General features: G+C 58.1%; 113 protein-coding genes, 1 pseudogene and 1 riboswitch (2 of these 115 only partly in view). Of the genes and pseudogenes, 58 read left to right on the top strand and 56 right to left on the bottom strand.

Annotated elements, in window-relative coordinates; translation table 11 throughout:
• The 5 genes from pth to Q0802_RS06060 all read left to right on the top strand — a co-directional run.
• Window positions 1–5, top strand: partial view of an aminoacyl-tRNA hydrolase gene (gene pth, locus Q0802_RS06080; protein WP_298915071.1) — the 3' portion only. 682 nt of this gene lie to the left of the window's left edge; the window shows 5 of its 687 coding nt (coding positions 683–687); its start codon lies beyond the left edge, outside the window; the stop codon is at window positions 3–5.
• Complete coding sequence (locus Q0802_RS06075; RefSeq protein ID WP_298915069.1) at window positions 2–1,033, top strand: DUF2332 family protein; 1,032 nt, start codon at window positions 2–4, stop codon at window positions 1,031–1,033. The genes pth and Q0802_RS06075 overlap by 4 nt, the downstream gene beginning before the upstream one ends.
• 25 nt (window positions 1,034–1,058) lie before the next feature.
• Window positions 1,059–2,222, top strand: coding sequence for a serine hydrolase (locus Q0802_RS06070; protein WP_298915067.1), 1,164 nt, complete (start codon window positions 1,059–1,061; stop codon window positions 2,220–2,222).
• 10 nt (window positions 2,223–2,232) lie between these two features.
• Complete coding sequence (locus Q0802_RS06065) at window positions 2,233–2,607, top strand: DUF2237 domain-containing protein (protein WP_298915065.1); 375 nt, start codon at window positions 2,233–2,235, stop codon at window positions 2,605–2,607.
• Window positions 2,608–2,830: 223 nt separating this feature from the next.
• On the top strand, window positions 2,831–5,971 hold the full coding sequence (locus tag Q0802_RS06060) for a transporter substrate-binding domain-containing protein (protein ID WP_298915063.1): 3,141 nt from the start codon (window positions 2,831–2,833) through the stop codon (window positions 5,969–5,971).
• Window positions 5,972–6,056: 85 nt separating this feature from the next.
• Here the strand turns inward: Q0802_RS06060 and trpB are convergent, their stop codons facing one another.
• Genes trpB through ihfB form a run of 5 tightly spaced genes read right to left on the bottom strand, consistent with a single transcriptional unit; the run spans window position 6,057 to window position 9,074 of the window.
• Window positions 6,057–7,289 (bottom strand): tryptophan synthase subunit beta, encoded by a 1,233-nt coding sequence (gene trpB / locus Q0802_RS06055; protein WP_298915061.1) that lies wholly within the window; start codon window positions 7,287–7,289, stop codon window positions 6,057–6,059.
• Window positions 7,290–7,303: 14 nt separating this feature from the next.
• Window positions 7,304–7,753 (bottom strand): GNAT family N-acetyltransferase, encoded by a 450-nt coding sequence (locus Q0802_RS06050; RefSeq protein ID WP_298915059.1) that lies wholly within the window; start codon window positions 7,751–7,753, stop codon window positions 7,304–7,306.
• On the bottom strand, window positions 7,750–8,394 hold the full coding sequence (locus Q0802_RS06045; RefSeq protein ID WP_298915058.1) for a phosphoribosylanthranilate isomerase: 645 nt from the start codon (window positions 8,392–8,394) through the stop codon (window positions 7,750–7,752). The genes Q0802_RS06050 and Q0802_RS06045 overlap by 4 nt, the downstream gene beginning before the upstream one ends.
• Before the next feature lie 45 nt (window positions 8,395–8,439).
• Window positions 8,440–8,790, bottom strand: coding sequence for a LapA family protein (locus Q0802_RS06040; protein ID WP_298915055.1), 351 nt, complete (start codon window positions 8,788–8,790; stop codon window positions 8,440–8,442).
• Entirely contained in the window at window positions 8,790–9,074 is a 285-nt protein-coding gene (ihfB, locus tag Q0802_RS06035) for an integration host factor subunit beta (protein WP_298915052.1), read from the bottom strand. Before ihfB ends, Q0802_RS06040 begins: the two co-directional genes overlap by 1 nt.
• A gap of 361 nt (window positions 9,075–9,435) precedes the next feature.
• Here ihfB and Q0802_RS06030 point away from each other — a divergent pair, with 361 nt between their 5' ends.
• Window positions 9,436–10,026: a chemotaxis protein CheB gene (locus tag Q0802_RS06030; protein WP_298915049.1), complete on the top strand. Its 591-nt coding sequence runs from the start codon at window positions 9,436–9,438 to the stop codon at window positions 10,024–10,026.
• A gap of 71 nt (window positions 10,027–10,097) precedes the next feature.
• Here the strand turns inward: Q0802_RS06030 and rpsA are convergent.
• From rpsA to trmB, 5 genes and pseudogenes are all read right to left on the bottom strand, one after another.
• Window positions 10,098–11,795, bottom strand: a pseudogene (gene rpsA / locus Q0802_RS06025) (30S ribosomal protein S1); the annotation flags it as partial.
• Between the two features lie 220 nt (window positions 11,796–12,015).
• Window positions 12,016–12,561: a hypothetical protein gene (locus tag Q0802_RS06020; RefSeq protein WP_298915046.1), complete on the bottom strand. Its 546-nt coding sequence runs from the start codon at window positions 12,559–12,561 to the stop codon at window positions 12,016–12,018.
• 115 nt (window positions 12,562–12,676) lie between these two features.
• On the bottom strand, window positions 12,677–13,294 hold the full coding sequence (locus Q0802_RS06015; protein WP_298915043.1) for a d(CMP) kinase: 618 nt from the start codon (window positions 13,292–13,294) through the stop codon (window positions 12,677–12,679).
• Between the two features lie 6 nt (window positions 13,295–13,300).
• Window positions 13,301–14,653 (bottom strand): 3-phosphoshikimate 1-carboxyvinyltransferase, encoded by a 1,353-nt coding sequence (aroA, locus tag Q0802_RS06010; RefSeq protein WP_298915040.1) that lies wholly within the window; start codon window positions 14,651–14,653, stop codon window positions 13,301–13,303.
• Between the two features lie 83 nt (window positions 14,654–14,736).
• Window positions 14,737–15,438 carry a tRNA (guanosine(46)-N7)-methyltransferase TrmB gene (trmB, locus tag Q0802_RS06005; RefSeq protein WP_298915036.1) on the bottom strand — a complete coding sequence of 234 codons (702 nt, stop codon included), beginning with the start codon at window positions 15,436–15,438 and terminating at the stop codon, window positions 14,737–14,739.
• Between the two features lie 133 nt (window positions 15,439–15,571).
• On the opposite strand from trmB, the gene Q0802_RS06000 reads away from it, so the two are divergent.
• Window positions 15,572–16,492 carry a response regulator gene (locus Q0802_RS06000; protein WP_298915033.1) on the top strand — a complete coding sequence of 307 codons (921 nt, stop codon included), beginning with the start codon at window positions 15,572–15,574 and terminating at the stop codon, window positions 16,490–16,492.
• A 75-nt stretch (window positions 16,493–16,567) separates the two neighbouring features.
• On the opposite strand, the gene metK is transcribed toward Q0802_RS06000, so the two are convergent.
• From metK to miaB, 8 genes are all read right to left on the bottom strand, one after another.
• Window positions 16,568–17,752: a methionine adenosyltransferase gene (metK, locus tag Q0802_RS05995; RefSeq protein WP_298915030.1), complete on the bottom strand. Its 1,185-nt coding sequence runs from the start codon at window positions 17,750–17,752 to the stop codon at window positions 16,568–16,570.
• A gap of 4 nt (window positions 17,753–17,756) precedes the next feature.
• Window positions 17,757–17,807, bottom strand: a riboswitch (SAM-SAH riboswitch).
• Between the two features lie 31 nt (window positions 17,808–17,838).
• Window positions 17,839–19,359, bottom strand: coding sequence for an apolipoprotein N-acyltransferase (gene lnt / locus Q0802_RS05990; protein ID WP_298915027.1), 1,521 nt, complete (start codon window positions 19,357–19,359; stop codon window positions 17,839–17,841).
• Between the two features lie 32 nt (window positions 19,360–19,391).
• A complete protein-coding gene (locus Q0802_RS05985) occupies window positions 19,392–20,288 on the bottom strand; it encodes a hemolysin family protein (protein ID WP_298915024.1) in 897 nt (298 codons plus the stop codon).
• Between the two features lie 37 nt (window positions 20,289–20,325).
• On the bottom strand, window positions 20,326–20,823 hold the full coding sequence (gene ybeY, locus Q0802_RS05980; RefSeq protein ID WP_298915022.1) for an rRNA maturation RNase YbeY: 498 nt from the start codon (window positions 20,821–20,823) through the stop codon (window positions 20,326–20,328).
• A gap of 30 nt (window positions 20,824–20,853) precedes the next feature.
• Window positions 20,854–21,870 (bottom strand): PhoH family protein, encoded by a 1,017-nt coding sequence (locus Q0802_RS05975; protein ID WP_298915019.1) that lies wholly within the window; start codon window positions 21,868–21,870, stop codon window positions 20,854–20,856.
• 160 nt (window positions 21,871–22,030) lie between these two features.
• The gene (locus Q0802_RS05970) at window positions 22,031–22,339 is read right to left on the bottom strand and encodes a hypothetical protein (RefSeq protein WP_298915017.1); all 309 of its coding nucleotides are present in this window, start codon (window positions 22,337–22,339) and stop codon (window positions 22,031–22,033) included.
• Between the two features lie 12 nt (window positions 22,340–22,351).
• Window positions 22,352–22,906 carry an OmpA family protein gene (locus tag Q0802_RS05965; RefSeq protein ID WP_298915015.1) on the bottom strand — a complete coding sequence of 185 codons (555 nt, stop codon included), beginning with the start codon at window positions 22,904–22,906 and terminating at the stop codon, window positions 22,352–22,354.
• A 206-nt stretch (window positions 22,907–23,112) separates the two neighbouring features.
• Window positions 23,113–24,438, bottom strand: coding sequence for a tRNA (N6-isopentenyl adenosine(37)-C2)-methylthiotransferase MiaB (gene miaB / locus Q0802_RS05960; RefSeq protein WP_298915012.1), 1,326 nt, complete (start codon window positions 24,436–24,438; stop codon window positions 23,113–23,115).
• Between the two features lie 112 nt (window positions 24,439–24,550).
• Here miaB and Q0802_RS05955 point away from each other — a divergent pair, with 112 nt between their 5' ends.
• Entirely contained in the window at window positions 24,551–25,420 is an 870-nt protein-coding gene (locus Q0802_RS05955; RefSeq protein WP_298915009.1) for a hypothetical protein, read from the top strand.
• Window positions 25,421–25,649: 229 nt separating this feature from the next.
• Here the strand turns inward: Q0802_RS05955 and irr are convergent, their stop codons facing one another.
• A complete protein-coding gene (gene irr, locus Q0802_RS05950; RefSeq protein ID WP_298915006.1) occupies window positions 25,650–26,069 on the bottom strand; it encodes a Fur family transcriptional regulator Irr in 420 nt (139 codons plus the stop codon).
• A gap of 207 nt (window positions 26,070–26,276) precedes the next feature.
• Between irr and fabA the strand changes: the two genes are divergently transcribed.
• The 4 genes from fabA (at window position 26,277) to Q0802_RS05930 (ending at window position 29,253) form a co-directional block, all read left to right on the top strand.
• Complete coding sequence (fabA, locus tag Q0802_RS05945) at window positions 26,277–26,786, top strand: bifunctional 3-hydroxydecanoyl-ACP dehydratase/trans-2-decenoyl-ACP isomerase (protein ID WP_298915003.1); 510 nt, start codon at window positions 26,277–26,279, stop codon at window positions 26,784–26,786.
• Between the two features lie 37 nt (window positions 26,787–26,823).
• A complete protein-coding gene (gene fabB, locus Q0802_RS05940) occupies window positions 26,824–28,053 on the top strand; it encodes a beta-ketoacyl-ACP synthase I (protein ID WP_298915000.1) in 1,230 nt (409 codons plus the stop codon).
• A gap of 10 nt (window positions 28,054–28,063) precedes the next feature.
• On the top strand, window positions 28,064–28,855 hold the full coding sequence (locus Q0802_RS05935) for an enoyl-ACP reductase (RefSeq protein WP_298914997.1): 792 nt from the start codon (window positions 28,064–28,066) through the stop codon (window positions 28,853–28,855).
• 65 nt (window positions 28,856–28,920) lie between these two features.
• On the top strand, window positions 28,921–29,253 hold the full coding sequence (locus Q0802_RS05930; protein ID WP_298914992.1) for a hypothetical protein: 333 nt from the start codon (window positions 28,921–28,923) through the stop codon (window positions 29,251–29,253).
• A gap of 13 nt (window positions 29,254–29,266) precedes the next feature.
• On the opposite strand, the gene Q0802_RS05925 is transcribed toward Q0802_RS05930, so the two are convergent.
• Window positions 29,267–29,695, bottom strand: a complete 429-nt coding sequence (locus Q0802_RS05925) for a peptidylprolyl isomerase (RefSeq protein ID WP_298914990.1) — start codon at window positions 29,693–29,695, stop codon at window positions 29,267–29,269.
• A gap of 185 nt (window positions 29,696–29,880) precedes the next feature.
• Between Q0802_RS05925 and Q0802_RS05920 the strand changes: the two genes are divergently transcribed.
• From Q0802_RS05920 to Q0802_RS05885, 8 genes are all read left to right on the top strand, one after another.
• Window positions 29,881–30,567, top strand: a complete 687-nt coding sequence (locus Q0802_RS05920) for a haloacid dehalogenase type II (protein ID WP_298914987.1) — start codon at window positions 29,881–29,883, stop codon at window positions 30,565–30,567.
• On the top strand, window positions 30,567–31,391 hold the full coding sequence (locus tag Q0802_RS05915; protein WP_298914984.1) for an alpha/beta hydrolase: 825 nt from the start codon (window positions 30,567–30,569) through the stop codon (window positions 31,389–31,391). The genes Q0802_RS05920 and Q0802_RS05915 overlap by 1 nt, the downstream gene beginning before the upstream one ends.
• Entirely contained in the window at window positions 31,388–32,395 is a 1,008-nt protein-coding gene (locus tag Q0802_RS05910; protein WP_298914982.1) for a threonine/serine dehydratase, read from the top strand. The genes Q0802_RS05915 and Q0802_RS05910 overlap by 4 nt, the downstream gene beginning before the upstream one ends.
• A complete protein-coding gene (gene pcaD, locus Q0802_RS05905; protein WP_298914979.1) occupies window positions 32,392–33,180 on the top strand; it encodes a 3-oxoadipate enol-lactonase in 789 nt (262 codons plus the stop codon). The genes Q0802_RS05910 and pcaD overlap by 4 nt, the downstream gene beginning before the upstream one ends.
• Before the next feature lie 33 nt (window positions 33,181–33,213).
• Window positions 33,214–34,539 (top strand): lyase family protein, encoded by a 1,326-nt coding sequence (locus Q0802_RS05900; protein WP_298914976.1) that lies wholly within the window; start codon window positions 33,214–33,216, stop codon window positions 34,537–34,539.
• A 3-nt stretch (window positions 34,540–34,542) separates the two neighbouring features.
• Complete coding sequence (locus Q0802_RS05895; protein WP_298914973.1) at window positions 34,543–35,760, top strand: TCR/Tet family MFS transporter; 1,218 nt, start codon at window positions 34,543–34,545, stop codon at window positions 35,758–35,760.
• A gap of 105 nt (window positions 35,761–35,865) precedes the next feature.
• On the top strand, window positions 35,866–36,957 hold the full coding sequence (locus tag Q0802_RS05890; RefSeq protein ID WP_298914971.1) for a Zn-dependent alcohol dehydrogenase: 1,092 nt from the start codon (window positions 35,866–35,868) through the stop codon (window positions 36,955–36,957).
• A 59-nt stretch (window positions 36,958–37,016) separates the two neighbouring features.
• A complete protein-coding gene (locus Q0802_RS05885; protein WP_298914968.1) occupies window positions 37,017–38,249 on the top strand; it encodes a mandelate racemase/muconate lactonizing enzyme family protein in 1,233 nt (410 codons plus the stop codon).
• A gap of 2 nt (window positions 38,250–38,251) precedes the next feature.
• On the opposite strand, the gene Q0802_RS05880 is transcribed toward Q0802_RS05885, so the two are convergent.
• The 17 genes from Q0802_RS05880 to Q0802_RS05800 form a co-directional block, all read right to left on the bottom strand.
• Window positions 38,252–38,947 carry an RraA family protein gene (locus tag Q0802_RS05880; protein ID WP_298914966.1) on the bottom strand — a complete coding sequence of 232 codons (696 nt, stop codon included), beginning with the start codon at window positions 38,945–38,947 and terminating at the stop codon, window positions 38,252–38,254.
• Window positions 38,947–40,074: a cobalamin-independent methionine synthase II family protein gene (locus tag Q0802_RS05875; protein ID WP_298914964.1), complete on the bottom strand. Its 1,128-nt coding sequence runs from the start codon at window positions 40,072–40,074 to the stop codon at window positions 38,947–38,949. Before Q0802_RS05875 ends, Q0802_RS05880 begins: the two co-directional genes overlap by 1 nt.
• A complete protein-coding gene (locus Q0802_RS05870; RefSeq protein WP_298914961.1) occupies window positions 40,071–41,039 on the bottom strand; it encodes a cupin domain-containing protein in 969 nt (322 codons plus the stop codon). Before Q0802_RS05870 ends, Q0802_RS05875 begins: the two co-directional genes overlap by 4 nt.
• Complete coding sequence (locus Q0802_RS05865; RefSeq protein ID WP_298914957.1) at window positions 41,040–41,648, bottom strand: pyridoxamine 5'-phosphate oxidase family protein; 609 nt, start codon at window positions 41,646–41,648, stop codon at window positions 41,040–41,042. It lies immediately after the preceding gene.
• Window positions 41,649–41,673: 25 nt separating this feature from the next.
• Complete coding sequence (locus Q0802_RS05860; protein WP_298914954.1) at window positions 41,674–42,642, bottom strand: ester cyclase; 969 nt, start codon at window positions 42,640–42,642, stop codon at window positions 41,674–41,676.
• A gap of 6 nt (window positions 42,643–42,648) precedes the next feature.
• Window positions 42,649–43,656: a LacI family DNA-binding transcriptional regulator gene (locus tag Q0802_RS05855; protein ID WP_298914952.1), complete on the bottom strand. Its 1,008-nt coding sequence runs from the start codon at window positions 43,654–43,656 to the stop codon at window positions 42,649–42,651.
• Window positions 43,656–44,414 (bottom strand): SDR family oxidoreductase, encoded by a 759-nt coding sequence (locus Q0802_RS05850; protein WP_298914950.1) that lies wholly within the window; start codon window positions 44,412–44,414, stop codon window positions 43,656–43,658. The genes Q0802_RS05855 and Q0802_RS05850 overlap by 1 nt, the downstream gene beginning before the upstream one ends.
• A complete protein-coding gene (locus Q0802_RS05845) occupies window positions 44,414–45,463 on the bottom strand; it encodes an ester cyclase (protein ID WP_298914947.1) in 1,050 nt (349 codons plus the stop codon). The genes Q0802_RS05850 and Q0802_RS05845 overlap by 1 nt, the downstream gene beginning before the upstream one ends.
• Complete coding sequence (locus Q0802_RS05840; RefSeq protein WP_298914945.1) at window positions 45,460–46,464, bottom strand: ester cyclase; 1,005 nt, start codon at window positions 46,462–46,464, stop codon at window positions 45,460–45,462. Before Q0802_RS05840 ends, Q0802_RS05845 begins: the two co-directional genes overlap by 4 nt.
• Before the next feature lie 6 nt (window positions 46,465–46,470).
• A complete protein-coding gene (gene hisD / locus Q0802_RS05835) occupies window positions 46,471–47,799 on the bottom strand; it encodes a histidinol dehydrogenase (RefSeq protein ID WP_298914942.1) in 1,329 nt (442 codons plus the stop codon).
• A 12-nt stretch (window positions 47,800–47,811) separates the two neighbouring features.
• Window positions 47,812–48,342, bottom strand: coding sequence for an ester cyclase (locus Q0802_RS05830; RefSeq protein WP_298914939.1), 531 nt, complete (start codon window positions 48,340–48,342; stop codon window positions 47,812–47,814).
• A gap of 127 nt (window positions 48,343–48,469) precedes the next feature.
• Window positions 48,470–49,627: a carbohydrate ABC transporter permease gene (locus Q0802_RS05825; protein ID WP_298914937.1), complete on the bottom strand. Its 1,158-nt coding sequence runs from the start codon at window positions 49,625–49,627 to the stop codon at window positions 48,470–48,472.
• A complete protein-coding gene (locus Q0802_RS05820) occupies window positions 49,627–50,652 on the bottom strand; it encodes a sugar ABC transporter permease (RefSeq protein WP_298914935.1) in 1,026 nt (341 codons plus the stop codon). The genes Q0802_RS05825 and Q0802_RS05820 overlap by 1 nt, the downstream gene beginning before the upstream one ends.
• Before the next feature lie 127 nt (window positions 50,653–50,779).
• Window positions 50,780–52,000, bottom strand: a complete 1,221-nt coding sequence (locus Q0802_RS05815; RefSeq protein WP_298914932.1) for an extracellular solute-binding protein — start codon at window positions 51,998–52,000, stop codon at window positions 50,780–50,782.
• Window positions 52,001–52,083: 83 nt separating this feature from the next.
• Entirely contained in the window at window positions 52,084–53,139 is a 1,056-nt protein-coding gene (locus tag Q0802_RS05810) for an ABC transporter ATP-binding protein (RefSeq protein ID WP_298914929.1), read from the bottom strand.
• A gap of 276 nt (window positions 53,140–53,415) precedes the next feature.
• A complete protein-coding gene (locus Q0802_RS05805; protein ID WP_298914926.1) occupies window positions 53,416–55,596 on the bottom strand; it encodes a thiamine pyrophosphate-dependent enzyme in 2,181 nt (726 codons plus the stop codon).
• Window positions 55,597–55,627: 31 nt separating this feature from the next.
• Window positions 55,628–56,851 carry an acyl-CoA dehydrogenase gene (locus tag Q0802_RS05800; protein ID WP_298914923.1) on the bottom strand — a complete coding sequence of 408 codons (1,224 nt, stop codon included), beginning with the start codon at window positions 56,849–56,851 and terminating at the stop codon, window positions 55,628–55,630.
• Window positions 56,852–56,962: 111 nt separating this feature from the next.
• Between Q0802_RS05800 and Q0802_RS05795 the strand changes: the two genes are divergently transcribed.
• The gene (locus Q0802_RS05795; protein WP_298914920.1) at window positions 56,963–57,853 is read left to right on the top strand and encodes a LysR substrate-binding domain-containing protein; all 891 of its coding nucleotides are present in this window, start codon (window positions 56,963–56,965) and stop codon (window positions 57,851–57,853) included.
• A 231-nt stretch (window positions 57,854–58,084) separates the two neighbouring features.
• The gene (locus Q0802_RS05790; RefSeq protein ID WP_298914917.1) at window positions 58,085–58,396 is read left to right on the top strand and encodes a hypothetical protein; all 312 of its coding nucleotides are present in this window, start codon (window positions 58,085–58,087) and stop codon (window positions 58,394–58,396) included.
• A gap of 405 nt (window positions 58,397–58,801) precedes the next feature.
• Here Q0802_RS05790 and Q0802_RS05785 read toward each other — a convergent pair whose 3' ends face one another.
• Window positions 58,802–60,358: a bifunctional metallophosphatase/5'-nucleotidase gene (locus Q0802_RS05785; RefSeq protein ID WP_298914914.1), complete on the bottom strand. Its 1,557-nt coding sequence runs from the start codon at window positions 60,356–60,358 to the stop codon at window positions 58,802–58,804.
• A gap of 164 nt (window positions 60,359–60,522) precedes the next feature.
• On the opposite strand from Q0802_RS05785, the gene Q0802_RS05780 reads away from it, so the two are divergent.
• Both Q0802_RS05780 and Q0802_RS05775 read left to right on the top strand, forming a co-directional pair.
• Window positions 60,523–60,873, top strand: coding sequence for a DUF952 domain-containing protein (locus Q0802_RS05780; RefSeq protein ID WP_298914911.1), 351 nt, complete (start codon window positions 60,523–60,525; stop codon window positions 60,871–60,873).
• Window positions 60,874–60,886: 13 nt separating this feature from the next.
• Window positions 60,887–61,930: a quinone-dependent dihydroorotate dehydrogenase gene (locus Q0802_RS05775; protein WP_298914908.1), complete on the top strand. Its 1,044-nt coding sequence runs from the start codon at window positions 60,887–60,889 to the stop codon at window positions 61,928–61,930.
• A gap of 2 nt (window positions 61,931–61,932) precedes the next feature.
• Here Q0802_RS05775 and Q0802_RS05770 read toward each other — a convergent pair whose 3' ends face one another.
• Genes Q0802_RS05770 through Q0802_RS05760 form a run of 3 tightly spaced genes read right to left on the bottom strand, consistent with a single transcriptional unit; the run spans window position 61,933 to window position 64,194 of the window.
• Window positions 61,933–63,267, bottom strand: coding sequence for an MATE family efflux transporter (locus tag Q0802_RS05770; protein WP_298914906.1), 1,335 nt, complete (start codon window positions 63,265–63,267; stop codon window positions 61,933–61,935).
• Window positions 63,260–63,775: a PaaI family thioesterase gene (locus Q0802_RS05765; protein WP_298914903.1), complete on the bottom strand. Its 516-nt coding sequence runs from the start codon at window positions 63,773–63,775 to the stop codon at window positions 63,260–63,262. The genes Q0802_RS05770 and Q0802_RS05765 overlap by 8 nt, the downstream gene beginning before the upstream one ends.
• Window positions 63,772–64,194, bottom strand: a complete 423-nt coding sequence (locus Q0802_RS05760) for a PaaI family thioesterase (protein WP_298914900.1) — start codon at window positions 64,192–64,194, stop codon at window positions 63,772–63,774. The genes Q0802_RS05765 and Q0802_RS05760 overlap by 4 nt, the downstream gene beginning before the upstream one ends.
• 133 nt (window positions 64,195–64,327) lie before the next feature.
• On the opposite strand from Q0802_RS05760, the gene Q0802_RS05755 reads away from it, so the two are divergent.
• The 9 genes from Q0802_RS05755 to Q0802_RS05715 all read left to right on the top strand — a co-directional run bounded on the left by Q0802_RS05755 (window position 64,328) and on the right by Q0802_RS05715 (window position 73,683).
• Window positions 64,328–64,702: a MerR family DNA-binding transcriptional regulator gene (locus Q0802_RS05755; RefSeq protein WP_298914897.1), complete on the top strand. Its 375-nt coding sequence runs from the start codon at window positions 64,328–64,330 to the stop codon at window positions 64,700–64,702.
• Window positions 64,703–64,943: 241 nt separating this feature from the next.
• Window positions 64,944–65,345, top strand: a complete 402-nt coding sequence (locus tag Q0802_RS05750; RefSeq protein WP_298914894.1) for a MerR family DNA-binding transcriptional regulator — start codon at window positions 64,944–64,946, stop codon at window positions 65,343–65,345.
• A 40-nt stretch (window positions 65,346–65,385) separates the two neighbouring features.
• Complete coding sequence (locus Q0802_RS05745) at window positions 65,386–67,167, top strand: acyl-CoA dehydrogenase C-terminal domain-containing protein (protein ID WP_298914891.1); 1,782 nt, start codon at window positions 65,386–65,388, stop codon at window positions 67,165–67,167.
• A 54-nt stretch (window positions 67,168–67,221) separates the two neighbouring features.
• On the top strand, window positions 67,222–67,434 hold the full coding sequence (locus Q0802_RS05740; RefSeq protein ID WP_298914888.1) for a hypothetical protein: 213 nt from the start codon (window positions 67,222–67,224) through the stop codon (window positions 67,432–67,434).
• Between the two features lie 23 nt (window positions 67,435–67,457).
• Window positions 67,458–68,615: an acyl-CoA dehydrogenase family protein gene (locus Q0802_RS05735; RefSeq protein ID WP_298914885.1), complete on the top strand. Its 1,158-nt coding sequence runs from the start codon at window positions 67,458–67,460 to the stop codon at window positions 68,613–68,615.
• Complete coding sequence (locus Q0802_RS05730) at window positions 68,612–69,250, top strand: glutathione S-transferase family protein (RefSeq protein WP_298914882.1); 639 nt, start codon at window positions 68,612–68,614, stop codon at window positions 69,248–69,250. Before Q0802_RS05735 ends, Q0802_RS05730 begins: the two co-directional genes overlap by 4 nt.
• 69 nt (window positions 69,251–69,319) lie before the next feature.
• Complete coding sequence (locus tag Q0802_RS05725) at window positions 69,320–70,531, top strand: acetyl-CoA C-acetyltransferase (protein WP_298914879.1); 1,212 nt, start codon at window positions 69,320–69,322, stop codon at window positions 70,529–70,531.
• A gap of 3 nt (window positions 70,532–70,534) precedes the next feature.
• Entirely contained in the window at window positions 70,535–71,485 is a 951-nt protein-coding gene (locus Q0802_RS05720) for a hypothetical protein (protein ID WP_298914876.1), read from the top strand.
• A complete protein-coding gene (locus tag Q0802_RS05715) occupies window positions 71,482–73,683 on the top strand; it encodes a 3-hydroxyacyl-CoA dehydrogenase NAD-binding domain-containing protein (protein WP_298914873.1) in 2,202 nt (733 codons plus the stop codon). The genes Q0802_RS05720 and Q0802_RS05715 overlap by 4 nt, the downstream gene beginning before the upstream one ends.
• 88 nt (window positions 73,684–73,771) lie before the next feature.
• Here Q0802_RS05715 and Q0802_RS05710 read toward each other — a convergent pair whose 3' ends face one another.
• Window positions 73,772–74,452 carry a Hint domain-containing protein gene (locus Q0802_RS05710; protein ID WP_298914870.1) on the bottom strand — a complete coding sequence of 227 codons (681 nt, stop codon included), beginning with the start codon at window positions 74,450–74,452 and terminating at the stop codon, window positions 73,772–73,774.
• Between the two features lie 233 nt (window positions 74,453–74,685).
• A complete protein-coding gene (locus Q0802_RS05705) occupies window positions 74,686–75,342 on the bottom strand; it encodes a sulfotransferase family 2 domain-containing protein (RefSeq protein WP_298914867.1) in 657 nt (218 codons plus the stop codon).
• Window positions 75,343–75,482: 140 nt separating this feature from the next.
• Here Q0802_RS05705 and Q0802_RS05700 point away from each other — a divergent pair, with 140 nt between their 5' ends.
• Both Q0802_RS05700 and Q0802_RS05695 read left to right on the top strand, forming a co-directional pair.
• Window positions 75,483–77,114, top strand: a complete 1,632-nt coding sequence (locus Q0802_RS05700; protein WP_298914864.1) for an AMP-binding protein — start codon at window positions 75,483–75,485, stop codon at window positions 77,112–77,114.
• 102 nt (window positions 77,115–77,216) lie between these two features.
• Window positions 77,217–78,230 carry a hypothetical protein gene (locus Q0802_RS05695; protein ID WP_298914862.1) on the top strand — a complete coding sequence of 338 codons (1,014 nt, stop codon included), beginning with the start codon at window positions 77,217–77,219 and terminating at the stop codon, window positions 78,228–78,230.
• On the opposite strand, the gene Q0802_RS05690 is transcribed toward Q0802_RS05695, so the two are convergent.
• The 6 genes from Q0802_RS05690 to Q0802_RS05665 all read right to left on the bottom strand — a co-directional run bounded on the left by Q0802_RS05690 (window position 78,227) and on the right by Q0802_RS05665 (window position 83,743).
• Window positions 78,227–78,853, bottom strand: a complete 627-nt coding sequence (locus tag Q0802_RS05690; RefSeq protein WP_298914859.1) for a hypothetical protein — start codon at window positions 78,851–78,853, stop codon at window positions 78,227–78,229. The two genes, Q0802_RS05695 and Q0802_RS05690, sit on opposite strands and share 4 nt — an antisense overlap.
• Before the next feature lie 92 nt (window positions 78,854–78,945).
• Window positions 78,946–79,578, bottom strand: coding sequence for a uracil phosphoribosyltransferase (upp, locus tag Q0802_RS05685; protein ID WP_298914856.1), 633 nt, complete (start codon window positions 79,576–79,578; stop codon window positions 78,946–78,948).
• 99 nt (window positions 79,579–79,677) lie between these two features.
• Window positions 79,678–80,871 carry a phosphopentomutase gene (locus Q0802_RS05680; protein WP_298914855.1) on the bottom strand — a complete coding sequence of 398 codons (1,194 nt, stop codon included), beginning with the start codon at window positions 80,869–80,871 and terminating at the stop codon, window positions 79,678–79,680.
• Window positions 80,871–82,187, bottom strand: a complete 1,317-nt coding sequence (locus Q0802_RS05675) for a thymidine phosphorylase (protein ID WP_298914852.1) — start codon at window positions 82,185–82,187, stop codon at window positions 80,871–80,873. Before Q0802_RS05675 ends, Q0802_RS05680 begins: the two co-directional genes overlap by 1 nt.
• The gene (locus Q0802_RS05670) at window positions 82,184–82,573 is read right to left on the bottom strand and encodes a cytidine deaminase (protein WP_298914850.1); all 390 of its coding nucleotides are present in this window, start codon (window positions 82,571–82,573) and stop codon (window positions 82,184–82,186) included. Before Q0802_RS05670 ends, Q0802_RS05675 begins: the two co-directional genes overlap by 4 nt.
• A gap of 84 nt (window positions 82,574–82,657) precedes the next feature.
• The gene (locus tag Q0802_RS05665; RefSeq protein ID WP_298914847.1) at window positions 82,658–83,743 is read right to left on the bottom strand and encodes a cupin domain-containing protein; all 1,086 of its coding nucleotides are present in this window, start codon (window positions 83,741–83,743) and stop codon (window positions 82,658–82,660) included.
• A gap of 185 nt (window positions 83,744–83,928) precedes the next feature.
• Between Q0802_RS05665 and Q0802_RS05660 the strand changes: the two genes are divergently transcribed.
• The 5 genes from Q0802_RS05660 to Q0802_RS05640 all read left to right on the top strand — a co-directional run bounded on the left by Q0802_RS05660 (window position 83,929) and on the right by Q0802_RS05640 (window position 89,993).
• Window positions 83,929–86,202, top strand: a complete 2,274-nt coding sequence (locus Q0802_RS05660) for an NADP-dependent malic enzyme (protein WP_298914844.1) — start codon at window positions 83,929–83,931, stop codon at window positions 86,200–86,202.
• 140 nt (window positions 86,203–86,342) lie between these two features.
• On the top strand, window positions 86,343–86,597 hold the full coding sequence (locus Q0802_RS05655) for a hypothetical protein (RefSeq protein ID WP_298914841.1): 255 nt from the start codon (window positions 86,343–86,345) through the stop codon (window positions 86,595–86,597).
• Between the two features lie 175 nt (window positions 86,598–86,772).
• Entirely contained in the window at window positions 86,773–87,093 is a 321-nt protein-coding gene (locus Q0802_RS05650) for a hypothetical protein (RefSeq protein WP_298914839.1), read from the top strand.
• A 69-nt stretch (window positions 87,094–87,162) separates the two neighbouring features.
• Window positions 87,163–89,055: a propionyl-CoA synthetase gene (locus Q0802_RS05645; protein WP_298914836.1), complete on the top strand. Its 1,893-nt coding sequence runs from the start codon at window positions 87,163–87,165 to the stop codon at window positions 89,053–89,055.
• A 17-nt stretch (window positions 89,056–89,072) separates the two neighbouring features.
• The gene (locus tag Q0802_RS05640) at window positions 89,073–89,993 is read left to right on the top strand and encodes a LysR family transcriptional regulator (RefSeq protein WP_298914834.1); all 921 of its coding nucleotides are present in this window, start codon (window positions 89,073–89,075) and stop codon (window positions 89,991–89,993) included.
• Window positions 89,994–90,051: 58 nt separating this feature from the next.
• On the opposite strand, the gene Q0802_RS05635 is transcribed toward Q0802_RS05640, so the two are convergent.
• Window positions 90,052–90,261 (bottom strand): CsbD family protein, encoded by a 210-nt coding sequence (locus Q0802_RS05635; protein WP_298914831.1) that lies wholly within the window; start codon window positions 90,259–90,261, stop codon window positions 90,052–90,054.
• Between the two features lie 181 nt (window positions 90,262–90,442).
• Between Q0802_RS05635 and Q0802_RS05630 the strand changes: the two genes are divergently transcribed.
• Genes Q0802_RS05630 through Q0802_RS05620 form a run of 3 tightly spaced genes read left to right on the top strand, consistent with a single transcriptional unit; the run spans window position 90,443 to window position 92,003 of the window.
• Complete coding sequence (locus Q0802_RS05630; RefSeq protein WP_298914828.1) at window positions 90,443–90,886, top strand: hypothetical protein; 444 nt, start codon at window positions 90,443–90,445, stop codon at window positions 90,884–90,886.
• Window positions 90,883–91,446, top strand: a complete 564-nt coding sequence (locus Q0802_RS05625) for a hypothetical protein (protein ID WP_298914826.1) — start codon at window positions 90,883–90,885, stop codon at window positions 91,444–91,446. The genes Q0802_RS05630 and Q0802_RS05625 overlap by 4 nt, the downstream gene beginning before the upstream one ends.
• Entirely contained in the window at window positions 91,446–92,003 is a 558-nt protein-coding gene (locus tag Q0802_RS05620; RefSeq protein ID WP_298914824.1) for an SCO family protein, read from the top strand. Before Q0802_RS05625 ends, Q0802_RS05620 begins: the two co-directional genes overlap by 1 nt.
• A gap of 10 nt (window positions 92,004–92,013) precedes the next feature.
• Here the strand turns inward: Q0802_RS05620 and Q0802_RS05615 are convergent, their stop codons facing one another.
• Both Q0802_RS05615 and Q0802_RS05610 read right to left on the bottom strand, forming a co-directional pair.
• Window positions 92,014–93,243, bottom strand: coding sequence for a Coenzyme F420 hydrogenase/dehydrogenase, beta subunit C-terminal domain (locus tag Q0802_RS05615; protein WP_298914821.1), 1,230 nt, complete (start codon window positions 93,241–93,243; stop codon window positions 92,014–92,016).
• Window positions 93,240–94,001, bottom strand: a complete 762-nt coding sequence (locus Q0802_RS05610; RefSeq protein WP_298914817.1) for an NAD kinase — start codon at window positions 93,999–94,001, stop codon at window positions 93,240–93,242. Before Q0802_RS05610 ends, Q0802_RS05615 begins: the two co-directional genes overlap by 4 nt.
• 224 nt (window positions 94,002–94,225) lie before the next feature.
• Between Q0802_RS05610 and glyA the strand changes: the two genes are divergently transcribed.
• On the top strand, window positions 94,226–95,521 hold the full coding sequence (glyA, locus tag Q0802_RS05605) for a serine hydroxymethyltransferase (protein WP_298914815.1): 1,296 nt from the start codon (window positions 94,226–94,228) through the stop codon (window positions 95,519–95,521).
• 373 nt (window positions 95,522–95,894) lie between these two features.
• Here the strand turns inward: glyA and Q0802_RS05600 are convergent, their stop codons facing one another.
• Window positions 95,895–96,269 carry a hypothetical protein gene (locus tag Q0802_RS05600; protein WP_298914812.1) on the bottom strand — a complete coding sequence of 125 codons (375 nt, stop codon included), beginning with the start codon at window positions 96,267–96,269 and terminating at the stop codon, window positions 95,895–95,897.
• A gap of 76 nt (window positions 96,270–96,345) precedes the next feature.
• Between Q0802_RS05600 and Q0802_RS05595 the strand changes: the two genes are divergently transcribed.
• The 9 genes from Q0802_RS05595 (at window position 96,346) to kdsA (ending at window position 107,650) form a co-directional block, all read left to right on the top strand.
• Entirely contained in the window at window positions 96,346–97,104 is a 759-nt protein-coding gene (locus Q0802_RS05595; protein ID WP_298914808.1) for an alpha/beta fold hydrolase, read from the top strand.
• A gap of 185 nt (window positions 97,105–97,289) precedes the next feature.
• Window positions 97,290–97,919: a VPLPA-CTERM sorting domain-containing protein gene (locus Q0802_RS05590; protein ID WP_298914805.1), complete on the top strand. Its 630-nt coding sequence runs from the start codon at window positions 97,290–97,292 to the stop codon at window positions 97,917–97,919.
• A gap of 181 nt (window positions 97,920–98,100) precedes the next feature.
• A complete protein-coding gene (gene carB / locus Q0802_RS05585; RefSeq protein ID WP_298914802.1) occupies window positions 98,101–101,433 on the top strand; it encodes a carbamoyl-phosphate synthase large subunit in 3,333 nt (1,110 codons plus the stop codon).
• Between the two features lie 192 nt (window positions 101,434–101,625).
• Entirely contained in the window at window positions 101,626–101,970 is a 345-nt protein-coding gene (locus Q0802_RS05580; protein ID WP_298914799.1) for a metalloregulator ArsR/SmtB family transcription factor, read from the top strand.
• Complete coding sequence (locus Q0802_RS05575; protein WP_298914796.1) at window positions 101,963–102,991, top strand: permease; 1,029 nt, start codon at window positions 101,963–101,965, stop codon at window positions 102,989–102,991. Before Q0802_RS05580 ends, Q0802_RS05575 begins: the two co-directional genes overlap by 8 nt.
• Window positions 102,992–103,082: 91 nt before the next feature.
• Window positions 103,083–104,330, top strand: a complete 1,248-nt coding sequence (locus Q0802_RS05570) for a Na+/H+ antiporter NhaA (RefSeq protein WP_298914794.1) — start codon at window positions 103,083–103,085, stop codon at window positions 104,328–104,330.
• Window positions 104,331–104,525: 195 nt separating this feature from the next.
• Window positions 104,526–105,185, top strand: a complete 660-nt coding sequence (locus tag Q0802_RS05565; RefSeq protein ID WP_298914792.1) for an ATP-binding cassette domain-containing protein — start codon at window positions 104,526–104,528, stop codon at window positions 105,183–105,185.
• On the top strand, window positions 105,163–106,815 hold the full coding sequence (locus Q0802_RS05560; RefSeq protein ID WP_298914790.1) for a capsule biosynthesis protein: 1,653 nt from the start codon (window positions 105,163–105,165) through the stop codon (window positions 106,813–106,815). Before Q0802_RS05565 ends, Q0802_RS05560 begins: the two co-directional genes overlap by 23 nt.
• Window position 106,816: 1 nt before the next feature.
• Window positions 106,817–107,650, top strand: coding sequence for a 3-deoxy-8-phosphooctulonate synthase (kdsA, locus tag Q0802_RS05555; protein WP_298914788.1), 834 nt, complete (start codon window positions 106,817–106,819; stop codon window positions 107,648–107,650).
• Between the two features lie 108 nt (window positions 107,651–107,758).
• Here the strand turns inward: kdsA and Q0802_RS05550 are convergent, their stop codons facing one another.
• Window positions 107,759–109,687: an AsmA family protein gene (locus tag Q0802_RS05550; RefSeq protein ID WP_298914785.1), complete on the bottom strand. Its 1,929-nt coding sequence runs from the start codon at window positions 109,685–109,687 to the stop codon at window positions 107,759–107,761.
• Window positions 109,688–109,755: 68 nt separating this feature from the next.
• Here Q0802_RS05550 and rimO point away from each other — a divergent pair, with 68 nt between their 5' ends.
• From rimO to Q0802_RS05535, 3 genes are all read left to right on the top strand, one after another.
• On the top strand, window positions 109,756–111,129 hold the full coding sequence (gene rimO, locus Q0802_RS05545) for a 30S ribosomal protein S12 methylthiotransferase RimO (protein ID WP_298914782.1): 1,374 nt from the start codon (window positions 109,756–109,758) through the stop codon (window positions 111,127–111,129).
• Between the two features lie 138 nt (window positions 111,130–111,267).
• Window positions 111,268–111,510, top strand: coding sequence for a CDGSH iron-sulfur domain-containing protein (locus Q0802_RS05540; RefSeq protein WP_298914780.1), 243 nt, complete (start codon window positions 111,268–111,270; stop codon window positions 111,508–111,510).
• Between the two features lie 83 nt (window positions 111,511–111,593).
• Window positions 111,594–111,944 (top strand): hypothetical protein, encoded by a 351-nt coding sequence (locus Q0802_RS05535; protein WP_298914778.1) that lies wholly within the window; start codon window positions 111,594–111,596, stop codon window positions 111,942–111,944.
• Between the two features lie 19 nt (window positions 111,945–111,963).
• Here Q0802_RS05535 and Q0802_RS05530 read toward each other — a convergent pair whose 3' ends face one another.
• On the bottom strand, window positions 111,964–112,680 hold the full coding sequence (locus Q0802_RS05530) for a M48 family metallopeptidase (RefSeq protein ID WP_298914775.1): 717 nt from the start codon (window positions 112,678–112,680) through the stop codon (window positions 111,964–111,966).
• A gap of 124 nt (window positions 112,681–112,804) precedes the next feature.
• Here Q0802_RS05530 and Q0802_RS05525 point away from each other — a divergent pair, with 124 nt between their 5' ends.
• Together Q0802_RS05525 and Q0802_RS05520 are read left to right on the top strand one after the other, a co-directional pair.
• On the top strand, window positions 112,805–113,032 hold the full coding sequence (locus tag Q0802_RS05525; protein ID WP_298914772.1) for a hypothetical protein: 228 nt from the start codon (window positions 112,805–112,807) through the stop codon (window positions 113,030–113,032).
• A 64-nt stretch (window positions 113,033–113,096) separates the two neighbouring features.
• The gene (locus Q0802_RS05520; RefSeq protein ID WP_298914767.1) at window positions 113,097–113,963 is read left to right on the top strand and encodes a branched-chain amino acid aminotransferase; all 867 of its coding nucleotides are present in this window, start codon (window positions 113,097–113,099) and stop codon (window positions 113,961–113,963) included.
• Here Q0802_RS05520 and Q0802_RS05515 read toward each other — a convergent pair.
• Window positions 113,958–114,024: the end of a BLUF domain-containing protein gene (locus Q0802_RS05515; protein WP_298914764.1), read on the bottom strand. 329 nt of this gene lie beyond the right edge of the window; only the last 67 of its 396 coding nucleotides appear in the window; its start codon lies off the right edge, out of view; the stop codon is at window positions 113,958–113,960. The genes Q0802_RS05520 and Q0802_RS05515 overlap by 6 nt on opposite strands.

Below are 114,024 nucleotides of genomic sequence, written 5' to 3'. Positions count from 1 at the left end.
GGTGACCCTCACCGAAGCATTCCACAACCAGGCCCGAAGCTGCGAAAAGCTCGGCTCGCCCTTCATGGAGCAGTTGCTGCGCCTGTTGGGAGATCACTGGCCGGTTGAGCGCGCGCTGGCTGCGCGTTTCGAACAATTCACCGGCGATATCGGACCGGGCGGTGCCTCCTTGCCCTTGCGCATGGCCGGCGGGTTGCATGCGCTGGTCTTGTCGCAGCGTGCCCCGGGACTGGCGCGCCTTTACCCACCTTTCCAGGTGTCCGACGCAGCGCTTTTGGAAAGCATCGTTGAGGCGATGCGCATTCATGAGGCGTTTCTGCTCGACTGGGTGGAAAGCCCCCCTCAAACAAATGAGGTGCGCCGGTCCGCGGCTCTCATCGCCGCAGCGGGCGTCGTGGCGACGCGTTACGATCTGCCCTTCGTGCTCTCGGAACTCGGCGCAAGCGCCGGTCTCAACCTGATGTGGGACCGCTTTGCCCTTTCCCTGCCGGGTCTTGAAATATCGCCCGACATGCCGGCCTTGACCTTATCGCCCGAATGGCAGGGGCCTCTGCCGCCCAACGCCCGCCCCGACATCGCAGCGCGCGCGGGCGTCGACCTCAACCCCTTGGACCCAAGCGACCCTGATGATCTGCTGCGACTGCGTGCATACCTCTGGCCCGATCAACCCCATCGCCTGGAACTGACCCGTGCTGCCGCCGCGATCTGCGATGCGCCGGTGACGCGCGGCGACGCCATTGACTGGCTCGCCACCCGCCTGACATCCATCCCCGATGGCCATGTGCATCTTATCCAACATACCGTGGCGTGGCAGTATTTCCCGCAAGAGGCCCAGTCGCGCGGCCAGAAACTGATCGAGCAGGCGGGCGCAGAAGCGACCGCCCAATCGCCGCTGGCCTGGCTGGCGATGGAGAACGATGGCGACAGCACCGGAGCGCTCGGTGCTGCCTTGACACTGCGGCTCTGGCCGGAAGATGAGGCAATCCAGCTTGGCCGCGCGGATTTTCACGGGCGCTGGGTTCACTGGGCCTAGGATAGCAGGCAGGATTGGGCAGCATATGCGTAGGGCAGCGAAATGGACATGGCGGCTGCTGGCGTCACTTGTTGTGGCGCTGGCCGTCGTTGGCCTGTGGAAACGCGAAGAAATCACCCGGTTGATGGCCGTGAACAGCCTTTTCGAACCGGACAGGATCGTCCAGAACTTCAGCCAGATGGACCGCGCCTTCCTGCATGTGCCCATTGGCACATCAGACACGCCCGTCGTTCCCCTGCCCGATGGACCAAGGGCTCGGCTGCCGCAGGCCGTGGAGGATTTCATCGAGGCACGCAGCGTGACTTCTCTTGTCGTTCTGAAAGATGGCGCGCTGGTGCATGAAAGCTATCATCTGGGCACCGGCCCGGATGATCTGCGCATTGGCTGGTCCATCGCAAAGAGTTATCTTTCCGCGTTGACGGGCATCGTTCTGGCCGAGGGACAGGTTGGATCCCTGGAAGACCGGGTGATCGACTATGTGCCGCAGCTCAAAGGCAGTGCTTATGAGGACGTCACGATCCGCAATGTCCTGCAGATGACGACAGGTGTCAGTTTCGACGAGGATTATTTCGACAAGAATTCAGACATCAACCGAATGGGTCGTGTTCTGGCTCTGGGTGGGGAGATGGACGCCTTCACCGCGCAGATTACCAAAACTTTCGCCCCGCCCGGAAAGACATGGCAATATGTCTCCATAGACACCCATGTGCTTGGCATGGTTCTGCGGGGAGCCACCGGGCGTCCCATCGCCGAATTGCTGAATGACAAGATCATGGCACCCCTCGGGCCCGAGCGCGTCCCCTATTACCTGACGGATGGGGCGGGCGTGGCCTTCGTGCTCAGCGGGTTGAACAGCACGTCGCGCGACTATGCAAGATTTGGTCAGATGTTCACCCAGCAAGGCAAGTGGAACGACCAGCAGATTGTCCCCCGGGACTGGGCCATCGTTTCAACCACGCCGAGCGCCCCGACAGCGGATGACGAATATGGATTTGGCTACCATTGGTGGGCACCCCGCGATGCGCGCCCGCGTGAATACATGGCACGTGGCATTTACGGTCAATACCTCTACATCAATGAGGTGCAAGGGGTCGTCGTTGTGGTGACGGCTGCCGACCGTCAGTTTCGCGATCGGGACATACAACGGCAGAACATCGACATCCTGCGCACGATTGCCGACAGCCTCTGAGGAGATCACGATGGAAATGGACAAAAGCATCAATGTTCTGGGCGACGCGCTGGTGGTTTGCGGCACCGATCCCGTCACCGGTTTTTTCCGCGACGGGCATTGCAATACCTGCGCGGCCGATCAGGGCAGTCACACGGTTTGTGCGGTAATGACCAAGGAATTTCTGGCCTACTCGAAATATGTCGGCAACGATCTCAGCACGCCCCGCCCGGAGTTCGGCTTTGCCGGGCTGAAGGCCGGTGACCCGTGGTGCCTCTGCGCCAGCCGTTTTCTACAGGCCCATGACGAAGGCTGCGCGCCCAAGGTTCATCTGACCGCGACCCACAAAAGGGCTTTGGAGATTGTCCCTTTGCAGGTTTTGCAGCAACACGCCTTGCCCGGTTGACGCCCGGCCCTGCGGCCTTCCGACACTTCGCAGGGAACAGCCGGAGAGACCTTCGCGAAGGCTGGCCAATATCATCTGCCAGATGCGATAAATCATTCGAGATTGCCCTATTGCCGCAAGGTTATGGCCCGGCAAAGAACAATGAACTACAGGTAGAAATTAACCTTTCCTAACTCAACTCCAGACTGTAGTTTCGATAAAAATTTATTCATTTGGATCACCGATGCGCCATCATATTTTCATCCATGTGGTCGCCCTTGGTCTTTCGCTGCTGACCGCTGCGCAAGCAATTGCGCAAGACGACCCACCGCCGCTGGCCGTGGGCTTTGTTCCGATCCCCCCATTCGCCGAGATCAATGCTGAGGGGGAGCGCGCCGGTTTTGTGATTGAGCTTGCCAGAGAAATCGCATCGGAAATCGGCCTCGAGGTCACCTTTGTCGATGTCGGCGACAGCCAGGCGTTCATTCAGGCGCAGATCAACGGCGACACACATATGATCGCAGGCGTTGCTCGCCTGCCGTCCTTGCAGGAGACCAACGTGTTTTCCGGACGCGTGGCTACCGAGACGCTGCGGCTGTCCGTCCTGAATGAACGCGCGAGTGAGATTTCCAGCCGTCCGCTCACCGGCCTGCGCATCGGGATCGTACCACCTGCCGTCGGCTCTCATGAACGTAGGCTTCTGGAAAGCAACCAACCAGTAGATTTCGACACGCCTGAGGCCGCGATCATGAGCCTTTTGACGCGCGAAGTCGATGCTCTGCTCATTCCCGAACCGGTCGTCTTCAGTGTCGCGAAACTCGCCCGCCTCGACGACCGCATTGGATTTCTACTGCCACCCGTTAAACAATTCGAGCGCTTTATCGCCCTTCACGAAAGCCGCGGCGACCTGCTCGAAGACATCGAAACCGCTTTGGCAAGGATAGAGGCCGATGGCCGCCTCGCAGATTTGCGCGCGCGGTATTTCATTGAGCTTCCACCGCCACCGCCTGAAGTGTTGAAAGTGGGTGTTTATCACTTCCCACCTTATCAGATTGTCACAGAGACCGGTGAATTCACCGGATTTGGTGTCGAGACACTGCGCGATCTGGCGCAGAGCACCGGCCTTCAGCTCTCGTTTGAGGCAATCACTCTGGAAGAATGGGAGGCCGGTCCCGGCCCGGACAGATATGACATCCTCCCGCCAAAAGGGGTCAACAGCGAGCGCCAGTGGCGGATGGATTTTACGACCGCCGTCGAAAAGACGCCGATTTCGATTTTCATGCGGCAGGATGAGGCATCGGGTGTCCGCGGCCTTGATGATCTCGCGGGTCTGAAGGTTGGGGTACAGGAAGCCAACCTGGCCTATGATATCGTCCAGGAGCGCACCGATTTTGACCTGGTTCTGGCAGACGATGCCGAAGATCTCATCGCCTCTTTGCTTGACGGGCGCACCGATGCCATCATTTACCCGGCCTCAAGGGTGCGGCTGGCCGCCAGGGCTGGCGGATTTCAAAGCCAAATCCGGGAAATCACACCGCCCGTCCTCAGGTCACAACGCGCCATCGCTTTGCGATTTGGGTTGGGAGATGTGCGTGAACGGTTGAACACCGTAATCCCCAGCTACCTGATTTCGGATGACTACGTCGCCTTGCGGGACCGCTACTTTGGCCAACCGGTATTTTGGACGCAGCAGCGCATCAATCTGGCTGCAGGGATCGCGGGCGCGCTGACGCTCTTGTTGCTTTGCGCGATCGCGTTTGTGCAATTGCGAGCCCGCGCGAAGGTGGAGGCCGAACGCACCCGGCGCGCTGCCGAGGTTTCGCATATTCGCGATGAGCTGGAGACTGTCCTGAACGCAGCCACCAGCGGCATTGTCGCACTCGACAAATCAGGTCGCATTGTCCGGGTCAACAACCGCGCGCGCCACATGCTGGGTGGCATCTCAGATCAGACGCCCTTTGACTGGCCAGACCAGATTCGGTTTCTGAACGGGGACACTCTGACCCCGATGGACGCCAGCGCCGACCCGATCCGCCGCGTGTTGTCGGGCCACCGCCTGCGCGGCGAGACCCATTTGTTGCGCCGACCCCAACCGGGCGCAGAACAGCGCTACGTGCGTGTGGAAAGTGCGTTTTTAGAGAGCAGCGAGCACGACATCGCCGTGGTTCTGGTGATTGATGATGTCTCCAACGAAGAGCGCAACCGGCAGGTGGTTGAGCGCAAGAGCCGTCTGGATGCGCTGGGTCAGCTGACCGGTGGCATCGCCCATGATTTCAACAATTTGCTGGCCGCCCTCCTCTATTCCGTCGAGCTGGCACAGAACACCACCGATCCGAAGCGACGCACCAAGTATCTTTCCGTTGCCAGCGGTGCAATTTCGAAGGGCCGTGACCTAACGGTGCGGCTGCTGGCCTTCGCCAAGCGCCAGCCGGGATTGGCGAACTCAAAACCCGTCAGCGCTATTTTCAACGATTTCGAAGAGCTGATCCGCCCGATGATTGAGGAAAAGGTCGAAATCACCTTTGCGTCAGACACGGCCGGGCTTCAGGTCTACTGTGATCAGACGCAGCTGGAGACGGCCATGATGAACCTGGTTCTGAACAGCCGCGATGCGATCCTGCGATCCGGGCACGGCAATCGAATCGATATCAAGGCGCGTGCCGTCCACACGACCTCGAAAGAGTTGGATTCGCGGCAGGATGGCGGTGAGTTCGGGTCTCGCGAGGCGACACCCAAAGGCGCATCCTACCGCTATGCCGAGATTTCCGTGACCGACAACGGACCGGGCATGGATGAGGAAACCGTGGCCCGGTCGATTGATCCTTTCTTCACTACCAAGGACACCAATTCCGGCACCGGTTTGGGCCTCTCCATGGTTTATGGATTTGTTCGTCAATCAGATGGCGATCTGAAGCTCTATTCCGAAGAGGGGGTCGGGACCACGGTTCAATTGACCCTTCCCCGTGGCACCGATCTGGGTCGGCGCGAGGCCCCCGTCGAGGACAAAGCGCCTGTTCCGGGTGGGGGTGAAACCATCTTGCTGGTGGAGGATGAACCGGACCTTCTGGTGATGATGCAAAATGTGCTCGAAGATCTCGGATACCAGATTCTGCTGGCCCAATCCGGCGAACAGGCCCTGACACTGGTAGATGCGGGAAGCCAGTTTGACCTGCTGTTGACCGATGTGGTCATGCCCGGCAGCATCGGCGGCTTTGAATTGGCCCGGCAGTTGCGCGAAAGGCGACCTGAGGTGCCTGTGCTTTATACCTCGGGGTATACCGGTTTCACCGCAACCGAAATGGGAGAGGTGCAGGCCCCGTTGCTGCAGAAACCCGCGCCCCCGGCAGAACTGGCCGAGGCCATATCCAAGGCGCTCGCCAGCTAGGAATACGTGGTGCGGCGGGTAGAATGGCTATGCGACAGCGCCGTTTCAGCGCCGCCTTTGGGAACACGCGAAATGAGGGAAGCGATCAGGCGAATTCACCCATCTCGAAACCGAGGGCCTTGGCGACCGTAAAGATGTCCTTGTCGCCGCGTCCGCACATGTTCATGCAGATGATGTGATCCTTGGGCAGCTCAGGGGCGATTTTCATCACGTGGGCAAGCGCGTGGCTGGGCTCCAGCGCCGGAATGATGCCTTCCAACTCGCAGGACAGTTGGAACGCCTCCAGCGCTTCGACATCGGTGATCGAGACATATTGCGCGCGCCCGATGTCATGCAGCCAGGCGTGTTCAGGCCCGATGCCGGGATAGTCGAGACCCGCGGAAATCGAGAAACCTTCCATGATTTGCCCGTCGTCATCCTGCAAAAGATAGGTCCGGTTGCCGTGCAACACGCCGGGGCGTCCACCGGTCAGAGACGCGCAATGCTCCATCTTGGCATTCACGCCCTTGCCGCCCGCTTCGACGCCGATGATGCCCACTTCCTTGTCGTCGAGGAAAGGAAAGAACAAACCCATGGCGTTGGACCCGCCCCCGATTGCGGCGATCACGGTATCGGGCAACCGACCTTCGGCGGCGGTCATCTGTTCGCGGACTTCCTTGCCGATGATCGCCTGAAAATCGCGGACCATCGCCGGGTATGGATGGGGCCCTGCAACGGTGCCGATGCAATAGAAGGTGTCGCGCACATTGGTCACCCAGTCACGCAGCGCATCGTTCATGGCGTCCTTGAGCGTGCCGCGCCCGGAAGTTACGGGCACCACCTCGGCCCCCAAAAGACGCATGCGGAACACATTGGGTGCCTGACGTTCAACATCATGCGCGCCCATGTAGACCACACATTTCAGACCGAATTTGGCGCAGACGGTGGCGGTGGCCACACCGTGTTGGCCCGCGCCGGTTTCCGCGATGATGCGGGATTTGCCCATGCGACGGGCGAGGATGATCTGGCCCAGCACATTGTTGATCTTATGCGCGCCTGTGTGGTTCAGTTCATCGCGCTTCATGTAGACCTTGGCACCGCCCAGATGATCGGTCAGCCGTTCGGCAAAATAGAGCGGGCTGGGGCGACCCACATAATGGGTCCAGAGGTCGTTCATCTCCGCCCAGAAACTCTCGTCGGTTTTGGCCTTTTCGTATTGCGCTTCCAGTTCCAGGATCAACGGCATCAGCGTCTCGGAGACAAAGCGCCCGCCAAAATCACCAAAACGACCGTTCTCATCCGGGCCGGTCATGAAAGAATTGAAAAGATCGTTCGCCATCCCGCGCACTCCTGTTACGTGAGGTTGCGTTTATACCCGATGTGCGAGGGCGTAAAGCCAAGGTCGGTGTAGAAACGTGCGGTATCAGTGCGGCTTTTGTTCATGGTCAGCTGGATCAGGCTGCACCCTGCCGCGCGCGCACGGGCTACCGCATCTTCGATCATCAGATGGCCGATGCCCTGCCCTCGCAACGCGCTTGACACACGGACACTTTCGATCTGCGCCCGACGCGCGGCCCGCAGCGACAGGCCCGAGATAAAGGTCAGTTGATAGGTGGCCACAACACGCCCGTCATCACAGCCGACGATCAGGTGATTGTTGCCCTCCTCGGTCATTCGGTCAAAAGCGTCCAGATATGTTTCCAGCGCGCTGCCTTCACGGGTGGCCCCCAGCGCATCGTCCTCAAGCAGAGCGATCACGGCGGCAACCTCGTCGCGCATGGCGGGGCGGAAGGTGATGCTCATGCCTGGACCGCGCGCATGAAAGCACGGATCAGGTCAGGGTCCTTCACACCCGGTGCGCTTTCCACGGCGGAAGCAAGATCCACCTGTTCGGCACCGGTCATGGCAATCGCCTGCGCCACATTCTGCGCTGTCAGACCACCGGCCAGCATCCAGGGGATCGGCCAGCGCCGTCCAGCGATCAGACGCCAGTCAAACGGCAGCCCGTTGCCACCGGGCAGCACACTGTCTTTGGGTGGCTTGGCATCGACCAGAATCTGATCGGCCACTTTCAGATAGGGCTCCATGGCGACAAGGTCGCCGGCATCGGCCACGCCCACCGCCTTCATCACCGGCAGCCCATAGCGCGCCTTGACCTGGGCGACCCGCTCGGGCGTCTCCTTGCCGTGAAGCTGCAGCATATCCAAGGGCACTTTGGCCACCAGATCGTCCAGAAACGCATCATCCGCATCAACGGTCAGCGCCACCTTGGCAAGGCCTAGAGGTGCCTCAAGCGCCAGCGCGCGCGCTTCGTCCAATGACACCGAGCGCGGGGATTTGGCAAAAAAGTTGAACCCGCACCAGGCCGCTCCGGCCGCGGCGGTTACCGCGACATCCTCGGCGGTTCGAAGACCGCAAATCTTGACTGAGAAAGCTTTGGACATGGCCGCGTTTGATCATGCAATCGGCGCAGGATCAAGAGAGGGCGTTCAGCTTGCTTCGTCGAGCAGGGCCAGAACCTCGTCCTTGCCTTCGTGCTTTTCGCCTTTCAGCCTGGCAACTTCGCGTTGCAGACGTCGCATCTCGCGCGCCTGCCGCGCGGCTTCGGCGCGTTGATTGTGTTCCCGCACCCACTCCCAGACAAAGCCCACCAACAAGCCTGCGATGATCCCGCCAAAAATCACGATGAAGAGCGGCAACTGAATACCAGGATTCAAAGAGAACCACCCCGCCACTTCCGACGGGATCAGTTGCAGGGACACCATCTGCCGATTGGCCACAGCCACCGATATCAAAGCCACCGCAAAGGTGGCGATACAGGCGTAGCGGATATAACGCATCAGGATTTTCCGTTCAGACGATCACGCAACAGTTTACCAGTCTTGAAGAAAGGAACGTGTTTCTCTTCCACGTGAACGGTCTCGCCCGTACGTGGGTTCCGCCCGACGCGGGCGTCACGCTTCTTGACGGAAAATGCGCCGAACCCGCGCAGCTCGACCCGATCCCCGCGCGCCATCGCGCCCGTCACCTCTTCAAAGATGGTGTTGACGATGCGCTCAACGTCTCTTTGATAAAGATGTGGATTTTCGTCGGCGACCTTCTGGATCAGTTCTGACCGGATCATTTAGACACCCCCTGATGGTTGTCGGGCAGCTTTGACGCGCCCTTTCTCGAAAAACTATAGGAAGTTTCCCCGCCTACGAAAAGTCAGCCTTTTCATGGATTGGTGTTTTTTGCCAAGGAAGACCCTGTATTTGTGAAGTTTTTTACCTTGACCTGCGGTCGAGCATATGCGCGACCGCCCCAAACCACGCGCCGCAGCGCAGCGCCCATGTATGATTCGGACCATCGGAGGGCGTGACAGGCGGCCTCTTTGCGTGCCTTGTGTCGATGCCGCATCCCCCCGGTCCCTGAAACATGAAACAGCCCGCTTGCAGCCCTGCACCTTTCTCCCTACGGTTGAAATTGATCGGTGGGAGCCCAAAATGACCTCGCATACAGAACAGGGCTTTGTCGTTGCCATCGGCGCATCAGCGGGCGGGATCAAGGCCATTCGCGCCCTGCTGTCCTGCCTGCCTGCGAACCTGGGCGCGCCGGTGGTGATTGCCATGCACAGCGAACCCTCCTCCAACCTGACAGAAGTCCTGCAAATCCGCAGCCCGCTTGCCATCAAACGACTTGAGGATGGTGAAGCCCTCAGGACCGGGCAAATCTACGTCGTTCCCGGGGCAACCCACGCCTTTTTTCGCGATGGCAGGGTCAGGTTGTCCCAGCCAGTGCGCGATTCCGGTTTTCGGCCCTCGATTGATGGATTGTTCATGACGCTGGCGGCGGAATACAAGGAGAAGGCCATCGCGGTCGTGCTGTCAGGCACAATGAATGATGGCACCCGCGGCGCGCAGGTTGTCTATGACATGGGTGGGCAAACGATTGTGCAAAACCCTGAGGACGCGACCTTCGAAAGCATGCCCCTCAGCGTGATCCTGATGGACCACCCACAACAGATCCTCTCGGCTGAAGATCTTGGCAGTTGGCTGGATGAGACCATCGGCACCGCGCCCCCGGGTCCGGCCTGAAACGATACGGCGGTAATAAAAAAGCCCCGCGCAATGCGGGGCTTTGTCGTTTATAAAGCGTCTTTGAAGGCTTATTCGTCGCCTTTGAGCGCCGCGCCAAGGATATCGCCAAGGGACGCACCGGAATCCGACGATCCGTATTGTTCCACGGCTTCTTTCTCTTCGGCAATCTCGCGCGCCTTGATGGAAACGCCAAGACGACGGGTTTTGTTGTCCACATTGGTGATGCGCACGTCGACCTTGTCACCAACCGAGAAACGCTCTGGGCGCTGCTCTGCACGATCACGGCTGAGATCGGAGCGGCGGATGAAGGATTTCATACCCTCATATTCCACTTCGACACCACCGTCCTCGATGGCCGTTACGGTCACGGTCACGATGGAGCCGCGCTTCACGCCACCCACCGCTTCTGCGAACTTGTCACCGCCGACGTTCTTGATGGACAGCGAAATGCGCTCTTTTTCAACATCCACTTCGGAGACAACGGCATGCACCATGTCGCCTTTGCGGTAGTTCTGGATCGCATCTTCGCCCCGCTCGTCCCAGGAAAGGTCGGAGAGGTGCACCATGCCATCGATGTCGCCGTCGAGGCCAACAAACAGACCGAATTCGGTGATGTTCTTGACTTCGCCTTCGACCTCTGTGCCCTCGGGGTGTGTCTCTGCAAAGACTTCCCACGGGTTGCGCATGGTCTGTTTCAGGCCCAGAGACACGCGGCGCTTGGCACCGTCGATTTCCAGAACCATGACTTCGACTTCCTGAGAGGTCGACACGATCTTGCCCGGATGGACGTTCTTTTTGGTCCAGGACATCTCAGAGACGTGCACGAGGCCCTCGACACCAGCTTCTAGCTCAACAAAGGCACCATAGTCGGTGATGTTGGTCACGCGGCCGGTATGCGTGGATTCCAGCGGGTATTTCGCGGCCACCAGATCCCATGGATCTTCCTGCAACTGCTTCATACCGAGGGAAATCCGGTGCGTGTCCTTGTTGATCTTGATGACCTGAACCTTGATGGTCTCGCCAATTGTCAGGATCTCGGACGGATGGTTCACGCGACGCCACGCCATGTCGGTGACGTGCAGCAGCCCGTCAACACCACCCAGATCAACGAAGGCACCGTATTCGGTGATGTTCTTGACCACACCGTCGACCGTCTGGCCTTCGGTCAGGTTACCGATGACTTCGGCGCGCTGTTCTGCGCGGGATTCTTCGAGGATCGCACGACGCGATACAACGATGTTGCCCCGGCGACGGTCCATTTTCAGAATCTGGAACGGTTGTTTCAGACCCATCAGAGGGCCGGCATCGCGCACGGGGCGTACGTCAACCTGTGAGCCGGGCAGGAAGGCCACGGCGCCGCCGAGGTCAACGGTGAAGCCACCTTTGACGCGACCGAAGATGGCGCCTTCAACGCGCTCTTCGTCAGCATATGCTTTTTCCAGACGATCCCAGGCTTCCTCGCGGCGGGCCATTTCGCGGGAAATGACAGCTTCGCCACGCGAGCTTTCGACCTGACGGAGGAAAACTTCAACCTCATCGCCAACTTCGATTTTGGGGGCTTCGCCCGGATCTGCGAATTCTTTGAGCTCAACGCGGCCTTCCATCTTGTAGCCGACGTCGATGATGGCTTGGCCCGCTTCGATTGCGATGACTTTGCCTTTGACAACAGACCCTTCTTCGGGTGTGTCCATTTCGAAGCTTTCTTCCAGAAGGGCTTCGAAGTCTTCCATAGTTGCGTTTTGCGCCATGTAGGTCGTGTTCCTTTGTACGTTGTTTCTGGCCGCGCGGTTGTCTCCGCCGGTCTTTGGATTGCAGTTGGCCGAAGCGTCTCAAACAAAATCAGGGCCGGAGAATCCGACCCTGCTCGCCCTTACGGGTGTTTTCCCCGCTTCAACGGGTGTCGCTATAGGCCCAAACGCCCTTGTCTGCAAGTCTTAACCGGATTTTCCGAACCAGGCGAGCGCGCCCCTGGTTAAGCTGGTACCGTTACAGCGCCTGCCCCTTGCGCAACTCGTCCAGCAACTCCTGAAAGATGCCATTGCTGTCGCCGCCACCAAAGACCTGCGCCCCGCCTGAATAGGTCTGACCATAAGTGCGCGCGACATTCACCGTCTGCGCCAGCGCAGAGAGAAACTGGTCCTGCTCAAGTGGGGACAACGGATGAATAAACACACCCCAGAGCCGACCCTGCGCCACGGCATAGCGCGCATCAAGAGCGGTGTCGAAATTAGCCTGCATCAGGCGCATCAACTCTTCGGCTTTCAACCCTTCGGCGGAACGAATGGGCACCATTGCCCGCATCCTGTCCGCACGCGGATCAGCAACAACGATCACTGGAATGTCTTGAACTGTGAATTCAATAGCGGACCCGCGCAGTTGCGCGTCTTCGTCGATGTTGAGAATGATCTCGGCCAGCCGCTGGATTGTCATGGGCGGCTCCGGGCTTGGCACCGCCTCGGGGGTTTCCGTTTGCTGCGCCATTGCAGCGCTGCACATCGCTGAAACCGCCAGCACCATGAGCATCCGTAGCATAATCAAGCCTTTCACCGTCTGATTTCAATCAGGCTAACGGCGTCTGACCTCAAAAGCCAAGCACCCTTTGGTGATCACTTTGCAACATCTCCACCTGGGGGAAAGCGTTGTGCTTTCAGTCCGCCAGACGGGCCTCGATCGCGGCAATCGCCTCGGCAACAGCCGTGTCAATGTCCATGTCAGAGGTGTCTATAAGGATCGCGTCCGCCGCGGGCTTCAGCGGGGCCTCAGCCCGGTCGCGGTCGCGAGCATCGCGTTCTTTCACATCGGCCAGCACCTGCGCCCGGCTGATGGCAGAACCGGAAGCCGCCAGTTCGGCGAAACGTCTGTCCGCACGCACCTCGGCGCTGGCGGTCACAAAGAGCTTGGCCTCCGCATTCGGGCAGATCACCGTGCCGATATCCCGGCCGTCCAGAACAGCCCCCCCTGCCCGTCTTGCAAAACTGCGTTGAAAATCGAGCAAGGCGCTGCGCACCTCGGCAATCACGGCCACTTTGCTGGCGGCCTGCGCCACTTCGGGGCTGCGCAAATCCTCTGCCTGAAGATCATCGGCTGTCAATGTGCGGGCTGCTGTTATAGCATCCATGCCCAACAGCAGTCTGGCTCCGACGGCGCGGTACAAAAGCCCCGTATCCAGATGGGCAAACCCAAAATGCGCCGCGACAGCTTTGGATATGGTCCCCTTGCCCGCCGCCGCCGGACCGTCAATTGCGATGGTGAACGCCCCGGCCATCAACGATTATTGAGCATCGCGCACGAGTTGCGCACCCAGATCGGACATCAGCGGCTCGAAAATCGGGAAAGACGTGGCGATAGGCCCGCCGTCATCGACGCGCACCGGGTTTTGCGCGGCCATGCCGAGGATCAGGAAAGACATGGCAATCCTGTGATCAAGCTGGCTTGCAGCGGTAGCGCCGCCAGGCACATTGCCATGCCCAAGCCCTGTGACCGTCCACCAATCGGGCCCTTCGTCCACCGTGACGCCATTGGCGCGCAGACCTACGGCCATAGCATCGATGCGGTCACTTTCCTTGACGCGAAGCTCCTTGACCCCGCGCATCACGGTTTGGCCTTGCGCGAAGGCGGCCACCACAGACAGCACCGGGTATTCGTCAATCATGCTGGCAGCCCGGTCGGGCGGCACTTCGATGCCTTTCAGGTCAGGCGAGAAGCGCGCGCGCAGGTCCGCCACCGGCTCGCCGCCTTCGATGCGCTCGTTCTCGTAGGTCAGATCGGCCCCCATGTCGCGCAACGTGGCATAAAGCCCGGCGCGCGTTGGGTTCAGACCAATGCCCGGGACCAGCACGTCCGAGCCCGGCACGATCAGCGCCGCACAGACCGGGAAAGCAGCAGAGGACGGGTCGCGCGGTACGTCGATTTTCTGGGGTTTCAGCTCCGGCTGACCGGTCAGGGTGATCACGCGGCCCGCGTCCGTTTGCTCAACCGTGATGTCCGCGCCAAAGCCCGCCAGCATCCGTTCGGTATGATCGCGCGTCGCTTCGGCTTCGATAACAACGGTTTTTCCCGGCGCATTAAGCCCCGCCAGCAGCACGGCTGATTTGACCTGTGCCGAGGGCACCGGCACCGTATATTCAACCGGCATGGGATCAGCCGCACCCACCAGTGTCATGGGCAGACGCCCCCCCGCACGGCCATGGGCCTGCGTGCCGAAGAGCGCCAAAGGATCGGTGACCCGGGCCATGGGCCGACCGTTCAGGGACGCGTCCCCGGTGAAGGTCGCGCTGATCGGCGATGTCGCCATCGCGCCCATGATCAGCCGCACCCCGGTGCCGGAATTGCCGCAGTCAATCACCTGATCCGGTTCCGCAAATCCACCAACGCCGACGCCATTGACCGTCCAATTACCACCCCCATGATCAGTGACTTCCGCGCCGAATGCCCGCATTGCCTTGGCCGTGTCCAGAACGTCCTGACCTTCCAGCAACCCGACAATCTTCGTTTCGCCGACGCTCAACGCCCCCAGGATCAGCGAGCGGTGCGAAATGGATTTATCGCCCGGCACATCCGCATTGCCAGAGAGGGGCCCGCAAGGGTGGGAAGTCATCGGGATCGGCGCACCGTGGCTGGACATGTTCGGTCTCAAATCTGCGTTGATGTTGGCAGAGGCTTAGCGGCTGTGCAGGTCAGGGTCCAGCCCCTAACCCGTTATCGCTATCAGGTCTTTTGAAACGTCAGATAGTGAGGTGTTCGCCCCTCGCGCAACGCCTTTTGTTCATAGCGCGTGGAAATCCAGTCATCCCAGGGGTCGCGCCAGTCCTGCGGACGCTCCACCAGCCAGTCAAAGCCATAACGCGGGACCTCCTCCAGCGTTTGACGCACGTAATCCTCGATATCCGTGGCGACACGGAAAAGGGCACCGGGCTTCATCACCTGCGCCAAAGGTTCCAGATGTTCCCGCGTGACAAAGCGTCGACGGTGGTGCCGGGTTTTTGGCCAGGGATCCGGATAGAGCAGAAAGGCGCGGTCAATCGCATTTTCGGGCAAGACGTCAAAGAGATCCCGCACATCACCGGCATGGACGGCAATGTTATCCGTGCCTGCCCGTCTGATTTTGCCCAGCAGCATGGCGACGCCGTTGATGTAAGGCTCGGCACCGATTAGCCCGATGTCTGGATTCTGCTGCGCCTGATGCACCATGTGCTCGCCACCGCCAAAGCCAATCTCAAGCCAGACGGGTTTGCCGTCAAAACGCGCCTTGAGGTCAAGAGGCGTTCGCCCCGGGTTCTCGTCCCAAGTGACCGGTCCCGGCGACAAAGCCATGAGGTCTTCTTCAAGATACCCCTTTTGCGACTGCTTCAAAGTCTTGCCCTTGAGACGGCCATAAAAATTGCGACGGGGACGAATATTTTGTGACATGGCAGCGCCTTAGCCCGGTCGGGGCGGGTTTTCAATGGCAAGCGGCAGGCAATACGGGCTGATTTACCCGGAATTAAGGCGGAAGGCATAGACATCTGCCGTGCGGTGGCAGGCCCAAAAGGGAGGCTTCAGTTTGAGCCAGATTGGAAAGATACATGCGAAGGTCCGGCCCGATGCAACGGTCCTGCCGGAGTTCGCCAGCATTCTTGTGGTCGATGACCAACGCTTTGATCGTGCGCGCCTTATCCGTCTGATCGGCGGGCTCGAATTTGAGACCCATGTCGCGGAAGCGGATTGTCTGGAAACAATGGGCACGATGCTGCAAAGGGATCACTTTGACCTGATCCTGCTGGACTACAATCTTCCCGATGGTAACGGGCTCCAGGCATTAGACGCAGTGAGGCTTGATCCTAAAAACCGTCAGGCTGCGACCATCATGATCACGGGTGACGATCAGAATGAAATCGCGATCGAAGCTCTAAAACGCGGATGCAGCGACTACATAACGAAAGATGACCTGTCCCCCGCCGCTTTCCGCCGCGCCTCTATCAACGCCTTGCAGAAATCACATCTGTCCATTGGCATTGAAACGCAGGACGCCAAGCGTCAGCAGATGGAATCGGTTCTCGAACGATTCTCTACCGAATGTGCCAATGAAATCAAACCTGTTGTCAGTCGCATGATGCGTCAGATTCGCGACTTGCGAGAGGCACCGTCCCTGTCCGAAGAGCAAAGCGCTGAACGTTTTGGCCGGATTGAAAAATCCTGCATGCGCCTTTGGGAATTTCTCGATGACCTTGAACGATATCAGGGAACTGATTTGTCGCAGCAAACTTTTGCAGGTCAATCGACCGCCAGCGCCTTGGGCCTCGACATCGGCTCCAAAGAGGGCGCGCTCGCGGAATCTGTCGCGGCGCCATCCTCTTCAGGCGACATCAATGCAATCAAGCCTCGGCGGCTAAAATCCTCTCAGGGAAACAAAGACGGATCGCGTCAGCCGTCCGACCCGAAGCTCAAAACGAAACGCCCGGGCGTATTCCGAAAATCCAGATAGCGCCAGAGTTGACGGTCCCTGGCTGGCGCCGCAATCAAGGTGATATTTGCCCTTTGCTTGCTAGCCGCCCGTTGGCTACTGGATTGCAGCTTTCAAAGCATCCACCAGATCGGTCTTTTCCCAACTAAAGCCACCGTCCGCATCAGGTGCCCGGCCGAAATGCCCATAAGCTGCCGTCCGCGCGTAGATGGGTCGGTTTAGCTGTAAATGCTCACGAATGCCCCGCGGGGTCAGGTCGATGATCTTGCCAATGGCCTGCTCGATCTCTCCATCCCCCACTTCACCCGTTCCGAACGTATCGCAATAGATCGAAAGGGGTTTACTGACACCAATCGCGTAACTCAGCTGGATCGTGCATTTTTCCGCCATTCCGGAGGCGACCACATTTTTCGCCAGATAGCGCGCGACGTAAGCTGCGGAACGGTCCACCTTGGTGGGATCCTTCCCCGAAAACGCGCCGCCGCCGTGCGGCGCGGCGCCGCCATAGGTGTCCACGATAATCTTTCGCCCCGTCAATCCTGCATCGCCATCCGGGCCGCCAATAACAAAAGTACCCGTCGGGTTCACCCACCACTCGGTTTCATCGGTGATCCAGCCGCTTGGCAGAACTTCACGAATGTAGGGCTCCACAATGGCCCGAATGTCATCTGAGCTCTGGTTTTCATCCGCGTGTTGCGTTGACAGAACGATCGAGCTTACGCCCACCGGCTTGCCATCTTGATATCGCACAGATAGCTGGCTCTTTGCGTCAGGGCGCAGGGTGGGTTCGGTCCCGTTCTTGCGCACCTCGGCCAACCGCCGCAGGACCGCATGCGCATAATGAATGGGTGCGGGCATCAGTTCAGGGGTTTCCCTGGTGGCAAAGCCGAACATGATCCCCTGGTCACCGGCACCTTCATCCTTGTCGCCGCTGGCATCGACGCCTTGAGCGATGTGAGCGGATTGTTCATGGAGCAGGTTGGTAATTTCACAGGTTGCATGGTGAAATTTATCCTGTTCGTACCCGATATCCTTGATGCAGGCGCGCGCGATATCCTCGATACGGCCCATGTACTCCTTGAGCGCATCCTGATCTGACAGTCCAACCTCACCACCGATGACGACCCGATTGGTTGTCGCAAAAGTTTCGGCGGCGACACGGGCCTCCGGTTCGGCTGCAAGAAAGGCATCCAACACTGCATCAGAAATCCGGTCACAAACCTTGTCCGGGTGGCCCTCGGATACCGATTCAGACGTAAAGATGTAGTTTTTTCGGGACATGTATCGCTCCATTTAAAAGAAATCGTGCCGCGCCAGGAAGCCGTTGCCACACGTTCGGGCGTGCTTACGTGCACCGAATACGACCGTCAATCTCTAATTGAGCGCACATCCCCCGGGCCGGGCCTGAGTTTGGCGGTCACCAGCCCAATGACGAGTAAAATGACAATCGGGATATCACCGGTGCGGCTGTAGAGGGTTGGCGACATGGGTCTGGGAAGCGGCGCATCCACAAACCCCGAAACACCCATCGGCAAGCTCGCAATAATGCGCCCTTGGGGATCAATCATCGCCGAAATGCCCGTGTTGGCTGCGCGCATCAGTGGCAATCCCTGCTCTATCGCGCGCATACGGGCCTGCGCCAAATGCTGCTGAGGTCCGATGTTGCGACCGAACCAGGCGTCGTTCGTGATTTGAAGCAGAAAATCCGGCCGTTCGGGGCTTGCATTGACATCATGGGCAAACACCGCCTCATAACAAACCAATGGCAAGCCGCGCCCCAATGGACCGAAGTCAAGTAGTTCGGGGCCGGTTCCGCTCGCAAAACCCGTACCCGCCGCATCCGCCAGACCGCTGAGCCCGAGTTTGGCTGCAAAACGCCCAAAGGGGATGTATTCGCCGAAGGGGACCAGATGATGCTTATCATAAACCTGAGGTTCAAGCGCGTCGCCATCTAGGACCGCCATGCTGTTGAAAACAGATGTTTCCTCGCGGCGCAAAAGACCCAAAGCGGTGAAACGACCCTGCGCTGTCGCGGCGATCTGGGACAGAACCGGCGCCGCCGTTTCCAACGACCAGGGGATGGAGGTCTCTGGCCAAACCGTCAGGCTGGGTGTCGGGGTGCCTCCGGTTGTCGGCGCTGCGGTGAAAGAGAGCTGAGAGTCGAAAAACTGCTGTGCGAACTCCGGCTGCCACTTCAGGTGCTGCGCTGCATTCGGTTGAACAAGCCGTACCCAATGCCCGGTGAGGAGCGCGGTCGCTGCTGATGGCGGTAGGTAAAACAGGCCGATCGCACTGCAAAGCAGACCCGCCTGACCCACGCGCATAACCTTGCGTCCCCGATACGCGGCCGGGAACGAAAGAGCCCATGCCAGAGACATCAGCCAAAGCGTCACGCCATGCGGTCCGACCCAAGCGAGGCTTTGACCGGCGATTCCGTCCACCAGAGCCTGAGCAGGGCTTGCCCAGGGAAATCCGGTAAAGAGATAGGCCCGCAGAACTTCTGCGGCTGTCCATGTCAGGATCAGGGGCCACGTCCGGCTCGAAAGCTGCCGCGCCAATCCAAAGGCTCCTCCCCAGAAGAGCGCTAGGCCCATGCTCATGAAAGCAAGCGCGAAAGGCGCCATCCAGGCATGCCTGTCCGGATCAATCTGGAAGGGTTCGATAATCCAGATCAGTGCAACGCTGAAGTATCCGACGCCAAAGGCCCAGCCAATCAGCGCCGCATCGTTCCTCCGGCTCTGGCGACGCATCAATACAAAGGCAAGGGAGAACACCAACAACATGACCAGGGGTTGATCGTAAGGCGCCTGACCCAGCGGGGCCACTGCCCCAAGCAAGGCGGCAACGGCAACACGATATCTTCTGGGCAGTCTCGAAAACCACGCCAAGGGTTTTTCCGGCTGGGATACAGCCCTGCGCGTCACGACGCGCGCGATGCAACGCGGACGCGCAGGCGCTTGATCCGTCGGGGATCTGCGTCAAGCACTTCGAATTCGGGACCGTCCGGGTGCGGCACCACTTCGCCACGCGCAGGCACCCGGCCCGACAACATGAAAACGAGGCCCCCCAGCGTATCAATCTCTTCTTCGTCCACTTCGTCATGGTCGGTCAGGGATTGCCCGATTTCTGCCTCGAAATCCTCCAGCGGTGTCTTCGCCAGCGCGAGGTAGCATCCGGGTTTTTCCTCGGTCCAGTAGAGGCCTTCGTCCACGTCGTGCTCGTCTTCGATCTCACCGATGACCTGTTCGATCAAATCCTCGATGGTGACCAGACCATCTACACCCCCATATTCATCAATCACCAATGCCATGTGGCGGCGCTCCGCCTGCATCTTGGTCAGCAGCACGCCAATGGTCATGGACGGCGGCACAAACAGCAGCGGGCGCAACATGGCTCGCAGGTCGAAATCATGGGTATCGCCATTGAACCCATGGGTGAGCGCCAGGTCCTTGAGGTGCAAAAGGCCAATCGGTGTGTCCAATGTGCCATCATAGACCGGCAGACGGGTCAGCCCGCTTTCCTTGAATATTGCGACCACTTCTTCCAGCGATGAGGTCGCGGGAATTGCGGTGATATCCGCCTTGGGCATCGAGACGTCTTCAACGCGCATGCGGCGCAGATTGATCATGCCATGTGTCTGCGGGCGATCCATCGCGACGGGCGATGCAGAAATGACTGCATCGGATTCGCTCGGGCTGAGCGCTTCGATCACGCGACTGAAAAAGCCGCCTTGCCTGGAAGATTCTGGTTCGGGGGAGGTGTCAGTGTCGACATGCGCGCGTTGCGCTGCTTCAGACTGTCCGTCGTTGTCGCCCATTGGGTCCTGTTCTAGAATGGCTCGGCTCTGGGGCCGATCAGTTCCTATATGGGTCATCGAGACCCAGTTTGCCAAGTATTTCGGTTTCCAATGCCTCCATGAGCGTGGCATCGCGGTCACGGCCGTGGTCATATCCCAAAAGATGTAACAGGCCGTGAACGATAAGATGGGTTACGTGATCTTCCATAGATTTTTGCATTTCGGCTGCTTCGCGCAGGCAGGTTTCAAAGGCGATGGCGATATCACCGAGCTCGTATGTCCCGTCGAAATCACGTTCCGGCGCCTTGGGACGGGCACCGTCAACATCGGGTGCGAGGTCCACAGCCGGCCAACTCAATACATTTGTAGCAGTTGTTTTGTCGCGAAATTCCGAATTCAGATCGGCGATGCGCGCGTCGCTGCACGCCAGCAGCGAAATTTCTGCATCTTCCGGGGCGATACCAACTTTGCAAAGCGTTGCCGTCACGGCGCGTCCCGCGAGAGATTCCAGCGGCACCTGCGCCCACCCATCAGCTTCGATCAGAACCTCAAGCATGCGTTTGCCCTGCGCTTCAAAGCCACGCCGCTACGCCGGTGGTGTGTCAGCTTCATAAGCCTCGATGATCGCCGCAACCAAGGGGTGGCGCACGACGTCTTTTGACGTGAAATAGTTGAAACTGATCTTCGGAATCGTTTTCAGCAAACGTTCGGCATCCGAAAGGCCCGAAGACACACCGCGCGGCAAATCAATTTGGGTCCGGTCGCCAGTGATCACCATGCGCGAGCCTTCTCCGAGGCGGGTCAGAAACATCTTCATCTGCATGGAGGTGGCGTTTTGCGCCTCATCCAGAACCACAAAGGCATTTGAAAGCGTGCGTCCCCGCATAAAGGCCAGCGGCGCAATTTCGATCTGCTTTTCCTCGATGAGTTTGGCCAGTTGCTTGCCCGGCAGAAAATCCCCCAACGCGTCGTAAAGGGGCTGCATGTAGGGGTCGACCTTGTCCTTCATGTCGCCGGGCAGAAACCCCAGCCGCTCACCAGCTTCAACCGCCGGGCGTGATAGGATGATCTTGTCGACCTGCCCCGCAAGAAACATGGAAACGCCGACAGCAACCGCCAGATAGGTTTTGCCGGTTCCCGCCGGGCCAATGCCAAAGGCAAGTTCGTTCTCAAACAGCGACTGCACATAGGCCTTTTGAGCATCGGTACGCGGTTCGACCCGTTTCTTGCGGGTCTGTATCTCGATCCGGTTGCCGATTGGCATTTCCAGCTGATCACCGTCCTGAGTGCCGGTCGCTTCCTCGAACGGGCCCATGCGCAACTCGCGGTCCACATCCGCGGGTTCGACCACGCGCCCCGCTTCGAGCCGCGCGTAAAGCGCATGCAGGACACGCAGCGCATCACTGCGTACATCCGCCTCCCCCAAAACGTTCAGCTGGTTGCCGCGCCGAACAATCTGAACCCCCAGCGCCTTTTCGATTTGCGCCAGATGAGCATCATAGGGGCCGCACAGATCAATGAGCAGACGATTGTCAGGAAATTCGATTTTGCCACCGGGCGCGGCACTCAGAGCTTCTTGGGAACTTTGGTCGCTGACAGCCAATCGCTGATCCTCGGGCATGGGGTTGTTCGGACGGTGCCAATTACACAGCGGCAACGCAAGCGCAACCACATTAAATTCACAAAAATTGGAACAAATACTGGCATACGAATGGGCGCGCCGATAATCGCGGTGCGCCCTGAGCTTTGTCGATAGCGATAAATCAGAAGATGTCGCCGATAATCGTAGTGGCACCGCCTTTGAAATTGCCCGTCGTTTGCGTCGGAGCAGCGATTCCCGAGCAGACCGGTTTTCCGGTTTTCCGGTCCAGTCGGGCGGAAAGATAACCTTCGAGCCCATCGTCGATGATCCAGTGATCACAGCCGTTTGGATCCACCCAAATACCGGCCTTCAGTTCTGACAGATCTTTGGCGTCAAAGCCATCATCCGCACCCTTGCTGGCACCTAATTCGCCACAGCCGGCAAGCGCCAGAGAGAAGGCTGTGAAAAAAACTGCTTTAGAGAATTTCATTGTGAGCCCTCCCTACCGAATACATGTGATTTCAACGCGGCGATTCTGTGCCCTGCCGGATGCGGTTTGATTTGATGCTTTGGGCTGACGTTCCCCATACCCGCGGATATCAGAGATAGACGCTCCCTGCGATCGGGCGATACCCGCCACGGTATTGGCTCGCGCAAGAGACAACTGCATGTTCGCGGCATCTGACCCCTGGCTGTCGGTATGGCCGGTGATCACATATGAGCGCGCCTTGGTTGTCGCAAAAAAATCGATCAGGCTATCGCGCCCGCTGGCGCTGATGCTCGGGCTGCCGCTGGCAAAAAACGGGTCCGCGTTCAAAACGCCGCAAACATTGCCCTCGCGGCAGACCGGCAGGCCGTCTCGCGTAACATGCGGTGTCATGAAACCTTCGGCGCCATCATCCATAACCCAATGCTCGCAACCGTCCGGATCAACCCAGATATTGGGTATATATTGGCCCCGGTCCAGCCCGCCTTGCGAGTTTTCCTGAGCAGCACTTATGCTGCCAGCTACCGCAACCACGCCGCTGATCACAAAACAGGCAAGTGGACGCGCCATGCCGAAAAAATTAAACCCCAAGGACTCTACCTCGCTTTAGCACTCGAACAAGTCACCGCAGACCGGAACGGATTGCGGAAAAAAATAACAACCAGATGTCTAAAATCTAATGATATTTGCTGCAAGCCTAGGCATTTATTGTCTCTGCTCAAGCACTACTGAAGTCTCAGCCTGCAGATTTCTGCCAATCTGTGCAAAGTTAACCCTTATTTTCGCCGCAATGCTGCCAAAGAATTTCGCTTGGCCTCAGTGATTCTCACCGGAACGATGTCACCGATCTGCGCATCGGAGTTGTCGATATGCACCGCATGCAGGTACTCAGATTTCCCCACCATCTGCCCCGGATTGCGCCCCGGTTTTTCGACCAGGACAGACAAGTCACGCCCCACCATCTCATTTTGTATTTGCTGTTGCTGATCGGTAATCAGCGCCTGAATGCGTTGCAGCCGTTCATCCGCTTCGTTCGGGTCCACCTGTGGCCGTTCGGCGGCGGGCGTGCCGGGACGGGTGGAGTACTTGAACGAATAGGCATAGCCGTATTTCACCGCTTCGATCAGCGCCAGTGTCGCCTGAAAATCTTCTTCGGTCTCTTCCGGAAACCCCACGATAAAATCGCCGGACATCAGGATGTCGGGGCGCGCGGCACGAATGCGTTCAATGACCCGCAGATAGCTTTCAGCGGTGTGACTGCGGTTCATGCGCTTGAGGATGCGATCCGACCCCGATTGGACGGGCAGATGCAGATAGGGCATGAGTTTTTCACAAGCCCCATGCGCATCGATCAGGTCATCGGTCATGTCGTTGGGGTGTGATGTCGTAAACCGGATGCGTGCCAGCCCGTTGATCTCGTTCAATTTCCAGATCAGATCGGCGAGGGTTTTTTCCGAACCATCCTCTCCTGCACCGTGGAAGGCATTCACATTCTGGCCCAGCAAGGTGATTTCACGCACGCCCCGGTCCACTAATTCGCGCGCCTCTTCAAGAATTCGCGCCACCGGACGGCTGGTTTCAGCACCCCGCGTGTAAGGAACCACACAAAAGGCGCAGAATTTGTCGCAGCCTTCCTGTACGGTCAAGAACGCTGAAGGGGCCCGCGCGGCTTTGGGGCGGCTTTTCAAGGCGGCGAATTTATCCTCCTGAGGGAAATCGGTATCGAGCGATTTCTCTCCAGAGCGGACCTGCGCCTCCATTTCGGGCAAACGATGATAGGACTGTGGCCCGACGACGAGATCGACGGCCGGTTGGCGGCGCATGATCTCTTCACCTTCGGCCTGCGCCACGCAGCCGGCCACCCCGATCTTCAGGTCTGGGTTGACAGTTTTCAACGCTTTCAGCCGGCCCAATTCGGAATAAACCTTCTCCGCGGCTTTTTCGCGAATGTGGCAGGTGTTGAGCAGGATCATATCCGCATCTTCGGCATTCGTCGTCTCAACATAGCCCTGCCCGCCGAGGGATTCAGCCATCCGCTCACTGTCATAGACATTCATCTGACAGCCATATGTTTTGATGAATAGCTTTTTGGGCTCTGCCATGGGTCGGATCCGGATCATAAGGGGTTGGCGCGGTGCCTATCAGCACAGGCAATGGCTTGCAATGCACGTCAATTTAACTGATTCTGGGCAATGATCGCTTTCGGAGCCCTCTATGCACTATACCAGCCTGAAAGATTTTCAGAAAAGCGGCGGCGCCACGCTGACCCGGGGCCCCGTTGCGCTGATCTTCGTGGAAGATGACGTCGAAGTGGCCACGACGCTCCGACATCATCTTCAGATTGGCTTTGCCACGGTGATTGCGTTTATGCCCGAGAAGTTTGACCTGCCCGACGATTTGGACAGGTTGGTGCACCGCATCGATTACGATGCCACGGCCGAGAACGCGGTCGAAGAGGCGGTCAGTCGATTGGCCGCGCTGGCGACCGGGCAGTGGATGTTTTACTGCTACAACGCCGAATATTTGTTTTTCCCCTTCTGCGAGACACGCAGCATCGGCGAGTTGCTGGCATTTCATTCCGAAGAACGCCGCGATGCCATGCTCACTTACGTGATCGACCTTTATTCCGACGATCTGTCACACCATCCAGATGCGGTGTCGCTCGACCGGGCGCATCTGGACCGCTCGGGTTATTATGCGTTGGCGCGAAAAGATGCGCAGCGGAACTATGATCCAAAAGACCGACAGCTAGACTTTTACGGCGGGCTGCGCTGGCGCTTCGAAGAGCATATTCCCCACGCGCGGCGCAAGATTGACAGGATCGCTATTTTTCGAGCCAAACCGGGACTGGCCTTGCGTGAGGATCACACTTTCTCGGATGAAGAATACAACACATATGCCTGCCCCTGGCATCACAATATCACCGCAACGATCTGCTCGTTCCGTACCGCAAAGGCACTCAAGAGCAACCCGGGCAGCACCCATGAAATTCCGACTTTCAAATGGCACAATTCAGCGCCCTTTGAATGGCACTCCCGACAATTACTTGATCTGGGGTTGATGGAACCCGGGCAATGGTTCTGACGCGTCAGACGCGGCCATAAGCCCGAAAAAGAATTCCGGGCCATTCTGTGGAACCAAACAGAAAGCCAATCCTCGCGCGAGCTCTACCCCCCTGAAATCGGAGTTTAACGGGAATGGTATCGCAGCTTCGATCCGTTTGTGACGCTATTTCAGGGTCCTTTCGGGACGCCTGGGTTCGCCCCGCCCGAATGACTGACAAAGCAGGCGAGCACGCCCCGCCCTCTGAAATTCAGGATTTACGGCGCAGACGGATGACCACGTCAACCGATGCAATCTCGGCACCTTCCGGTGCGTCGGGCAGTCGCGCAATCACCAACTCTTCCGATGGGGCATCGGTCAGGGTTGCGTCATCCTCCCAGTAGAAATGCGGATGATCGTGGGTATTGGTATCGAAATAGCTTTTCGATCCATCCACCGTGACTTCCTGCATCAGACCAACGTCACAGAATGCTCGAAGCGTATTGTAGACTGTGGCCAGTGAAACCGCTTCGCCATGCGACTTGGCAGCTTCGAACAGGCTTTCTGCCGTCACGTGCCGATGCTGCCCATCACCGATCAGAAGCGCCGCCAGGGTGACCCTCTGCCGTGTTGGCCTGAGCCCCGCTTTCGCGAGCCATGATGTCCCTACGTTATGTTGCGCGCTCGTCATGACAGCCTCTTGTGTCCTTACATTCGCTATATAAGGGATACACAGGTGTGTTTTCAATCGGATTCCGGCGATTTCCAATAGCCGTTGTCACGAAGTTTTCTTAAGAATTCCTGACACCTCTGCGGGTCCGTTACTCTTGCAGAGTTCCCGAACCGGGTGCTAGAGGGGTTTGAATAACAAGACTTGCCCAGCAGGAGACGCGCCAGAATGGCCCAATACCCGACAAATTTCGACAAAGATGACCTGCTAAAATGCGCCCGCGGCGAGCTTTTCGGGCCCGGCAACGCCCAACTCCCCGAACCCCCGATGCTGATGATGGATCGGATTACCGATATCTCTGGCGACGGCGGAGAGCACGGCAAAGGACATGTTGTCGCAGAGTTCGATATCCAGCCCGATCTATGGTTTTTTGAGTGCCACTTTCCGGGCAATCCGATCATGCCCGGCTGCCTGGGGCTTGATGGGCTCTGGCAGCTTACGGGTTTCAACCTCGGCTGGCGGGGCTGGCAGGGGCGCGGCTACGCGCTGGGGGTCGGTGAAGTGAAACTGACCGGTATGGTCCGTCCCGATCGCAAGATGCTGACCTATTACGTTGATTTTACGAAAGCCATACAGACCCGGCGCTTGACAATGGGGGTTGCCAATGGCCGTGTGGAAGCAGACGGCGAAACCATCTATCAGGTGACTGACATGAAGGTCGCGCTGTCAGAAAGCTGACGCCTGAACACGCATCGAAGGAATGAAGGAGAGCGCCATGCGCCGCGTCGTCGTGACAGGATTGGGGATCGTCTCATCCATCGGGAACAATGCCGAAGAGGTTCTGGCCTCTCTCAAAGCGGGCAAGAGCGGCATCGTCGCCAGCCCGGAGATGGCAGAACATGGGTTCCGCAGCCGGGTCGCCGGCACGCTCAAGATCAACGTATCAGAGCATATCGACAAACGCACATTGCGGTTCATGGGACCAGGCGCTGCCTATTCCTACATCGCCATGGCCCAGGCGATTGAGGATGCCGGGCTGGGCGAAGATGTGGTTTCCCACCCGCGCACAGGGCTGGTAGCTGGCTCTGGCGGTCCCTCCACCAGCGCCATGCTGACCGCGCACAACGTGGTAAAGGAAACGGGTGCGACAAAGCGCATTGGGCCCTTCGCCGTGCCGAAATGCATGTCCTCGACCGTCAGCGCCAACCTCAGCACGGCCTATAAGATCAAGGGTATCAACTATTCGATCACTTCGGCCTGTTCGACCTCGCTGCACTGCATCGGCAACGCAGCCGAACAGATCATGCTGGGTAAGCAGGATGTGATGTTTGCAGGTGGCGGCGAAGAGCTCGACTGGACGCTCTCCTGCCTTTTCGACGCCATGGGCGCGATGAGCAGCAAATATAATGACGCGCCGGACACGGCGAGCCGCGCCTTTGACGCCAACAGGGATGGGTTTGTAATCTCCGGGGGCGGCGGGATTGTCGTCTTGGAAGATCTGGATCACGCGCTTGCGCGGGGTGCAGATATCTACGCTGAAGTGACCGGCTATGCGGCCACATCGGACGGCCACGACATGGTGGCACCCTCTGGCGAAGGCGGCGGTCGCGCTATGCAGATCGCCCTTGAGACGTTACCAGCGGGCCGCAGTGTCAGCTATATCAACGCGCATGGCACCAGCACTCCTGCCGGTGATCAGCCGGAGATCGAAGCCGTGCGCCGCGCCTTTGAGGGCATGAACCAGCCGCCTGTCAGTTCGACCAAATCGATGACCGGGCACAGCCAGGGGGCTGCGGGCGCGCAGGAAGCGATCTACTGCCTGCTGATGCTGAAGGAAGATTTCATCGCGCCTTCGATCAATGTTGAGACCTTGGACCCGGCTTTCCAAGCTGATGAGATTGCCACGGAGCTTGTTGAAAATGCCGGGCTCGATTCCGTGATGACCAACTCTTTCGGTTTTGGTGGCACCAACGGGTCCATGATCCTGTCCAAGTATCAGGGGTAAGAGAGCACATATGTCTGGTCTACTGAACGGAAAACGCGGCCTTGTCATGGGGGTGGCCAATGAACGCTCCATCGCTTGGGGCATTGCCAAAGCCATGGCCGAGGCGGGCGCAGAGCTGGCGTTCACCTATCAGGGTGACGCCTTTGGGTCCCGGCTCGCGCCCCTCGCAGCTTCGGTCGGTTCGGATTTCATGGTCGACGTCGATGTGACCGATGACGCCTCCCTCGACGGCGCTTTCGAGAAACTGGGAGCGCGCTGGCCGACGATCGGCTTTGTCGTGCACGCCATCGCTTTTTCAGACAAGAACGAGTTGACGGGCCGGTTCCTCAACACAAGTCGCGCCAATTTCAAACGGACCATGGACATCAGCGCTTACTCTTTCATTGAGGTCGCGCGCCGGGCGCATCCTTTGATGGTCGAGAATGGCGGCACGTTGCTGACGCTGACCTACCAGGGCAGCAACACGGTTGTGCCAAATTACAACGTCATGGGCGTGGCCAAGGCTGCGCTGGAAAGTACCACCCGATATCTGGCCAATGATCTGGGTCCAGATGGCATTCGTGTCAATGCGATCTCACCCGGGCCGATGAAAACGCTCGCGGGCGCAGCCATTGGCGGCGCGCGAAAAACGCTCAAACACACGGATCAGAACGCACCCTTGCGCGCCAATGCAACCCTGGAGGCCGTTGGCGGGACGGCCGTTTATCTGGCCTCCGACGCAGGAGCCTGCACAACCGGCGAGATCATTCGCGTTGATGGTGGCTATCACGTGCTCGGCATGCCACAGGGCGAAAACATCTAGCATTTGAAGCAAGGGGCCGGCGATAACGCCCCACTGATGCCATATTCGATTTGTACGCTCATTTCATGTTTCAACGTGCTGATTCCCGTACCCTGCGACAAGCTCGCTATATCCGGCGCGCAAGCCGCGCGCGCCTCTTCGCCTGGCTGTTGATGCCGGTAACTGCCGCCACTTTTTCAGCGGCCATGTGGTCCGATCCGGTTCTGCAACCCAAGCTACAAGCCGGCCTGGAGACATCCAAACCGATCATCAATGCCCTGATGCAGGGTGAATTCCCCACCGACGAAGCGCGTGAGTTGCAAGACGCCGCTGTTCAGAAGGCGGCTGAGCTTAACGCAAAGATCGCAGGGCTGCCAATCGCCCGCACACCCGTCAACCGTCCGGGAGACGACAGCTAGCCGCACAGCGCGATCAGCTGATGGAAATCAACTCAATGTCGAATTTGAGGTCCTTGCCTGCGAGCGGATGATTTGCGTCCAGCGTCACGGTCGCCTCATCAACGTCCACAATCATAACCGCCATGGCCTGCCCGTCAGGTGTCTGCATCTGCAACTGCGTGCCGATATCAAGCTTGATATCCGCCGGAATACCCTCCCGCGGTACCGCCTGACGCATCTCCGGATTCAAGGGGCCATAGGCTTCGGCACAAGGGATATCGACCGTCTTTTTTTCGCCAACTTCCATACCCGACAAGGCAACATCCAACCCGGGAATAATCTGGCCGGAGCCGACCACGAATTCAAGCGGATCGCGCCCATCCGAACTGTCGAAGGTGGTGCCGTCCAGCAACGTCCCTGTGTAATGAATGGCGACGGTGTCTCCCGATTTAACTTGGGTCATCAAAATTCCGATCATGTTCTGGGAAAGAATGGCGGAGGCCGCGTGTCTGCACGGGTTCTCCTGAAGATGTGAACAAATTGCCCATGTTGGCCCAGCGAGTAAACCCGAAATTCTGAATTTGGGACTTTTCGGTCGGGCAGAGCCGTGACACTCTGAGACAAGAGACTGCCGGAGAGGGTATCACCATGCCAGTAACGACCTGCGTTTTTGACGCTTACGGCACATTGTTTGACGTGGCAGCGGCGGCAAGACAGGCAGCGGCTGAACCCGATTTCGCGCAACTATCAGACACCTGGCCCGCGCTGGCGGAACATTGGCGCCTGAAGCAGCTACAATACACATGGCTGCGCGCCGTGGCGAGCGCCCATGACGATTTCTGGAAAGTCACGCAGGACGGGCTGGATTGGGCGCTGGAAAAGACCGGCCTGCACGGCGATGCGGCTTTACGTGAAAGATTGCTGGCGCTCTACTGGGAGCTGGAAAGCTACGCGGAAGTGCCTGCCATGTTGCACAGTCTGAAAGCAGGCGGATTACAGACAGCAATCCTGTCCAACGGCTCGCCCGATATGTTGCAGGGTGCCGTAACCTCCGCTGGCATTGCTGATGTTCTGGACGACACGCTCTCGGTCGAGGCAGTTGGCGTTTTCAAACCCGATTGGCAGGTTTACGACCTTGTCGAAAAACGATTTGGCTGCGCCAAAGAAGAGGTTCTGTTCGTTTCCTCCAATGGGTGGGATGCGGGTTGTGCGACCGGTTATGGTTTTACCACCGCCTGGGTTAATCGGGGGGGCGATCCGGTGGACCGTCTGCCCTGGACTCCACACCACATCCTCGATGACCTCTCTGGCATCCCACGATTGGCAGGTCTCTAGTGGCGCGATTCAAAGCATCAGACGGGTTGTGGCTTCACTATACCGACGAAGGCGAAGGGCGTCCGGTGCTCTGCCTTGCAGGGTTGACCCGCACAACCGCAGATTTCGACTATGTCACGCCACATCTTCGAAACCTGCGGCTGATCAAAATGGATTACCGCGGACGCGGATATTCCGATTGGGATCAGAACTGGCAAAACTACGCTTTGCCGGTTGAGTGCCGCGATGCGCTGGAACTGCTGGACCATCTGCAGGTCGAAAAAACCGCGATCATCGGAACATCCCGCGGGGGTCTGAACGCCATGGGCCTTGCGATGGGAGCCAAGGACCGGTTGACCGGCGTGGCGCTGAACGACATTGGACCGGTGATCGAAGCGGAGGGACTAAAGTTCATCTCCGGCTACTTGGGACGCAATCCATCGGCTAAAACCCATGCCGACGCAGCGCATATTCTGGCGCAAAATTCGCCGGGCTTCATCGATGTTCCGCAAAACCGGTGGCTTGAGGAAGCCTACAAGCATTTTCGCGAAACAGATGATGGGCTGGAGATCACCTACGATCCAAAATTGCGCAACGCGGTCGAGGCATTGGGCGCGCAGGCGGCTCCCGACCTCTGGCCCTATTTCGATGCTTTGGAAGGGCTGCCATTGGCGTGTATAAGGGGGGAGAACTCCAATCTGTTGAGCGCCGAAACGTTTCTCGAAATGGGGCGCAGACGTCCTGATATGATCAGTGTGACCGTCCCCGGCAGAGGGCATATTCCATTTCTGGATGAACCCGAGTCCGTCGCCGCACTACAAACCTGGATTGAGGCATTGCCATGAACATAGAAATGATCAGAGCAGCGGCACAGCGTCTTGAAGGGCATGCCCGCAGGACACCGCTGCTGTCTTCCCCCTTTCTGGACGAGATCGCTGGACGCCGGGTCTGGGTAAAGGCGGAATGTCTGCAGCAAACCGGCAGTTTCAAATTTCGCGGCGCGTGGTCTGCGGTGTCAGCCCTTCCCGAAGACGCGCGCGCGCGCGGCGTCATTGCCTTTTCCAGCGGCAATCACGCGCAGGGAGTGGCCCTGGCGGCCCGCGCGCATGGTGTCAGCGCAGTCATCATTATGCCGCAAGATGCCCCGCGCGTGAAAATCGAGAATACCAAAGCCCTGGGAGCGGAGGTTGTGCTCTATGACCGGGCCGCCGGGGAGGACCGGGATGCCTTGGGAGATACGCTTTCAGCGCAGCGTGGCCTGACCCTGATCAAACCCTTTGACGAACCGCAGGTCATCGCCGGGCAAGGGACAGCCGGGCTGGAGATTGCCGAACAGGCCGCTGAGCAAGGCATTTCCAAGGCAGACGTTATCGTCTGTTGCGGTGGCGGTGGCTTTTCGTCGGGCATTGCCCTTGCACTTGAGGCAGAGGCTCCGGGGCTGCGCATGCGTCCGGCAGAACCGGAAGGGTTCGACGATGTCGCGCGCTCACTCCGGTCGGGGCGGATCGAACGAAACGCGACCCAATCGGGCAGCCTGTGCGACGCGATCATCACTCCGCAACCGGGCGTCCTGACATTCCCGATATTGGCACGATTGGCTGGCCCCGGTATTGTCATCAGCGAAGAGGACGCCTTGCGCGCTGTCGCCCTTGCGTTCAACCGGCTCAAGGTCGTGGCCGAGCCGGGCGGCGCGGTGGCACTGGCAGCCGCTCTGTTTCATGGCCATGAGATCGAAGGCGATGATGTTATCGTCACGATCTCGGGTGGCAATGTCGATAACGACGTCTTTGCGCGCGCGCTTGCGCTTGATGATCCAGCTTCGCAGCAAAAAAGGGAAAGCGCTGCATGAATATGCTCGATCTAGGTGACGTGCGGTTGCACTACCGCGTGGATGGGCCAGATGATGGCGCAACGGTCGTGTTTGCAAACTCGCTGGGCACCGATCTGAGGCTGTGGGACCCGATCCTGCCCTACCTGCCCGAAGGTCTTCGCATCATTCGCTATGACAAACGGGGCCATGGTCTTTCAAGTTGTCCACCCCACCCCTATTCCATGGGCGCACTGGTTACCGATGCAGAAAGACTGCTCGATCATCTTGATGTCCGGGAGTGCGTCTTTGTGGGCCTTTCCATCGGCGGAATGATCGCGCAGGGGCTGGCCGTCAAACGATTGGACCTGATCCGGGCGATGGTGCTGTCGAACACCGCTGCCAAAATCGGGACGCCGGATATCTGGTCAGAACGCATTCGGGATGTCGAAAAAGGCGGCATTGAAAGGCTCGCCGATGCTGTGATGGAGCGCTGGTTTTCCAGGAGTTTCCGTGCGACGCCAGCGCTTGAGCTTTGGCGCAACATGCTGACGCGGCAGGAGGACGTAGGCTACATAGGATGCTCTGCGGCCATTTCAGGGACAGATTTCTACACCGCCACAGCCAGTCTTCGCCTGCCAACGCTCGGCATTGCAGGCGCTGAAGACGGCTCCACCCCACCCGATCTTGTGAGAGAAACCGTGGATCTGATCCCCGGGAGCCAGTTTCACATCATTCGAAAGGCGGGCCATTTGCCTTGCGTGGAACAGCCCGAGGAATATGGCGCGATCCTGACGAGATTTCTCAGAGAGGTCGGTCATGTCTGACGTCACCGCTCAATTGCCCGAATTTCTCTGAACATGGCTGCAAGCGTTTTTGACAGCCCTCTCTTTTCTCAACTTTTCCCCACTGGCGAAACCGGGCGGCTCTTTTCTGACAGTGCCAGCATACGTGCGATGTTGTTGGTTGAAGGGGCACTGGCAAAAGCGCAGGGGCAGCTTGGTTTGATCCCTGAGATCAGTGCCGCCGCCATTCATCGTGCCACGCTCGAAATACAAATTGACCCAGGCGCGCTGGCGAAAGCCACCGGTGAAAACGGCGTGTCCGTACCGGGGCTGGTGGCGGCCTTTCAGGCGGAAATGAATGCGCCCGAACACGCCCAGTATCTGCATTGGGGAGCGACGTCGCAGGATATCATAGACACCGGGTTGATGCTGCGCTTACGTCAGGCACTGACCCTGGCCGAGGCTGAGTTGCGCAGGGTCCTTGAAAACCTCGGTCGTCAGGCAGAAGCCTTTGCCGACTTGCCGATGGCCGCACGCACCTATGGGCAGCAGGCGACGCCTACAAGCTGGGGCGCCGTTGTTGCTGCCTGGGGCGCGCCATTGCTGGACGCGCTGGACGCTCTGCCCGAGGTGCGCAAATACAGCCTGTGGGTCTCTTTGTCAGGCGCAACTGGGACCGCTTCTGCCTTGGGCGAGAGCGCACCGGCACTCCGAACCGCCCTTGCCGATGGTCTGGGGCTGCGGGATCCGGGCCGCTCCTGGCACACGGATCGCGGCCCGCTATTGCGGATCGCGGGTTGGATGACGCAGGTCACGGCGCAACTGGGAAGTATGGGGCAAACCCTGACCGGGATGGCTGCAACAGAGCTACAGGAGGTCTCCCTGGGCGAGACCGGTGCGTCTTCGACAATGCCGCAGAAACAAAACCCGGTTGGGCCTTCCGTACTGACAGCCCTTTCCTACCAGATGGCGGGGCTGACTGCGGGTTTGCACAATGCCACGTCACATCAATTTCAGCGTGATGGGGCTTGCTGGTTCACTGAATGGATGGTGATACCGCAGATTGCGCTGACCTGCGCGGCGGCACTTCAACAAGCATCTGCGCTATCGGGTACGCTTCAACCCAACGCCCAAAACATGGCGTCATCGCTGCAAAGCGGCCTTGGGTTGATCCACGCCGAAAAGCTCAGTTTTGCACTATGCGCGAAAATGCCGCGTCCCGCCGCAAAAAACGAAGTCAGGGTGCTTTGTGCCGAAGTGACCCGCACAGGAAAGACGCTTGCCGAACTTGCCCTGGCGAAGCACTCCGACTTGCCCAAATCTCTTTTCCAGCCCGACGCGCAACTTGGTCAAGCACCAGCGGACGCGCTCCGGTTCGCCGAACGGGTTCGGGCGCTCTGAGTGATGCGCCCCGCAGTTCTTTTCATCCTCATCACCGTCATGCTGGATGCGATGGGGATTGGTCTGATCGTTCCCGTCATGCCGGATCTGATACAGGAGGTTCAGGGTACCGGACTGAGCAAGGCCGCGCTTTGGGGCGGCGTGCTCTCCACCACCTTTGCGCTGATGCAATTCATCTTTGGCCCGATCATCGGTGGCTTGTCGGACCGGTTTGGCCGCAGACCCGTGCTGCTGCTCTCGCTCGTCGTCATGACATTGGACTATCTGGTAATGGCGGTGGCGGGCAGCATTTTCATTCTACTGTTAGGGCGCGTGATTGGCGGCATTACCGCGGCCACGCAATCAACGGCCAACGCCTATATGGCCGATATCTCCGGCCCCGAAGATCGCGCGGCAAATTTCGGACTGGTCGGTGCCGCCTTTGGCGTTGGTTTTGTCCTTGGACCATTGCTGGGAGGATTACTTGGCGAATACGGCACCAGAGCCCCCTTCTACGCCGCCGCGGCACTCGCCGCCATCAACGCGATTTTTGGCTACTTCATCCTGCGCGAAACGGTCACAGACGCGATTCGCCGCCCCTTTCGATGGTCGCGCGCCAATCCATGGGGCAGCATTCGCCAGTTGGGTAAACTGCCCGGCCTGCGGCCCCTGCTTCTGGTCTACTTCCTGTATCAGGTCGCTTTCATCGTCTACCCGGCAATCTGGTCGTATTTCGGCAAGGAGCGATTTGGATGGGATCCCTCCACAATTGGTCTGAGTCTCGCGCTTTTCGGGATCATGCTGGCCATCGTCCAAGGCGGCATGATCCGGTTTGTTTTGCGTGTACTTGGCGAAAGAGGCACGGTTCTTTACGGGCATCTCTTTGATATTGCAGCATTTATGGCGCTTGCATTTGTCGCCAATGGCACGGTTGCTCTGATCCTGACGCCGCTGGCCGCCCTGGCGGCGGTCATCACCCCGGCGCTGCAAGGGATCATGTCCAAAGCCGTCGGCAAGGATGCACAGGGCGAGCTACAGGGGGCACTGACCTCCGCCAGCGCACTGGCGATGATTCTGTCGCCCATGATGATGACCAGCGTCTTCGCCAGTTTCACATCAAGCACCGCACCGCTTTACCTGCCCGGCGCTCCTTTCCTGCTCTCGGCGGCGCTTATCGCATTGGGATTATGCGTCTTTGTGACCTTCTGGCCAAAACAAAGGACCGCAATGAATACGGAATAACAGCGACATCTGGTGTCGTGATGATGCTTGCACGCGCATCGGCATAGGGGCAGGTTCGTCGCAATGTTCAACCGCGCCCGCGCTCAAAGGAAAGTCAGCCGCCTCATGCAAACCATAAAAGCTGCCGTCTGTCGGGCCTTTGGCGCCCCACTTGAAATCGAGGATATCCAGCTGCGGCCGCCCAAATTAGGCGAAGTCGAAGTAACGCTGGATGCGGTAGCCATCTGCCATTCGGATATTTCCTACGCTGAGGGGGCCTGGGGTGGTTCGCTGCCGGCTGTCTACGGACACGAAGCGGCGGGAGTTGTCAGCAAAACCGGCGATGCCGTGCGCGGTCTCAAGGAGGGCGACAGCGTGGTCGTCACCCTGATCCGCGCCTGCGGCACCTGTGGCAATTGCGCGGGCGGCAAACCAACGCTTTGTGATACGCCTTATGACGGCGATCACGGACCGATCAAGACGGCTGAGGGCGGTAAACTGCATCAGGCGATGGCTACTGGAGGCTTCGCTGAAAAGGTCGTCGTGGATCAAAACCAGGTGGTGCGGATCGGCGACAACATTCCCAAAGATGCCGCATCCCTGATTGCCTGCGGTGTGATTACCGGCGTTGGGGCCGTGGTGAATGCAGCCCAGTTACGGGCGGGGCAGGATGTGGTTGTCATCGGTGCTGGCGGCGTTGGCCTCAACGCGATTCAAGGGGCTCGCATCGCTGGTGCGCGCCGTATCGTGGCGGTGGATATGAGCGCCGAAAAGCTTGAGATTGCGAAAGAATTCGGCGCAACTGACGGCGTGCTGGCAACACAGGACAAACCCTGGAAAGCGGCTTTTGATGCCTTGGGCGGGCGCGGCGCGGATGCCGTCATTGTGACGGTTGGTGCCATTCCAGCCTACGATCAGGCAACGCGCTATCTGGGCACGGGGGGAAAGGTCATCATGGTCGGCATGCCTCATTCCGGTGCACAATCGAGCTATGAGCCGGTCATTCTGGCGGCTGTGGGCCAAGGCATGGTGGGCTCGAAAATGGGGGACGTGGTGATCCAGCGCGACATCCCCTGGATGGTTGATTTATATGCGCAGGGGCGGCTGAAACTGGACGAGTTGATCTCTGGACGCTGGCGACTGGAGCAGATCAACGAGGCGATTGCTGATACCAAATCCGGATCCGCACGCCGCAATGTCATTGTCTTTGACAGATAACTGGTGAGCCCGCCCCCTAAGGTGGGCTTCAGGCCACCGCCCGCTCGAAGGAAACGCGCATGAAACTCGCCGATCTCGACATTATCGTCACCGCCCCGCCTGCACCCGGCTGGGGTGGACGCTACTGGATTTTAGTCAAACTCACGACAGATGACGGCATTGTCGGCTGGGGCGAATGCTACGCCTCCTCCGTCGGACCAGAGGCGATGCGCGCGGTGATAGAGGACATCTTTGCCCGTCACATGGCCGGTGAAAACCCCGAAAATATCGAAAAGATGTTTCGCCGCGCCTATTCATCCGGTTTCACCCAGCGCCCCGACCTCACGGTGATGGGCGCATTTTCGGGTCTGGAAATCGCCTGCTGGGACATTCTCGGCAAAGCCCGCAACCGACCGGTCTGGGCGCTTTTGGGCGGGCTGATGAATGACCGCATCCGCGCCTACACATATCTCTACCCGCAACCCGAGCACGACATGACTGATTTCTGGACATCCCCGGAGATGGCGGCTGAAAGCGCCTCGACCATGCTCGCCAAGGGCTACACAGCCGTCAAATTCGACCCGGCAGGCCCTTATACGCTGCGGGGTGGCCACATGCCCGCCATGAGCGATATCTCCCAATCCGTCGCCTTTTGCAAAGCGATCCGAACGGCTGTCGGCGACAAGGCTGACCTGCTTTTCGGCACCCATGGCCAATTCACCACCGCAGGTGCGATCCGGCTGGGGCAAGCGCTGGAACCCTTTTCACCCCTCTGGTTCGAAGAACCGGTGCCACCGGATGCGGTTGAGGAAATGGCCAAGGTTGCACGCAGCGTGCGCATTCCCGTAGCGACTGGCGAGAGGCTGACAACCAAAGCCGAATTTGCCGCTGTGCTGCGCGCCGGTGCCGCAACGATCCTGCAGCCTGCCTTGGGGCGCGCGGGCGGCATCTGGGAGATGAAGAAGGTCGCGGCCATGGCAGAAGTCCACAACGCCCAGATGGCACCGCATCTTTATGCCGGACCCATCGAATGGGCCGCCAATATTCATCTGGCCGCCTCAATCCCCAATCTGCTGATGGCCGAGACCATCGAAACGCCCTTTCACGACGCGCTGATCAAGAGCAGCATCCAGGTGGAAAACGGCTTCATTACTCCGCCGCAAGCGCCCGGCCTCGGCATTGACATTGACGAAGATCTGGCACGCGCGCATCCCTACACCGGCAGCGGGCTGCACCTGGAAATGCGCGAAGAGCCCTGCGACTATGTGAACGGCAATGCTTTTGAGGGCGGTGCCCCGGTACCAAAACCCTGAGATCAGGTCCGGGCCGCCTCAAACGCCGCCCAGACCGCTTCGAAGTCTTCAAAAGTGATCTGCTTTCCCTTGACCGCGTCAAAGACGATCTTTTCGGAGCGCATCAGCGTTGCGATGGCCTCGCCAAGATGCGGGACAACCGCTTCGGGGATCACCACAGCACCGTGCCGGTCAGCATGTACCAATGCCCCCGGCGCGACCGTCATACCAAAAATATCAACCGGCTGATCAAAGTCGATCACATGCACAAACCCATGGCTGGGCCCAATGGAACCCGCCACCACCGAAAACCCATCGGGCAGATCACCCAGATCACGCATGACACCGTCCGTTAACGCGCCCGAGAGCCCAAAAGCCTTGTGAATGTTGGTGTTGACCTCGCCCCAATAGGCCCCGATGGCACCGGGTACATCCATATCCTGAACAACCGCCACGCCCGGGCGCGGCCCTTCGGACATGTATTTGTAGTAGGCCATGCGGCGCGCCTTGATGATCTCGGGCGGCTCGGTTGCAGGGTTTACCGCCTGAATGCGCGCCGTACGGGCGTAGCCTACAATCGCGGGGGCTTCGGGCGCGGAACACAGCATGGTGCCACGGGTGAAATCATTGAAACCGCGCTTGCCCTGTGCCACTTCGATCGCATTGCAGACCGTCGGCGTATCGACGCGGCGCAACAGTTCCAGAAGTGCGTCGTCCATCATCGTTCCCCCGCCAGTTTTGAGCCCTCCGAGAGAGCGCCGAGTTTCGCAAAGGCAATCTCCGGATCGACAGAACCAAATCCCGCAAATGTGCCAAAACCGCAATCCGACCCGGCAATCACACGATCCTCACCGACAATCGCGGTGAACCGTTCGATCCTTTGGGCCACAAGTTCAGGGTGCTCCACAAAGTTGGTCGTTGTATCGACAACGCCCGGCACCAGCACCTTGTGATCCGGAATGTCAGATTTGCGATCCCGGAACACCGTCCATTCATGCGCATGGCGCGGATTTGAGGTCTCAAAAAGCACATAGCGGGCCTTGGCGGACATCAGCACGTCAAAGACCTTTTCCATGCCAATATCGCAGACATGGGGACCCTCGTAGTTGCCCCAGCAAATGTGAATGCGCACGCGGTCCTCGGGCACATCCTGCAACGCGTGGTTCAGGGCTTCCACATGGGCGGCGGCGATCTTGAGAAATTCCGCATCACTCAGATCATTGAAAAGCATGTGACGCGAGAGCGCCAGATCGGGGCAATCAAGCTGCACGTCGAGCCCGGCGGCAACAATGGTCTGGTACTCTTCGCGCATCGCATCGGCGAGCGCCGCAAGATAGGCCTCCCGCGTCTTGTAAAAATCATTTTGCAGGAAAAGCGAAATCACGCCGGGCGAGGCCGCGTTCATGAAACCACGTGATGCGCCATGCTCGGACATGGCCGCCTTCAGATTGTCGATATCCTTTTGCAGCTCGCCCTGCCCTTTGGACGTGACCTGTCCGGTGCACATGGGTCGCGCGTATTGCGGTGTGCCACCATCTGCCGCCAAGCGTTTGAGAAAGCTGGGGAATCTCTTTAGGTCCGCCGGTGCGTTACGCGGGCTGTCGCCCGAAAACCCGGTGTAGCGATCCTTGACATAGGTGGCATAGGAAATCTTTGAAGTCTCGCCATCGCTGACAATATCCACACCCGCTGCGACCTGTTTGGCAACCGTTTGCGAGACCGCTTGCGTCATCGCCGCATCAAACGCCGCCGCGTCATAAGGTTCCTCACGTTCACGGGCGAAAATGAAATCCACAACCTTCTGCGTGCGCGGCAGGCTACCGACATGTGTGGTGAGAACTGTCATGGCGCGCTCCATGTGGGACCGGCCGGATCATCGGTGCCGAGGATGTGATAAAGCGCGGCCTCACCGGTCATGGAAGGCACCGCGTTGTGCATCAGGTTTTCAGGAACCGACATTGTGTCGCCGGGCGCCAGCGTTGCGGCCCCTCCCTCCCAGGAGACCCTCCAATGGCCGGTAACCGGCATCAGGACCGAGGCACGATCATGCTGGTGCATGTCTGCCGATGCCGAGGCGCGTGTCACCAGTGACACCTCGAACCCCGGTTTATCACGCAACATTGCCTCAGCGCCGATGACACGGGCCGGAGTCTTGTCTGCCAGGGCCACCATGTCCCAGTACCGCGCCACATGATTGGGGATAACATCGGCTGTGGCAGGTTCGGGATAGCGGGCCAGTTCCGCCTCCGAAAGCACCGGCATCGCCTTCACACCGGATGGCAGAGACTGGCCCTGTTTGGTGTCGTAGAGCTTGCCTTCTTCGGAGAGAACCAGCCCGTGTTCGGCAGCATCCTCAATTACCTGCGGTGCCCAGATCACACCACCACCCGCATCATCACCGCCAAGGATGGCCATGATCATCCCGTAGTCATTGCCGATGTTTTCAAACCCGCGAAATATACCCGTGGGGATGTTGAAAATATCCCCTTCGTCCAGAATGACTTCGCCAGCATCGCCCCAACGGCCCCAGAAAAACCGCCAACGCCCCTTAAGGACAAAAAACACCTCCGCCGTGCGGTGGCTGTGCAGGGAGTTGCGACACTTCGGCGGCTGGCCCGCAGCCCCGATGTTGAACCCGTGCGGGATTGATATGTGAACGTGCTGATCAGGGCTTTCGGAGACGCCACCGCCGATGATGGTGAAATTTTCCTTCTGGTCGCTGCCGGGCGTGTGCGCGTCAATGAACGCGGTCTTGCAGGGCTTCAGATCGCCATAGCGAACGATGCGGGTTTCCATTTCAGCGGGGGTCATTCAGGTATCTTTCTTCAGGGTTTCGCGCAGGCTGGCCAACTCATCAGCAAGACGCGCATTTTCGGTTTCCAGCCGTTCAAGTTCTGGTGCGACAAGTGCCGCAATCTCGGCTGTATCAAATCGGGGAGTGATGAACTGCGGGCAATTCCAGTCGAATGCCGCAATCCTGATGGTAACAAGGTGCTCGACCTTGCCCTGCTCGCCGCTGGCCAGTGCTTGCGCGAGATCGGGGGCAGCGTCAGCATCAACCAGGGTTGCGTGACCGATCAGTTTCAAGCGCGCTTTTCGCGGATAATCCATGGCAAAAAGGGACACGCGGTCGTCGTTTTTCAGATTGCCCGTACTCACATATTGTCTGTTGCCGCGATAATCCGCAAAGCCGATGGTTTGCGCATCCAGCACCTTGAGAAATCCGCGTGGCCCGCCGCGATGCTGAACATAGGGCCAGCCTGTCTCCGAAACCGTGGCAATGTAAAGCGATGTGCGCGAGGTCAGAAAGGCGATTTCGTCTTCGCCCAACCCGTCAGGCGCGCCACGCGCCACCATACGCGCATTGGCGTCACGTGATCCGCGCGCTTTCTGCTCTGCTTGGACGGCAGGGGTGAACATGAGGGATCCGAAAGGCTCCATGACCTCACCCGGTGTGCAGCAGGATCTGTTTCCAGATCGTTGTTTCATCGAATATGACGTATTCCCGGCGCAGCCCCCAGGGACCGAATTCCGCGTGGCTGATGCCCAGCACATAAACCTCGGCTCCTGTGGGCGCGCCAAACCGACCCCAGCCTGAATGTTTGCCATGCAACGACCAGCGCAGGGCAGCGCGCGGCGGCATCATCGCATCGTCGCGGCCAATCTGATGGTCAATCCGGAACTCCGCATCGGGGAAAGAGGCGCGCAGCCCCATCCAGAACTGATCGGCATCGCCGTGGCTGTGACCAGTCACGCCGCCGGGGTATTCCAGATGGGCGGCCCGGTCATATTCAGCCCCGACGGCTGCCATATCCGCGCTCATGATCCGCGTCAGGATGTCGGCATATTTCGCCCCCAAGGGGTTGTCATTACCCCGTCCTTTGTAGGGCCCGGGTTGATCGGTTGCCGGGCTCAGCGGTTTGACGCAAGCCTCCGGCCCCCCTTCGCGCGCGATCAGCTCAGCGGCATATGCCTTGGGATCCCACCCCAATTGCCGGACAATCGCCCCCTGATCGCGGATCAGCCATTCATCGTTGATCTGGTTGTTTATGGCATGGCAGTCCGCCAGAATGCGGTAGGTCAGTTTCTTGCCGGTCGCCTTGCCATAAACGCCGTCATGGGCATGTGTTGCCGTGCTCAGCAACCGGTGTGAGGACAACATCCCCTCCTCAGGTGTCCCTGACCAGATCACATCCTCCCCCAGCAGGGTTCTGTCCGGAAACTCCGCCAAAGTCGCCATGGTCGCACCAATCACATTCTGATTGCCAATGACCACGGAAGCAGGTGAGCGCACCACGATATCGTCTGAATAATACTGGTGCAGGGTCGCGATGCCGCGATCCTCCCAGATTTCCCGGGTGATCCCGATTATGTAATCGGGAAAGTCCTTGAACTTCGGATCGAAGCCTTTCATGTTCGTTTATTCCTCAGGTTTGCGGGCGGAGCCGCGGATAATCAGGGGGCCATCCAGCGCAATCCGCCGGGGCGCATCATCTGCTTCAGTCAGGCGGGCAAGCAGTGCCTCAACTGTCGCTGAGACCATGCGATTGGCTGGTTGGCGCACGGTTGTCAGATCGTAACTGGGCCAGTGCGACAGCGTCACATCGTCGTACCCAACAACCGACACATCCTGCGGTATGCGCAGTTTCAACTCGTATCGCAGCACATCCATCACGGCAAAAGCCATGTGATCATTCGCCACAAATACAGCGTCCGGACGGTCTTCTGCGGCAAACATTTCGCGGGCCGCCGCCTGTGCGGTTTCAAAGTTGAAATTACCAACACCGCGGGCAAATAGCGTCATGCCCGCTGCCGCCAGCCCGGCAACAAACCCCTTCTCGCGGTCAATTTGCGTGGATGCATCCTCCCAACCCGCGATATGCGCGATGCGGGTATGTCCGCCCGCAATCAGGAAGTCCGCCAGTTTTCGCCCCCCTGCCACATTGTCGGATGTGACGCTGGTGAGGCGATCATCATATTGGTGACGGTTGAACAGAACGATGGGAATGCCCAGGCCCTCACAGCGTTTTGTCAGATCGTTCGAAAGGCCCACCGAGGCGGCGATGATCGCATCGACCTGATAATCCAATAGCTCGTCAATCACCGATTGTGTGGCGTCATGATCGTTCGATGCCATGAAAACCAGAACATGGTAACCCTCGGCCTGCAACGCTTTGGACAGGCGCTCAATCGCCTCCGGGTAGAACTGGTTTTCCAGATAGGCCACGACCAGACCGATGATGCGACTGCGCCCGGTGATCAGCGAGCGGGCGATCACATTGGGCCGGTAACCCAGTTGCGCCGCCGCCTTGCGCACCTTTTCCGCAGTCCCCTTGCTGACGGAAGCACCGGGCGTGAAGACGCGGCTGACAGCGGATCGGCTGACGCCGGCCTTTTCAGCCACTTCCAGAGAGGTCACTTTGCCCATCAGCCTGCTGTCCACCCGCCATCAATCATCATCGAGGTGCCGGTGACCATGGCCGAGGCATCTGAGGCCAGAAAGAGGGCCGCCCCCATGATGTCTTCAATCTCGCCCACGCGGGGCAGTTTGATCTTGTCCATGATCCATGCAAGGCGTTCGGGGTTGTCGAGTGTCACTGCTGACAGTGGCGTGCGAATGAACGTGGGGCAGATCGTATTGATCCGGATACCTGACTTGCCCCATTCGATTGCCATGGATTTGACCATGCCTTCCAGCGCATGTTTGGACGCGCAGTAAACCGCGCGGTCCACACCGCCCACATGCGCCATCTGACTGGAAATATGGATGATCGAGCCGCGTTTTCCGGCCGACATCAGGGCTTTTGCCGCCTCGGCGGACAGAAAATACGCCCCCCGCAAATTGATATTCATCACCGCGTCAAAATCATCAGGCGTGGTTTCCACGGCGGGTGAATGACGTGCCAGCCCGGCAGAATTGACGACAATGTCGAAGGGCGCTTCAAAGACGGCGGGCAAAGCGGCCACATCTGTCTGATCAAGCGGCAGGGCTTCGACGGACCAGCCTTGCGCAGCCATAGCATTGACCGAGGCTTGCAGCACGTCCAGGCGCCGCGCGGCGCACACGACATGGGCTCCTGCTTCTGCCATAGCCACGGCGCAACCCAGACCGATGCCGGAGGACGCTCCGGTGACCAGCGCGCGTTGACCGGTCAGGTCAAACTTTGGCGTTCTCGGCAAATCCATTAAAGGGCCACTCCTGTTTCCGGGTCAAATCCCGCGCGGGCCTTGTTGAACTCGCGCAGGCGCGCGAAAACATCGACCCCGATCTGATCATACATCTGCAATAGATCAACCAATACCCAGTTTTCACGGATCAGCCCGTTTTCCACGCGCCAGAAATCCAGAGAGCGCATTTCGATCTTCTGGCCCGTCGGCGCGATGCCGAGCCAGCCTCCTTGAGTGATGGATTGATACATGTTTGGCCAGCCGGTGACAGCGGCGTAATTTGCCTCCCCAAAGAAGTGGTATTCGATCTCGTCCAGATATTGCCCCCGATCCGGCATCGCCTTGAGGAAGGGGATCTGGTGCCAGTTTCGAAACCCTTCGATGCCGCGACCACTGCCAATGCCGGAAGGCCCGTACCACATCAGTTTGGGGTGCCAGAAACGGTCCATTTCCATGACCTCCGGTCCGCCCTCGGAAGGGTGTTTCTTGAGATAATTCAACGCATCGATGATATGCTGGCATGTTGCCATACCCGCCGCTGGATCATGCGGGCCGGGAATGATGCCATCATTGCTGGCGGGCGCAGGCACATGCCATTCGCGCCCCAGCGATGGCGTCATCGGCCAGGCATTTGCCTGCATCATCACCTCGGGAATGTCCCAGATCGCCTGCATTTCAACGAGCTGCCCCTCGACAAAGCGGAAGAACTCGTGAAACCGCATGTGGACGATATGCCCGGTCGCCGGGATGTCGCGCCAGGGCTTGTGAAACGTGCCGCAATAATACCCGCCGAAGCCAACCCATTGATGACCCTCCGGCGTGGCCCCGGCCATCACAATGAAATCGCGGCGCTCAAGGTCGGGGATTGCGCTTTGCAAGGGGACAAAGGCGGTGTCGACGAAGGTGTCAACGCTCTGCATGGTCTCAAATGGGAAGGACAGGCGAAACATTGCATCCGGCGCGGAAATATCCTGCAGCGTTCTGCGCAATGCCTTGATATCAAAATCATAAAGTGCCGCGCGAAAGGGGGCGATCAGCTCTTTGTGGTATGTGGGCAAATCCGTCATACGGCGGATCTTTCGAGGCGGGTAAAGAGATCTACACCCATCTGCGCAAAGAGATGCACCATGTCCACAAAGACCCAGTTTTCGGTGAATTTTCCACCGGTGCGCAACCAGAAATCCAGGCCCGAAACCTCGATGGGATTGCCCGTTGCCGGATGACCCAGATAGGTCCCGCTGTGCGTCCCGATGACCCCTTTGGGACCAGAGGCGGCCAACAGACGATCCTCTGCAAATAGGCTTTCCAGATGCATCACCTTGCGGTCGGGAAAGGCTGTCAACCAAGGATTTTGATGCAGGGTCTCGAACTCGCGCAAGGACAGGCACGCCCCGATGCCGCCGGGGCCGTACCATTTGACATTCGGGTGAAAAAACCGGGCCATCCCCATGCTGCCAAGGTCATTTTCGTCGTAGCGGTTGAGACCGCCGAAGATGAAATTCCGCCCGAAATCAAGTGTCTCGCGGGTTGCGACATCGCTTTGGGGCGTGCTCAGAATCGCGTCATACGCCGTCGCCGCCGGGAAAACATGCAATGCTCCGCGCGGTTTGGGCAGCACCGGCATGCCAATCTGGTCGCACCAGTCGACGAAATCCCAGATCGTCTGCGCATGGGTAATCTCGCCCGCATCGTCAAAACGCAAGAATTCACCCCATCTGATCCGCAAATCGGTCTGTGTTGCCGGGATACCGAAGGCCGATGCCGTTGCCCGCCCGGTATAGTAGCCGGTGCCAGCGACCCACCACGCGCCATCTTCGGCACCACTCTCATGGGCTTCGGACGCACCACCCATGAATATATGCACGTCCCGTTTCAGATCAGGGATCGCGGCGCGCAACGGGGTGAAAAGTTGCGCGATCACCGCGTCCGCATCGGTGTGCACACCAATGGGTTCCGACGCTTGCCAATAGGTGAGCGCGGGCAAAAGCGCGCGCGCACTGCCAGGGTCGGTGTCGAGCGCTGTCCAAAGCGCCAGCGCCTTGTCCTTGTTGCGCTGATTGGCGTCCATGCAGGATTACTCCGCCGCTTCCTGCACCGGTGCGCCGGTGCCATAGGGAACATTCACCCCGCCATAGCGGCGCACACGCAGATTGCACTGCTCCGCATGACCGACAAAGCCTTCCAACATGCACAGGCGCGAGCCATAAGCCCCGATTTCTGCGGCCGCCTCATCGGTGAGAACCTTCTGATAGCTATGCGTTTTCAAAAACTTACCAACCCACAACCCGCCCGTATACCGCCCGGCTTTTTTGGTCGGCAGGGTGTGGTTCGTCCCGATGACCTTGTCGCCATTGGCCACATTCGTGCGCGGGCCGAGAAACAGCGCACCGTAGCAGGTCATGTTCTCCAGAAACCAGTCATCCCGGTCGGTCATCACCTGCACATGCTCGGAAGCAATATCATCGGCAACGGCCAGCATTTCGTCATAGCTGCTACACAGGATCACTTCGCCATAGTCCTCCCAACTGACTTTCGCGGTGTCCGCGGTTGGTAAAATTTCCAGAATGCGGTCAATCTCGGAAAGCGTTTGTTCTGCAAGTTTGCGCGAATTGGTCAGGAGCACGGCGGGTGAGTTATACCCATGCTCCGCCTGCCCCAAAAGATCGGTGGCACAGATCTCCGCGTCTACTGTATCATCCGCGATCACCATGGTTTCCGTGGGGCCTGCGAAAAGATCAATCCCGACACGGCCAAAAAGCTGGCGTTTGGCTTCTGCGACAAAGGCGTTGCCCGGACCCACGATCATGTGCACAGGCTCAATGGTGTCTGTGCCAAGGGCCATGGCCCCGACCGCCTGAATACCCCCCATGACGTAAATCTCATGCGCGCCGCCCAGATGCATCGCGGCGATCACTGCCGGATTGGGCTTGCCCTTGAAGGGCGGCGTGCAGGCAATGATACGCGGCACCTTGGCAACCGAAGCCGTGGCGACGGACATATGCGCGCTGGCCACCATTGGAAATTTCCCGCCCGGAACATAGCACCCGACCGATTGCACGGGGATGTTCTTGTGCCCCAAGATGACCCCGGGCATGGTTTCGACTTCGATATCCAGCATGCTGTCGCGTTGCGCTTGTGCGAAATTGCGAACCTGTTCCTGTGCGAACTTGATGTCCGCCAATTCGCGCGGGCTCAACTGAGCGATCAACGCGTCAATTTCCGCCATACTCAGCCTGAAGCTGGCAGGAGAATAGTTGTCGAACTTTTCCGATAATGCCCGCACGGCCACGTCACCGCGCGCTTCGATATCAGCGAGTGTCGCCTCCACTGCAGCGCGCGTTTTTGCATCATCGTCAGCACGTTCTGCGGCCGGTTTTCCACTTTTGAGATATTCAATTGCCATGAGACCACCTCTTTACTGATCGGGACGCGGCGGCGTTTTTTCACCGCGATCAAAGGCTTCCCAGCCTTCCCCCTGAAAAACATCCTTGCCCAACTGGGCCAGCACATGCGGGAAATCCACCATCACCCAATTATCGGTGATGCGGCCTTCCTCCACTTTCCAGAAATCCATGTACCGAATTTCCACGCGCTTGCCTGTTGGTTCGACACCCATGAATGCGCCCGAATGCGTGGCTTCCTGTCGGCCAAAAGCGGCGGCCCATTCGCCCATGTAAAGCCGCGCTTCATCCACACAAACCTTGTCGGAAAAGGCCGCCTGAAAAGGCCGTTGCCAATTATCCTGGAACGCCTGCAACCCGATTTTGGTGCCGCATCCCTGATTGCCCATCCAGCGAAAGCCATCGGCAAAGAAGGTACCGATATCATCTATGCGGTGGTCGTTCAGGCCGTCCACCATACCCTCAATGACCGCACGGGTCTCTTCGGTTTTGCTCATGTCCGTGTCTTTGCTGAGCACGGCCTGTTCTGGCCTTGATCCCTTCATCACAGGGTCCTTTCATCTTTGTTTTGAAACAGCGTCAGATCAGTGACGCATCTCAAGATGAAATCCCTGGGCAGCCTGTTGAGCGCCGGGTGACGCTGCATCAGGCCGGTTCTGGCACGTCTGCTCATCAGCCTTTCACAGCCCCCGCCGTCAGACCCGATACAATCTGGCGCTGGAACACCATGACCAGCAGGAACAGGGGTGCGGTGATCGACACCGCCGCCGCGACCGCTTCGACCTGATCCGTGGTGGTTGTTTCACGGTTGAAATACCCTGCGATGGCCGGAACCATGGTCTGGTTTTGTGCGTCCAGAAGCAGGGATGTTACCAGAAAGTCATTGTACCCCAGCAGGAAGGAAAAGAGACCCGTGGTGATCACCCCCGGCCACATCACCGGCATGATGACACGGCGGAAAGCCTGAAAGTGACTGCACCCATCAACGCGGGCAGCTTCGTCCAGTTCTGCCGGGATATTCTGGAAAAACGAGCGCAGCATCCAGATGGTAAAAGGCTGGTTGATCGACACCAGAACGGCGATGACGGCCCAGGGTTGCCCGTAAAGCGTGGGCGCACCGTCGCCAAATATCGGACGCAGGATTTCAGAAGAGTTGATAAAGACAGGCAGGTATCCGGCAACCAAAACCGAGTGCGGCAAGGCGCGGAACACCAAGGCCAGGATCAGCAGCCAGAACGCAAGGTCAGAGCCGGAACGCGCGAGACCATAGCCTGCCAAGGTTCCCACAGTCAGTGAAATGGTGACAACCCCCGCCGTTACCAGCATCGAGTTGAGAAAATTGCGGTAGAATTCGTTCTCGCCCCACACCGCCACGTAATGGTCAGTTGTAAGTCCAAGAACCGGCGCGCCGAGGGGCCCCAGGATGCTATTGAGAGCCCCCAGAACCAAAGGCAAAAGGCCAAAAAAGATCAGGACAAATGCCAAGGCATAGGCGATCGCGCCGAAAACCCAACCCAATACCAACAGGCCCGGCGGGCAGTATTGCCGAACCAGACCCGGAAGACGTGTGAACGCCCACCGGATCGCAAAGTAGAGCACGACGAGACCAACGACGATGTCCAAGAGCGACAGCCCGTCCCCGTTGGCGCGGGTGGCGGGGCCAAGGATCACATCCCATGGGCTGTCTGCAAAGGCGTCTACCGGGGATTTGAAACTCATGACCGCGATCCAGAAGATCGGGAAGGCGGCAAGCAGGCACCAGAACGCAAGGAAGGCACCGGAGGAAAAACGCAGCGCAAAAGACTGCTGCATGGCTTTGGGTGTCGACATTAGTGCGCGCTCCCTTTGTGGTCTCGCCAGGTTCGGCGCAACGGCAGGATCAGCAGGAAGACGATCCCGACCATGGTCAGCATAGCCGACGCAGACGCGCGGCTGATCGCACGGTTTCCGGCATCGTCAGGCGTCATGAAATCATAAGTGAGCCATTGCAGTGAAATGACATGCGCCTGGCTGCGGAAACCGACGATTTCCTCGAAGACGCGGTAGCAATCCATCAGGTGAATAAGCGCGATGAAAATGATCAGCGGCATCAGATGTGGCACGATGACGTGACGCAGCCGTTCCCAGCGGCTCGCACCGTCGATCACAGCGGATTCCAGCGTGTCCATGTTCACAGTCTGCAAACCCGCATAGAAAATGACGAACGCGAAAGGTGCCACATGCCAGACCCGGTAGAAGTACATCAGCAGTTCAATGGTCCAAGCCTGAGCAAACATTGAAATGTTGGTGCCACTCCAGCGTTCAAGCATCGCCGTCAGGATACCGTCCCCGACAAAAAGCCAATAGATCGACAGTGACCCGATGACCGGCGTGATGATAAAGGGCAGCAGCGAGATGAATATGATGGGCCCGCGAATGGCCCGCGTGGCATTGTTGACCGCCAGCGCGATGGCAAGACCAACGCCAATCACCAATGGCAGTGTCAGCAAAGTGAACGACAGGGTGAATCTGAGGGCCTTCCAAAAGTCGATCTGCATGATCGCATTCCAGTCGCCATTCCCGACAGCGCTCCAGAACTTTTCCATTTGCAAAACATTCCGGTAACTTTGCAAACCCACCCATCGTGTTTCCGTCACGGTTTTCCCGCTGTCATCCAGAACCGGTACGGTCTTGATTTCGGTTGTACAGGTTTGCGTCACGAACCCGGGAGTGCAGGTTTCTACCTCTATCTGTTCCAAAATGGGTTGTGTGACTTGGAAACTCTGGATGAACACGCTAACCAACGGTGCCGCAATGAACAACAGCATCATGAAAACAGATGGACCAACAAAAGCAGCAAAAGTCTTGAATTTCATGGGCTTGCCCTCGTGACAACTCGGTTTGCAAAGTGCTCAATTTGCTTTGCAAAACACATTTCGATGCGCTTAACAAAACATCGCCGACAGAAGATCGCTGGCCGGGAATACCCGGCCAGCCGTTTGTTTACTTCAAGACACCAGCTTCTTTAGCTGACGTTGTATAGGCTTCGGTAATTGCTTCCAAAGTGGCTTCGGCGCTGCGTTCTCCTGTAAAGAATGCTGGCAACTCGTTGCCCAGAGCGGAATGAAGCAGCCCCATCTGCGTTGTGGATGGATAGGCGGGTGGTGCAGGATTTGCCGTCGCTGTCTCAATCGCACCCTTGGCAATGTCAGTTGGCGCGTAGCCATCCACCAGCCAGATCGCAGCGTCATTGGCACTTTTCACCATTTCGGAATCCAGCCCTTCCATCGCGAGACGGAAGGCGGCATCAGCCTCTTCGTCAGAGATGTTCTTGGCGATCACGATACCGTCCCACCACAAAGTTGTGGCCGGAACACCGCCCTCCATAGCTTTGGGAGCAGCCGACATCGCAACCTTACCGACAACCTGACTTTCAGCTTCATCATCCATCGCACCCGCGCGGCTTGCCCAGAGGTTTGCCATTGCAATTTTACCCTGCTGGAACTGCTGTTGTACGTAGGTGGAATCCGAGACAAGGACTTCAGGGTCCGTATACTCGGTCATCGCCTTCATCATCTCCAGCGATTTGATACCCGCTTCGGAATTAACGGCAGCCGTGTTGTCATCGTTGAAGAATTTGCCACCAAAACCGGCGTACATGTTGTTGAAATCCTGGGCCAGATTCCAGCCGGATTTCAGCGTCGCACCCAGTGGGTATTCCATGACGCCAGCTTCCTTGATCTTGGCGGAGGCTGCCAGAACTTCATCCCATGTTGAGGGTGTTTCGATGCCAAGGTCCGCAAGAACGTCAGAGCGATACATCAGATGCTGCGTGTTCACCATCATCGCCACAGCCATGATCTGGCCATTGATGCGGATCAATTGATTGGGCTTCAGGTTTTGCCCATATTTCTCGACCAGATCGTCCAACGGGCGGATGGTACCGGCGTTCAGCAGCGGCGTGATGGTTCCGTTCGACACGCCACCGATTTGGTAAAGCGACGGATTGGCTTCAAACGCGGCAGGCTGCTTTGTCCGGAACTCCTGATCCAGCTCCGCCTGAAAGTTTCCGCATTCAGCCATCGCATCCGTGACGGCCTTCCAGGCTTCAAATCCGGCACTCAGAGATTTTACCGGCGTGGTATTTTCGTAGGAACACGCGGCAAATGCCGTGCTTCCCATAAGCGAGATCGCCCCCGCCAATGCGATTTTCTTCAAGAACATATGCAAACTCCCTGTTGCAGTTGGCTCGGGTGCATCTTGCAAGTCTGCACCCTTTGGTTGGCCCCGAAAAAGGGCATCACGGCTTAGGACAGCTGAATGCGCGTCCCGCTGTCTTTGTCGAACAAATGACAGATTGCGACCGGTACGGAGAAGGAAACCATATCCCCAATCTCTGCACGGAATTCCTTATGGGCCTTGACCGAGACCAGTTGCCCACCGGCACGCACGGTCAACATCGTCGCATCTCCCAAAAGCTCGATCGTGTAGATTGGCGCTGTAATTTGTCCACCATCGCCTTCTGCGAGAGTGGCATCTTCGGCGCGGAACCCCAACGTTACCGGTCCATCAGGGCCTTTGAGCCCGGAAATCGAAACGTTGGTTCCGGTGAAAACACCGCCCTCCAAGGTTCCATCGACAAGGTTCATGGCCGGACTGCCAATGAAACTTGCGACAAAGGTATTGGCGGGATGATCGTAGATGTCAGTTGGCGTGCCCACCTGCTGCACCTTGCCCTGCTTCATTACGACGACGCGATCCGCCAATGTCATGGCCTCAATCTGGTCGTGGGTCACATAGACCGTTGTAACTTTGAGTTCGTGGCTGAGGTTCTTGATCTGCGCCCGCGTGGACACCCGAAGTTTGGCATCAAGGTTGCTGAGAGGCTCATCCATCAGGAATACGTTGGGTTCGCGCACGATGGCCCGCGCCAACGCCACGCGTTGACGTTGACCACCGGAGAGTTCAGCAGGTTTGCGATGCAGGAAGTCGTCGAGTTCGACCATTGCAGAGGCGCGGCGCACGCGTTCATCATGCTCACCCTCCGGAATCTTGCGAACTTTCAATGGAAAGCGAATGTTCTCGTAAACATTCATGTTGGGATAGAGACCGTAGGACTGGAACACCATCGCAACATCGCGGTCCTTTGGGTCCAAATCGTTGACCACGCGCCCGTCGATGATGATCTCACCCTCTGTCGCGTCCTCCAGTCCCGCGATCATACGCATGGTTGTGGTTTTCCCACAGCCCGATGGCCCCAGAAGGACCAGAAATTCCTCGTCGGCGATGGTCAGATCAAAGTTATCGACACCTACGAAGCTGCCCCAACGCTTGTTGATATTGCGCAGTTGAATTTCGGCCATGATGTCCCCACTGTCGGATGCTGATTTTCCGGCTTACCCAACGCTAGACATTCAGATGGCCGTTTGGCAAGAAATTTTTGCACACGTTTGCAAAAACTTTCGGGAAATATCGGTAACTACTTATTTTTAAATCACTAAAATGAACTGCATCGATTTCTTATACCAGTAGAGAACGCTCAGGATCGTATTGCAGCAAGGCCAGTTGAGAGCTTCATCGCCGAGTCGGAACCGTGCACGGGCGCCTACGGCGGGAAGCTTCGCTGCCGTGCCAACGTCTCAGTCGACAAGCGCCTTGACCGCCGCGACGATGCTGTCGCAGGATGGCATGGTGGCCGCATATGCAGGACCTGTGGCGATGAAACTGTCCTCCGCCGCAAGACGCGTAAAGCTTGCAATTCCGTGTTCCGCCATCAGCGCCATCAGACCCTCCGCTTGCCCGCCGGTACGACGGCATTCGTCAACAATCAGAACATGCGTACAGTCCTGGAGCGCCGCCAACAGGGCCTCAACCGGCAAGGGCGCAAGCCAGCGCAGATCAATGACCCGAGCCTTGATGTCAGAGGCGAGAAGTTGTTTTTGCGCCTGCCGCGACAGGAAATGGCCGTTGCCATAGGTGACAATCGCCACATCGCCCCCCTCTCCGTGCACACCGACGGTGTTCAGCGGAATGGTCTTTTCCGGATCAGGATAGGGGGTCATCCACCCACCATCCCCTTCACCATGCAAATCCCGCATGGGATAGAGCGCAATGGGTTCTACGAAGACACAAACGCGCTGCTCTTCGCGCGCCAACCTATGGCACTCGCGCAGCATTTGCGCTGCGTCGGCCCCGGTTGACGGGCAGGCGATGATGATGCCCGGAATGTCGCGCAGCACCGCCAGCGAATTGTCATTGTGAAAATGCCCGCCGAAGCCCTTTTGATAGCCCAGACCGGCGATCCGCAGCACCATCGGGTTGGTCCATTGACCCATCGAAAAGAAGGGCAGCGTCGCGGCCTCACCCCGCAACTGATCCTCAGCGTTGTGCAGATAGGCCAGAAACTGGATTTCCGGCATCGGAACAAATCCGTTGTGCGCCATGCCAATGGCCAGCCCAAGAATGGATTGTTCATCGAGCAGCGTGTCGATCACACGGTCGCGACCAAAGCGCGCCTGCAGCTTCTGCGTCACGCCATAAACCCCGCCCTTGCGACCAACATCTTCGCCCATGATCAGGGTTTCGGGATGGGCCAGCATCAGATCGTGCAAGGCCCAGTTGATGATCCGCGACATGGGCTGGGGCGCATTCATCTGCGCGGCATCGGCACCAAAAAGCGTTTCTCTGGCCTGTGGGTCCGGCCCGTTGCTGGGCGCACAGTGCCGCTTTGGGGGGATCAGGCTGGCCATGACGTCCGCAGCCGTTTTCAGATGCGGTCGCCTGACAACTTGTGCGGCCTCAACCGCAACCGCTTCCAATGTGGATTGGTAAATGTCGGATAAGGTTTCTGCTGATGCCGCGCCTTTGAGAACCAGCAGCCTCGCGGAATGGAGCAGCGGATCATTTGCCTCATCCGCCTCTACTTCCGCGCGCGGCAGATAACTGGTGGCAACATCCGCGCCAGCGTGCCCATAGAGCCGCACCATACGCAGGTGCAGAAATGCAGGCTTTTTCTGGGTGCGTACGTATTGCGCGGCTGCACGTGCCGCCGCAAAAACCGCAAAAATGTCCAACCCGTCGGCCTCGAAGTAACGGACACCCGGCCTGTGCTGCATCGACGCCCTAATCCAGCCCGACGGTGTTTTGGTAGAGATGCCGATGCCATTGTCTTCGCACACCATCAGCAAGGGCAAGGGCGCGCCCTGAATGGATGTCCACCCAGCAGCGTTGATCGTTCCTTGGGCGGTGGAATGATTTGCCGAGGCATCACCAAAGGACACCATCGCCAGACCATCCCGGGCCAGGCACCCGTGTTCAGGCGCGCGGCGACGGGACAAACCGATACTATAGGCGGCCCCCAGTGCTTTGGGCAAATGGCTGGCAATGGTCGAGGTCTGGGGCGGGATCATCAGCGCGCGGCTGCCCAGCACCTTGTGACGCCCCCCGCTGGTCGGATCCTCGGAGGAACAGGCAAAGCTCAGCAGCATACCCCGCATCATGCCTTTCTGACCGGCCTGTTGCGCCCGCGCGATCTGAAACGCGGCATCGCGGTAGTGCAGAAAGGCAATGTCGTCGGGTCGCAGCGCCTTTGCCACGGCCGCCATCCCCTCATGACCGGATGAGCCAATTGTGTAGAACCCCCGCCCTGCCTTCTGCATCGCCCGGCTTTGGATATCCAACGCCCGGCTCAGCACCTGAGCGCGGTAAAGCTGCAAAGCCTCATCTGCTGTCAAACCCGGTGCGGGTGCTGCACCTTCGGGAAAATCGCCTGTCGCAAGCCGTGACAGGAAATTCTCATGCACAATCTGGACACGGTCCATCAATCACTCATCTTCTTGGCAAGCCTGCTGATCAGAAAAACGCCTGAAGGCCGGTTTGCGCGCGTCCCAGGATCAACGCATGCACATCATGCGTGCCCTCATAGGTGTTCACCGTTTCGAGATTCATCATATGGCGGATCACCTGAAACTCTCCGCTGATCCCGTTGCCGCCGTGCATGTCCCGCGCCATCCGCGCGATATCAAGCGCCTTACCGCAATTGTTGCGTTTGACGATGCTGACCATCTCGGGTGCGGCATTGGCCTCATCCATCAGACGGCCCACCTGCAACGAGCCCTGCAATCCCAGCGAAATCTCTGTCATCATATCAGCCAGTTTTTTCTGGAATAGCTGCGTGCCCGCCAAGGGTTTGCCAAACTGGTGGCGGTCCAGACCATATTGCCGCGCCGCGTACCAGCAGAATTCGGCCGCCCCCATCGCCCCCCAACTGATGCCATAGCGCGCCCGGTTCAGACATCCGAACGGGCCTTTGAGCCCCTGCACATTGGGCAGCAGGGCATCGTCGCCCACCTCGACGTTATCCATCACGATCTCGCCGGTGATCGACGCGCGCAAGGACAGTTTGTTGCCCACCTTTGGCGCGCTGAGGCCTTCCATGCCTTTCTCCAGCACGAAACCGCGAATTTTGCCGCCGTGTTCTTCTGATTTCGCCCAGACCACAAAAACATCCGCAATCGGCGCGTTGGAAATCCACATCTTTGATCCGGTCAACCTGTAGCCGGTCGCGGTTTTCACGGCGCGTGTTTTCATGCCCGCAGGATCGGAACCCGCATCCGGTTCGGTCAGGCCAAAACAGCCGATCCATTCCCCCGAGCAGAGTTTGGGCAGATATTTGTTGCGTTGCGCTTCGGAGCCATATGCGTAAATGGGATAGATCACGAGGCTGGATTGTACGGACATCATCGACCGGTAGCCCGAATCCACCCGCTCCACTTCGCGCGCCACCAGCCCGTAAGATACGTAGGATGACCCCAGCCCACCGTATTCCTCCGGGCAAGTCACCCCCAGCAATCCCATCTCTCCCATTTCGCGAAAGATACCCGGCTCCGTGGTTTCCTTCTCAAAGGCCTCAATGATGCGTGGTTGCAATTTTTCCTGCGCATATGCACGTGCCGAGGCCTGAACCATGCGCTCGTCTTCATGCAATTGATCCGCTAGGCGAAACGGATCGGACCACTCAAAAGAGCCAAGATCAGGTGCATCCTTGGCTTTCAAAACTGGGCTTTCAACGTTCATCTCATGTCCTCTCGTGGCAGCGACAGCCCCGCAGGGCGTTGCCGCATTATTGCAAAGGAAATGCCAAAAGACTAACGATGCTTTATCCTGTCATTCATGAGAAAAACTCATATGTCTGTCCCGCGTCGGTATCTTCCGTCAATCTCCGCTCTTCTTGCCTTTGAGGCCGTTGCCCGCCTGGGAAGTGCGACGCGGGCCGCATCCGAGCTTTCCCTGACGCAAAGTGCCATTAGCCGTCAATTGAGATCTCTGGAAGATCAACTTGGCGCTGAATTGATCGTGAGAGAAGGGCGTGGCCTCGTGCTTACCTCAAAAGGCGACGACTACGTGCGCGAAGTTCGAGACATATTGCAACGGCTTGCGCAGGCAACGGTCTCTGCACGCTCGGAAACCACAGGCGGGACCTTGAACCTCGCCATCCTGCCTGCCTTCGGCATGCACTGGTTGGCCCCTCGATTGCGGGATTTCGCCCGCAATCATCCGGAGGTTACCGTCAACCTTTCCACACGCCTCGCCAGGTTCGACTTCAGAACATCATCTTTCGACGCGGCCATACACTTTGGCCGCGAAGACTGGCCCGGCGTTGGATATCTACCACTTCTTCCGGAGACTGTAGTGCCCGTTTGTTCACCCGCTTTGCTGTCCTCACCGCTCTCCGATCCCACAGATTTGCTGCACTACGATTTGTTGCATCTTGATACGCGGCCAAGAGGATGGATCAGATGGATGCGCGCGCTGGGGTCCGAAGCAGTGCCACCGCCGGGCATGGTTTTCGATCAATTTTCCACCATGGCGCAGGCTGCCATCCACGGTATGGGTGTCGCATTGCTTCCGACTTTTTTCGCAGAGCCCTATCTGGCGAACGGTCAACTTGTCTTGGCTTCAGAACACTCGTCCGAGAGCATCGGGAGCTATTATCTTGTCTGGCCGCGAGACCGCGAAGAGACATCTGCTCTAACGTCGTTTCGTAAGTGGCTGAAATGTCAGGCTTCGGGCACCTAGACTCGCACACCTCATGCGCGAACTTCCCCAAATGCTAGAAAACTGTTTTTTTTCAATGCATTGTAGAGACTTGGGAAACACTCTGTGCGAGTGCATGTTGCCATATTTCCGCCATGGTTCCGGCACATTTCAGTCTTAGTTCGATTTTAGGGCAGGGTTATCTGCTGATTGGGTGGGACCGATCTAAGGAATTTTGTTTTGTTGTGTAAACCTGCGTATCTAGTATCTGTCTTGTTTTTTGGATCGGTCTCATTCACGGCCGACACGGCGCTTTCAGAAGAGCATATCGTTATCATTTTGGCCTCTGCCTATTTCCCGGAACATATTGACGTTCAAATCGGAGATACGGTTCGCTTCATCAATGAAAGCGGTCAGGCTCATGCGGTCAGCGGCTCAGAAGGCTTGTGGACCACCGACACAATTGCTGCCCGCGCCGAAGCGACCGTTCATTTTCAGCCTGAGATGGCGGGCCGGTTTCACGGCTGGTCAGATCGCCTCATCGAAGGCCGCCTTGACCTGACACGCGCGCCTTTGATCAACTGAGGCACGCGACCGTCGAGCGAAACACTGGCGCTGTTTGGGTCGACAAACTGTGATCCTTGGAGTTCTGGCCTGCGACCCGTTTTGAGATCACAGCGCTGTCAACGCGTGCAGACGGGACGTACGCTGGAATACGCCAAGCGCGGAGCAGACCGCGGGTTGTGGCGCCCCCAAGCACTGTGCGTTCCCACATCATCGAGCAAACACTGAATCTGGACCTTTGGGAAACTCAATTGTCGGGGTGAGTTGGCACCTCAGTGCCAACGCATCGTCTGGAAGTACAGCTGCCATACGTCTGCACACTTCGGCAGGACAACTGACGCGACCCAGGTTTCCAGCAATCACAATGCACAAAAAAAACACGCCCGAAACTTGGTCCGGGCGTGTTGGCATGATTTTACGGCGCGTCTACTTGGCTGTGATGCGCCCGTCTGTGTAGGGCGAATAGGGGCCGTTTGCCGCGAGGAATTCAGCCGTCACATCAGCCAGATCGGGCCCAAAATCATAGGCGTTTTGCGCGGCTTTGAACATGTCGTAGCCATCTCCGCCGTTACGCACATAGTTGTTGGACACAACCGAATAGACCTTCGCAAGGTCAATGGGTGCACCACCGACCATGACGTCGCTGATCCGGCTGCCGGCGGGTTTGGAGACGTCAAACGCGTAGCTCATGCCCGCAACCTGCGGGAAACGCCCTGCCCCTTCCTCATGTTCGCTCACGCCATTTTCCAAGGCGGCCAGAATTGTCTCTCCAGTGACCTGGAAGGTGCTCAGGGTATTCTGGAAAGGCAGGACCGTCAGGACTTCGCCCATGGTAACTTCACCTGCGTCGATACTGGCACGGATGCCACCACCGTTCTGGATCGCGATCTCAACACCCTGATCTTTCACACGCGCCAGCATGGCGTCCGCGATCAGGTTGCCCATGGCACATTCCTTGGCCCGGCAATCTTCACGCACACCGACAATCTCGGCAGCAGTTTCAGCCACTACCTTGTTGCGGATCTTGTCGAGCGGTGCCGCAGCTTCAGCGATCCGCGCGGCGGTATCCGCGTCCTTGGCGACGTTTCCGTCGATCAGGATGGGTTCCCCCTTGGCTTCGGTGATATTGCCCGCGTCATCGAATGTGACGTTCAATTCGCCCAGAAATTTACCGTAAGCATAGGCCTGCACAATGGCCGTATCACCGACCATCGTCGGATAGGGTCCTTCGGCGCGATCGCTGGAATTGGACAACAGCGAATTGGAGTGACCGCCGACAATGACGTCAACGCCTGTGGTCTCTGCGGCAACGCGCTGGTCCGTACGGTAGCCGGAATGGCTCAGCACGATGATTTTGTTGACACCTTCAGCGCTCAGCCTGTCCACTTCCCCCTGAACCGCCGCAACTGGATCGGAAAAGGTGATGTTATCGCCCGGAGAGGCCAGTTCGTCGGTGTCCTCAGGCGTCAGGCCGATCAGCCCGATTTTCTCGCCACCGCGTTCGATCACCGTCGATTTGGCCAGTTTGTCAGCAAGCAGCGGTTCATTGGAAACATCCGCATTCGACATCAGAACCGGAAAATTCACCGCATCCATGAACCCGCGCAACACTTCCGGCCCGTCGTCAAATTCGTGGTTGCCGACGGTCATGCCATCATAGCCGAGCTTGTTCATCATCTCAGCAGCCAGCGCGCCCTTGTAATAGGTGTAAAAGAGCGTGCCCTGAAACTGATCGCCGCCGTCCACGAGGATCGAATTGTTGGACCTGGCGCGCGCCTCTGCAATAGCCGTGACCAGCCGGGCCGATCCGCCAAAACACTTGCCCTCGCCATCATCTTCCGCAGAGCAGCCGCTGTCATATTTGCTGATCGGCTCAAAACGTGCGTGAAAGTCATTGGTGTGCAGAATTGTCAGATTGTATTCAGCAGACGCCATGCCGCTTGTCAGGGCAAGGGCGGCGGTTGCTGTCAGGAATCGTTTCATGGTTTTCCCCTCGATTGGAACATGCCAACATCGTGGCCAATGGGAGAGCGCGTGTCAAAGGCTCTGTGGTGAAACGGGCGGGCGTTACCCTGCGTCATGATGGCGACCCCTTCCAGCTGCAGAGGGCCTTGACGCTGTAACAGTCGCAGGGCATCAGGCAGACCATGATGATCTACAAAATATTCCGTGCCGATGAATGGGCAGAACTGCGCGCAAAGGGTGAAACCACAGGCGCGCCAATTGATGTCAGTGACGGCTATGTGCACTTCTCGACATCCTCGCAAGCCGCAGAAACCGCGGCAAAGCACTTTGCCGGCCAAGACGGTTTGATGCTGCTTGCGGTGGAAACAGATCGCCTCGGCGACGACCTGAAATGGGAAGTTTCGCGCGGCGACCAACTGTTCCCGCATCTCTACCGCGTTCTGAGGCTGGATGATGTGGTTTGGGCACAGCCTTTGCCGCTGAAAGATGGTCTGCACCTGTTCCCGGCGGGTCTGGAAGAGACCAGCGCATGATTTCCGGCGCGCCATGAAACGCGTTCTCGAACAGGTCGGGCTGCGCGCATTGCGCCAGATCGACCCTGAAGCGGCACATATGCTGGCCATCAAGGCGCTGCAAAGCGGTTTGGGGCCAACACAAGGGCCGATCACCTCTGATCGGCTCCAAGTCACTCTGGCGGGTCTTTCGCTGGCAAACCCGGTCGGGCTCGCAGCAGGTTTCGATAAAAACGCTCAGGCTATTGCGCCTTTAGGACGTGCCGGTTTCGGCTTTCTGGAAGTGGGGGCGGCAACACCGCAACCACAACCCGGCAATCCCAAGCCGCGCCTGTTCCGCCTGACGCAGGATGCCGCTGCCATCAATCGCTTTGGGTTCAACAACGACGGAATGACCACCATCGGCACTCGGCTGAAAGAGGCATCGGTCAATCTGCCCGTTGGCATCAATCTTGGGGCCAACAAGACCAGCGAGGACCGCGCTGCTGATTTTGCAAAGGTCATGGCGCATCTTGGTCGTGACGTGGATTTCGCCACGGTGAACGTCTCTTCGCCCAATACGGAGAAATTGCGCGATCTGCAGGGACCCGAGGCACTGGCGGCATTGCTGGATGGCGTCATGCAGGTGCGCGGCCGAACCCCTGTATTCCTGAAGATCGCCCCCGATCTGACCGATGGTGAAATCGCCGATATTGCTGCCGTGGCGCAGGAAGCACGCGTAGATGCCATCATCGCGACCAACACGACGCTGTCACGTGACGGGCTGCGCAGTGCGCAAGCAAGCGAAGCGGGTGGCTTGTCTGGCCAGCCGCTTTTTGAACGTGCCACCAGGGTTTTGGCGCAGCTTTCCACCCGGACCGACATCCCATTGATCGGGGTCGGCGGCATCGGATCGGCAGAGCAGGCCTATGCAAAAATCTGTGCCGGCGCTACGGCGGTGCAGCTTTACACCGCGCTCGTTTACAGTGGGCTGTCGCTGGTCGGGGACATCGCCTCGGGGCTTGACCAATTGCTGGCCCGCGATGGTTTTTCAAATGTCAGCGAAGCGATCGGTAGCCGCCGCGACGATTGGCTTTAGCATCAGCGTTTTTCGGCGGACGCCTCCAGTGCCGGATATCGCAGCCCCAGCGTCACGCCACGCGCGGCAAAAGATATCAGCAGCGCGATCCATAATCCGTGGTTACCAAGCAAGGGCAGCAAAATGAAAATGGCTGCCCAGTAGATCGCAAAGCTCAACGCCATCATATTGCGCATGTCGCGGCTGCGCATCGCGCCGATGTAGATCCCATCCATCATCCAGGCAATGCAGCCGACCAGCGGCGCGATAACCATATAGGGCAGAAAAATCCGGGCGGTTTGCTGCACATCAGCATCTTTGGCCATCACATCAATGATCCAGCTACCCGCAAATGCGAATGCAGCTGCCATGGTAACGCAGACAAGTCCGCCCCAGACGGTTGTCAGCAGCGCACTGCGCCGGACGTTCGCACGGTCACCGCGACCGAAGGCCCGCGCGATCAGGGTCTCGGCGGCGAAGGCGAAACCATCCATCGCATAGGCCGTGATGTACATGAACTGCACCAACACCTCGTTGGCCGCGAGCGTCACGTCACCGAACTTGGCGCCGATAAAGACAAACGAGGAAAAAATGATCATCAGCATTGCGGAGCGCAACAGGATGTCGGTGTTGAGCAAAGCCATGCGGATCAGCTTGGCGCGGTCAAAGATGCGGGACCAGTCGCGCCAATCAGGTCGTTGAAAGGCTGCGCGACAGAACCACAAAGCCAGGCCTGCACCGGTAACCTCCGCAATCGCTGTCGCGACGGCGACGCCGTTCACGCCCCAGTCGAAGACCAGCACAAACAGCAGATCAAGCGCGATATTGACGCCGTTCATGACCAGCTGCACCCAGAAGACGCCTGACGTGCGCTCCATCGCGACCAGCCATCCGGTCAGTGCGTAAACGGCGATGGCAGCGGGTGCTGTCCAGATGCGAATGCTCAGGTAGGCGCGCGCGAGACTTTCAACCTCCTCGCTGGCCGGTGCCAGTTGCAAGGCCGCCCAGAAGACTAAAGGCTGCAAGGCAATCAGACCCAAGCCGCCCGCCATGGCAACCAGCAACGCGCGTGTCAGCCAGGCTGACACTTCTGCCTTGTCTCCTGCCCCTTCGGCCTGCCCGACCAGACCGACAGTCCCCATCCGCAGGAACCCGAAAATCCAGTAGGCGGTGGACAGGATGATCGCACCAAGAGCAACCGCGCCAATAGGGGCAGCCTCGCCCATTTGCCCGACCACACCCACATCGACTGCACCAAGTATGGGGACAGTGGCATTCGACAGAACGATTGGCAGCGCGACCTTCAGAACGCGCCGGTGCGTGACCGCAGCTGGCGCACCGGTAACGGTTTCAGTCACGCTGCGACGGCATCAGAAAATGACCCGTGGCCTGGGCAAAGAGCCTGTTACGATTGTCCTGCCAGGCCTCGACATGCACAGAAGCATAGCGTCTTCCCGACCGGTTGATGCGCGCGCGCGCATAGGCGTCGCGCGGCAGGCCGGAGCGCAGATAATCCGTTGAGAAGTCGATTGTTTTGGGCAATCGCGGCAAACCGCCAGCTTCGAGCGCCGCCGTATCGATCGCACCGGATTCGACATCTTCCCAAAGAAAGAACCAGCTCAAAGTGATGATGGCCGTCACTTCCAGAAAGGCTGCCGTCACACCCCCGTGAATGGCGGGCAGCATCGGGTTTCCGATCAGTTTCTGATCGAAAGGCAAAACGCCGGTCAGTTCGTCGCCTTTGCGTTCAAACTGCATGCCGAGGTACTGTATGTAGGGCACCCGTTCGACCAGCGCACGCAAGGTGGCATCCCGGCGCTGCTTGACGATCTGCACGGGCTCGGGGGGTCTGCGGGGCGCTTTCATCGCGTGCCCTCCACCGTAAACGCCCCGGTTGCAGCGGCCACGGGGTTATCCGTATCGTCATCCGTTGCCGTTGCGCGCACAAATGCCACCGTACGCGTCACGTGATAGCAGATGGCCTGCGCCCGGATCGCCTGCCCGGGCGTTGCCGCGCGCATGTAGTCAATACGCAGATCAATGGTCGCTGTGCCGCCAGGATTTGCGGGGTGGCTCATGACCGCAGCGCCACAGCAGGTATCCATCAGCGCAGATACAGCACCACCATGGATCACGCCGGTATCCGGGTCTCCCACCAGTTTGCCATCATAGGGCATCTCTATTGTGGCCACACCTTCTCCCATATCGGTCAATTGCATGCCCAGCGCTTTGCTGTGGGGAATCGCTTCGATGAATTGGCGCGCGATATCGACTTTATTTTTCATGATAACCTGCTCTGAACGACGAAAGGCGATGAACCTGAACCCCTTTATCAACGCAAGGCAGTCACAAGAGCAAGAGCGACGGTTGCGCTCTGGGATTTCGCGTCTTAGCCTGAGCTTAAGGGAGAGCCCAAGCATGGCAGATGAGCGTCTGACATTCAAAGAAATGTGTTCGGAATTCGATGTCACTCCGAGAACCCTGCGGTACTATGAATACATCGAACTGTTGCAGCCCGATCGTGAAGGGCGCGCCCGGTTTTATGGCGCGCGTGAATGCGCGCGGATGAAGTTGATCTTGCGCGGTCGCAAATTCGGATTTCAACTGGAAGACATCAGGCAGTGGCTGCTGATCTATGAAAAAGAAGGCACTGCTGCGCAAATGGCGGCTTGGGTCGAGCTTGCCGATGGGCAGCTGAAAGAGCTCGCAGAGCAGCGCGCGCAATTGGATGAGGCGATGCAGGAATTGCAGGATTTGCGCGATTCCGTGGCCCGTGAGATCAGTACAACCTGACGGCCTGGCCGGTCGATCTTTTTTCACTTTGATACCGAAAATGAGTTTTCCGCCTTAAATATCGGATTTTCCATCAAGAATGAGCGACAAATCGCGCTCCGTCTTCAGGTGTTGCGCGCTTTCCGTCATGGCAGCTTGCAATGTGACGTAACGTTCAGGTTACGTAAACGTCATCTGTTATTGTAGCTCCCTGACCAGTTCATACCTGTGCCGCGTTCCGATGCTGAAAAGAGTAAAACCTATGACCGATGAATTAATGACCATTCGAGAGATGTGCGATACTTTTGATGTCACACCTCGCACCCTGCGTTTTTACGAATCCAAAGAACTCTTGTTCCCGATCCGCGAGGGTCAGAAACGGCTCTTCACCCGCCGGGATCGCGCGCGCCTGAAACTGATATTGCGAGGCAAGCGGTTCGGCGTCAGCCTCGAAGAACTCCGCCAGCTGCTTGATCTTTACGATATGGGCGATCAGCAACAAGCACAGCTTCAGGCTTCTTATGAGGTCGGCCTCAAACGTCTTGCTGAAATGGAAAACCAGCGTGACGCGCTGACCGAAGCGATTGACGAACTGCAAGAACAGCTCAAGTGGGGAGCCGACATGCTCGACTCCATGAAAAACCAAAAGGACGCGGCCGAATAACGCCGCCTCAAGCACCGTCGCCTTTAGGGAGAGAGACCAGATGCCGAGATATACCGCCCCGACCAAAGACATGCAGTTCATTTTGCACGATGTGCTGAACGTCGTTGATCAGCCGATCCCGGGCTACGACGAATTGGAAGCGGATTTTACCTCCGCCGTTCTGGAGGAAGCCGGCAAGTTGACTTCTGAGGTCTTGGCGCCGCTGAACGTGGTCGGCGATACCGAAGGATGCTCCCTTGAGAACGGCGTGGTGCGCACACCCACCGGTTTCAAGGCCGCTTTCGAACAGGTCAAGGAAGGTGGGTGGCCTGGTTTGGACATGCCCGAACAATACGGCGGCCAGAATATGCCCTATGTGATCGGCACCGCCGTAGGCGAGATGTTCTCCTCGTCGAATATGGCGTTCACGATGTATCAGGGCCTGACCCACGGGGCTGCTTCGGCCATTCTGGCGCATGGATCGGAAGCTCAGAAAGACACATATCTGCCCAAAATGGTCGCCTGCGATTGGACCGGCACGATGAACCTGACCGAGCCGCATTGTGGTACCGATCTGGGGCTGATGCGCACCAAAGCCGAACCGCAGGATGATGGCAGCTATAAGATCACCGGGCAGAAGATTTTCATCTCCGCCGGCGAGCACGACATGTCCGACAACATCATTCACTTGGTACTGGCGAAAATCAGTGGCGCACCTGAAGGTATCAAGGGTGTTTCGCTCTTTATCGTGCCGAAGTTCATGGTCAACGACGACGGCTCCCTGGGAGAGCGCAATGCGGTTGCTGTCGGCAAGATCGAAGAGAAAATGGGCATCCACGGCAATTCCACCTGCGTGATGAATTACGACGGTGCGGCGGGGTTCCTGCTGGGCGAAGAGCACAAAGGCATGCGGGCAATGTTCACCATGATGAACGAGGCGCGTCTGGGCGTGGGCATGCAGGGCATGTCTCAGGCCGAGGTCGCCTATCAGAACGCGCTGGATTACGCCAAGGACCGCTTGCAGGGCCGCGACGTGACGGGCACCAAGAACCCCGATGGGCCGGCCGATCCGCTGATCGTGCACCCGGATATCCGCCGCTCGCTGATGGATCAGAAAAGCTTTGCCGAGGGCGCGCGGGCGTTCATCCTTTGGGGCTCAACGCTCATCGACGCAGCCCACCGCGGTAAGGATGAGGACGCGGACGGTCTTGTGTCGCTGCTGACGCCCGTGATCAAGGGTTTCCTGACAGATCAGGGTTTTGACATGACCATCAAGGCGCAGCAGGTCTACGGCGGGCATGGCTATATCGAAGAATGGGGCATGTCGCAGTTTGCCCGCGATGCGCGGATCGCAATGATCTACGAAGGGGCTAACGGCGTGCAGGCGCTGGATCTGGTGGGGCGCAAGCTCGCTCAGGACGGCGGCAAACATGTAATGGCATTCTTTGACCTGGTGAAAAGTTTCATCAAGGAAAACGCCGGGCAGGATGCGGATTTCGACGCCCAGTTCCTCGATCCCCTGAAAGCAGCAAGCAAAGATTTGCAGGCGGCGGGCATGTACTTCATGCAAAACGGCATGAAAAATCCGAACAATGCGCTCGCGGGCTCGCATGACTTCATGCATATGTTTGGCCATGTCTGCCTTGGTCTGATGTGGGCGCGGATGGGTAAAGCCGCCAAGCTGGCGCTGGAGAGCGGGGCCTCCGATGTGGCTTTCCTTGAGAGTAAACTGCACACAGGCCGCTATTACATGGCGCGTCAACTGCCCGCTACAGCCCTGCATCTGAGCCGAATTCAAACCGGTGCCGATACTGTGATGGCGTTGGAGGCAGCAAACTTCTAATGTCGGTCAGGTGGGCTGAAACCCACCTTGCCTACCGCTGCAAAGGACGCGCCCATGCCCAAACGTTTTCGTCTCACCCGTCGTTTTCCTGTTGCGATGACAGAGGACGGGTATCGCAGGCTGAAACGTTTTGCTGGGGATGCCGGTCTGGATGAGGGAGAAGCGCTGTCGTTTCTGTTTGAGAATTTCGACAGTGTCATCAACGAAGAGACTTTTGGCCATCGGCTGAGGTTGTTCAATTCTGAGCTGGACGCGCGCAAGAAATGAGCGCTTCCGGGGGAGAGCACGGGATGAAAGACGGATTGAATGATGCCGGCGGTTGGATGACCGAAGAGCACCACATGATTGCCCAGATGACGGCGCAGTTCATCACCAATGAATGGGCGCCTAAATTCGAGAAATGGCGCAAGCAGGGACAGATGGACCGTGAAACCTGGGCTGAGGCCGGGGAGTTGGGTCTGCTCTGCCCCTCGGTGCCCGAAGCATACGGCGGCCCGGGCGGCGATTTCGGGCACGAGGCCGCAATCCTCATCGAAGCGTCGCGCGCCAATCTGGCCAGCTGGGGGCATGGTATCCACTCCGGCATCGTGGCCCATTACGTATTGGCCTATGGTACGGAAAATCAGAAGAAGCGCTGGCTGCCCAGGATGGTCTCCGGCGAACTGGTGGGGGCACTCGCCATGACCGAACCCTCCACCGGCTCGGACGTGCAAAACATCAAGACCAAGGCCGTGCAGGACGGCAATGCCTATCGGTTGTCTGGCCAAAAGACTTTCATCACCAATGGCCAGCACGCGAACCTGATCATCGTTGCCGCCAAGACCGACCCGAATGAGGGGTCCAAAGGGGTCTCTCTGGTTATCGTGGAAACCGATGGCGCACAGGGCTTTTCCCGCGGGCGCAATCTGGACAAGGTCGGCCTGCATGCCGCCGACACCTCCGAGCTGTTTTTCGATGACGTTGCGATCCCACCAGAGAACATTCTGGGCGGTGAAGAGGGTCAGGGGTTCTATCAGATGATGCAGCAACTGCCCCAGGAACGTCTGATCATCGGCTGCGGAGCTGTCGGTGCAATGGAGGGGGCCGTCGAGCGCACCATCACCTATTGCAAGGAACGCGAAGCTTTCGGCGGGCCCTTGACCCAGTTCCAGAACACGCGCTTCAAACTGGCCGAATGCAAGACACGCGCAGCCGTGGCGCGTGCCTTTCTGGATCAATGCATCGCCGAGCATTTGCAAGGCAACCTTACCGTCGAGCGCGCAGCGATGTGCAAATACTGGCTCACCGACACGCAATGCGACGTACTGGACGATTGCGTGCAACTGCATGGCGGCTACGGCTTCATGCAAGAATATGCCGTGGCCGAGATGTGGGCCGATGCCCGCGTGCAACGCATCTACGGCGGCACAAATGAGATCATGAAAGAACTGATTGCGAGGACCCTATGACCATCCAACTTTATTGCTTTGGCGAAAGCGGCAATGCCTATAAGGCGGCCCTTGCTCTTGAACTTTCCGGACTCAACTGGGAGCCTGTAAAGGTGGATTTCTTTGGCGGTGAGGCTCGCACGCCGGAGTACCGCGCAAACGTCAACAGCATGGGCGAGGTGCCGGTGATGGTAGACGGCGACATCCGCCTGACCCAATCCGGGGTTATTCAGGATTATGTATCTGAAAAGTCAGGAAAGTTCGCGGGCAAGGATGCCACTGAGCGCCGCGAAATCCTGCGCTGGGTACTGTGGGATAATCACAAGTTCAGCTCGGTTGCGGGCCCGACGCGGTTTCTGATGCATTTCCTGCCAGAGGACAAGCGCCCTAGGGAGGTCATCGCCTTCAATCAGGGGCGTCTCAAGGCGGCCTACGCGATTTTGAACGACCATCTTGCAGAGCGTGACTGGATTGTCGGCGACGAGATCACAAACGCGGACCTGTGTTGTTGCGGCTATCTCTACTACCCGGAAAGCTTTGGATTTGACCGGGTGGACTGGCCCCATATCGACGCCTGGCTCACACGAGTTTCCAACACGCCCGGGTGGAAACACCCCTATGATCTGATGCCCGGCAGCCCTGCTGATCGGGCCTGACATGAACTACGGCGCCAAACTGCGCCCGACCAAAATAGCCGCGCCTATGCGCGCGAAAAGGAGACACCCATGACAGAAGCCTATATCTATGACGCGTTGCGCACGCCACGGGGCAAGGGCCGTAAGGATGGCAGCCTGCATGAAGTCACGTCACTGCGCCTGTCCGCGCAAACGTTGAATGCCGTGAAAGAGCGCAATAATCTGGAAGGCCACGCCGTCGAGGACGTGATCTGGGGTAACGTCACCCAGGTCATGGAACAGGGCGGCTGTCTGGCCCGTTCGGCCGTGCTGGCCTCTGATCTCGACGAGCGCATTCCCGGCCTTGCCATCAACCGCTTTTGTGCCTCTGGCATGGAAGCCGTGAACCTTGCCGCCAACCAGGTCAAAGGCGGCGCGGGCGAGGCCTATATCGCTGGCGGCGTGGAAATGATGGGCCGCGTGGCCATGGGGTCCGACGGCGCGGCCATTGCCGTGGATCCAACTCTGGCAATGGAAAAGTACTTTGTTCCTCAAGGTATTAGCGCAGACATCATCGCCACAGAATACGGCTTCAGCCGCGATGACGCCGATCAGTTGGCCGTGGAATCCCAGCGCCGTGCCAAAATGGCATGGGACGAGAAGCGCTTTGCCAAATCCGTCATCGAAATCCGTGACCAGAACAGCCTGCCGATCCTCGATCACGACGAATACATGCGTCCGCAGACGGATATGCAATCGCTTGGTGGCCTCAATCCCGCCTTTCAGGCCATGGGTGAGGTGATGCCGGGCTTCGACAAGGTTGCCCTGATGAAGTATCCGCATCTGGAAAAGATCAATCACATTCACCATGCAGGCAATTCTTCTGGCATCGTGGATGGGGCGGCAGCCGTTCTGATCGGTTCCAAAGCCTTTGGCGAGAAATACGGGCTGACACCCCGCGCGCGCATCAGGGCCACCGCGAAGATCGGAACGGACCCGACCATCATGCTGACCGGTCCGGTGCCCGTGACCGAAAAAATCCTCGCCGACAATGGCATGAACATCAAGGATATCGACCTCTTTGAAGTCAATGAGGCCTTCGCCGCTGTAGTCCTGAGATTCATGCAAGCCTTTGATGTGGAAAGTGAAAAGGTCAACGTAAACGGCGGTTCCATCGCCATGGGCCACCCGTTGGGCGCTACGGGAGCGATGATCATCGGCACTCTGCTTGATGAAATGGAACGTGCCGACAAGGAAGTTGGTCTGGCCACATTATGTATCGCATCAGGAATGGGAGCGGCGACGATCATCGAGCGGGTCTGATAAGTGACCAGCGCCGAAGCCATGTCAATCTATCAGGGGGTGTTGGACGCGCTGTCGACGGCCACCATGATGGGAGACGTGGCGACGGCGCTGGAAAGGACCAAACTGCCGTACCTGCGTCGTACCGTGAACAGCGAAGTGATCGTGGAGACCGAAGAGGATCTTGCGGAAGGCTTCAAGGTTTACGGCGCAACACTTCGAGGGCTCGGCGTCACGAATTGGGTACGGCTGGCGACTGACGCGTCGTTTTTGGGGGAAAACTATATTGCGGGCCATCACGTCACGCATTCCCTCAAAGACGCAACCCCGGTGATTGAAACCTATGCGAGCCGCATGGTGCTGATGTTGGAAGATGGAATCTGGAAAATGCTGGAACTCGAAAGCATGTTGAGCAACTCGAAGTGGCCGATTCACGTCCCCCGTGTGGCGCAGGACGCCTCGCGACATTTCGGTGCAAGCTCTGCGGAAGATGACGTGCGAAAGCATGCAGTGGCGCCCCTCACCCTCTATCAGACCTTCATTGACGGCTTGTCCGAAGCAAACAACGCGGATGATTTTGAAACCTACTGCAGCTTTTTAATGTTTCCCTACACATGGCACACCGAGCGTTCCGATGTGGTTATCCGGTCTCAGGAGGAGGTGCGCCTGTTCTTCGATGATCTGCGTGAAAGCGTGGTCGCGCAAGGTGGTGATCATCTCGTCAGATACGCCGAAAAGGCCGAATTCATCTCCGGTGATTTGCTTTGCGGTTATCATGCGACCGAATTCTGTTCCGGAATGAAAAGCGTTTACGGCCCGATCAAATCCCGCATGGTGCTCAAGCGCCAGGGCACCGACTGGTACCTCAAATCGGTGACCAATTCGCTGAGCAACACCAAATTCCCCTACATCGTCCCAAAGCCTGCCAAGGCGCTGGTGACACTTCGAACAATCCAAGAAAGGACCCGGACATGACCGAGTTTTCCATGACGACAGATGGCGACGGCATCGCCACCATTACCTGGGACGTTCCCGGCAAATCCATGAACGTTATGTCCTACGAAGGGCTCAGCGAGATTGACAAGCTGATGAGCGAGGCGATCGCCGATGAGGCCGTGAAGGGCATCGTTTTGACATCTGGCAAGGAAGGGTCCTTTGCCGGGGGGATGGATTTGAACCTGATTGCCAAGATGAAATCCGATGCCGGGCAAGAGCCCGCCAGGGGACTATTCGAAGGTGTGATGAACATGCACGCGCTGCTGCGCAAGATCGAACGCGCAGGCATGGACCCCAAGACACTCAAGGGCGGCAAACCCATCGCCTGCGTGCTACCTGGTACAGCATTGGGTATTGGGTTGGAGTTGCCGCTTTCCTGCCATCGCATCTTCGCGGCGAACAATCCAAAGGCGAAAATTGGCCTGCCCGAGATCATGGTCGGCATTTTTCCCGGTGCTGGCGGTACAACCCGTCTGGTACGCAAGATGGGTGCCATGGCGGCCTCTCCGTTCCTGCTTGAAGGCAAGTTGGTCGATCCTGCGAAGGCCAAGTCGGCGGGCCTCATTGACGAGGTGTCCGATGATCCGATGGCCGATGCCCGTGTCTGGGTGCTTGAGGCTAAGGACGCTGATCTGGTGAAACCCTGGGACGCCAAGGGCTACAAAATGCCCGGTGGCGCGCCCTATCATCCGGCTGGTTTCATGACCTTCGTCGGCGCTTCAGCGATGGTCAACGGCAAGACCCAAGGGGTTTATCCTGCCGCCAAGGCGCTGCTCTCTGCCGTCTATGAGGGTGCACTTGTGCCTTTCGACACGGCATTAAAAGTCGAAGCACGTTGGTTCACTTCGGTGCTGATGAACCCCTCGTCCGAGGCGATGATCCGCTCGCTCTTCATTAACAAGGAAGCGCTTGAGAAAGGTGCTGTGCGACCGCAGGATGTGGCCGACCAGAGGGTGAAAAAACTGGGTGTTCTCGGCGCAGGCATGATGGGCGCGGGCATTTCGCTGGTCTCGGCGCAGGCGGGCATCGAAGTAGTGCTGATCGACCAGACGCAAGAGGCTGCCGACAAAGGCAAGGCCTATACGGCGACGTTCGCCGACAAAGGCATCGCACGCAAGAAAACCACGCCGGAGAAAAAGGAACAGCTGCTCAGCCTCATCACAGCCACCACCGATCTCGACGCGTTGAAGGGCTGCGATCTGATCATCGAGGCCGTGTTCGAAGACCCGAAGGTCAAGGCCGAGATGACGCGACGCGTCGAGGCGGTGATCCCCGAAGACTGCATCTTTGCCTCCAATACCTCCACCCTGCCGATCACGGAACTGGCCAAAGCGGCGAGCCGACCGGAGCAGTTCATTGGCATCCATTTCTTCTCGCCTGTTGAAAAGATGCTGCTGGTGGAGATCATCAAGGGCAAAGGCACCGGAGACCGCGCGGTCGCCAAAGCGCTCGACTATGTACGCCAGATCCGCAAGACACCTATTGTGGTGAATGACGCACGGTTCTTCTATGCCAATCGCTGCATCATCCCCTACATCAATGAAGGTATCCGTATGGTCGCGGAAGGCGTCGAGCCTGCGCTGATCGAAAACGCCGCGCGCCTGGTGGGTATGCCGCTTGGGCCACTGCAACTGGTCGATGAGACCTCTATCGACCTCGGTGCCAAGATCGCGCGCGCGACCAAGGCGGCGATGGGCGATGCCTATCCTGACGCTGCAGTGGACGATGTGATCTTCTGGATGGAAGGTGAAGGCCGCTTGGGCCGTAAATCATCGGCCGGTTTTTACAGCTATGACGAAAAAGGCAAGCGGCAGGGTCTCTGGGAGGGTCTCGACGCCAAATATCCGACCACCGAAGACCAACCGGAACTGACGGATGTTCAGCACCGTTTGCTGTTTTCGCAGTCGCTGGAGGCCGTCCGCGCGCTGGAGGAAGGTGTGCTGATGGACATCCGTGAGGGCGACGTGGGCGCAATCCTGGGGTGGGGTTTTGCACCTTGGTCGGGCGGGCCGCTAAGCTGGCTCGACATGCTGGGTGCGGCCTATGCGTCGGAGCGTTGCGACCAGTTGACAGCCAACTATGGTGATCGATTTGCCTGCCCTGATCTTTTGCGGGAAATGGCAGCAAAAAACCAAAGCTTCTACGGTCGTTTTGACAAAACCGCCAACGCAGCTTGAACGACAAAGGTTTGAGTTGTGAGGGGGGTCTGTCAGCCCCCCTTTCTAGTTATCTCTGCGTTTTTGCTCGAGGTCTTGCGTTAACTCTTCAGGCGACCAGAACCATGTCCGTCGCCCCAAATACATAGCCGCCGCTTTGGACCAATGCTTGTCGGGTCATTTCGCTGTCTTTCAGGATTTCTCTGGCCTGCGTCACAGAGGTAACTTCATAGAGCACTTCCTCCGGTGCCATCATGTCCTGCAAATGCACAACACTGCGTGGACAATGGATCAGTAATCCGCCGTCAATGTAAATCACCTCATCGCGTGCAAAGTAGAAGGTGATCAATTCGACCGGGTGCGCCGGCGGGCTGCGGCGTATGCCGCACAGTCCCTCCAAAGCCTGTGCGGGCACAACGGCGAAAGGATCACCCAAGGGGTCCGAAGCCGCTTCGCTTTCCAGCATGACGCCCTGATCTGGGAGCAACGTCACCTCCTGCGCGTTGCCAAGCGCGCCCGCAGGTATCACGACCGGCCAGAGACCTTTGGCGATTTCGGTGCCATCAGCCCACAAGGTTGCCCGCTGAATGTCCATGATCGTTTGCACCCCATTGTCAAACGTCAGAACCTTGTCTCCCACCGTCAACGCCTCCGCCACACGCCAACCAAGATTTGAGGCGACCCGTGTCCCGGCAACGATGCCGTGACTGACGGGCGGCGCGTTCTTCTTGCTGTGGACTGAGCGCCCCAGCCTGGACCACGCAGTCAAGCTCTGTTGATACATGTTCATCTTCATCCCCATTGTGTTGCGTCGGAGTTGGCAGCGACGCTTTACGATCCTTTCCAAACAACGACCAAAGCATGTCGGCGCTTGGCCGCGATTACGGCGCATCTGGGGCATTGGATCGCCGACGCTGGGTAATGAGATCACGACGGATCGGATTGACGCTGGAAAAGAAACAGTTTTCTAACGACACCGACAGATCGCAGCCAATCCGTTAACCATTTCGCTCTTTGCGAGAATCACTCGTCCGGTTCAAAGCGGTAGTCGAAACGGGCGATGTCTTCCGCACAGACGTCGGCCACAAGGGCGCGCGTTTCGGCGTCATAGTATTCCCGGTAGTCCGTATTGCGCTTTGATCGGTTGATATGCGGCAGTGACAGCGCAAACCCCAGATGCGTCTCAAGACGCGCCGCGTCCTGTTCAAATCTCTCCAGACGGACAAATGCATTGCAGCGTTCGACACCGGTTACATCCCGCATATAGTGACTTGCCGGTGCATTCCGCAAACTGGATTGAACAGGCTCCGAGCGTAGAAAGGCGTCAAACGTTGTTGATCTGGCGATTTCGACACTCGGATGATCGAAGCTCTGTTCCCTGAGCCAATGATAGTAGCTGACCAGCCGGTCCCAGGGATTGCGCACCAGAGTGAAGATAAACATCTCCGCCAAATCCCCGGGCGCCAGAATGCCGTCGATATCGGCCAGGGTCGAGTGCTTCCAAAGCCGACCCCTTGGGCGCAGCCCTTCCAGCTTTCGTTTTCGTTTACGGGCTTTTGGCGTGTCCCCGATCAGCAGATCATCCTTCATCGCGCGTGCTTCAAGTGCCAACGCCAGGGAAGTTCCGCCCGTCTTGGGGATATGGACAAAGACAAAGTTGCGACCACGAGAGATGATCATCCACCAACCCCCCTGTTGTATTGTGGGACCCGACGCGCGATCCAAATGTAAGACAATTCACTTTTCAAATGTCGCAAAACCCATATCGTAGAAGCCGCGTTGCGCCTAAACTACAAAAAAGAGACCGGGAGGGAAACAACATGGGTTGGATGAGGGATGAAACGGGGCTCGAGAAATGTGCTGCGAACTATGTGCCACTGACACCGCTCTCGCATCTGCGTCGTGCCGCCCATGTCTTTGCGGATCACACCGCCCTGATTTATGCAGATCATCGCGCAACTTATGCACAGTACCATGAACGCTGCACGCGGTTGGCATCCGCGCTGACAACGCTCGGCGTCAATCCCGGCGACGTTGTGGCCACGCTTATTCCGAATGTCACCGCACAGGCCGAAGCCCATTTCGGCGTGCCCGCATGTGGTGCGGTTCTGAACACGATCAACACGCGGCTTGATGTAGATACCGTGAGCTACATCTTCGATCACGGCGAGGCGAAAATTGTCATGGTCGACAGCCAGTTCCTGGAATTGGCCGAAGCGGCGTGCGACAGGATGGACGGCCCGCCACCAATCCTTGTTGAAGTGCCTGATGAAGCTGCCGGCTACCCGGCCTCTGGCAAGCACAAGGTCTACGAGGATTTGCTCGCGGGGGCCGATCCGAATTTCGACTGGATCATGCCGGAGGATGAGTGGGAAAGCCTCGCGCTCAACTACACCTCGGGCACGACCGGGCGCCCCAAAGGTGTCGTCTATCATCACCGGGGCGCTTATTTGATGACCATGGGGACAGTCGTGAGCTGGCGCATGGTCCTGCACCCAATCTACCTGACAATTGTGCCGCTTTTCCATTGCAATGGGTGGAACCACACCTGGATGATGCCCCTGATCGGTGGCACGATCGTCTGTTGCCGCGACATCACGGCACCTGCGATCTATGACGCGATCGCAGAGCAGGGGGTGACCCATTTGGGGGGTGCGCCCATCGTGCTCAACATGCTGGTCAATGCGCCTGCGCAAGATCGGCGCAACTTCAGCCATGTGGTTGAGGTTTTTACGGCAGGCGCGCCCCCTGCCCCGGCGACGCTCAGCAAGATCGAAGCGCTGGGGTTCAATGTCACACAGGTCTACGGGCTTACTGAAACTTATGGTCATGTCACCGAATGCCTGTGGCGCGGCGCGGATTGGGATGGGCTGGACAAACCTGATCGCGCGGCGGTCAAAGCCCGTCAGGGCGTGGCCTTTCCGATGATGGAAGACATCACCGTCATGGACACTGACATGCATCAGATTCCCATGGACGCCAGCACGCAGGGCGAGATCATGATCCGCGGCAATTCGGTCATGAAGGGATACTACAAGAATTCAAAAGCCACAGCCGATGCCTTTCAGGGTGGGTACTTCCATTCCGGTGATATCGCCCTGCAACATAGCGATGGATACATGCAGATCGCGGATCGCGCCAAGGACATCATAATATCCGGGGGCGAAAACATCTCGTCGGTTGAGGTCGAGGGGGTTTTGATGGGCCATGAAGATGTTCTGCTGGCTGCCGTGGTTGCAAAGCCGGATGAAAAATGGGGTGAAGTGCCTTGCGCATTTGTTGAGCTAAAGCCGGGCGCCACCGGTGACGCCGCAGCGTTGATCGCCTTTGCCCGTCAGACGCTGGCCGGGTTCAAAGCTCCCAAATACGTGGTATTCGATGAATTGCCCAAAACCTCCACGGGCAAGATCCAGAAATTTGAACTGAGAAAACGCGCAAAAGACATGGGGTAATTCGAAACCCGGCGGTGCTCCGACATGCCGCACCCCATTGCTCCGGCGCGGTCAGGTGGTAGACTGCGCCAAAGAAGAAATTGAGCAGCAGCAGCACCCGCCATGACGGCCCTCAAGAAATACGCCCGGCTTGAAGCCAGTGGACTCTGGCGCCTGTCGCCGGATGATCAGCGGCGTGAGGTGATCGTCTCCATTGGTGATGCAACCCTGATCATTTCGGATATGCAGGACCGAGCCATCACCCATTGGTCGCTTGCGGCTGTCCAGCGCGCCAATCCCGGGAAACGTCCCGCTATTTTCTACCCCGACGGTGATCCGAACGAGACCCTCGAACTCGGCACGGGTGAAGCGCAGATGATAGATGCGATTGAAAAACTGCGGCGCGCTGTTGAACGGGCACGCCCCAAACCAGGACGATTGCGCTGGCTGGGCATGACACTTTCCATCGCGGCGGTTCTCGCGGTCGCCGTTTTTTGGGTACCGCAAGCACTCATCAACCATACGCTGTCGGTTGTGCCATCGGTCAAACGCGCCGAAATCGGCAAAGCGCTGCTCTCGCGGATCGAGCGCATGACAGGGGCAAGCTGCTCGGAGCCTGCGGGGGTGCGTGCGCTGAGCACCATGCGCGCGCGGCTGGGCGCTGACAAACTGGTGCTGCTGCCCGGAACCGTGATGACAAGTTTGCATTTGCCCGGCGGATATATCCTTCTGAACAGAAGTCTGGTCGAAGATTTCGAAGAACCGGATGTGATCGCCGGATACGCCATGGTCGAACAAAGCCTGTCCCGCGCAAATGATCCGCTACGCCAATTGCTGGACGTCAGCGGTACCTGGGCCAGTTTTCAGTTACTGACAACCGGCAAGATCAACGGCGAGCTTCTCGACAGCTATGCTGAATTCCTGCTGACGCAGAAATCCAACCCGCCATCACCCGAAGGGTTGTTGCCCGTCTTTGCCATGGCCGAACTGCGCAGCACGCCCTATGCCTATGCCAGAGATATCACCGGAGAAACGGTTTTGCCGCTGATCGAGGCAGATCCGATGACAGGCGGGTCGCCAAAGTCTCTCCTCAGCGATGCCGATTGGCTGCGGCTTCAAAACATTTGTGGTGGTTAGTCAACCAACCTGCGCGGCGCGGTTTTTGTCCAGATCTGATGCATGCGGGCACGTCCGGCAAGGGTCTGTTCGGCGCGCCGAGGGTTAAGACGATCATCCTGCCAAACGGTGCGATACCCCTTCGGCACGGCAACATTCAGTGTGTTCAACCGCTCTTCATACACATGTCTTGGCAGCACGCGGGCGGTCTGGGAAACGCCCTTGGACGCCGCGTTCTCAGGCGTGACGACCGTGCCTGCGAGGCTCGGTTCTGCACGGCGGGCAGGGACAACGCGCTTTGTGCGCGTTTTACTTTTTGATACCGCAACCGGCATCGAATCTTCTCCGATGACCACAACTTCTTGAGTAGCAGGCTGCGGCGTTGCCACGCGCACCTCAAATGTCGGCTTCATACCACAGATCAATTTGCGATCCCGCGTCACACGCGGCACCCATTGAACAGCGTCGTCAATCCCCGCTCGGATAAAGGCACAACCGGTACTGTCGACATATTGTCTGCCCGTATAACTGACCGGCGGAAATTCACGTGGTGCAATGGTGGCGCTTTGGGCATTAACTTCAAAACCACCCGTCACCATCGCCAAAGCAAGGCCGGAAATCGCGATAATTCTGGTAATTCTCATCATTGCCCCCACAAGATATAGGGGGACGATGCCCGAATATGGCGAACAAGGCAAGCTAAAGCGGCGGCGATTTACGGCTCGTCGCTGTCGATCTATTTCGTGCCGAACATACGGTCGCCCGCATCCCCAAGGCCCGGCACTATATATCCGATATCATTAAGTTTTTCATCCACCGCCGCTGTCACGATCGGAACATCCGGATGGGCCTGCGCCATGCGCTTGATACCTTCGGGCGCGGCCAGAAGGCATAAGAATCGGATATTGGTTGCACCGGCCTTTTTCAGCAAATCAATGGCGGCCACCGACGAATTGCCCGTCGCCAGCATCGGGTCCACAGCAATGACCAGACGATCCTCCAACGCTTCGGGCACTTTGAAGTAATATTGTACCGGTTGCAGGGTCTCTTCATCGCGATAAAGACCGACAAAGCCAACGCGTGCGGACGGGATCAATTCCAGCACGCCGTCCAGCAGCCCATTGCCTGCGCGCAAGATCGAAATCAGCGCGAGTTTCTTGCCCGAAAGCGTGGGCGCATCCATTGCCTGCATGGGCGTTTCAATGCGTTTGGTGGTCATGGGCAAGCCGCGGGTCACCTCATAGGCCAGCAGTTGGCTGATTTCGCGCAGCAATTGACGAAAAACGGCAGTCGGGGTCTTCTGGTCCCGCATGATCGTAAGTTTATGCTGGACCAGCGGGTGGTCGACAACTGTTACATGATCGCTCATGGGGCACCTCTTTTTTTTCGTCACACCCTTTAGCCCCGAAGCGCGCCGGGCCGCAACCCGAGGCGCGCATGGACAGGAAAAAAGCCACGGAGCGTTCGGTCAGGAAGGCGGCTCGATCCCCAGATGGCGCGCAACAATCTCGGCGACATCTGTAAACCCGATTTGCCCAAGTGCCTGGGTCCCAACACCCGCGATCAGAACCGGCACTCTTTCTCGCGTGTGATCTGTTCCGACCCATGTCGGATCGTTGCCGTGATCTGCAGTCAACAGCAGCATGTCCCCGGATCGAAGAGCGTCGATCACCGCTCCAATTTCCTCATCAAACCACTCCAGCGCCCGGGCGTATCCCGAGACATCGCGCCGATGTCCGTAAAGGCTGTCGAATTCGACAAAATTAGCGAATGTCAGGCTGCCATCCTCTGCCGTCTCTACAAGATCGCCCAAGTGCCGCATCAATGTCGCATCGGGCCCCTTGCGCACTTCATCAATGCCCTCCATCGAAAAAATATCGCCAATCTTTCCGACCGCGTACACCCGGCGACCGGCGTCCTGCACCCAATTGGTCAAAACTGGTTTGGGGGGGGATATCGCAAAATCCCGGCGGTTTGAGGTCCGGTAATAACCCTCCGCCTCGGTCCCCAGAAACGGTCTGGCGATGACCCGCCCAACCTTCATCTTGTGCAGTGTCGGGGCCAGCGCCTCACAGAGTGCCAGCAGCTTTTCCAATCCAAAGGTTTCTTCATGCGCGGCAATCTGGAAAACGGAGTCCGCTGAGGTATAGCAAATCGGTTGCCCGGTTCGCATGTGTTCTTCACCAAAGCCCCTGATGATTGATGTTCCCGAGGCATGACAATTTCCGAGAATACCGGTTGTCCCGGCAAGCTCGCAGGTTCTGGCCACGAGGTCTTCCGGAAAAGCCCTTTCAGCGTTGGGGAAATAGTGCCAATCCCACGGGACCGGCACACCTGCCAGTTCCCAATGACCCGAGGGGGTATCTTTACCTCTCGACACTTCGGTGGCGACCCCCCAGGTACCTCTGGGCTCCTGCCCCAGACCGAGTGCTAGGTTCCCACTGGCCAGTTGAACAGCCCGCCCCAGTCCTAGCCGATCAAGGTTGGGGATCATGAGTGGGCCAAGACGGGCCTCCAAGGCGGTTCCCTGCGCACAGGCACGAGCGATATGACAAATCGTATTGGCGCCTTCATCAGGAATATCACCATTGAAAAACGTGTGGGCATCCGGGGCCCCACCAATCCCGACCGAATCCATCACCACAAGAAACGCGCGTGCCATCAGCCGACCCTTTCCTTGACCAGATCAGGGGATTCCGCATGGGGTTCCGGCGCGATCCAGATCGCTGCGCGAACAGCAGCTATCGCCCGCTCTGCCGCGTCCGATCTGGCGGCATGCACGACAGCCAGCGGCTGACCACGCATAACCTTTGTTCCAAGACGCACAACTTGCCCAAGACCAACGGACGGGTCAATCGCATCGCTTTCCACCACGCGCCCTCCGCCCAGGGCGACCACGGTCATCCCGAGCGCTTCACCATCAATTTCAGTGACATATCCGGCCTTTGGCGCAGTCACTTCCCGGATCACCGTGGCCTCGGGCAGGAAGCGCGACCAGTTGTCAACGAAATGAACCGGCCCCCCCATCGCGGCGATCATCTTGCCAAAGCGCTCCGCGGCCTGACCGGAGTGTATCGCTTCCGAGATTGCGTCCGCCCCCGCCTGAACATCCTCTGCAAGGCCTGCATTTGCCAGCAGAACACCGCCCAGAGCCGCGGAAATTTCCACGAGAGGCCCCCGCGATTGGCCAGTCAAGACCTGCATGACCTCCGCCACTTCAAGTGCGTTCCCCAGGCTGGATGCCAGCGGTTGGTTCATGTCGCTGATCACGGCCGTGGTCTTGCATCCCGCGGCATTGGCGGTATCGACCAATGATCGCGCGAGGCTGCGTGCGGCATCCATGTCTTTCATGAACGCACCGCTGCCGACCTTCACATCAAGCACCAACCCGTCCAATCCCCCTGCAAGCTTTTTGGAAAGGATCGACGCGGTGATCAGGTCCAGACTATCGACGGTCGATGTCACGTCACGCACCGCATAGAACCGTTTGTCCGCAGGCGCGATATCAGCACTGGCACCAACGATGGCGCAGCCAGCCTGGGCCACAACCGCGCGGAAGTGTTCCTCTTCGAGCTGCGTGGCAACCCCGGGGATCGCCTCCATCTTGTCCAATGTACCGCCGGTATGTCCCAGCCCGCGCCCTGAAATCATCGGAACATATGCGCCGCAAGCCGCCAGAGCAGGTGCCAGAACGAGTGAAACACAATCGCCCACCCCGCCCGTCGAATGCTTGTCCAGCACCGGTCCGCCCAGATCCCAGCGCAAAACATCTCCACTGTCACGCATGGCAAGCGTCAGCGCCACACGCGATTCTTCGTCAAGACCCCTTACGCAAATACCCATGGCAAAGGCGCCCGCCTGGGCATCGCTTATGGACCCATCCGCAAGACCCTGGGCAAGCCACTGCAAATCCGATGTCGGCAAAGGCTTTCCATGTCGTAGCCGGGCCAACACACTACGGGCGTTCGGCGCACTCATGAGGCCATGTGGCCGGCATTGAAAACACCGGGAAGAAGCTCGGCGATCGTGGTGATCTGCTCAATCCCGCCAGTCGTCGCCAGGGTCACGCGCACATCGCCATCGGCAAATTCAGCAAGTTTCTGGCGACACCCACCGCATGGCGTTACCGGCGTTGGTGATCCCGCGATCACATAGGCCTCGATCAATCTGGTCTCTCCAGCCGCAACCATGGCGGCGATTGCACCGGCCTCGGCACAGGTGCCTTCTGGATAAGCCACGTTTTCCACGTTGCACCCGGCGTAAATCTTGCCCGACGCCCCCCTTATGGCGGCCCCTACTTTGAAATTCGAATAAGGCGCGTGCGCGTTTTCGCGTACAGCGGTTGCGGCCTCTTTGAGCGACATGGGCGAGCCTTTCAACATCGTTGTCAAACGACAGCGTGTCTGCTGGCGCGCTTCAATGCAAGAGCACAGACCACATATCTGACGTCAACCATTGATGGTTTCGAAAACACCCGGCAAAGAGATTTCGAGCAGTTCGACATCCTCAGAGGGATCAGAATAACGCACCCGCATACCCGGCGGGATCACAAAAGCGTCTCCCGGCGCCAACGGGTAAGGATCGCGACCTTCGCCTTCCAGAACCATGCGGCCTTCCATCACGAAGGTGAAAAGAATGTCGCTGTTATGCCGTGTCCAGCCGGGATCGTTGTCGCCGCGACGCACCACATGCACGCCGGCGACATTGGCGGTGTGCTCCGCGATCGTCGTGTCGCGGCTTTGATATCCGGGCACGCGAAACGGCGCCCAAATCGCCTCTTCCGCCTTATGATGCACAAAGCGCTGGCCGCTGAATTCCCGGCCCGGATCGGCAGGGCCATTGGGCAAATCCATCTCGTGATCGATGGTCGTGACATGTTCTGCCGGAACGCCGATCTCGATCACTTCGATATTTTCGGAGGCAAAGAGAACGCGGTGGCGTATCTGCGGTGGCTGGATCACGCAATTTCCTGCATGCAGACGAAACGGCTCTCCCTGATCTTCATAGACCAGATCAACCCACCCCTTGTAACAAAAGATCAACTGGAACCCGACTGTGTGGTAATGCACCATATCCGGTACCGGGCCCCCATCGGGAATGCGGATATGACTGGCAATGATGGACCCGCCCAGCCTGTCGGGTATCAGATCACGATAATGCATGCCCGCGCGGCCAATGATCCATGGCGCCTGATCCGCGAGACGCCTCACAACAAAACTATGGACAGTTTCGGGCATCACAAGCGGCTCATGCATCGGCAGAATATCAACAGTTGTGCCATTGGGCGCGGTCAGTTGCCTCTTGCCATCCGCAAAGGTTTCGGGCGTTTCGGTAAGTATCCGAATATGGCCGGGCGTTGTCTCGGCAGCCTTATCCACGCGTATCCTCAGACCATGTCCGGAAAACACTGCCACGGTCGGATCATCAGCAGGATAAATCATATCCATGCGCATACCCAACACTTTGGTAAAAAAAGGAATATCGTTGCGCAGCTCTTGCGTCGGCAACAGGAATTCGGCCTTGATATCGCTCATCATTCGTCCTCGGTTCACTTGGCGCAACTCTGCGCCAGCACATGCGCGAAGACAACCGGGCCCTGCCCGAATGCGCCGAATTATTGCGACCGGCAAGGCACGGCGCATGCACCGCAAAACAGCACCTTGGCGTCCCCGCAGGAGTAGTTTAATGCTAAACTATCTCTGGAGGAGGCGCCCATTTCATGACCGACAACAATAATCTGCGTCAAGCAGCCCTTGATTATCACGAATTTCCAAAACCCGGGAAACTTGAGATCCGCGCCACCAAGCCGCTCGCCAATGGCCGTGATCTGGCGAGGGCGTATTCTCCGGGCGTTGCAGAGGCCTGTCTCGAAATCAAGGAAGATGAAGCAACGGCCTCACGCTACACAGCGCGCGGTAACCTTGTCGGGGTCGTCAGCAACGGATCTGCCGTTCTGGGTTTGGGCAACATCGGCGCGCTGGCTTCAAAACCGGTCATGGAAGGCAAGGCCGTCCTGTTCAAGAAATTCGCAGGCATTGATTGTTTTGACATCGAAGTGGACGAATCCGACCCGGAAAAACTGGCCGATATCGTGTGCTCGCTGGGGCCGACCTTCGGGGCGATCAATCTTGAGGATATCAAGGCACCCGATTGCTTTACGGTAGAGCGCATCTGCCGCGAACGCATGAACATCCCGGTCTTTCACGACGATCAGCACGGCACGGCCATCGTGGTAGGGGCCGCCGCAAAAAATGCCCTTCATGTCGCGGGCAAAAGTTTTGACAGCATAAAAATCGTGTCCACCGGGGGCGGTGCAGCGGGCATCGCCTGTCTCAACATGCTGCTGAAACTCGGTGTAAAGCGCGAAAACGTCTGGCTTTGCGATATTCATGGTCTCGTTTACGAGGGCCGTGAAGTCGACATGAACCCGATAAAATCGGAATTTGCCCAGAAATCGGACCTGCGCACATTGGATGACGTGATCCCCGATGCTGATTTGTTCCTGGGGCTTTCCGGTCCCAAAGTCCTGAAGCCTGAGATGGTTGAAAAGATGGCGGACCGCCCCATCATCTTCGCGCTGGCCAACCCGACACCGGAAATCCTGCCCGATCTCGCACGTGAAGTGGCACCAGAGGCTATCATCGCAACCGGGCGGTCAGATTTTCCCAATCAGGTGAACAATGTTCTGTGCTTCCCCTTTATCTTCAGGGGCGCATTGGATGTGGGGGCGACCACTATCAACGATGAAATGCAGCTGGCTTGTATTGACGGGATCGCGGCACTGGCCCGTGCGACAACGTCCGCTGAAGCTGCCGCAGCCTACCAGGGGGAAGAGTTGACATTTGGTGTGGACTATTTGATCCCGAAGCCCTTTGATCCGCGCCTTGTGGGTGTCGTGTCTTCCGCAGTGGCCAAGGCCGCCATGGAAACCGGAGTGGCCACGCGTCCAATTGACGATCTCGAAGCCTACCGGCAAAAGCTCGACGGGTCTGTCTTCAAATCCGCTCTGCTCATGCGCCCTGTTTTTCAGGCCGCACGCACGTCACCGCGCCGGATCGTCTTTGCGGAAGGCGAGGATGAGCGTGTCCTGCGCGCCAGCCAGGCCATGCTGGAAGAGACGGTGGAGCGCCCCATTCTCATCGGTCGCCCCGATGTGATCGAGCGGCGCATCGAAAAGGCAGGGCTGACCATCCGGCTGGGCAAAGATGTCGATCTGGTCAATCCCGAGAACGATCCGCGCTATCGCGACTACTGGGAAAGCTATCATGATCTGATGGCGCGCCGAGGAGTGACACCCGATCTTGCACGGGCAATCATGCGTACCAATACGACAGCCATTGCCGCCGTGATGGTGCACCGCGAAGAAGCCGACAGTGTTATCTGCGGCACATTTGGCGAGTTCAGGTGGCACTTGAATTACATCCAACAAATACTTGGAAATAAAACACTTAATCCAGTTGGCGCTTTGTCCTTAATGATCCTTGAGGATGGGCCACTGTTCGTAGCGGATACGCAGGTTCATCTACACCCCGATCCACAACAAATCGCCGAAATTGCCATTGGTGCTGCCCGGCACGTTCGGCGGTTCGGCATCGAGCCCAAAATCGCTTTCTGCTCGCAATCTCAATTTGGCAACCAGGGCGAAGGAACCGGTGGGCGATTGCGCGGCGCTATCAAGCTGCTCGATAGCGGCGACTACGACTTCTGTTACGAAGGTGAGATGAACATTGACACAGCCCTTGATCCCGAACTGCGCGCCCGGATCATGCCTGCAAACCGCATGGAAGGAGCCGCAAACGTGCTGGTCTTTGCCCATGCGGATGCAGCGTCAGGTGTGCGCAATATCCTCAAGATGAAAGGCGGCGGCCTCGAGGTTGGCCCAATCCTCATGGGGATGGGCAACCGGGCGCATATCGTATCCCCGTCGATCACCGCGCGCGGTCTGTTAAACATGTCGGCAATTGCCGGCACACCCGTTGCGCATTACGGCTGAAGGCGCCCAAGATGCGATGATGACCATCAGGAAGGCCGCGCATCAGAACCATTAACTTCCCGCGCTCAATTAGAGGTTGTTGAGCACCTCACATTACCCCTAAATTGGGGTGCGGTTTCAAGCGGGAAGGAAGTTCAGAGATGTTGAAGAGATCGGCTACACTGATCAGCCTTGTCGTTTTGAGCGCTTGCGCATCGGTCTCCAACGAAACCTTCAGTCCAATCGTTGTGGACGGTGATACATACCAGCTTCGAACTCGTACCATTGAGGGGCCGAACGGTGCCTACGAGACCACAAGCGCACGTGTTGACGGCATTTATTACCTGTGCCGGATCAACAGTCCCGGGGATTGTGAGGCTGCCGTGCGCAGAGGTTTGGAAGAGCTACCTTTTTAGAGGATAGCGGAAGGGTCAAGCCAAACCGTTACCCTCACGGCGGTTCACTTGCAGGCGAGAAACTGTCACGTCGCGCGCAATGCGCCCGTCGGCCTCCTACATCTCAGTTCAGGTGGCGGCGAAGGATCACAGATGTCCAATGCTTTGCACCCTGATCAAAGAAAAGGACTTAACAATGAAACTGATACATGTACCCTCCCTTGCCCTCGGCGCCGCCCTGATTATGAGCGCCTCGACCGGATTTGCCGCCAACCAGATCGGCAGCATCAGCGTCTATGGCCAGGATTACAAAACAATTACGCGGGAATTCCAGCAAAGAGGCCGGACAGTCCTGACGGGCGAAGTACGCGTCTACAATAAAGCCTGGGGATGTGACACCACCCGCCCCGGCGATTGTGAAGAAGTGGCCAAGCGAGTGCTGAATTCCAGCGCGGCGCGCACCGTGGAAGGGGCCGCAGCGACACCAATCCGCGAGATTATCCGCAACCCGGGCTGACCCGACCCTTGCTCTCCCCCTCGCCTTGGGCTTAACCATGGACCCACAGCAAGAGGGGGAGACAACGCCATGACCTATCGCGATGTTTATCAGGCCAGCCTGTCTGATCCGGAGAGTTTCTGGATGACGGCAGCACAGGCTATTGATTGGGTCACCCCTCCAAGTCGCGCGCTTTTTGATCGCGGTGATGACCTTTATGAATGGTTTGCCGATGGGTTGGTCAACACCTGTTACAATGCCGTCGATCGCCATGTCGAGGCGGGGCGCGGAGACCAACCGGCGATCGTTCACGACAGCCCTATCACCGGCACCAAATCCAGTCTGACTTATTCTGAACTCAGAGATCGCGTTGCATCACTCGCGGGCGCGTTGGTGGCGCAGGGCGTCACCAAGGGGGATCGTGTCATCATCTATATGCCGATGATCCCCGAGGCGTTGGAAGCGATGCTGGCATGTGCCCGCATCGGGGCGATTCACTCGGTGGTTTTTGGCGGGTTTGCCGCCAATGAACTCGCCGTGCGGATCGACGATTGTAAGCCCAAGGCAATCCTTGCGGCCTCCTGCGGGCTCGAGCCCGGGCGCATTGTGAAATACAAGCCCCTTCTGGATGGCGCAATCGAGTTTGCAAACCACAAACCGGATGTTTGCATAATTCTGCAAAGAGATCAGGACCAGGCGGAATTGATCCCCGGACGTGACCTGGACTGGCACGCAGCCCAAGATGGCGCTGCACCCGCAGATTGTGTCCCGGTTGAAGGCAATCACCCGGTTTATGTCCTCTACACCTCCGGCACAACCGGCGCGCCCAAAGGTGTTGTTCGCCCGACCGGTGGTCATCTGGTCGCCCTCCATTGGACGATGAAAAACATCTACAATGTCGATCCCGGTGACGTGTTTTGGGCCGCATCAGATGTTGGCTGGGTCGTTGGGCACAGCTACATCTGCTACGCGCCCCTCATCCATGGCAACACAACCGTTGTCTTTGAGGGCAAGCCCGTCGGGACACCAGATGCAGGCACTTTTTGGCGCGTCATATCGGAACATAACGTGCGCTCTTTTTTTACGGCCCCGACGGCAATCCGGGCCGTAAAACGAGAAGACCCAAAGGGGCTTGAGCGGAAGAAATACGACCTTTCGGGTCTGCGTGCGCTCTATCTGGCGGGCGAACGTGCGGACCCTGACACCATCGAATGGGCGCAGGAAATTCTCGACGTGCCGGTCTACGATCACTGGTGGCAGACGGAAACAGGCTACACGATCGCCGGGAACCCCGCCGGTCTCGAAGCCCTGCCCGTCAAGATCGGCTCACCCACCGTGGCCATGCCCGGCTATGACGTGCAAATCCTCGACGAAGCGGGTCATCCGCAAAAACCGGGTGAATTGGGGGCCATCGCCATCAAACTGCCCTTACCGCCCGGCACGTTGCCGACGCTGTGGAACGCGGCGGACCGGTTCCGCAAAAGCTATCTGTCCACCTTCCCCGGCTTTTACGAGACCGGCGATGCGGGCATGATCGACGAGGAAGGTTACCTCTATATCATGGCGCGCACGGACGATGTGATCAATGTCGCCGGGCACCGCCTGAGCACCGGTGCGATGGAAGAGGTGCTGGCCGCCCACCCGGATGTGGCCGAATGCGCCGTTGTCGGCGTCTCGGACAACCTCAAGGGCCAATCGCCGCTTGGTCTTGTCTGCCTGACCAGTGGCGTAAATCGCCCGCATGACGAAATCACTTCGGAATGCGTCAAACTGGTGCGCGAAAGGATCGGGCCTGTTGCCGCGTTCAAAAACGCTCTCGTGGTGGACCGTCTGCCCAAAACCCGGTCGGGCAAAATCCTGCGGGGCACGGTGGTGAAGATCGCCGACGGCGAGACGTTCAAGATGCCTGCAACAATTGATGACCCTGTTATCCTCGACGAGATCAGGGCGGCATTGCAGACCATTGGCTACGCGAGGGAATGAGCTGACATGCAGCGCAGATGATCGGAAACCTTGTCAGTTTAAAGCAGCTTGAAGCACTGGTCTGGGTGGCAGACCTCGGCAGTTTTCGCCGCGCCGCGCAACAACTCAATACTACACAGCCCAACGTTTCCGCCCGCATCGCTGGGCTTGAGCGCACGTTGAACATCGTTTTGATGCACCGCGACGCGGGCTCGGTTCGCCTGACCGACAAAGGCGCCGAAATTCTTGAGGTCGCGCGGCGTGTTCTTCATGAAGCGGAAATCCTCACCGAAGTCGCGGCGCGCGCAGATTTGGTAGAAGGGCGCTTGCGGTTGGGGGTTACCGAGCTTGTCGCCGCCACATGGCTGCATCAGTATCTGCGGGATCTGAAAGAGGCTTACCCATCGCTCACCGTCGAATTGACCGTTGATTTGTCCCGACAGCTTGACACGTCCCTGGGGGAGCGCGCGCTTGATCTGACCATACAGAATGCGCCCTTCACTTCAAATGTGCGCGGCAACGTGGTGATCGGCGACTATCCGTACGTGTGGGCAGCGGCGCGCGGTTTGGCCCGGGCGCTTGCGGGAGTAAACTGTGTCAGTGAGCTCACGGGGCACAGCCTCCTGACCCATGCGCGGCACACGCAATCTTACAACGAGCTTGCGGATCACGCCCGATCACTGGGGATACAGACCTCCTGTTTTGTGCCCTCAAGTTCGCTGACATCCTGCATGCAGATGGCGGCTGACGGGCTGGGGGTCGCCCTCCTGCCCCGCATCATGGTCGAGCGGGGCGCGGTTGCCGACAAACTGATGGCTCTGGAAAATCTTTGGCTACCCTCCGCGCTGCACTTCGCTGCCAGGTACAGACACCAAAGCGCCCGTCACATTGCAAAGGCGGCGATAATTGCAGCACAGACAGCGCAGGCATTCAGCCACCACGACCAGGCCTCCCAATGATAAAAAGGCGGCCCCGCGCGGGGACCGCCTTTTAAAAAAATCAACCGCCACGAGGAAATTACGCGGCTGATTTATACTCTGCAACAAATGCGTCGATCTGGCGCTCTGCTTCGTCTTTTGCGATGCCATAGCGTTCCTGGATAAGACCCGTCAGGCGCTCTCTGTCTCCCGCCACCTGATCAATCTCGTCGTCGGTCAGTTCACCCCATTTCGACTGAACCGTCCCGGTCAGTTGCTTCCAGTTGCCTTTGATGATGTTCCAGTTCATGGGTCTCTCCTTGTCGTTGATCCCGATTAACCGAACACATGCGCATCATATGCTCTTGCCGTCTCAACAAATCACGCTCCCGAAAGGTTCCGCAAAAAGTGATCGACCGTTTAACAATCGTTGATTGATCGATCCGACGCCGCCCTCTAGGCTTTTCTCAACGTCTCGGAGGAACCCATTTATGCGCCTGACCCTTTCCCTGCTTTTAACCTCGCTTGCACTGCCCGGATGGGCCAGTGAAGGCACCCGCGTCCAGGTGACGGGGGAGATCATCGACACCTGGTGCTATTATTCCGGTGTTATGGGCGGGCCTGATGCCGTTGTGGGCTCGGCGCATCACACCTGTGCGCTGTGGTGTTCGGCAGGGGGTATTCCCGTCGGCCTTCTGGCCGAGGACGGCACCGTCTACATGGTTCTCAAGATTGCGCAGGATGATGCCTCCGCCAGTGGCGACACGCAACTCAGCCTTGCGGCACATACGGTTACGGCCGATGGCATGCTCTATGAACGCGACGGGCAGAATTACATCGTCGTCAACGAAGTGGTCAGCGATGCCGATATCGAAAACCGCACCCATGAAGATTATGGAACCATTCCTTCCTTCTCATTTCCGGAGCCAAAATGATGCGTAAACTTGGAATGCTATTCGCTCTTGTCGCGGCCCCTGTTGCCGCTCAGGATTTCTCGGAAGGATCAAATGCCAAAAGCTGGAACCTCTATGCCGAGGTACCCGCAAAGTTTGAAGCACGTGTTGTCGATGTACTATGCGAGCTGACCGGGGATTGTTCTGATGACTGCGGCGCAGGATCACGTCAAATGGGTTTGGTCCGTACCGCGGATGACGTATTGGTCCTGGCGATGAAAAACAGCCAGCCCGCCTTTACCGGCGCTTCCGAAGAACTGGCACCTTTCTGCAACCAGATCGTCGAGGTTGATGGATTGATGCTTGAAGATGAGGATTTGGGTGCGAGCAACGTCTATCTTGTTCAGCGCATCAAATCAGCGGATGCCGATTGGATCAAAGCCAATAAATGGACCAAGAAATGGGCCGCGAAATACCCCGAAGCCAAAGGCAAAGGTCCGTGGTTTCGCCGTGATCCGCGCATTAAGGAAATCATCGGCATAGAGGGCTATCTGGGTCTGGGCCTTGAAGAAGATGCAACCTATGCGGAAGAAAATTTCTGATGTGGCGCGCCCTTCTACTTTCCCTTTTTGCTGGGTCCGCCGTGCAGGCCGAAGCGCCCCTGCCCTTTGATCTTGGTGGGCCCTACGAGCTGACGGATCAGCATGGGCAGACCCGCACGCAGGCTGATCCTGGTGGTAACGCGCAGCTATTGTTCTTTGGGTACGCCAATTGTCTGAACATCTGCTCGGCGGCATTGCCACTGATGGCTCAGGTTGTCGATGCGCTGGCTGATGAAGGGATCGAGATCACGCCCGTCATGATTACCGTCGCACCGGATCAGGACCGCGTGGAAACGATGGGCGCTCCGCTGGCGGAAATCCATCCGGACTTTATCGGGCTCACCGGTGACGAAGAAGCGCTGAGCACTGCCTACAAGGCGTTCTCAGTCGAGGTTACCCCCCTGTTTCAAGACCCGGAATACGGCTGGATATACGCGCATGGCAGTTTCATCCATCTGCTGGACAGTGACGGAGAGATGCTGACGCTGCTTCCGCCGATACTGGACACAGAACGCACAGTGGAAATTGTGCGCGGGTATGTTGTCCCGCAAAGCTAGCGGCACCTTATCAGTCAGGTAATTGCCCGGTATCGCCCCGCGATGCCGGGCTTTCGTTTGTCTGATGCGTCAAACCATAGGGCGCAACAATATCCCAGACATGCTCAGGGATCATGTTCTTCATCTTGGGGGGTTCTTCCCGGCGCAGATGCAGAACGGTCTCAGCGGCTTTCATCTCCACGCGCGCGCGCGCAAATTCCAACCCCCTCGGGCCAAGGTGCGGTTGCAACCAGCTCACAATCGGGCGCAGCCAGTCCGGCATACGCCGCAGGGGCAGCCCGCCCGCCGCGCGGCGGGTATTGGCGATGAACCCCTTGACGGCATTTGCACGCTTCCCGGCGTTATCCGGCGCACCAAGTGCGATCTTATCGCCAAGCCCGGCCAGCATTTCCGCCCCCCGGTCGTTGCGCACAAGCAGCCATTGTGCGCCCGTCCCGCCCATGTAACCGACCGTGATATCGGCCAGCGCGTTGGTATAATCCACGCAGGTCCGGCAGGTCAGCGGAAAGAAATCCGAAGGCAGGTTTGACAGCGGCAGCGCCAGAAACGGGATAAGCCTTTTGCGCCCGTCCCGATAACGCAACTCCACCCGGTAATCGGCGCGAAATTCCAGATAGGTGATCGTCTCCGGCGCATCTTCCAGCAGGCCCAGAAAATGGTGGAAATTCTCCGTGGTGGTGTTATCCGAACAAGGCGTGCCAATCACATAGAGCCGGTCCAGCCCCAGTTCCTTTTCCAAAGCGCGCAAGGCATAGATCTGACAGGGGATGCCGATCACCGCGATCCGGGTAAACCCTTGTTCCTGCGCGGTTTCCAGCAAGGCCAGCAGCGGCGCATAGCCCATCCGCATGCCGCGCGCCTGTGCCATATCCGCCGCATCTGTGATCAACGCCGGTTTTGGTCGCCAGCGATCCTGCACATCCGGCACCATCGTCAAAACCGCCTGCACCTTGCCCGCGTCCAGCAGATGTGCGGCCAGCGACGTGGTGATGCCGCTCCATTGCGCGCCACTTTTTGCAGGGATCATTTCGGCCCGGTACATGGCCTGAAACGGTCCGAAAAAGCGCTCATCCCCCGGCCCGCGCCTGCGCCCGTGCACCTGCGTTTCCAGCAGCGGATAATCCGGCGCGATGAATTGACAGGCCCGCCCGCAGGCTTTGGCATCTTTCATGCGCGACACGCCACAGTCGGTGCACAGCCCGCGCGGGGCAGCGGGACCGACGGAGGGTGTCTGGATCATGTAAACTGCTCGTTGATCAGCCGTTCTTCGAGCCCGTGACCGGGGTCAAACAGAATACGGTGCACCACGCTAGGATCGGATTTGATCTCCACGCAGGTGACATCCGTGACCGAATTGGCATCCGCTTCAGCCATGACGGGGCGTTTTTCCGCCTCTAGCACGTCAATCTGCACAACCGCGTGTTTGGGCAGCAGCGCGCCGCGCCACCGACGCGGGCGAAACGCGCTCATCGCGGTCAGCGCCAGCACTTCCGAGCCGATCGGGATGATCGGACCATGCGCGGAGTAGTTATAGGCCGTTGACCCTGCGGGCGTGGCCACCAGCGCCCCGTCACAGACCAGTTCGGCCATGCGCACACGCCCGTCCACCGTGATCTTCAGCTTGGCTGCCTGTGGCCCCGCGCGCAGCAGCGAAACCTCATTGATGGCCAGCGCCTTGGCCAGCGTGCCATCCGCGCGCGTCGCCGTCATGCTCAGCGGGTTGAGTTCCGCCTCTTCCGCAGCAGCAAGCCGTTCTGGCAGGTCAATTTCGGAATAGGTGTTCATCAAAAATCCGATGGTCCCCCGGTTCATGCCGTAGACCGGTATGCCCAGGGGCTGCACATCGTGCAGTGTTTGCAACATGAAGCCGTCACCGCCCAGCGCCACGATCACCTCCGCCTCCTGAAGCTCCACGTCGCCATAGCGCGTGATCAACGCCGCCCGCGCAGTTTGGGCGACATCCGCGCGGCTGGCGGTAAAGGCGATTTTCTTCGGCATCAATGTTTCCGATCAAGCACTTTGCGTCCCAAAACAAACACATATCCGATCCGCTGACCAGCGCATCACGTCTGTTTTGCCTTTGCCCGGTCTTGCGCGGGTCTTTGCCAAAACGCTAGAACGACGCACTGACCCCGCCATGCGTCGCTTTACCATCTTTTACCCCTTTGCGGTTTCCGTTACGCAGCGGCAAATCAACGCTCTTTTTGACAGGGAGACGACCTATGAATGCCCCCCACCGAACCCCCGGTTTCTTTACGGCCAGACTGGCTGACAGTGATCCTGAAATTTTCGGGTCGATCACCAAGGAATTGGGCCGTCAGCGCGACGAGATTGAACTGATCGCTTCGGAAAACATCGTCTCAGCGGCCGTGCTGGAGGCGCAAGGCTCCATCATGACCAACAAATATGCTGAAGGCTACCCTGGCCGACGCTATTATGGCGGCTGCCAATATGTTGATATTGCGGAGGAACTGGCGATAGAGCGGGCTTGCAAGCTCTTTGAATGCGGGTTTGCAAATGTGCAGCCGAACTCCGGCTCGCAAGCCAACCAAGGGGTATTTCAGGCGCTATTACAGCCCGGTGACACGATCCTCGGCATGAGCCTGGATGCAGGCGGTCACCTGACCCATGGCGCGCGTCCCAACCAATCGGGCAAGTGGTTCAATGCGGTGCAATACGGCGTGCGCCAACAAGACAATCTGCTCGATTACGATCAGGTCGAAGCGCTCGCCAAAGAGCATCAGCCCAAGATGATCATCGCGGGCGGCTCCGCCATTCCGCGCCAGATCGACTTTGCCCGCATGCGCGAGATTGCCGATATGGTGGGCGCTTATCTGCATGTGGACATGGCACATTTCGCGGGCCTCGTAGCTGCGGGTGAACACCCCAGCCCCTTCCCGCATGCCCATGTGGCCACAACGACAACGCATAAAACTTTGAGGGGCCCGCGCGGTGGGATGATCCTGACCAATGACGAGGCGCTGGCGAAGAAATTCAATTCAGCCATCTTCCCCGGCATTCAGGGCGGCCCGCTGATGCATGTCATCGCCGGCAAAGCCGTTGCCTTTGGCGAAGCGCTGCGCCCGGAATTCAAGGACTACATCAAGCAGGTCATCGCCAATGCGCAAGCCCTCAGCGATCAATTGATCAAGGGCGGGCTGGACACGGTCACCCATGGCACCGACACGCACGTGCTGCTGGTTGACCTGCGTCCCAAGGGCGTCAAAGGGAACGCCACCGAAAAGGCTCTGGGCCGGGCGCATATCACCTGCAACAAGAACGGCGTGCCTTTCGATCCAGAAAAACCAACCATCACCTCGGGCATTCGTCTGGGCAGCCCCGCCGGAACCACGCGCGGATTTGGCGAACCCGAATTCCGCCAGATCGCCGACTGGATCATCGAAGTTGTCGACGGGCTTGCGGCCAACGGCGAAGAAGGCAACGCGGCGGTCGAAGAGAAGGTCAAGGCCGAAGTTGCGGAACTTTGCGCGCGTTTTCCGATGTATCCAAACCTCTGACTACCATATTTTTGCAATGAGAGCGCCCCCTGGGTTTCCCCTTGGGGGCGTTTCATTTGGTAGCAACGTGGCAATGGGCTGATCGGGTGACGTCTCCAAACGACAGATATGAAATACTTCAGCATTTCGACTTTACCTTGAGACATCGAACATCGCTTTTCGCGTGTCACTGAAGGAAGAAGCCGCGAACAAGCGATCCAACGTAAAGTCGAAACGCTATAGCGCCTTTTTGCGGCCGAAACTCCTGATGCCGGCAATGGCGGCATGGTGAACGGCCAGTTATCCATCTGGCGACTGAGGCATCCGGTTTTCCGGGTTACTTTTAAGGTATCGGGGTGGCGCGCATCCGTTGGGATCGAGTCTTGACAGATATTCAGATAGAACCGCGCGCCTTCAGCCAGATCACCCAGGCGGCAAAAACAATGATCAGGTTGAAAGCTATGACCGCCAGCACTGACAGAATGCGCGCGCGCCTTTCGGCAGCACGATCAATCGCCGACAGATGCGCAGAAAGGTCTGCATAGGCGCTTTCAATCTTGCTTGTATCAAGCTGCCGCAAAAGCTTCAGATTGCCGCTGACGGCTTCTGCCTGAGCCATCAGCCTTGCAGGGGCCCGCAACTTCTTGGGCAGGCGACGTCCGGCCTTTCGAACCGCGTGTCGGAGATTGCGCCCTTTAACGCCCAGGTGCTTTTGCATCGCGTCTTTCAGCGCCTGCGCCATCTGTTCTATATCGTCAGGTGATTTCATCGCAAAACCTAACCATCCCGGTTGATCCGGCGCAATAGGGCTGGCAGATGAAGATCGAATCCGCTAGCTCTTACGCATGCTGAACTCTTATGAATTCGGTGCCAAGGATGCGCCAAAGATTTTGATCGTTCACGGTCTTTACGGGTCCGGACGAAACTGGGGGGCCATCGCCAAACGCCTGTCCGACGTGGCGCATGTGATCACCGTTGATCAGCGCAACCATGGCTACAGCGACTGGAAACCGACACACACCTATGCCGATATGGCCGGTGATCTGGCAGAAATGATCGAGCAGATCGGAGGCCCCGTACATGTTGTCGGGCATTCCATGGGGGGCAAGGCAGCCATGGTGCTGGCCTTGGAAAACCCTCAGCTGGTCGAACGATTGGTCGTCGGTGATATTGCCCCGGTAGCCTATACCCACAGCCAGATACAATTCATCACCGCAATGCGCGGCGTTGATCTGACGCAGATCACACGCCGGTCAGATGCAGAGAAGCAACTTGCAGAATTGGGTGTCGAACCCGCGTTGCAGAGTTTCTTTACACAGTCTCTCGACCATAACGCTAAACGCTGGCGCTTGAATCTGGACGTACTTGCCGAGGAAATGGACAAGATACTCTCCTTTCCACAGATCGCTGGCCAGTTCGACAAGCCAACGTTATTCTTGACCGGGGCGGACTCCGACTACGTCACCCCAGAACACCGCCCCATCATCAAAAAACTCTTTCCAACTGCGCGTTTTGCAAAGCTGCCGGCTGCCGGTCACTGGCTTCACGCGGATAAACCGCGTGAGTTTGAAGCCGCGCTGAGAGCTTTTTTCAAACTGGACTAGTCTTGGGGATCACTGTTTCGCAGTTGAGAACAATAGTTATCAACAGGTGCCATTGCGGCGTTGAAAACGGCTAAATACACTGTAATTCAATAAGTTTTTATCAAATTTCTTGCATTTTTCGTGTTTTTGGAGTCTTCTGTAATGCGTAATGTCAGTTTTTTGGTGATTTCGTTGGTGAGGGATTTATGAAGAACTTGTTCACACTTGTACTTACTGCCGGGCTTGGCCTGACGGCAGCCGTGGCTGCGTCATCCCTTAATTTTCAACGTTTCTCCATTGCCGACAGCGTGCAGGGTGCTGAATCCGCGGGCGTCGAGTTCAGAGCTCAGAATGCTGCGTTTGGGTCGGATGACGGCGACATCAAAGTCAAGCTCGCTTCTTTTTCGGACACGACTGTCTCGTTTTTTGAAGTTGTGTCTCTGGACAAACCTTTTGAATTCAAATCGGTTGAACTGAGCACCGACAAATTGTTTGGCGATGTCGTCACCGTGACAGGCTTCCTGGATGATAAGGAAGTTATCTCCGAAGCGCTGAACGTCTTGAATGTACCGCAGGTTTTCACACCGCGTACATTTGCGGGCATTCCCCTTGACCGCCTGCGGTTCGGGTCGTTCGGCGGCTTCCCGGGTGGCATTGGCGGTGGTTCGCAACCACAGTTTTTTGTACAGGACGACGTACCGAATGACGAAACCACCATATCTCTCGACGATGTGGAACTGGTAGATGTGTCGCCTGTACCAATCCCTGCCTCCATGATGCTGTTGGGCACCGCTCTTGCTGGTTTCGGCGTGATGCGGCGTCGCAAGAAATCCTGAGATATATCCCAAAAAGGATGATGTAGGCGACCCTGATGCGGTCGCCTTTTTATCGTCTGTGCGTATTGTCTTCCATTATCCTGCCCACAGCGTCATTCCCCCCTTGCGCAGCGCCCGCGCTTGCCTATAACGCAGGACAATTTGGACACACGGGCGTGTCCAGAAGATAAGGGGCCTGATCATGCCAAAGAGAACCGATATCAATTCCATCATGATCATCGGAGCTGGCCCCATCGTGATCGGACAGGCCTGCGAATTCGACTACTCCGGCGCTCAGGCCTGCAAAGCGCTCAAGGAGGAAGGTTACCGGGTCATTCTAGTCAACTCCAACCCCGCGACGATCATGACCGACCCGGGCCTTGCGGATGCCACCTATATCGAGCCCATCACGCCCGAGATGGTGGCAAAGATCATTGAAAAAGAACGTCCCGACGCATTGCTGCCGACGATGGGCGGGCAGACCGGTCTCAACACATCGTTGGCGCTTGAAGAAATGGGTGTCCTGGACACGTTCAACGTCGAGATGATCGGGGCCAAACGCGACGCCATCGAGATGGCCGAGGACCGCAAGCTCTTTCGCGAAGCGATGGATCGGCTGGGCATCGAAAACCCCAAAGCTGCCATTGTCACCGCCCCGAAAGATGAAAACGGCAAGAAGGATCTGGCCGCAGGTGTGGCGATCGCCCTTGAAACCTTGGAAGAGGTCGGACTGCCAGCGATCATTCGCCCGGCATTCACCATGGGCGGTACCGGTGGTGGCGTGGCCTACAACCGCGATGACTACGAGGCGATCTGCCGCTCCGGCATGGATGCCTCGCCTGTGGGGCAAATCCTCGTTGATGAATCCCTTCTGGGCTGGAAGGAATACGAGATGGAGGTGGTGCGCGACACTGCCGACAACGCGATCATCGTTTGCTCCATCGAAAACGTAGACCCGATGGGCGTGCACACCGGCGATAGCATCACCGTGGCCCCTGCGTTGACGCTCACGGACAAAGAATACCAGATCATGCGAAACCACTCCATCGCAGTGCTGCGCGAGATCGGCGTGGAGACCGGTGGTTCCAACGTGCAATGGGCGGTGAACCCTGAAGACGGTCGCATGGTGGTGATTGAAATGAACCCACGGGTCAGCCGATCCTCTGCGCTGGCCTCCAAGGCGACAGGATTTCCGATTGCCAAGATCGCCGCAAAACTTGCGGTGGGCTACACGCTGGATGAGCTTGACAATGATATCACCAAGGTCACGCCGGCGTCATTTGAGCCGACCATTGACTATGTCGTCACCAAAATCCCGAAATTCGCCTTTGAGAAATTCCCCGGCTCCACGCCGGACCTCACCACCGCAATGAAATCTGTCGGCGAGGCCATGTCGATTGGCCGCACGATCCACGAATCCATGCAAAAAGCGCTGGCTTCCATGGAAGAGGGGCTGACCGGTTTCAACGAAATCGACATCCCCGGCGCGCCTGACACCGCGGCCATTGTCAAGGCAATCAGCCAGCAGACCCCTGACCGGCTGCGTACGATCGCACAGGCCATGCGCCACGGCATGAGCGACGAAGATATCCACGCGGTGACCATGTTCGACCCGTGGTTCCTCGCCCGTATCCGCGAGATCATCCAGGCTGAGGCGCAGGTCCACATGAACGGGCTGCCGCGCGATGCCGCCGGTCTGCGACACCTCAAGATGATGGGTTTCACCGACGCTCGCCTAGCCGAGCTTTCGGGCAAAACCGAGAGTGAGGTTCGCAAGACCCGCCATGCCGAAGGCGTGACTGCTGTCTTCAAGCGCATCGACACCTGTGCAGCCGAATTCGAGGCGCAAACGCCTTATATGTACTCCACCTATGAAGCCCCGGTTTTTGGCGAGGTCGAGTGCGAAGCGCGCCCGTCCGACCGCAAGAAAGTGGTCATTCTGGGCGGTGGTCCCAACCGCATCGGTCAGGGGATCGAATTTGACTATTGCTGCTGCCATGCCTGCTACGCACTGACGGATGCGGGCTATGAAACCATCATGGTCAACTGCAATCCCGAAACAGTTTCCACCGATTATGACACCTCCGACCGGCTTTATTTCGAACCGCTTACCTTTGAGCATGTCATGGAAATCCTGCGGGTGGAGCAGGAAAACGGCACATTGCACGGGGTGATCGTGCAGTTCGGCGGACAGACGCCGCTCAAGATCGCGCAGGCTCTGCACGAAGAGGGCATCCCTATTCTGGGCACCACGCCCGACGCCATTGATCTGGCCGAAGACCGAGAGCGGTTCCAACAGCTGGTTCAGGGGCTTGGCCTGAAACAGCCCAACAACGGCATTGCCCATTCAGACGCCGAAGCGCTTGAAATTGCAAAGGATATCGGCTTCCCGCTGGTCATCCGGCCGTCTTATGTGCTGGGCGGGCGCGCGATGGAAATCGTGCGTGATCAGGCCAGTCTGGAACGCTACATCACCAGCGCCGTGGTGGTGTCGGGCGACAGCCCCGTTCTGCTTGACAGCTATCTGGCCGGGGCGGTTGAACTGGATGTGGACGCACTTTGTGACGGTGAAGACGTCCATGTGGCTGGCATCATGCAGCACATTGAAGAGGCGGGCGTGCATTCCGGCGACAGCGCCTGCTCCCTGCCCCCCTATTCGCTGCCCCGCGATGTGATAGCGGAGATCGAAACCCAGACCCACGCGCTAGCAAAGGCGCTGAACGTTGTGGGGCTGATGAACATCCAGTTCGCCATCAAGGACGGCGAGATTTTCCTCATCGAGGTCAATCCGCGTGCCTCGCGCACCGTGCCCTTTGTCGCCAAGGCCACGGATTCGGCCATTGCCTCCATCGCCGCGCGCATCATGGCCGGTGAACCGCTCAGCAATTTCCCGCAGCGCGCCCCCTATGACGCCGATGCCGCCTATGAGGCCACCCTGCCCCTGGGCGATCCGATGACGCTGGCCGATCCGAACATGCCGTGGTTTTCGGTCAAGGAGGCCGTGCTGCCCTTCGCCCGCTTCCCCGGCGTGGACACGCTTTTGGGCCCCGAAATGCGCTCCACCGGCGAGGTCATGGGATGGGACCGCGATTTCCCGCGCGCTTTCCTCAAGGCGCAGATGGGCGCGGGCACGATCCTGCCGTCCAAGGGGTGCGCATTCCTGTCGATCAAGGATGCGGATAAAACCGACGACATGCTCTCTGCCGCACGTATCCTGCTTGATCAGGGCTTCTCGCTGGTCGCAACCCGCGGCACCGCCAAATGGCTGACAGGTCACGATCTGGCCTGCGGTGTGGTCAACAAGGTCTATGAGGGCCGCCCCGACGTGACCGACATGATGAAGGACGAGGCCATTCATCTGGTGATGAACACCACCGAAGGCGCGCAGGCAGTGGAGGACAGCAAATCCATCCGCTCCATCGCGCTTTACGACAAGATACCTTATTTCACGACCGCGGCCGGCAGCTATGCCGCTGCCCTCGCCATCCGTGCGCAGGCCGACGGTGATGTCGGCGTCAAGGCGCTGCAGGGATAGGGTTCGCCGGGCGGGGTGCCCAGGAAGGATCAGGCCTGATCATTGAGATGGCGACCCAAGAAACACTGTCGACGCCGCCCGCCATTGCTGTGATCTCGGTATTTTTCTGAGCCATCAGGGCGATCATCATTATTTCGAATTTCATCGAAATGTCTCTTGCCAGCGAAGTATTGATTCTATATTTCTAGAATCATGAAAATAAATAAACCCGAAGATCTTGATCTCACTATAGCTGCCGCGCGCTTTGCTGCACTCGGCTCAGAGCAACGCCTCGCTGTTTTGCGGAGCCTTGTACGCGCCGGCCCGGAAGGCCTCAGCATCGGTGAACTTGGCACCCGAACCGGCGTCACGGGGTCTACCCTGACGCATCATATGAAAATACTGGCATCCGCCGGATTGGTCACGCAGGCAAAACAAGGGCGCAGTATCATCTGTGCTGCAATTGCCTATGAAGAGGTGCAGGGCCTTTCGGAGTTCCTGTTGAACGAATGCTGTGCCGACAGCCCTTCCCCCTGTGGAGATCACGATCATGGCTGACACAACCCACTCCCAAGACAGCGCTCGCCGTTTTCCCAAGCTCAACGCATGGGGTGTCACTCTGGTGCTTCTGTTGCTAATTGCTGTCTTCGACACTCCGCAGTTCACGCCAACGCTCACCTTTCTGATCGAAGCATTGGCAGGTACAGCGCCTTTCATTCTTTTTGCAGTCCTCGCTGTGGCCTACCTCAAGGCATCCGGGTCCGAAAACCTCCTCGCCAAGGCCTTTTCAGGAAATCAAGCACGCATGATGGTGATGGCCGCCTTGCTGGGGGGCTTGTCCCCCTTCTGTAGCTGCGAAGTGATCCCCTTCATCGCGGCTCTGCTGGCTGTGGGTGCGCCGCTGGGCGCTGTCATGGCTTTCTGGCTGGCGTCTCCCCTGATGGACCCTGCAATGTTCGCGATCACATCCGGAACTCTGGGCTGGGAGTTTGCAACGGCAAAAGCACTGTCCGCCATCGGTCTCGGTGTCCTGGGCGGCTTTGGCACAATGCTCTTTGCCAACACACCGGTGTTTTCAAACCCGCTGAGAGAACGCCCCGCCGTCGGTGGGTGCTGCGGCGTCAAGGAACCTTTCAGCGGGACCCCGGTCTGGCGGTTCTGGCAGGCATCAGAGCGCAGCGCCGTGTTCAAGGACACCGCGCTGGAAAACGCCCTCTTCCTGCTGAAATGGCTGACGCTGGCATATGTCATCGAGGCGATGATGCTCGCCTATGTCCCCGCAGAGATGATTGCCGGACTGTTGGGCGGCGAAGGTATCTGGCCCATCCTCATGGGGGCATTGGTCGGCGCCCCGGCATACCTCAACGGCTACGCCGCCGTACCGCTGGTTGACGCCCTGCTGGCCCAGGGTATGGCCCCCGGTGCTGCCATGTCCTTTGTGATTGCCGGTGGGGTCAGTTGTATTCCCGCAGCCATTGCGGTCTGGGCATTGGTGAAACCGAAGGTCTTCATCGCGTATCTTGGCTACGCGCTGATCGGATCTGTCATCGCAGGCATGATCTGGCAGGCAATTGCATAAGCCCTCACCTCCGTCGATATCACAATTTCGTCCCCCCGTTGATCAGCTCCCGCGCATCGCGTAGCAAGGTTGAAATGACAGGGGGGCGTCAATGTATCGGGTGTGGAGCTTTCTGACCAACTATTCACTTCTGTTGATCATCGGCGCGCTGATCGCGTTGGTGTGGGCGAACCTGGATTACGACAGCTATCACCATTTTGTTGAATTCAAAATCTGGGATCATGCGCCGATCGGACACCTGCATGACGGCCACCGCACATTGACCCTGCATTACCTCGTCAACGATGTTTTAATGGCATTCTTCTTCGCCATCGCAGCCAAGGAAGTCTGGGAAGCCGTCATTCTGAAAAACGGCTCCTTACGCGGTAAAAAGGCGGCGACTCCTTTGTTTGCAACGCTTGGCGGTATGGTTGGCCCGATCTCTGTCTACCTTGGCCTGGCACTGCTGCTGGGGTCGGACACCTACAATGCCGTTGCAAACGGCTGGGCGATACCTACAGCCACAGACATCGCGTTTTCCTATCTGGTGGGCCGGATCGTCTTTGGCGCTGGCCACCCGGCGGTGCGGTTCCTGTTGCTTCTGGCGATCGCAGATGACGCCGCCGGGCTCATCATTCTGGCGGTTTTCTACCCCTCGGGCGAGCTTGCACCTGCGTGGTTACTGTTTTCTGCCGGGGCAGCCATCGCTGTCTACCTTCTCGCCAACTGGCTGCCGCGCCGTCTGGACCGTGGCAATCAGGCACGCCCCACGTCAACCTGGGTCCGTACCAGGTTGCATTTTCTGCCCTACTTTATCGCTGCCTGTCTGAGTTGGTACGGCTTCATGCGATCCGGCCTGCACCCTGCGCTTGGCCTGCTGCCAATAGTTCCAACAATTCCCCATGCGGATCGGGCCTTCGGGATTTTTGCCGAGGCCGAAAAATACCTCACCGATCTTTTGAACCAGATCGAACATGGGCTCAAAGGTCCGGTTGAGATTGTGCTCTTCTTCTTCGGCCTTCTGAATGCAGGTGTTCAGTTTTCCTCCATCGGGGACGCGACTTGGCTGGTCCTGGCCGGTCTGCTCATCGGCAAACCTGTCGGCATATTGATCTTCGGCTGGATTGCAGCGGGCCCCCTGCGGCTGGGATTGCCCCAGGGTATGCGCACTGTCGACCTGATTGTCATCGGCTGCGTGGCGGCAATCGGTTTCACGGTCTCTCTCTTCGTCGCCTCAGTGGCATTTGCACCGGGTGACGTTCAGGATGCCGCAAAAATGGGGGCCTTGTTCAGCTTTGCCGCAGCCATTGTGAGCATCATCGCCGGCATACTGCTACGCGTTCAAAAACAACCGGGTTGAAAAGCACACAGGCTGGCCAGACTTGGACGGGCGAAAACCCGCCACTCGCAAAAAATGGCGATCCGCGTATCCGTTGTACATTTGTTTCTAATTAAGACATAATATTGCCCAACAAGGTAGATAATCCGTAAACAACCTCTGATAACAGAGGGCAGGCAGACCCATGTCCGGGTCAACGCGCAACCGGAGCAGGTCATGCTGGCGTTCGAAAATGTATCGAAATCATTTTGGACGGGATCCCAACACAAGGTGATCCTTGACCATGTGTCTTTCAAGGTTGAGCTTGGCAACTCGCTTGGCATCCTTGCACCGAACGGAACGGGCAAAACAACCCTGATCAACATGATGGCTGGATTGGAAAAACCCGATGAGGGCGAAATCCGCCGCGGGTGTAATATTTCCTTCCCCTTGGGCTTTATGGGCGGTGTCGTGACAAAGGTCTCGGCGATGGAGAATGCCCGCTATATCGCCCGTCTGTACGGGCTTGACCCGGATTACGTAGAAAGTTTTTGCCGCTGGTTATGTGGGCTGGGCGAGTATTTCGACCAGCCACTTGGCACTTATTCAGCCGGAATGCGCGCACGGTTTTCGTTCTCGCTCATGCTGGCGCTGGATTTTGACATGTATCTGATCGACGAAGGCATGCCCGGCACGACAGATGTTGAGTTCAACCGCAAAGCGGGCGAGATTCTGCAAGAACGTCTGCGCACCACAACAATCATTATTGTGTCACATCAGGCAAAAACGCTTGAGAAATTTGCCCGCTCTGCGGCCGTTCTGGTCGGGGGTCAATTTCACATGTTCGACACGTTGGAAGAAGCGAAACGGCTTTATGACTACCAAACCCACAGCTAGAAAGTTCCGCATCAAGCGGACAACGCCGGGCGCCAACGCGGAAAAGGCTGCTCCTGCGGAGCGCCCCGCGGCCCAAGATCCGGACGCGGCAAAACCCAGGACAACGGATGCACCGGCTGCTACGCCAAAAGCGCGTGCACCCAGTGCCGAAAACGCGGCGGCCGAGCTTGATGCCATCCGGCGTGAGGGGCTGACAGGCCGTCAATTGCGCATGGCCCGCAGAGTGGCTCACAAGAACGGTCTCGCCGCGACGTCGGATTTCGACGCTGTGCGGCTGCTGCGCAGTCGGGGCATTGATCCGTTCCAGCGGTCGAACATGCTGGAGCTGGTTATCCCGCAAAACCCGGATGATCCGATCCAAAACGGTAAAGTAAAAACTGACGGGAAAACGAGCAATGCCGGCGAGACAGGACGGGTCCAGCTGCCGCAAACACTGCCGATGGACAAGGAAACTCTGCCGTCAACCGAACTGAACCCCGCAGATTTGCGCAATCGGCAGATTTCGGAGATTCAGCGCGACATCACCAAACGTCGCCGCCGCAAGATGGGCATGCTTCTGGCCCGTCTGTCGTTCTTCGTATTCCTGCCAACAATCCTTGCGGGCTGGTATTACTATGCGGTTGCCACGCCAATGTATTCGACCAAGTCGGAATTCCTGATACTTCAGGCCGACAATCAGGGAGGTGGTATTGGTGGCTTGCTGTCCGGCACCCAGTTTGCCACGTCTCAGGACAGCATCGCGGTTCAATCCTATTTGCAATCCAAGGATGCCATGTTGCGACTGGACGCCGATGTTGGGTTCAAATCCCATTTCGCGCAGCCGAGCATTGATCCGATCCAGCGCCTGGCCGCTGATCCCTCGAACGAGCAGGCCTTCAAGACCTACAAAAAGAACGTCAAGGTTGGCTATGATCCGACAGAAGGCGTGTTGCGCATGGAAGTCATCGCCGCCGATCCGCATGTGAGCGCGGACATCAGCGCTGCGCTGATCAACTATGCGGAGGAGCGGGTAAATTCTCTTAGCCAGCAAAAGCGCGGCGACCAGATGTCCGAAGCGCAGGCAAGTTTTGAAAAATCCGAAGAGGAGCGCCGCCTTGCGCAGGAAGCTTTGGTTAAACTGCAGATCGAGGGCGCGACACTTGATCCGGAGGCGGTAATTGCCGCGCTGCGAGGCCAAATCAACCAAGTCGAGATACAATTGCTTGAAAAAGAGCTGCAACTTGCGGCTTTGCTCGACAATGCGCGACCAAACCAGTCACGGGTAGACGGTGCCAGAGGCGATGTGCGGCGCCTGAACGAGCAGTTGGCCGAGCTCAATGCTCGCATGACCGATGCCAGCCAGGGCCAGAACTCCCTCGCGCAGCTCAGCGTGCGCATCCAAATGGCGCAGGCCGACCTTGCGACACGCGATATGTTGTTGCAATCCGCGTTGCAGCAGATGGAGCAGACGCGGATGGAGGCCAACCGGCAGGTACGATATCTGACCACCAGCGTGGAACCGGTGCCGTCGGAGGAGCCCAGTTATCCCCGCAAGTTCGAAAACACCATTGTTGCCTTCTTGATCTTCGCAGGCATCTACCTGATGATCTCGCTTACTGCTTCCATTTTGCGTGAACAGGTGACCTCCTGATATGACCCATGTTTCTGTCGGCGATTTGACAATCGGCAATGACCGACCACTCACCGTGATTGCCGGCCCCTGCCAGCTGGAAAGCGCGGATCACGCGCAGATGATCGCCGGTAGGATGAAAGAAGCCTGTGATGCGGCGGGCGCGCAATATGTCTTCAAGGCCTCTTATGACAAGGCCAACCGCACCTCGCTGGATGGCGCGCGCGGGATGGGGATCGACGAAGGCCTGAAAGTGCTGGAATCCGTGGCCCGGACCAACCAGATCCCGGTCATCACCGATGTACACTCCGAGGCGCAATGCGCCATCGCCGCAGATGTGGTCGATATCATCCAGATTCCAGCTTTTCTCTGTCGCCAAACCGACATGCTGCTGGCCGCTGGCAACAGCGGCGCCGCGATCAACGTGAAGAAAGGTCAGTTCCTCGCACCTTGGGAGATGGAGAACATCGTCACCAAGATCGAATCCACCGGCAACCGGCGCATTCTGCTGACCGAGCGCGGCACAACCTTCGGCTACAACACGCTTGTGGTCGACATGCGGTCGCTACCGCAGATGGCGCAGACGGGCTACCCGGTAGTGATGGACGCCACCCATTCGGTGCAGCAGCCGGGCGGGCGTGGCGGCTCTTCGGGCGGGCAGCGTGAGTTTGCCCCGGTCATGGCGCGCGCAGCCGCAGCCGTGGGCGTGGGCGGCATCTTCATGGAAACCCATCAGGATCCGGACAATGCCCCCTGCGACGGGCCCAATATGATTTATCTTGATCAAATGCCTAAGCTCATCGAGACGTTGATGCAGTTTGACGCCATGGCAAAGGCCAACCCGTTGCGCATTTGACCCTGCTCTCTCAGTTGACTGTGCAGCGTCTGGCGACCCCACTCACAGGTATATGCGGCAAGACCGACACCAGCGATGCATAATGTCTCAAGGTAGCGTCGAAACGCATTAGTCAAATAGCTTGCGTAACAGTTTGTCTTTGACTTTGTCTTTTACGGCATCTTCTGCGGATTGACCCGGCTGTGCACTGACACCCAGCTTCTGGTTCAGCTTCTCCTTGGCCTTGTCTTTCAATTCATCCTTCTTGGCATCCAATTCCGCTTCGAAGGCGGCCTCGAGGTCCGGGCGGATGGAGATGTCCGACCATGGCCCGACAAAGCGCACTGGTATGGAAATGCCCTGTCCGCTGTTCGCCCGCAAGGCAATCGGTGTCACGGTGTAATCCATATTCTGTGCGGCCAAGCCAATGTTCCCGGCCCCGGTTGCGCGGTAGTTCTTGAGCTGTAAGAGCAGGTCCTTATTGTTCAGCACACCCGACGCAATGGCCCATGTCCCCGTCAGGCTGTCAAAGACGGTTGTACCCGCCCCGACATCACCCGACCGCATCAATCGGTCGAGGTCGATCCCCTGGATCGTGCCTTTCCCAATCGCCAGCGAGCCATCTCCGGACAAAGACCGCATGATTGCATCCACCGAAGACCCCGACCCCAGGAAGCTCAATTTGGCGTCCCCCTGCCCTGTAAGCCGGTTCAATCCCGCAGCATCGGAAAGCAGGGGCTGCATTTGAATGGCCCGCGCGCCCAAATTGCCGCCAACCGACAGGCCGGACCGGTTGTTGATCACAAACTCGCCGGTGACATCACCGCCGTAAGCCTGCACTTCACGCAATTCAAAGACCATCCGCGCGCGATCATTGCGCAAAATGGTGCGGGTCTGACCGAGTTGAAACTGACCCAGGTCGATGCTTTGAGCTGACAGGGCAATTTCGCCGTTGAAAGCCGCCAGACCGCTGGCATCAATCGGCTCTGTCGACCAACCGCTTGAGGCGCTTCCACCCGCCGACGAACCGCCACCGCTGCCGCCTGATGGCTCCGCGGTGTCCTGTTTCAAATCAAGCGCACCGGCATCGAGCTGGGCATTGATGATCGGCACGCCATTGAGTTCGATATCTGCAGCACCCGTCAGGCTGTTGTCTCCCAGATCGACCTTGAGGTCGCGCAGCGACAGCTTGCGATCCGGCGTCAGCGTCAGATCCGTGGTCATGTTGATCACACGCCCCAGATTGCTCGGCAAGTCGACGCCGGGCAATCCCAAGGCTTCAAGAAAGGCCTTTGTCGTATCCGTTTTGAGGGTCAGGGCCCCGGCCACAGCCCCCGCGGTGCTGGCGCGCCCGCCAAATGACACGCTGCCAGCCGCCGTGGTTACGGAAGCGGTAAAGGTCTGTGTCTCCCCGGTGATAAAACCGGCAAAACCGTCGATAACGGCGCCAACCATCACCGGTTGCGCCGTAGGACGCAGCACGGCCGTGATCTCTGCCGCACCCAGTCGCTCGGGCCAGTCGAGCGTCAGATCAACACCTTCATAGGACACCAGATCGCTGCCCTCGGCGTCATAGATCAATCGGGCATCGGTCACCCTCAGCCGTTCAATACTGATGGGATGGGATGCCCGTTCAGGGGCCGTTTCCGTGGCGATCTGTGCCTCGCCGGAAGAATCAGTGAATTGCCAGCTCGCGCGGCCATCCTGGCGTTGCTCCAACCGGATCGTTGGGCTTTCCGCCTCGATATTGGTGATCCTAATTTCGCCTCGAAGCAATCCCAGAGCATCCACGCCAATAGCTGCATTCGCCGCCTGAAGCATCGGGCCTTGTTCGGACCAGTCAGCGTTCCCGACCTCCAGCCCGCCAGCCCTTACGCCGAGAACCGGGTAAAACGTCAACGCCACATCGCCGGTGATTGACACCTCCCGCCCCGTGAAATTGCGCAGCTGTTCGGTTGCAATCCGCGCCACCCGTTCCGCGGGGAGAAAGAACAACGACACCACAGCGACCACAACGATCACGACCAGCAATCCGATCAACCGGAAAACCCACTTCATCCGCACACCCTCACCTATGCCCATGAGGCCCCTTTTCGGGGCCCCTCACTTCCACTATAGCCCAAGTCATGAGCACAAACCCACCCAATCTGCGCCCCGATCTGGCCCCCAAGCCCCAAATACCCGGGCCCACCCGCCCGGGCCAGCCCACGATTGGCATGGTAAGCTTGGGATGCCCCAAGGCTCTGGTCGACAGTGAGCGCATCCTCACGCGCCTGCGCGCAGAAGGCTACGGGATTTCGCCCGACTATGCAGGAGCCAATGCCGTCATTGTGAACACCTGCGGATTTCTCGACAGTGCCAAGGCGGAAAGCCTGTCGGCGATCGGTGAGGCCTTGCAGGAAAACGGCCGTGTCATCGTCACCGGATGTCTTGGGGCAGAACCCGACTATATAACCGGGGCGCATCCCAACGTGCTCGCGGTCACCGGACCGCATCAATATGAACAGGTCCTGGATGCCGTGCACGACGCTGTGCCGCCAAGCCCGGATCCCTTTGTCGATCTTTTGCCTGCATCTGGCGTTCGCCTGACACCCCGCCATTTCAGCTATCTGAAAATCTCCGAAGGCTGCAATCACAAGTGTAAATTCTGCATCATCCCGGACATGCGGGGCCGCTTGCAGTCACGCCCGGCTCATGCGGTGATCCGTGAGGCCGAAAAACTCGTGGAAAACGGTGTCAAGGAACTGCTGGTGATCAGTCAGGATACCTCTGCTTATGGCGTTGATATCAAACATGCTGAAGATCGCGGTCACCGCGCACATATCACCGATCTGGCACGCGATCTGGGCTCTCTGGGTGCCTGGGTGCGCCTGCACTACGTTTACCCTTACCCGCATGTGCGCCACCTGATCCCGATGATGGCCGACGGGCTTATCTTGCCCTATCTGGATATTCCGTTTCAGCATGCGCATGGCGACGTCTTGAAACGGATGGCACGCCCCGCCGCTGCCGCAAAAACCCTTGATGAGATCGCGGCCTGGCGGGCAATTTGCCCCGAACTGACTCTGCGCTCCACATTTATTGTCGGCTATCCCGGCGAAACAGAAGCGGAATTTCAAACCCTGCTGGACTGGATGGATGAAGCGCAACTCGACCGGGTCGGCTGTTTTCAATACGAAAACGTCGATGGCGCGCGCTCCAACGCTTTGCCCGACCATGTGCCTGCGGATGAAAAACAGGATCGGTGGGAGCGTTTCATGCTCAAGGCGCAAGCCATTTCCGAGGCAAAACTGACTGCCAAAATCGGCAAACATTTGGACGTGATTGTTGACGAAATAGATGATGAGGCGGCGACCTGTCGCACCATGGCCGATGCGCCTGAGATTGATGGCAACCTCTTTATAGATGAAAACTTCGACCGCCTGTCCGTAGGAGACATCGTTACCGTGAAGGTCGATGAGGCCGGCGAATACGACCTTTGGGGCCGTTTGGTGGGCTAAACGTCTGTCCGGGGCTTTCCAGAGCCCGCCCGCAACAAAGAACCCGTTCAGATTTGACACGGGATTTTTGGTGAGGTTCCGGTATGCTCGGAATGCCGACTTCTGCGGCCAAGCCAATTCTCTTGTGACGGAGCCAACATGACCAATACGCCAAAGATCGCACAGAAATCGCCATACCGCGTCGACGTAACCGAAGGAAAAACCTACTTCTGGTGCAGCTGCGGTCGCTCCTCCAAACAGCCCTTTTGCGACGGATCGCACAAGGAAACCTCTTTCTCACCCTTGAAATACACAGCGGAGGCCGACAAGACGCTGTTTTTCTGCGGATGCAAAGCGACACAAAAAGCGCCTCTTTGCGATGGCAGCCACTCAAAACTTTGATCTAGGATCATCCAACGCGCGGCGCATCTTGAATTTGTTCTCTTTATGTTCTATTTATTAATGGAACAGATGGGAGGCATATGATGTCATTTGAACCTCAATTTCCGAACCTATTTGCGCCTGAACAGGGCGCTTTACCCATTGGCGAACCACAACCAGCCACTGAAAAACAGGTGCGGTACGCGCAAACCATCGCCCTGAGAACCGGTGCGACCATTCCCCGGAGCGCCGCCGCGGACCGCGCGGCCCTTTCCCGATGGATCGACGCGCACAAGCCAAAAGCACCTTCCGGCAAATTTGCCAACTACCCATCTTCCAAGCAGGTTGCCTTTGCCGAGCGGATTGCACGGATCAAACGCCGTGAAATTCCGCATGAGTGTTTTCGAGACAAGGTGATGATGTCGAAATGGATCGATGGCAATAGGCCCAGGTAACGCGGTCTGGTTGTGGTTTCTATAAGCCCGCCGCCGTCCGCCGCACGGTCTCAAGGCGCTGTCGGTTCGGCGGGTGGGTGCCGAGGAACCGATCTCCCGGGTCAGGTATCCGCGTGAAGAATTCCGCGCCCCGCAAGGGATCATAACCTGCGCGCGCTGTAATCACGGTGCCCAGCGCATCGGCTTCCAGTTCGAAATCTTTCGAGTAGGTCCGCGCGCCAACCTGTGCTCCGGTGCGCTGCGCAGATTCGACAGCCTCACCCGTCCCGCCAAGCAGAACCGCCAGGCTCCCGGCAATGACAGCCCCCGCGACAGCGTTTTGCTGCTGGCGCGCGATGTGACCTGCGATGTGATGCGCAGCTTCATGCCCCATCACAAAGGCCAGCTCATCCGTGTTCCGGGCGTCCTTTATCAGCGCCAGAGTGAAGGCAATGATCGGGCGGCCCGATTTATCCAGCGTCTGAAAGGCATTCGCGGGCTGGTTTGGCCTTTCATCCACGAGGATTTTGAAATCGCAATTGACCCGCGAAGTACGGGCCCGGCATTCGCGCTCTGCCACTGGTTCGACGGTGCTGACGACGCTGCGGAACGCGCGTGTCGCATTCTGAGCCGAAATCGTACTGCCACCCGACTGTGCCTGAGGCGCGGGACTGTTGACCGGCGATGATGTTGTCGTCACTTCGCACCCTGCCAGGGCCATTGCCGCAATAATAGGCACCACACTGTTTAATCGCATTTTCTGCTTCCTTCCGGAACTGCGTTTACCGCGCATGACATTAGCACTTTCATCGTCAGCGACCACCCCGATCACGCAGCTTTGTCCCTCTTGCATTGCAACAAACATGGCGTAGTCTGCGCTCATGTTTACGATTGAGCACGAATTTGATGCCACAGTTGTCACACTTGTGGATGATGGAAAAGCCCCGTTGCAGGAGGACGTCACGGTCCACGCGACGGAAAGCGCCATCCTGCTGAACCAATACGATTCGCGCACAGATCGAACCGTGTCGATTTCCCTGTCGCCAGAACAATGGCGTGACCTGACTGCCGCGCTGAATCTGCCGGAAGGTGTCTACCGGGCCCGCTAACGGATATCACAAGAAACAACAGACCGGTGCGTCAGAGATGCACTCAGGTCAGGAGACCCTGCATATGAGCGTTGGATCAAACATTACGACCTATTTCAACGGCACATGGCACCGCGGCGATGTGCCGATCATGAACGCCGCTGACCATGGCGCCTGGTTGGGAACGACCGTTTTTGACGGCGCACGGTTCTTTGCAGGCCGCGCGCCCGACCTCGCGCCGCACTGTGCCCGGGTCAACAAATCGGCGGAGGCCCTGATGTTGACGCCCACTGTAACAACCGAAGAAATGATCGGTATCGTGCGCGAAGGCCTCAAGCATTACGGACCGGACGACGCCGTCTACATCAGGCCGATGTACTGGGGCATTCATGGCGACGAGACAGCGATCGTGCCACGCCCCGAAGAAACGGGGTTTGCCATCAGCCTTGAGCAGATTCCCATGGCTCCGTCCGATGCGGCAACCACTTTAGCGCGCACGCGGTTCCGGCGACCGGTTCTGGAGGACAACGTCGTCAACGCAAAAGCCGGGTGCCTTTACCCCAATAACGCGCGGATGCTGACGGAGGTCCGCGCCCGAGGATTTGGCAATGCGCTTGTTGCCGACGCGATGGGCAATGTCGCGGAAACCGCCACGGCGAATGTTTTTATGGTCAAGGACGGTGAAGTCTTCACGCCGATCGCTAACGGCACGTTTCTTGCAGGCATCACCCGAGCGCGCCATATGAAAAACATGGCCGCAGACGGGATCAAGGTGCACGAACAGGTTCTCAGCTTTGATGATTTTCACGGGGCCGATGAGGTCTTCATGACCGGGAACATGTCAAAGATCACACCTGTTAAGGCCTTTGAGGACACACAGTATCAGGTTGGTCCCATGGCGCGCAGATTGCGTGAGATGTATTGGGATTGGGCTGCCTCGGAGCCTCTATGACCCATCGGCCATGGCGACCTTGAGGAAAATGGCGCGAATGTCCCGGACGCTTGCGTTTTCC

The sequence above is a fragment of the uncultured Roseobacter sp. genome (assembly GCF_947495275.1).
GTDB lineage: Bacteria > Pseudomonadota > Alphaproteobacteria > Rhodobacterales > Rhodobacteraceae > Roseobacter.
This window is presented reverse-complemented; position numbering and strand designations above follow the sequence as displayed.

Coding starts and splice junctions, on each gene's coding strand:
- Q0802_RS06070 (WP_298915067.1), top strand. CDS start 1,059: ATGCGTAGGGCAGCGAAATGGACATGGCGGCTGCTGGCGTCACTTGTT.
- Q0802_RS06065 (WP_298915065.1), top strand. CDS start 2,233: ATGGAAATGGACAAAAGCATCAATGTTCTGGGCGACGCGCTGGTGGTT.
- Q0802_RS06060 (WP_298915063.1), top strand. CDS start 2,831: ATGCGCCATCATATTTTCATCCATGTGGTCGCCCTTGGTCTTTCGCTG.
- trpB (WP_298915061.1), bottom strand. CDS start 7,289: ATGGCGAACGATCTTTTCAATTCTTTCATGACCGGCCCGGATGAGAAC.
- Q0802_RS06050 (WP_298915059.1), bottom strand. CDS start 7,753: ATGAGCATCACCTTCCGCCCCGCCATGCGCGACGAGGTTGCCGCCGTG.
- Q0802_RS06045 (WP_298915058.1), bottom strand. CDS start 8,394: ATGTCCAAAGCTTTCTCAGTCAAGATTTGCGGTCTTCGAACCGCCGAG.
- Q0802_RS06040 (WP_298915055.1), bottom strand. CDS start 8,790: ATGCGTTATATCCGCTACGCCTGTATCGCCACCTTTGCGGTGGCTTTG.
- ihfB (WP_298915052.1), bottom strand. CDS start 9,074: ATGATCCGGTCAGAACTGATCCAGAAGGTCGCCGACGAAAATCCACAT.
- Q0802_RS06030 (WP_298915049.1), top strand. CDS start 9,436: ATGACCTCGCATACAGAACAGGGCTTTGTCGTTGCCATCGGCGCATCA.
- Q0802_RS06020 (WP_298915046.1), bottom strand. CDS start 12,561: ATGCTACGGATGCTCATGGTGCTGGCGGTTTCAGCGATGTGCAGCGCT.
- Q0802_RS06015 (WP_298915043.1), bottom strand. CDS start 13,294: ATGGCCGGGGCGTTCACCATCGCAATTGACGGTCCGGCGGCGGCGGGC.
- aroA (WP_298915040.1), bottom strand. CDS start 14,653: ATGTCCAGCCACGGTGCGCCGATCCCGATGACTTCCCACCCTTGCGGG.
- trmB (WP_298915036.1), bottom strand. CDS start 15,438: ATGTCACAAAATATTCGTCCCCGTCGCAATTTTTATGGCCGTCTCAAG.
- metK (WP_298915030.1), bottom strand. CDS start 17,752: ATGTCCCGAAAAAACTACATCTTTACGTCTGAATCGGTATCCGAGGGC.
- Q0802_RS05985 (WP_298915024.1), bottom strand. CDS start 20,288: ATGGGCGACAACGACGGACAGTCTGAAGCAGCGCAACGCGCGCATGTC.
- ybeY (WP_298915022.1), bottom strand. CDS start 20,823: ATGCTTGAGGTTCTGATCGAAGCTGATGGGTGGGCGCAGGTGCCGCTG.
- Q0802_RS05970 (WP_298915017.1), bottom strand. CDS start 22,339: ATGAAATTCTCTAAAGCAGTTTTTTTCACAGCCTTCTCTCTGGCGCTT.
- Q0802_RS05965 (WP_298915015.1), bottom strand. CDS start 22,906: ATGGCGCGTCCACTTGCCTGTTTTGTGATCAGCGGCGTGGTTGCGGTA.
- miaB (WP_298915012.1), bottom strand. CDS start 24,438: ATGGCAGAGCCCAAAAAGCTATTCATCAAAACATATGGCTGTCAGATG.
- Q0802_RS05955 (WP_298915009.1), top strand. CDS start 24,551: ATGCACTATACCAGCCTGAAAGATTTTCAGAAAAGCGGCGGCGCCACG.
- irr (WP_298915006.1), bottom strand. CDS start 26,069: ATGACGAGCGCGCAACATAACGTAGGGACATCATGGCTCGCGAAAGCG.
- fabA (WP_298915003.1), top strand. CDS start 26,277: ATGGCCCAATACCCGACAAATTTCGACAAAGATGACCTGCTAAAATGC.
- fabB (WP_298915000.1), top strand. CDS start 26,824: ATGCGCCGCGTCGTCGTGACAGGATTGGGGATCGTCTCATCCATCGGG.
- Q0802_RS05935 (WP_298914997.1), top strand. CDS start 28,064: ATGTCTGGTCTACTGAACGGAAAACGCGGCCTTGTCATGGGGGTGGCC.
- Q0802_RS05930 (WP_298914992.1), top strand. CDS start 28,921: ATGTTTCAACGTGCTGATTCCCGTACCCTGCGACAAGCTCGCTATATC.
- Q0802_RS05925 (WP_298914990.1), bottom strand. CDS start 29,695: ATGACCCAAGTTAAATCGGGAGACACCGTCGCCATTCATTACACAGGG.
- Q0802_RS05920 (WP_298914987.1), top strand. CDS start 29,881: ATGCCAGTAACGACCTGCGTTTTTGACGCTTACGGCACATTGTTTGAC.
- Q0802_RS05910 (WP_298914982.1), top strand. CDS start 31,388: ATGAACATAGAAATGATCAGAGCAGCGGCACAGCGTCTTGAAGGGCAT.
- pcaD (WP_298914979.1), top strand. CDS start 32,392: ATGAATATGCTCGATCTAGGTGACGTGCGGTTGCACTACCGCGTGGAT.
- Q0802_RS05900 (WP_298914976.1), top strand. CDS start 33,214: ATGGCTGCAAGCGTTTTTGACAGCCCTCTCTTTTCTCAACTTTTCCCC.
- Q0802_RS05895 (WP_298914973.1), top strand. CDS start 34,543: ATGCGCCCCGCAGTTCTTTTCATCCTCATCACCGTCATGCTGGATGCG.
- Q0802_RS05890 (WP_298914971.1), top strand. CDS start 35,866: ATGCAAACCATAAAAGCTGCCGTCTGTCGGGCCTTTGGCGCCCCACTT.
- Q0802_RS05885 (WP_298914968.1), top strand. CDS start 37,017: ATGAAACTCGCCGATCTCGACATTATCGTCACCGCCCCGCCTGCACCC.
- Q0802_RS05880 (WP_298914966.1), bottom strand. CDS start 38,947: ATGGACGACGCACTTCTGGAACTGTTGCGCCGCGTCGATACGCCGACG.
- Q0802_RS05875 (WP_298914964.1), bottom strand. CDS start 40,074: ATGACAGTTCTCACCACACATGTCGGTAGCCTGCCGCGCACGCAGAAG.
- Q0802_RS05870 (WP_298914961.1), bottom strand. CDS start 41,039: ATGACCCCCGCTGAAATGGAAACCCGCATCGTTCGCTATGGCGATCTG.
- Q0802_RS05865 (WP_298914957.1), bottom strand. CDS start 41,648: ATGTTCACCCCTGCCGTCCAAGCAGAGCAGAAAGCGCGCGGATCACGT.
- Q0802_RS05860 (WP_298914954.1), bottom strand. CDS start 42,642: ATGAAAGGCTTCGATCCGAAGTTCAAGGACTTTCCCGATTACATAATC.
- Q0802_RS05855 (WP_298914952.1), bottom strand. CDS start 43,656: ATGGGCAAAGTGACCTCTCTGGAAGTGGCTGAAAAGGCCGGCGTCAGC.
- Q0802_RS05850 (WP_298914950.1), bottom strand. CDS start 44,414: ATGGATTTGCCGAGAACGCCAAAGTTTGACCTGACCGGTCAACGCGCG.
- Q0802_RS05845 (WP_298914947.1), bottom strand. CDS start 45,463: ATGACGGATTTGCCCACATACCACAAAGAGCTGATCGCCCCCTTTCGC.
- Q0802_RS05840 (WP_298914945.1), bottom strand. CDS start 46,464: ATGGACGCCAATCAGCGCAACAAGGACAAGGCGCTGGCGCTTTGGACA.
- hisD (WP_298914942.1), bottom strand. CDS start 47,799: ATGGCAATTGAATATCTCAAAAGTGGAAAACCGGCCGCAGAACGTGCT.
- Q0802_RS05830 (WP_298914939.1), bottom strand. CDS start 48,342: ATGAAGGGATCAAGGCCAGAACAGGCCGTGCTCAGCAAAGACACGGAC.
- Q0802_RS05825 (WP_298914937.1), bottom strand. CDS start 49,627: ATGTCGACACCCAAAGCCATGCAGCAGTCTTTTGCGCTGCGTTTTTCC.
- Q0802_RS05820 (WP_298914935.1), bottom strand. CDS start 50,652: ATGAAATTCAAGACTTTTGCTGCTTTTGTTGGTCCATCTGTTTTCATG.
- Q0802_RS05815 (WP_298914932.1), bottom strand. CDS start 52,000: ATGTTCTTGAAGAAAATCGCATTGGCGGGGGCGATCTCGCTTATGGGA.
- Q0802_RS05810 (WP_298914929.1), bottom strand. CDS start 53,139: ATGGCCGAAATTCAACTGCGCAATATCAACAAGCGTTGGGGCAGCTTC.
- Q0802_RS05805 (WP_298914926.1), bottom strand. CDS start 55,596: ATGGACCGTGTCCAGATTGTGCATGAGAATTTCCTGTCACGGCTTGCG.
- Q0802_RS05800 (WP_298914923.1), bottom strand. CDS start 56,851: ATGAACGTTGAAAGCCCAGTTTTGAAAGCCAAGGATGCACCTGATCTT.
- Q0802_RS05795 (WP_298914920.1), top strand. CDS start 56,963: ATGTCTGTCCCGCGTCGGTATCTTCCGTCAATCTCCGCTCTTCTTGCC.
- Q0802_RS05785 (WP_298914914.1), bottom strand. CDS start 60,358: ATGAAACGATTCCTGACAGCAACCGCCGCCCTTGCCCTGACAAGCGGC.
- Q0802_RS05780 (WP_298914911.1), top strand. CDS start 60,523: ATGATGATCTACAAAATATTCCGTGCCGATGAATGGGCAGAACTGCGC.
- Q0802_RS05775 (WP_298914908.1), top strand. CDS start 60,887: ATGAAACGCGTTCTCGAACAGGTCGGGCTGCGCGCATTGCGCCAGATC.
- Q0802_RS05765 (WP_298914903.1), bottom strand. CDS start 63,775: ATGAAAGCGCCCCGCAGACCCCCCGAGCCCGTGCAGATCGTCAAGCAG.
- Q0802_RS05760 (WP_298914900.1), bottom strand. CDS start 64,194: ATGAAAAATAAAGTCGATATCGCGCGCCAATTCATCGAAGCGATTCCC.
- Q0802_RS05755 (WP_298914897.1), top strand. CDS start 64,328: ATGGCAGATGAGCGTCTGACATTCAAAGAAATGTGTTCGGAATTCGAT.
- Q0802_RS05750 (WP_298914894.1), top strand. CDS start 64,944: ATGACCGATGAATTAATGACCATTCGAGAGATGTGCGATACTTTTGAT.
- Q0802_RS05745 (WP_298914891.1), top strand. CDS start 65,386: ATGCCGAGATATACCGCCCCGACCAAAGACATGCAGTTCATTTTGCAC.
- Q0802_RS05740 (WP_298914888.1), top strand. CDS start 67,222: ATGCCCAAACGTTTTCGTCTCACCCGTCGTTTTCCTGTTGCGATGACA.
- Q0802_RS05735 (WP_298914885.1), top strand. CDS start 67,458: ATGAAAGACGGATTGAATGATGCCGGCGGTTGGATGACCGAAGAGCAC.
- Q0802_RS05730 (WP_298914882.1), top strand. CDS start 68,612: ATGACCATCCAACTTTATTGCTTTGGCGAAAGCGGCAATGCCTATAAG.
- Q0802_RS05725 (WP_298914879.1), top strand. CDS start 69,320: ATGACAGAAGCCTATATCTATGACGCGTTGCGCACGCCACGGGGCAAG.
- Q0802_RS05715 (WP_298914873.1), top strand. CDS start 71,482: ATGACCGAGTTTTCCATGACGACAGATGGCGACGGCATCGCCACCATT.
- Q0802_RS05710 (WP_298914870.1), bottom strand. CDS start 74,452: ATGAACATGTATCAACAGAGCTTGACTGCGTGGTCCAGGCTGGGGCGC.
- Q0802_RS05705 (WP_298914867.1), bottom strand. CDS start 75,342: ATGATCATCTCTCGTGGTCGCAACTTTGTCTTTGTCCATATCCCCAAG.
- Q0802_RS05700 (WP_298914864.1), top strand. CDS start 75,483: ATGGGTTGGATGAGGGATGAAACGGGGCTCGAGAAATGTGCTGCGAAC.
- Q0802_RS05695 (WP_298914862.1), top strand. CDS start 77,217: ATGACGGCCCTCAAGAAATACGCCCGGCTTGAAGCCAGTGGACTCTGG.
- Q0802_RS05690 (WP_298914859.1), bottom strand. CDS start 78,853: ATGAGAATTACCAGAATTATCGCGATTTCCGGCCTTGCTTTGGCGATG.
- upp (WP_298914856.1), bottom strand. CDS start 79,578: ATGAGCGATCATGTAACAGTTGTCGACCACCCGCTGGTCCAGCATAAA.
- Q0802_RS05680 (WP_298914855.1), bottom strand. CDS start 80,871: ATGGCACGCGCGTTTCTTGTGGTGATGGATTCGGTCGGGATTGGTGGG.
- Q0802_RS05675 (WP_298914852.1), bottom strand. CDS start 82,187: ATGAGTGCGCCGAACGCCCGTAGTGTGTTGGCCCGGCTACGACATGGA.
- Q0802_RS05670 (WP_298914850.1), bottom strand. CDS start 82,573: ATGTCGCTCAAAGAGGCCGCAACCGCTGTACGCGAAAACGCGCACGCG.
- Q0802_RS05665 (WP_298914847.1), bottom strand. CDS start 83,743: ATGAGCGATATCAAGGCCGAATTCCTGTTGCCGACGCAAGAGCTGCGC.
- Q0802_RS05660 (WP_298914844.1), top strand. CDS start 83,929: ATGACCGACAACAATAATCTGCGTCAAGCAGCCCTTGATTATCACGAA.
- Q0802_RS05655 (WP_298914841.1), top strand. CDS start 86,343: ATGTTGAAGAGATCGGCTACACTGATCAGCCTTGTCGTTTTGAGCGCT.
- Q0802_RS05650 (WP_298914839.1), top strand. CDS start 86,773: ATGAAACTGATACATGTACCCTCCCTTGCCCTCGGCGCCGCCCTGATT.
- Q0802_RS05645 (WP_298914836.1), top strand. CDS start 87,163: ATGACCTATCGCGATGTTTATCAGGCCAGCCTGTCTGATCCGGAGAGT.
- Q0802_RS05640 (WP_298914834.1), top strand. CDS start 89,073: ATGATCGGAAACCTTGTCAGTTTAAAGCAGCTTGAAGCACTGGTCTGG.
- Q0802_RS05635 (WP_298914831.1), bottom strand. CDS start 90,261: ATGAACTGGAACATCATCAAAGGCAACTGGAAGCAACTGACCGGGACG.
- Q0802_RS05630 (WP_298914828.1), top strand. CDS start 90,443: ATGCGCCTGACCCTTTCCCTGCTTTTAACCTCGCTTGCACTGCCCGGA.
- Q0802_RS05625 (WP_298914826.1), top strand. CDS start 90,883: ATGATGCGTAAACTTGGAATGCTATTCGCTCTTGTCGCGGCCCCTGTT.
- Q0802_RS05620 (WP_298914824.1), top strand. CDS start 91,446: ATGTGGCGCGCCCTTCTACTTTCCCTTTTTGCTGGGTCCGCCGTGCAG.
- Q0802_RS05615 (WP_298914821.1), bottom strand. CDS start 93,243: ATGATCCAGACACCCTCCGTCGGTCCCGCTGCCCCGCGCGGGCTGTGC.
- Q0802_RS05610 (WP_298914817.1), bottom strand. CDS start 94,001: ATGCCGAAGAAAATCGCCTTTACCGCCAGCCGCGCGGATGTCGCCCAA.
- glyA (WP_298914815.1), top strand. CDS start 94,226: ATGAATGCCCCCCACCGAACCCCCGGTTTCTTTACGGCCAGACTGGCT.
- Q0802_RS05600 (WP_298914812.1), bottom strand. CDS start 96,269: ATGAAATCACCTGACGATATAGAACAGATGGCGCAGGCGCTGAAAGAC.
- Q0802_RS05595 (WP_298914808.1), top strand. CDS start 96,346: ATGCTGAACTCTTATGAATTCGGTGCCAAGGATGCGCCAAAGATTTTG.
- Q0802_RS05590 (WP_298914805.1), top strand. CDS start 97,290: ATGAAGAACTTGTTCACACTTGTACTTACTGCCGGGCTTGGCCTGACG.
- carB (WP_298914802.1), top strand. CDS start 98,101: ATGCCAAAGAGAACCGATATCAATTCCATCATGATCATCGGAGCTGGC.
- Q0802_RS05580 (WP_298914799.1), top strand. CDS start 101,626: ATGAAAATAAATAAACCCGAAGATCTTGATCTCACTATAGCTGCCGCG.
- Q0802_RS05575 (WP_298914796.1), top strand. CDS start 101,963: ATGGCTGACACAACCCACTCCCAAGACAGCGCTCGCCGTTTTCCCAAG.
- Q0802_RS05570 (WP_298914794.1), top strand. CDS start 103,083: ATGTATCGGGTGTGGAGCTTTCTGACCAACTATTCACTTCTGTTGATC.
- Q0802_RS05565 (WP_298914792.1), top strand. CDS start 104,526: ATGCTGGCGTTCGAAAATGTATCGAAATCATTTTGGACGGGATCCCAA.
- Q0802_RS05560 (WP_298914790.1), top strand. CDS start 105,163: ATGACTACCAAACCCACAGCTAGAAAGTTCCGCATCAAGCGGACAACG.
- kdsA (WP_298914788.1), top strand. CDS start 106,817: ATGACCCATGTTTCTGTCGGCGATTTGACAATCGGCAATGACCGACCA.
- Q0802_RS05550 (WP_298914785.1), bottom strand. CDS start 109,687: ATGAAGTGGGTTTTCCGGTTGATCGGATTGCTGGTCGTGATCGTTGTG.
- rimO (WP_298914782.1), top strand. CDS start 109,756: ATGAGCACAAACCCACCCAATCTGCGCCCCGATCTGGCCCCCAAGCCC.
- Q0802_RS05540 (WP_298914780.1), top strand. CDS start 111,268: ATGACCAATACGCCAAAGATCGCACAGAAATCGCCATACCGCGTCGAC.
- Q0802_RS05535 (WP_298914778.1), top strand. CDS start 111,594: ATGTCATTTGAACCTCAATTTCCGAACCTATTTGCGCCTGAACAGGGC.
- Q0802_RS05530 (WP_298914775.1), bottom strand. CDS start 112,680: ATGCGATTAAACAGTGTGGTGCCTATTATTGCGGCAATGGCCCTGGCA.
- Q0802_RS05525 (WP_298914772.1), top strand. CDS start 112,805: ATGTTTACGATTGAGCACGAATTTGATGCCACAGTTGTCACACTTGTG.
- Q0802_RS05520 (WP_298914767.1), top strand. CDS start 113,097: ATGAGCGTTGGATCAAACATTACGACCTATTTCAACGGCACATGGCAC.